Genomic DNA, 111,790 nt, shown 5'->3' on the forward strand with positions numbered 1-111,790 from the left:
GATAGGACAATTTCTTGAAGACATAGCCCACCACGCCGAACACCAGGGCCAGCCAGATGTCGAAGACATGGTTCGCCACCGTATAGGCGCCGATGATGCAGATGATCGCGATCAGCGGGCCGACCACGGAGAACGGCGCGCGCAGGATGAAGGCGAACAGCGGCACGGTTGCCAGCACCAGGACCACCGCGATCAGATTGCCCGCATACATGGAGGCGATCAGGCCCCAGACGAAATCCGGCTGGCTGGTGAACAGCATGGGTCCGGGGGAGAGGCCCCAGATCATCAGCCCGCCCATCATCACGGCCGCGGTCGCGGAACCGGGAACGCCCAGCGCCAGCATGGGCAGAAGGGCGCACGAGCCGGCCGAATGATCGGCGGTCTCGGGCGAGATGATGCCCTCCGGCTCGCCCTTGCCGAAATTCCAGCCGCGCTTGGAGAACCGGCGCCCGAGCGCATAGCTCATGAACGAGGCCGCCGTGGGCCCGCCGGGCGTGATCCCCATCCAGCAGCCGATCAGCGCGCTGCGCAGGATGGTGACCCAATAGCGCGGCATCTCGGCGAGCGTGCGGAAGATCTCCCGCAGGCTGAGCTTCGCCTTCACGCCCTCGAACTTGTAGCCTTCGTCGATGGTCACCAGCAGTTCGCCGATGCCGAACAGGCCGATCACCACGATCAGGAACGAGATTCCGGCCGTCAGATCATTGAAGCCGAAGGTGAGGCGCCCTTCCCCGGAGATCGTGTCCATGCCGATGGTGCCGGCGGCAAGGCCGAGCATGATCGACACCAGCGTCTTGAAGGGCGACCCGCCGGCCATGCCGATGAAGCTGGCGAAGGCGAGGAAATAGACCGCGAAATATTCCGGCGAGCCGAAACGCAGGGCGAAATTCGCGACCCAGCCCGACATCAGGGTGATGACGAGGACGCCGATCAGCGCGCCGATGCCGGCCGAGGCGAAGGCGAGCGTGAGCGCGCGCACCGCCTGCCCCTGCTTGGCCATGGGATGGCCGTCGAAGGTGGTCGCCACCGAGGAGGGTTCGCCCGGAATATTGAAGAGAATAGAGGTGGTGGAACCGCCGAACAGGGCGCCCCAATACATGGAAGTCAGCAGGATGATCGCGGAAATGGGTTCCATGGTGAAGGTCAGCGGCATCAGCAGCGACACGCCATTGGGCGCGCCGAGGCCGGGAAGCACGCCGACCACGAGGCCCAGCAGCACGCCGAACACCATGATGAGGATGTGCTGGGACGTGAGGGCGATCGCGAACCCGTCCATCAATTGGCCAAAATTGCCCATGGCTCGTTTCCTCTTTTCTTTATTCTTCAATAAATGCCGAAGTATTCGAGGATCGGCCCTTTGAGCAGCGGCACCATGAACAGCTTTTCAAAGACGATGAAATTCGCCGCGACCACGACAACGGCGGTCAATAGGCTGGTGCTGGTGCGGAACCCCGCCGCCACGCGCATGGCGTAAAAGATGTAGAGCGCCATGCCGATATAGAGGCCGAGCCAGACCGAAATCACGGCCATGGCGATGATCGGCAGGAAGAAGAGCGCGACCGTCCGCAGCCGGTGCGCATCCATGAACGGCTCGTCGTCGTCGATCTCGCCGCCCGCGCTCGCCACCACCGGCGCGGCAGAGCGCTTCAGCAGCGCCTGAACCAGGGTTCCGAGGCTGCCGAACATGATGAGGCAGCCGATGCCGAAGGGAAAATATCCCGGCTCCGGCCCGCCGGCGTTCCAGGCGATGCCGTTTTCGAGCGAGCCGTAGCAGACCACCGCGCCGATCAGGCCGGTCGCTGCCGCGGTCACAATTTCCATTGTTTTCCAGGAGATCTTCATGTCAGGCAACTCCACGAGGAGGGGGCGCAAAGCCGATCGGACGAGGGCTTCGCGCCCCAGCTGTCGCTATTGTCCGGTGCCGACAAGCCAGCCGTTGGCCTTGTAGATCTCGGCGTAAGTCTTGATCTCCCGATCCAGGTAGGTCTTGAAATCCTGGCCGGTCAACATCTTGTCGATCTGAACATTACGCTCGACATAGGCCTTGAACTCGGGCGTCTGCGTCACCTTCTTCATGAGGTCGGTGTAATAGGCCAGCGCCTCGGGCGGCGCCTTCGCGCCCATCCACACGGTGCGCGGCTGGAGGAAGTCCTTCACGTCGATGCCCGCCTCGACGCAGGTGGGGATATCCGCCCAGCTCATCCCGTCGGCGACCACGGTCTTGTCGGTGAGGCGCTCGGTGGTGAACACGCAGAGCGGCTTCTGGTTGCCGGCCTTCCACTGTTCGAGGCTCTCGCTCGGATTGTTGGTGTTGCCCTCGATATGGCCGCCGGCGACCTGGATCGCCGCTTCGCTGCCGCTCTTGTAGGGGATGTAGGCGAGGTCGGTGCCGGTGGCGCGCTCGATGAGCGTGACGACGGTCTCGTCCGCGTCCTTGGCCTTGGCGCCGGCCATGCGCACCTTGCCGGGATTGGCCTTGGCCTTGGCGATGAATTCCTGGGCGGTGTTCAGCCCCGAGGCCTTGGGATTGCTCCACAGGATGAAGACGTCGAACACCATGGAGGCGACCGGGGTGAGGTCGGCGAAGCTATAGTTCACCTTCGTGCCGAGCGGCAGAACGTAGGCGTCCTGGGTGCCGAAATAGATCTTATAGGGGCTGTCCGGATTGTCCTTGGCGTAGTTGAACGCCTCCGAGCCGCTGCCGCCGGCCTTGTTCAGCACCAGGATCGGCGTGGTGAGCAGGGCATTCTTGGTGAGGGCCGCCTGGACGACGCGGGCGAAAATGTCGGTTCCGCCACCCGGTCCGGCGGAGACGACGATCTCCACCGGGCGATCGGGCTTCCACTCGGCGCGCGCGGCGCCCGGCGCGGAAACACTTGCGGCGAGGGCGATCGCCGCCGCCAGACCCATATAGGACGCTGTCTTCATCATGATTCTTCCTCCCGTTTATTGTTATCGGCGCGATCTTCGCACAGCGCTCTTCGGGCGAAGGGCGCGTGTTCGGAAAAGGGCCCCTCGCTTTCCTCCGCATTCATCCCTGCCGGATGACGGGCTTCAGAGGAAAGAGTGCTTGAGTTTTACTTGATTAAAGCTTGGGCATTGCTGATCCGCGACGGAGCCCGGCACGGACAAGACGACAGGCGATCTCAAAATGTCCTTCTTGAGCGACCCACGGACCTGACCCACCGGAGCCCACGGCCGCGGGCTTCGCCTGTTCCGAAACTCCGGCGCGGGCGGCGTCTGAATTTCGTAGATCCTATATTATCTATGATCATGCGCCTGAAAAGATCAAGCCCCTTTCGCCGGCCGTGCGCCAAAAGCGACGGAGACCCGGGCCCCCGGACGTGCGGGATCGCGGCGCAGCGGCCGGCCGGCGGGTGCAAAAATCCGCCGCGCGCCGGCCGAGAACGGGGAGAGGCGGCGGCGCCGGCGCCTCCGAGCGGGCGCGGGCCTGCTGCCGAAACGTGGGAGAGGACAACGTGGGAGATCCCGCCCTCAGGCGGCCGCCGGGCCTTTCGCCCTCACGCGCCGGCCGCGGGCGCCGCCGGGGCAAGCTCGTGAATGCGCACCTGCGGGCAGACCTTCCGGGCGAGGTCGCACAGATGCCGGTGATGGGTGAGATAGATCACCTGCCCCACCTGCGCCATCTCGGCGAACAGGCGGAAGGCCTCCTCGGCGCGGAAATCGTCGAAGGTCTCCATGATGTCGTCGGCGACGAACGGCACCGGGCGCCGCGTGCGGGCGAACTCATGATATCCCGCGACGCGCAGCGCGAGATAAAGCTGGAAGCGCGTGCCTTTCGAGAGCGTGTCGGCCGCCTTCGAGCCGCCGCCCGCCGCCTGCGCGATCAGCGTCTCCCCCTCCTTCGCCGGCTGGGCGGCAAGGCCGGCATAGGCGCCCCGGCTGATGGTGCGGAACGCGTCCGAGGCCCGCGCCATCATGGAGCTGCGGTGGCGCTCGCGATAGGCCCGCAGCGCCAGCTCGGTGGCGGTCGTTCCCGCCCGCAGATGCAGGTATCGCATCGCCCCGTCCTCGATCTCCAGCAGGACGGTGCGCCGCCGGGCCTCGATCTCGGCGACCCGGGAATCCCCGCCGATCGCCTCCACCTGATCGACGGCGGCGCTGCGGGCGGCGAACAGCGTGTGGCAGCGCCGGTCCTGGTCGTCGAAGCGCGCCTTCAATTCCAGCAGTTCCGCGTCCAGGGCCGGCCGGTCGGCGGCGTCGAGAACCGGTTCGGCCTGCGCCATCTCGCCGAGGCGCAACGCATCGAGGATGTCGCGCGCGGCCTCGTTCGCCTGCGTGCGCAGTTCGGCCCGCCGCGCGATGTCGGACAGCTTCGCCGCTACCTGCGCCAGGGTCTCGACACCGAAAGCGCCCGTCATCTGCACCTTGCGCCCGGCATGGACGGCCTGCATCTCGGCCAGCGCGCGCGCCTGCGCCTGCGCCTCCTCCAGCTGATCCTGCACCTTCGTGCGGCGCGCCCGCGCGGCGGTCGCCTCCTGCACCGTCTCGGCGATCCCTTGGGCGAGATCGAGCACCGGCGTCGCGCCGGCCTCGATCGCGAGCGCACCGGCCAGCGCCAACACCTCCGCGCGGAACGCCGCCTGGTCCTTCTCCATCTTGGCGATGCGATCGCAAAGGCTGGCCTTCTTCTCCAACGCCGGCCCCAGCTCGGCCACCGCGGCGAGGATCTCGCGCACGGCACCGAGCGCGGGGGTTGCCCCGCGCTCGCCCAGCCAGCAGGCCTGGCAGGTGGCGTCCCAGGCGTCCGTCCAGGCCTGTTCGGCCTCCCGTGCCTCGGCCGCGAGGCGCGTGCGCGCCGCAACATCGCTCCGCCGGTCCTCGACCGCCTCCTGCAGCGCCCGGATCCCGGCGAGGCGGTCCACCGCCTCCTGCCCCAGCGCCAGCACGGCGTCCAGGGCGGCATCCGGCGCCGGGCTCAGGCCGGCCGCGGCCAGCGCGGCGAGAATCCGGCGCTCCGCTTCGGCGATATCGGCCCGCACCGCGTCGAGATCCCGCGCGGCCGCGCGCAGGATGTCATGGGCCTCCAGCGCCGTCGCGCGCCGCGCGAGCCAGGGTTCCAGGTCCGCCAAGGCGAGGGCCTCGGCAAGCGAAGGCGCCATGGCGCGCACCACGTCGCGAACCGCATGGGCCAGCGCCCGCGCCCGGCCGGCCGCCGCATCCCGAAGCGCGGTCGCACGCTTCAGCTCGGCCTCGGCCACCGCGAGCGCTTGCCGGCTCTGATGCAGCTTCGCCAGATCGGCCATATGGCCGAGCCGGCCGGCGGCGATGATGTCCTCGCGCCGAAGCACGGCCTCGAAGGCATCGGCCGAGGCCGGCGCGAGGTCCCGCCGATGCGCCGCCCAGGCCTGCTCGCGGGCGCTGCGAAGCTCGGCGGCCTCCTGGTCCGTGACCACGCCCGTCAGGCCGGCGACGGCGGCGCACCCCGCCTCCAGCCGCACGATTTCCCCCGTGAGGCGCTCCATATCGCCGTGGTGGCGCGCCAGATCGCGTTCGCTTTCCTCGCGCGCCGCCTTCCATCCCTGGAGGGTCTCGGCGGAGGGGCATCGCATGGCGATCAGCCCGTCCGCGTCGCCGCGCCACGGCTCCAGCGCCCGCAGCCGGTCGGCAAGCACGGATTGCGCCGCCGCGCAGGCGCGCTCGGCCGGTCGCAGGCGCGCGCGCGGATCGCTCCCGCGCACCGCCGCGAGGACGGACGCCAGATCGCGCATCGCCCGTTCCCGCCCGGCCGGGAGGGCGGCATTCGCCACACCGCCGGGGTCGGAGCCGGCGGCCGCGCGCTTTTCCTCCGCCTGCGCCAGGCGACGATGGGCCTCGGCCAGCTCGGCGGCGGTCCCGCGCATCGCGGCATCGATGCCAGAGCGGGCCTCGATCAATTCGCGCAGCCGCCCGACGCTCGCCGCCTTCAGGATCAGCCGATGAGGCGCCGCCTCCCCGTCCCGGTCCATCCGCGACAGAAGGAGCGCGATGGTCTGCTCCGCCGCCCGCATCTGGACCCGGCGTTCGGGAATATCCTTCTCCGCCGTGACATGGCGCGCGCGCAGATCCGCGAGCCGCGCCACCCGGTCGGAGAGGGCGAGCGCGGCCGGGTCCACCACGATCCGGTCCGCCTCGCCGGCGAGCCGCGCGATCGCCTCGGCGGCCGCCTGGCCCTGGACCGCGAGCTCGATCTCTTCGCGTTGCAGCTCCGGCAGTTCCGCGCTCCAGGCCTTAGGCGCATCGGGCAGATCGGCGAGGGGCGCCAGCCGCGCGCGCAGCTCGCGCCAGGCGGCAAGCCGGGGCAGGGCCGCGAGCTGGCGCTGGATTTCCTCCATCCGCCCCTGGACCTGCGCACGCTGGGCGATGGCGGCGTCATATTGCGTCGCCGCGCGGTCGCGCGCCTCCAGGAGCTGCGCATGCTCCGCGGCCAAGGTGTCGATTTGCCCGCGTTCGAGCTTCAGGGCCGCGAGGCGCGCCTTCAGCTCAAGAAGCGCGCCGCTGTGCGCGCGATAACGATAGAAGCGATCCGCCTCGCCCTTCATGTCGAGCAGCCGGCGGCTCAGACCGGCGAGGCCCGCGCTGGCCGAGAACAGCAGCTCGCCGAGATCGCCCTTGCTGGCGAGAATGCTTTCGCCGCCTTTTTCCAGCGTCTCGTCGTCGAGCGAGAACATGGTGCGATAGGCGTCGCGGTCGATGCCGCCGAGTTCGCCGCGAATGACGCTCTCGGCGATCGGCCGGTCCTGGGCATCGAGCAGGCTGTTCTGCGGCCGCTTGATGCGCGTGAACGCCCGCGTTTCGCCGCCAATTTCCAGCAGGCCGCCGATCCGCATGGTGGTATAGCCATGAAGGAAGCCGAAAGGGCTCTGCGCGCCGATGCCGAACAGGAGATCGAGGAAGGCCGCGAGCGTGGTGGATTTTCCCGCCTCGTTCGGTCCGTAGATGATGTGAAGGTCGCCCTCGCCCTCGGGCGGTGCGCCGAAATCGATGCTGCGGCCGGTGAATGCGCCGTAGCGGGTCAGATCGAGGCGTTGGAGGCGCATGCTCAGGCGTCCCCGCCCGGCGCCTGGAGCCGCGCCAGCACGTCCTCGGCGCCCTCGTGCGCGAGGCGCGCGAGGAGAGCCTGGACCGCCGCCTCGTCGGCGCCGAACGCATCGCGGCATTCCGGCGGAAGCTGGAGGCGCAATTCCTCCGCGATCGCGACCAGGTCCGCCTGGAACGCGTCGGAACGAACGATCTCGTCCGCGATCAGGCGATGCAGCTCGCGCAGCGGATCGGCGGGGGAGGCCGTGCCCAGCGCGGGCGCCGCGCAGGCCACCTCCAGCTTTTCGATCCAGCAGGCGCCCATGTGGGCGGCGCGGGCATCCGCTTCGGTCTTCAGCAGGTCGAGGTCGCGCCGCATGCGCCACGCCAGCGGTGTCGCCCCGGTGACCTGCACGCGGGCGACGAGATGCTCCGCGCGCACCTCGGCGCGCGCCTGCTCCAGCGCCCGTGCCACCGCCGCGACCAGATCGCGCCAATCCTCGATCCCGGTGGCATCCACCGGCACGCGGGCGAATTGCGCGATGCTGGTGGCGCGCGCCTCCATGTGGATCGAAAGATCGTCCGCGATGGTGACGAGGGTGACCGATTTCGCTCCCGCCTCGTTGATGTCGCGGCCCTGGGGCATGCCCGGCATGACGACGGCGCACGGCCCCTCGACGACCGCGCGCCGGTGCACATGGCCGAGCGCCCAATAGCGGAACCCGCTCGCCTGGAGATCGGCGAGGCTGCAGGGCGCATACGGATCATGGCCCGGTGCGCCGGCAAGGCTGGTGTGCAGGATGCCGATATTGACCGCCCCTTCCACCGGCGGCCGGTATTTGGCGAGCAGGCTTTCCGGGGCGTGGGGCTGGGCGAAGCTGAGGCCGTGGATCATCACCGGCACCCCGCCGGCGGCGCGTGCGGCCGGAAGAGCCTCCGCGCGGCTGGTGAAGACCCTCACCCGGTCGGGAAACGCGAGTTCCTTGGTGATCTTGGACAGGGCGTCGTGATTCCCACGCACGATGAAGACCTCAATGCCCGCCGCATCCAGCCGCTGCATCTGCTCGCCCAGGAACCGGGCGGTCTTCATGGAGGTCTGATCGCCGTCATAGAGATCGCCCGCGAGCACGAGCGCGTCCACCTGCTCCGCGAGGCACAGGTCGATGATGCCGACAAAGGCGCGCCGGGTGGCGGTGCCGATCAGCGCCGCGAGATCGGGATCGCGCAACGCGAGCGAGCGCAGCGGGGAATCAAGATGAATGTCGGCGGCATGGATGAAACGAAACGGCAACGCTCATCTTCCCGCCGGATGCCAGGCTCGCAAATTAAAGCCGGCCGCAGTTTTGAGCGGGCCGCAGGGGTTCACAAGCGCAAAATCCGCGCCGGCCGCGCTGTCCTCAGGATTTGCGATGGACCCGCGGCGTCATGGCGCGTGCGGTGCCCTGCGACGCGCGTGCGGTGCCTTGCGAGAGGCAGGATCGAGACTGATGGTGCGGGCGGTCGGAATCGAACCGACACTCCTCTCGGAACCGGATTTTGAGTCCGGCGCGTCTACCAGTTCCACCACGCCCGCAACAGGCGCTATCTATAACGGCTTGCGGGGCGCGCCAACAAAAAAAGCAGGGCTCTCCCGCCTCGGGCCGCAAGGGCGGAGGCAGCATCCCGGCACGCCGCACGCCCGGGCGCGACGGGGCGGGGGCGTCGGCGTCACAGGCCCTGGGGCCGATGCACGCCGTGCCAGCCGGTGCCGAAACTCAGGCTCTGGAGCGGCGAACGGCTGATGAAATGGCTGGCGGGCACGGGCGGCTTCTCGTTCAGCGCTTCCAGGAAGGATTGCGCCCAGCTGTCGATATCGTTGCGCTTCAGCACCGCCATCATGCGGGCATGACGTTCGCGGCGCTCGTCGAGCGGCATTTCCAGGGCGCGCCGCAGGGCGAGCGCCATGCCCTCGGTCTCGTGCGGGTTCACCATCAGCGCGCCGCCGGAAAGCTCCGCCGCCGCGCCGGCGAATTGCGAAAGCACCAGCACGCCGGGATCGTCCGGCTTCTGCGCCGCGACGAACTCCTTGGCGACGAGGTTCATGCCGTCGCGCAAGGGCGTGACGAGCGCGACATCGGCCAGCCGGTAGAAGCCCGCGAGCGCCGAGCGCGAATAGGTCTTGTTCACGTAGCGCAGCGGCGTCCAGGAGACATCGCCATACAGCCCGTTGATCTGCCCGGCCTTGTGGGAGATGAAGCGATCCATCTCGATATATTCGGGCACCTCGGTGCGGCTCTTGGGCGTGATCTGCACGAAGGTCATCTTCTGGTGCAGCTCCGGCGCGACGCGCAGCAGATGTTCGTAGGCTTCCAGGCGATTGGGAATGCCCTTGGAATAATCGAGCCGATCCACGCCGAGGATCAGCTTCTTGCCGGTCAGGCTCTCGCCGAAGCTCTTCACATAGGCGGTGCGGCCGGCATGGCGGGCCCGGCGGGCGAACGCCTCGGTCTCGATGGCGACGGGGAAGGCGCCGATCCTCACGCGCCGGCCGGCGATGTCATAGGCCATGCCGTCGGAGGTCGCCTGTCCGCCGCGGGTTTCCAGATAGCGGCCGAAATTGTCGCGGTCGCTCTCGGTCTGGAAGCCGACGAGGTCGTAATGGGCGAGCGAGCCGATGATCTCGCCGTGGCGCGGCAGGGTGGCCAGCAGTTCCGGCGGCGGCATGGGGATATGCAGGAAGAAGCCGATGCGGTTCTTGTGCCCGCGCTCGCGCAGATATTTGGCGAGCGGCATCATGTGATAATCGTGAACCCACACGACATCGTCTTCTTGCAGGATCTTCGAGACGTGCTCGGCGAAGTTGCGGTTGACGCGAATATAGCCGGAGAGATCCGCCCGCTGGAATTCGGCGAGATCCACGCGGTAATGCAGGATCGGCCACAGCACGCGATTGGCGAAGCCGTTGTAATATTCCTGGTAGTCGTCGTCCTTGAGATCCACTACCGCATATTTGATCTTGCCGCGGGTCGACACCACGGGGCGGTCGGAGGGCGTGTCGGTGATGCGTCCGGACCAGCCGAACCAGATGCCGGAGCGATCCTTCAGGGCGGCATTGACGGCGACGGTGAGGCCGCCGGCGGCGGTCTTTCCGCCCTGCTGGGGAACGGCAACCCGATTCGAGACGACGATGAGACGCGACACGGTCAATTCCTCCGTTCGATGGGATTTGCCGCCAGTGTGGCAATGAGGGCGCGCACGTCCGCCGGCTCGGGCAGGACGGCATGGACACCGGGAAACCGGCGCCCGACGGAAACGGCAACGCCGCCCAGGGCCGAGACAGCGGCAAAACCGGCCTGGTCGGTCACATCATCGCCCAGGAACACCGGCGTGCGGCCGGCGAACGCGGGCACATCCATGAAGGCGCGAACGGCAAGCCCCTTGTCGTGGCCCGCCTGCTTCACCTCGAACACCAGCCGGCCCGGCAGCACCACGAGGTGGCCGAAGCTCTGCGCCACCAACGCATGGAGCAGGCCTTCCAGCACCGGACCGATGGCGGGGGCGCTGCGATAATGCATGGCGACGCTGGCGCCCTTGTCCTCGGCCATCACGCCGTCCAGATCGTCGGCGATCAGCGCCAGGGCCGTGCGCACATCCTGCGGCAGCGGCGTCACCGAAGCGTGGACCTCCCCCTCCGGCCGCGTGCGGGTCTCGGCGCCGTGAATGCCGGAGGCGGGAAGGCGCAAGGGGGCGAACAGGCGGTCCAGGTTCGCGATCGCCCGTCCGCTCACCAGCGCCAGCGCACCGGCGCACCGCGCCTGGAGGGCCGCGAGATCCTCCAGCAGGCGGGGCGGGACATGAACCGCGTCGGGATGCGGCGCGATATCGATCAGCGTTCCGTCCACGTCAAAAAAGAAGGCGCAACGGGCGGGATCGAGCCGTTCGATCAAGGTCTCGCCACGCGCTCCCGGGATCGTACCTGCGCCCGCTTCGTGCCGGCCGGAGCCGGGCGTCGGGGTATCGGAAAGTCCGGGTGCGAAGGTCGCCATGAAGCATCGATCCAGGGTCAGTGATGCCATTGAAACGTCCGCGCTTGGCTCCAGGTTCCCCCACAATGCGACCAAAAAAGCGCCACGATGAATAAAGCAGCGCTCGCGCTTCATTTGTGCGTCGCGCGGCAACCTCGACCGGAACCGCACGCCGCCGCCGGCGTTTGATCTGCGAATCCACGGAGACCAAACGCATGTTCGGAACGTCCCGATCTTCCGCCAGCGACATTTCCAAGCGCCTGGAAGCCCTGCGCCACGACATCACCCTGCTGGGCGAGGCCCTGGCCGACGCGGCGGAGGAAAACACCCGCGCGCCGCGCCATCAGGCGAGCCGCTATTTCACCGACGCCTTGCAAACGCTGGAACAGGAAGCCGCCCACGTGGCCCAGAACGGCCTCTCGCTGGCCCGCAAGGGGCGCCACGAGGCGGGGCGTCACATTGATGACGTCGTCGATCAGGCTCATGATCTGGTCGCGCGCAAGCCGGGATCGATCCTCCTGGGCGCGGTGGTCGTGGGCTTGACCGTCGGGTATGCGCTGTATGCTATGACGGGTACGTCGTCGCGGCGGCACTGAGGATATCCTCGTTCGGCGGGTTGTCCGCCGGCCGCCGACGAGGACGGGACAAGTCTTTCGGCCGGACGCATTCCCGGCGCCCGCCGGCGACAACGCATATGTGGAGATGAAAATGAGGGCGGCTATCATCGTGTTCGTGGCGGCTTTGGCGCTCGCCGGGTGCAGCCAGTATTCGGAATCCGATCGCGCGGTCGGCGGCGGTCTGCTCGGCGCGGGCGCGGGCGCCCTGATCGGCGGTGCGGCCACCGGCACGGCCGGCGGTGCCGTGGTTGGCGGCGTCCTCGGCGGTGCCACCGGCGCGATCGTCGGCGCGGCCACCACCCCCAAGGCCTGCTGGGCGCGCGACGCCTATGGCAATTCCTATCGCGTCACCTGCCCCTGATCTCGGGCGAACAATCCCATCAAAGGCGCCCCCCCCCCCCGCGGGGCGCCTTTTTTATTTTCCGGTGCAAACCGGTTTGGGTGGAACCTGAGCCGGCATGCGCTGTTGATCCCGTGTCGGCGGTGCCGACGCCTCCAAGTGATCTTCATTGGCGGACCCGCCTTGCGGTCCGCCATTTTTTTATGCGGTCCGCCATCTTATCGACCGCGCATACGAAAACCCCGGCCGAAGCCGGGGTTCGAAGATCGGGGCGATTCGAAGATCGGGGCGGCGCGGCCGGCCCCGCGGGGCTGGCGCCGTCGTCCCTGTCAGGGCACGCTCGGCCCGCCGCCGCGCCGCATGAAGCCGACGACGGCGGAGATGAGGAACAGGACGATCGCCACGTAGAAGATGATCTTCGCGATCTCGATGGCGGTACCGGCGATGGCGCCGAAGCCGAGCACCGCGGCGATCAAGGCGACCACAAGAAACGTAATGGCCCAGCTGATCATGGCATTGTCTTCCGTGTTGGGCCCGGCCGGCAACGCCGTGGGATGCGGCGCGCTGCGGGCAAGTGAAGCCTTGCCCTGTCAACCGTTTCGCGCGGCCCCGGTTCCCGGCTCCGGCCGCGCTTTGCACCGCGCGGGAATATTTTGCTCCCCCCGCCCGATCGGCCGGAACAAAGCCCGCGGCCCCGCGTTTGTTTGCGAATAGTGCACAGGCGGAGGAGAGCAGAATGCCCGGACCGCGACATGACCCGGCGGAAAAGACCATGCCTCACGGCCTTTTGGCGCCGCACGGATACGACCAGTGCGAATTCACGCCCGACCAGGCGCCGCGCGACTATGCCCGTCCGCGCAAGGCCCATGGTCCGGACGAGGAACGCCGGCACCTGCGCGCGGTCTCGGCCGCCATCGGCGATGGAGAGACCCCCGGCAAGGCGCAGCGCCAGCCGCTGCGGTCGCCCTCCCCCGTGCACAGCCCGCGCTGGGACAATGAGAGCGGAACCGCGGACGGCTCTTCGCGGCTGTATCGGGAATGAGGCCGTCCCTCGCCGACCCGTATTCCTTTCCATACCGGCCCCTTGCAGGGACGGATGCTGCCATGGCACAGCTTAGCTTGCTCTTGTGCAGTGCCCACCTGCCATCTGGCGAACCAATGTCATGCGCACTCTGCGTCCAGACCAAACCGTGACCATGCAGGACCAAAGAGAGGGAGGCGGTATGCGAGCCCCTCATCGCAGGGACATTTCCGCACGCCAGGATCTTCTGGGTAAGGAACTGCGCCAGCTGTTCGATGAATTCACCCAGGAAGATGTGCCCGACGATCTGCTGCGCCTCGCGCAACAATTGCAGGGCGCGGTCCAGGCCCGATCCGATGGCGGACCCAGCGCCGACGACCCGTCGGAGACGCCGGCGGCATCGAAGGAACCGGCCCCGTCAAAGGAAAAAGACGAGGCGTAAGTCCGCTTCTCCCCGGCCTGCCATTGCACGCGACATCCCTTCCAGACCGGAAGAGGTGCCGCGTTTTTGCTGTCTGGATGTCGTTTCGCTGCGCCTTCGTTTCGCTGCGCGCAGGCGCAGGGACCGGTGCAGGATTGTGGAGAGTTCGAGGAGCCCGCCGGGGCGTCTTGAGCCGGGCCCCGCCCCGCGATCCGCGCCAAGCCCCAGCCCCGGGGCTTTTTTGCGCCGATGCGTTCTTCCTTGTCGGGGCGGATCAGGTGGGGGTGGACCGCAGCCGCGATGCGGCGCACACGGTGCGCGTTCGCGCCTGTAACGAGCGGGGGGGGAGGGTTGGAAGGTTTTTGCCGTGGGGCTAGACAGGCGCTGCACGCCCGGGCGGACGGGCGCTGCGCCAACAGTGGCGCGAGCCGCAGGGCCCCAGGCCGTCGGGGAGATCAGGTGCTGCTGGTGATCCGAGCGGCCGACATGGCGATGGCGTCGCCCTCGACCACATCGGCGGTTTCTTCCGCGCCCATGAGGGTCAGCAGCTTGGCGCGGGCGCGATTGACCCGGCTCTTGATCGTGCCGAGGGCGCAGCCGCAGACATCGGCCGCCTCTTCGTAGGACAGGCCCGCCGCACCGACCAGCACCAGCGCCTCGCGCTGGTCCGCCGGCAGCAGCTCCAAAGCTTCCTTCAGGCTGGTGAGCGTCACCGCCCATTCCTGGCCCGGACCCATATTGGAATCCTGCTGGGCCAAGGTCGCCATGCCGTCGTTCTCGCGCCGGCGCTTGCGGATCTCGGTGTAATAGGTGTTGCGCAGGATGGTGAAGAGCCAGGCCCGCAGATTCGTGCCGGGATCGAACTTGTCGATATTCGACAGGGCTTTGAGCAGGGTTTCCTGCACCAGGTCGTCGGCCTCGGTGCGGTTCCGCGTCAGCGAGCGGGCGAAGGCGCGCAGGGCCGGGAGAAGTTCCAGGACCTGCGTTCGCAGGTCAAAAACCACGGGGGCGGAAGTCTCGGTGTCAGCATCCATGGGGCTTCTGGTTTCCGCTTCCTTTGGATGACACAGCGATGCGTCCACGTTTCTTCTCCCCGCCTGGGGACATGCGCCCCGGTGGAAAGCGACACGGCGATCCCGACGCCTGTCAGCGCCGTTCCAAAGCCGTGGCGATCGCGAAGCGTATCATCCCTTCCTTCTCGACCTAACGCACGGCGCGCGCCGAGGTTCCCGCATCTCCGTCAAAAACGCGCGCAATCGCAAAAAGAAACGGGGAAGCCGAGCCGGCTTCCCCGCCCAGGCGATAAACTCCGCCGGTTCTCAGGACCGGCCGGAATGGGAGGCTTGGCCGCCTTTTTGGCCCGCCTGCGAAGCCAACGAGCGATCACGCGAGAAGCTGCGATCCTCGTCCGCCACGCTCTGGCCGCCCTTGCGCCCCGCGGCGGAGGCCAAAGCGCGATCCTGGGAAAAGCTGCGCTTCTCCGCAGGCACGCTTTCGCCGCCCTTCCGGGCGATGGCACGCTGCTTTTCGGCGTCCATCGCCGCAAAGCCGCGGTTGGACGAGCCCTTTCCTTGAGCCTTCGTCATCTCCTCGCTCCTTAGCGTTGGGGGAATGAGCCCTTCCTGAGACTCCTCCACACAACGAGCGGGAGCCACAGAGGTTCCGACTAAAGACAAGGAACCTGTCCTTATCCAGGTGCCGCCGCCGGAAAGGGGGTATCGCGTTACGCCGCCCGATGGATCTGGCGGGGCGGAAAGCGCACGATCACCCGCGCCCCCGTCGGGCTCTCCTCGGTGGCGATGGAGCCGCCCATCTGCCGGGCGAAACCATAGGCGAGGTCCGCATTGCCCTCGGCCAGGCGATCGCCGATGGGTTCGCCGATCTCGATCCGCAGGGCGATCAGCTCGGCGTCCTGCACGCAATGCAGCGCGATGCGCACCGGCCCGCGCCCCTTGCTCACCGACAGGGCCATGACGATCTCCGACAGCATCAAGGCGAGCGGCACCGCCAGGTCCGTGGACAAGGTGACGTCCTCGGCATCCACGATCACCATGACATTGCGGTCGGACGAGCCTTCCAGCAGCGCCCCCAGCTCGCGCAACAGCTCGCGCAGGCGCACTTCCGATCCCTCATTGGCCTCGAACAGGATGCGATGCACGACGGCCAGCGTGTTCACCCGCGTGCGCAATTGCTCGAACCGCCGCCGGTCCGGACCCTGCGGGATGCCCGAGCCGTACAGGCTGAGCAGGCTCACCACCACCTGGAGCGAATTCTTGATGCGGTGATGGATCTCGCGCACCAGCGCGGTCTTCTGCGCCAGCGCCTCGCGCAGCTTGCCGTCGCGCTCGCGCACCGCCAGGGCCATGTCCTCGATGGCATTGCCGAGCACCCGGAATTCGCTCGGCGCATCCCCCATGCGCGAGGGGCGGAAGCCGTAATGGCCCTGCGCATAAACAGCCGTCACGCGGCGCAGATACAGCAGCCATTGCAACACGATGCGGTCGGTCGCAAGCCAGATGGCGACGATCGTGAACAGCACCATCACCACCGGCAGCACAAAGCTGACCGCCACATGCAGGGTGGTCCAGGCGAACAATTGGTCGGTGGGCTTGGCGAACGCCACGCGCAGCCCCTGGCGGTCCAGCGGCGCGGTGGCGAAGGTCCAGGAGCGGCCGGCTTCGTCCGTGGCTTCCTCAAGCGAGCCGGAGGTCTGCACGGCGGCATTGTCGGCGAACAGGCGGCGCGAGATATCCGGCGCGTTCGAGACCAGTTCGGTCCCGTCGTCGTCCAGCACCGCCGCGACGCCGTCGCTCAGGGGCGTCTCGCGCTTGAGGAGATTGTCCAGCCAGCCCGCGTCGATGGCGATCGTGATCGCGCCTTCGAACACGCCGGTCTCCCCGTACAGCGGCAGGGTGGCGGCGAGGATCTGCTGGCGGGTGATCGGGCTCAGCATCCTATGGCTGATCACGAACGCCTTGCTGGAGAGCACCTCGCGCCACCATTCGCGCCCCGACAGATCCTGCCCGGGCGAGGCGAGGGCGGAGCAGGCGACGCGCCCGTCCTTGCTGATCAGGGCGATATTGGAGGCGAACGGCAGGCTGAGGGTGGCGCCGTACAAGGTGGGGGCGCATTCGCTCCCGGCGGCGCGCACGGCCTGCACATTCTTCAAGGCCTGGAGCACGTTCTCGGCGGAGGCGAAGACATTCTGCTGGCTGCCGGCGCCGGCGATGGCGCCCTGGAGCAGGCGATGCTGCGCCTCCTCCCCCGCGCGACGCAATTGCAGCACGCCCTGCAACATGCTCGCGGAGGCGATCGGCGTGATCGCCAGCAGGATGACAACGAGCAGCCCGCGCCGCACGCTATCCAGCAAATGACGCGGCTGGCCGACCGCAGAAGCGAAGATGGCCGCCCGTTCGCGATGACGCGCCCGAGCCGCCTCGCCTCTCACCCACCACATGACTCGCTCCGCGGTTCGGCCTGTCCTGACCACCCCACCCGGCCGCCGTGCCAGGTCTGACCCTGCTGTTTTCACGGAACAGTTCACGGCCGGGCGGCGCCGAAGCCCCACGGGGGATGCTGCAATGCCGACCAACCTCCTCTATAATGCGCACGAGCGGTAGAAAGTTCCTTTCGACGGGAACTTTTCACGCACGGCCGCGTTATGAGGGACCTGTCCCGAGGCGAGAGAGCATGCCACAGCAACAGCTCATCAAGCAGCTACCCTATCTGCGCCGTTATGCCCGCGCCCTTCTTGGCTCCCAGAAAGCCGGCGACGGCATCGTGCAGGCGACCCTGCAAGGCATCCTCAACGCGACCGTGCCGCTGGATCTCTCGGTGTCCCCGCGGGTCGCGCTCTACCAGGCGTTCCACCATGTGTGGACCCGGCGCCCGGCCGGCCATGCGGCGGCTGCGAGCCGCGCCGACCAGCGTCTCCAATTGCTGGATTCCTCCTCCCGCGTGGCGCTGCTGTTGACGGCGATGGAGGGGTTTTCCTTCGCCGAGGCGGCCTCCATTCTCCAGGTCTCGCTGGATGAGGTGGAAGCCCAGGTGGTCGCCGCCCAGCAGGAGATCGACGAGCAATTGGCCACCCGCGTCCTCATCATCGAGGATGAATGGGTGATCGCGCTCGACCTGAAGACCCTGGTGACCGAGCTCGGCCATGAGGTGGTCGGCGTCGCGCCCACCCATTCGAAGGCGGTGGAGCTGGCGCAGCAGAGCGATTTCGGCCTCGTGCTCGCCGACATCCAGCTGGCGGACGGCTCCTCGGGCATCGACGCGGTGACCGACATCCTCCAGACCTTCAATGTGCCGGTGATCTTCATCACCGCCTTCCCCGATCGCCTTTTGACCGGCGAGCGGCCGGAGCCCACCTATCTCATCACCAAGCCGTTCCTTAGCGAGACGGTGAAGGCGACCATCGCCCAGGCGCTGTTCTTCCACGAGGCGCGCACCCTCGGGCCGGAAGCGCGCACCGCCTGACATCCGGCCCGCCTGCCGGGTCCCGTGCCCCTGCGCCTGCTTTTCGCCCCGCCGCGCCGGCGGGGCGCGGCCCCTCTCCCGCTCCCGAAGAACTGGAACTGGACAGCGCTCTCCGCGTTGTGTGCGCGAGCGGGTTCGAGCCCGCGCGAAAGCTGCCACACAGCGGAGAAAAGAGCATGGTCGATCAGCCGGATGCGAACCCCGGAAAGCCCTTCGACGCCGGCGTGGAGCCGAGCCTCGCGGACCTGCGGCAGGATTTGGAGAAGCTGCGGGCCGATTTCGCCCAATTGGTGGACACGCTCGGCAAGACCGCCCGCCACGGCGTGCGCGGCGCGGCCGGGGAAGCGGAAGCCGCCGCGGACGAAGTGACCGATTGGGCGGAAGGGCAGGTGAACGTCCTGCGCGAGCGCATCCTCGCCCAGCCGCTCGCCGCCTGCGCCATCGCCGCGGGCGCCGGCGCCCTGCTCGGCCAGTTGCTGGTTCGGCGGTGAAGTCCATGGCAGCCCGCGCGCTGCTGATCTTCCTGGCGGTCGGCTTCCTGTGGATCGGCGCGGCCTTCCTGGCCATCTGCCTCTATCACGCGCTGAGCCAGCATTACGACCCGACCCTGGCGGCGCTCTTCACCGCATTGGCGGGCTTCGTGGTGGCCGGCCTGTTCGCGGCCATCGCCACCACCGGACGCCGAAGCCAGGGGATCGCGCCGCTGTCGCTCAGCGCCTTCGCCTCGGTGACGCGGGTGGCCGAGCGCCATCCCATTGCCACCGTGGCGGTGGCGGCGCTGATCGGGGTGGGACAGGCGGTCCTGTTCGGCCGCCGCCGCTAGAGCATTTTCGTGCGAAGTGGAGACCGGTTCGCGTGAAGAAAGTGCGTAGACGCAAAACCTTGGATCGTTTCCCTGTTTCTATGAAACGGGGAAACGATCTCGCCCCCCGGCGGTGGACTGAAAGACGGTCTCCGCCGCGGCCGCACCTCAGGTCAGACCCCTTCAGGCCCCTCCCCGGAGGGGCCTTTTTCATGCCCGCGCCGCTCCGGTCGAGCATTTTCGAGCGACGTTTCTATGAAACCGGGAAACGATCTGGCCCCCTACCGGCTCCCGGCCGGGCGAAACCCCGTGCGCTGCAAAAAAAATCCCGGCCGATGGGATGCGCGGCGGAACCCATGCGCCGACCCTGCGTTTGAAACGCTGAGCGGCGGACGTGGCGGAGGTCTTCACCCCTTCCCCTCCCCCCAGCTTCCGACATGACCGCTGCTCGCTTCCCCACATCGCAGGATCGACAGGCGCATTCAGGGATGAAGGCGCGGCCGCGCGCGACGGTAAGGGCGGATCGACCTTCATCGCGCCACGCCCTTGCCGGATCCGCCCCTCGTGCAGGCGCTTGTCCCGCGCATCCACCCGGAGCCGCCGGTGGCGGCTTTCCGGCAGCGTGCGGGTCGACGCCGCGTGGAGCGGCGGGACGCGGGCGGCCCTAAGGTGCGACAGACGACCACCGACCAAAGACCGGAGACGGCGCGCGCCTGCGGGTCCTAATCCGTCCCCACCGCAAACCCGAGGGTTTCCAGGGCGCGGCGCAAAGCGGCGGTGTCGTAAGGCTTGGTCACCAGCGCGACCCGCGAGACGGTGGTGAAAATATCCCGCAATTCCCCGAGGCCGTATCCGCTGGCGACAATGATCGGCAGGTCGCTGGCGCGGCCGCGCAGCTCCAGCACCAGGGCGTCGCCCCGCATGTCCGGCAGGCCGAGATCGACCACCGCCAGGGCATAGCCGCCCGGCCGGCCTTCGAGATGCGACAACGCGGCGGCGGCCGAGGCGGCCTCGACCACCTCGAATCCCTCATCGGCCAGGATCTGACCGGCCACCATCGCGACGAACGGTTCGTCTTCCACCAGCAGGGCAAAGCCCCGCGGCTGAGGCGTATGGGACACGTCTTACCCTTTCATCATTCGGGCGGTTGCCTCGCCCGCCGCGCGAACGCTCGGTGACGCGCGGGGAAACGATAGCATCTTCACCGGATCGAAGGGATAGAGCCCCCCGGACCCGGCGCTCCGCCGCAAAAAAGCAAAAAGAAGGGGCAGGCGCCTTCCGGCGCCCACCCCCTGTGTCGGTCGCCCTGTGCGGCTTAGCGCGCGGCGGGCGCCGGGCTCGCCGGAGCGCCGGCCGTGCCGCCGGCGGAAGCCGGGGTCGGGGCGGGGGCGGTATATTCCTTGAACTCCGGCGCCGCCTTCAGCTCGTCCTTGGACTTGCGCAGCACCAGGCTATCGCCGCTGTTATTGCGCACCAGCTCGAGCGCGTTGAACGGCACCGCGACATCCTTCTGGCCGACGCCGAGGAAGCCGCCGACGCCGATCACCGCGCCGACTACGGCGCCGTTGCGATCCAGCAGCACGTCGTTCACCTCGCCCAGGCTCTCATCGGCCGAGCCGCGCACCTTGGTGCCGATCAGGTTGGTCGCGAGCCATTGCTCCTGCTTCTGGCTCTCGATGAAGGCCGAGGAACCCGAGGTCGACGACGGCATCGCGCTCGAATCCGACGAGGGCATGGTCGAGGTGGAAGGGGTGGTGGTGGAAGGCGCGGACGGCGCGGCGCTCGGGGGCGTCGCGGTCTGGGCGAAGGCGGGGCCGGCGAGAAGCGCGGCCAGGGCGGTGACGGTGAGCATCTTCGTGTTCATGACAAACTCCGTTCTCTAGCGCCGCGTTCAGCGCGTGATTACGGAGAAACAAACGTCACCCTGGGCGCTATGTTCCCGGCCAAGGCCAGTCACGGTCACGCCGACACCGATTTTTCATTTATCGAAAGGCGGAATCGGAACCATTTAACGGTGACGCTTCAGGTTTTTATTGCGACGTCCACGCTTTACACGCATTAAATTACACATTCCTCTAGGGAAATAAGGACGCAGACGATGGGAGACACACGGCCACGTGAACGTGTAGGAACAGCGCACCCCGTCCCTTTGTTGGTATTTTGAAGTCACAAGCGCGTAAGACCGGTGGAAACGATGCGAAATCGTCCCGACATCCACCGGAGAACGAGGGTCAAAATGCGTTTCTTCCTCATCGCGACCGCCGCCCTCCTGGCCGCCGCCCCCGCGACGGCGCAGGTGCAGCGCGTCCAGCCCTACCAGACCCAGACCATGCCCTATCCCGGCGTGCCGGGGCAGAACACCGCGCCCCCCGCCCCGCGCCAGCAGATGATCGCGCCCCCGCCCGCCCCGCCGCGTCCCTCCGCCGGGGATGCCGCAAACCGCATCCAGGGCACCACCCGCAAGCCGCTCCCGAACGTCAACGGCGAGTGACCGGAATGTCACAGCGCCGGAATTTTCCTGTCTGGACAAGTCCTTCTCCCATCTCGACTTGCAAGGGCGCCTGACCCCATGGCAACTGGATCGGAGCCATGGCCTGGGGGTCACATGTTCCGCGCGCTGTCCGACTTCATCACCGAAATCACCGGCGGCCACCGCGACGCCAGCACCTTCGTGGAGAATGACTACCGCCTCGCCGCGGCGGTGCTGCTGGTGCACGTGATGTCGATCGACGGCGCCGTGACCGAGCAGGAGCGCGACGTCCTTAAAAGCGTTCTCTCGACGCGCTTCGACCTCGTGGAGACCGAGACCGACGCCCTTGTGGACCTCGCCATCGCGCGCGATGCGGAAGCGGTCGATCTCTATTCCTTTACCAGCATCCTCAATCGCGCCCTGGACGACCAGGGCCGCGAACGGGTGGTGGAGATGATGTTCGAAGTCGCTTATGCCGATGGCGCATTGTCCGAATTCGAGGATAATCTGGTGTGGCGCGCCGCCGAACTGCTCAATGTCGGCTCGCGCGAGCGGGTACGGATTCGCCGCGAAGTCCGAGACGACACGGAAACAGAAGGTGGACAAAGCACTTAACGACGACAGCGCGGAGATCGACAGCGGCATGCCGGCCCCGGAAGCGGGGCGCATGCTGGTCATTCTCCATCAGGCCCATTCGCGGCCCGGGCGCATCGGCGAGCGGCTGGAGCAGCGCGGCTATACGCTCGATATCCGCCGCCCCGCCCTCGGCGAGGCCCTGCCGGCCCATCTCGACGCACATGCCGGCGTCGTGGTGTTCGGCGGCCCCATGAGCGTCAACGATCCCCTGCCGTGGATGCGCGACGAAATCGACTTCGTCGGCAAGGTCATGACCGCCGACACGCCGCTTCTCGGCATCTGTCTCGGGGCACAGATCATGGCGGTGCAGCTGGGCGCCAAGGTCTCGCACCACGCCGAGGGCATGAGCGAGATCGGCTATTATCCGCTCGTCCCCACGGATCTCGGCCGCGACCTTCTGCCCTGGCCGAGCCATGTCTACCACTGGCATTCGGAAGGCTTCGACCTGCCGCGCGGCAGCGAGCTGCTGGCCCAGGGCGAGACCTTTCCGAACCAGGCGTTTCGCCACGGGCACAATGCCTTCGGCCTCCAGTTCCATCCGGAGGTGACGCAGGACATGATGTGCCGCTGGGCGACGCGGGGGGCGCATCACCTCACCAAGCCGGGCGCCCAGCCGGGGGAGGCGCATCTTGCCGGCTGGAGCCGCTACGACCCCGCCGTCTGCCGCTGGCTGGACTGCTTCCTCGACAGCTGGCTCGGCCTGACCATGCCGGAGAAGGCCCGGTAGAGGCCGCAAGATCCTGGCTTCCGTCGGGCCTCGGATCTGCTGAACCCCCAAATTTCTCCCCGCACGCCCTTGCGTCGGACGGGACGATGGACAAGGCTTCGCGACCACGCCGGCATACGCCGCGGGAGATGGGGCTAGGGATGCAGGTTCGCGCCAGGCACGCGCCGGCCAAGGCGGTTGAACGCGGCGCATGCGGGTTCGTTCGCGCCCCATCGCCGGGGGCGCCTCCCGGAGCATGGGCCGGCGGATCACGCCCATGAGCCTCAAGGGCAGCGCCTACCGGCGGTCCATTCGCTCGGTGACGATCATCGGGCTGATCGGCGCCCTGCTTTCGGTCGCCATCGTCATGGCGGTGGGCATCGCCAGCTTCCGCGAATTCGCCACCGGCAACCACATGCGGGAGGATCTGCTCTATTCCACCGCCCTGCGCGCCCAATTGCAGCGCATCTACGAGAAATTGCTCACCGCGGAAGCCGGCGGGCTCGGCTATGTGGTCACCGGGCGCGACGAATTCCTGGTGCCGCTGGACCAGGTGCGCGCGGAAATGCGCAAGGAGATTGACGCGCTGGCCCAATTGTCGGCCGAGCGTCCGCAGCACGCCATCTCGCTCGGCGAACTGGCCCGCTATTCCGACCAGGAAATGCGGCTGCTCGCCGACATGGTGGAAACCCGCAATGCCGCCGGAGCCCTCGCCGCCTCCAATGTGATGGAGACCCGCCGCGGCAAGGCGCTCATGGACCGGATCCGCCAGGTGGTGGAGCAGGTGCGCAGCGCCGAGGTCGAGGCGATCGAGCGCAAGACCTATGAAGTGCGCATCGCCGGCCAGCGCACCAAGCGCACGCTGCTCCTGCTGCTGGCCGCCGCCATCACGGTGGTGGGCGGGTCGAGCCTGGTGATGATCGCCCATCTGGTCGGGCGTCGCCGCGCGGAACTGGCCCTGGCCGATACGCTGGCGCGCCACCGCGCGATCCTCGCCAGCGCGATGGACGCGATCGTGGTGATCACCAGCAAGGGCATCATCGAGACCGCGAACCCGGTGACGATCCGCATGTTCGGCTGGTCGCCGGAGGAATTGACCGGACGCCATCTCGGCCTGCTGTTCGTGCTGGGCGAAGGGCGCAGCGACGCCGATCTGCTGAACCGGCTGGAGACTTTCGCGCTCGACGGGGGCCACGCGCAGGAGCTCACCGGCCGGCGCAAGAACGGCACGACCTTCCCCATCGACGTGGCGGTGGGCCAGATGCGCGAGAGCGACGGCAACCGCCTCGTCGCGATCCTGCACGACGTCAGCGAGCGCAAGCGCGCCGAGATCATGAAGAATGATTTCGTCTCCACCGTCAGCCATGAGTTGCGCACGCCGCTCACCTCCATCGCCGGCTCCCTGGGCCTGCTGGATGCCGGCGCGGCCGGGCCGCTGCCGGACGCCGCCAAGCGGCTGGTCGGCATCGCCCACCAGAACAGCCGGCGGCTGGTGCGGCTGATCAACGACATCCTGGACATCGAGAAGATGCAATCCGCCTCGGTGGCCTTCGCCCGGGCGCCGGTTTCGGTGGCGCAGGTGGCGCGCGAAGCCATCGACCAGAACACCGCCTATGCGGACGAGCACCGGGTGCGCCTCGCCCTCGACATCGAGGAGGGCGATTCCACGGTGGTCGGCGACCACGACCGCCTGATCCAGGTGCTGACCAACCTGATCTCCAACGCGGTCAAGTTCTCGCCCGTGGACGGTGTCGTCCATCTGCGGGTCGAGCGACACGGCGAGATCGTGCGCGCCTGCGTGCAGGACCATGGCGCCGGCATTCCCAAGGCGTTCCGCGCCAACATGTTCACCCGCTTCGCCCAGGCCGACAATTCCGACTCGCGCCAGCGCGGCGGCACCGGGCTCGGGCTCGCCATCGTGAAGGACATCGTCGAGCGCCACGCGGGCCGGGTCTCGTTCGAGACCCACGAAGGGCTCGGGACCACCTTCATGGTGGACCTGCCCGCCCGCCTGCCGGTGCCGCCGCCCGAGGGCGGCCCGTCCGCCGCCCACGTCCTGCTGGTCAGCGGCGATGCCGAGCAGACGGACATCATCACGGCCGCGCTCAATGGCCACGGCATCGTGGTGGAATGCGCCGACACCGCCGCGAAGGCGGAGGGACATGCCGCGGTCCAACCCTATTCGGTCATTCTGCTGGCGCTGCGGCTGCGCGATTCCGATGGGATCGCGCTGATCCGCTCCCTGCGCCGCGCCGAGCGCACGCGGACCACGCCGCTGATCCTGCTCTCGCGCAGCGGCAGCGGGCCGGTGGTGGAGATCGCCGACTGGTTCGACATTCCCCCCGAGCGCGACCGCCTGATCGCCCTGATTTCCCGCAGCGCCGTGCTGGCGCGCACCGGCTGCGTGCTGCATCTCTCGCAGGCCCATGAATCGCGCCGCGCCGTCGCCCAGGCCCTGCGCGACCTGGTGGAAGTCATCCCCGCCGCCAGCCTGGACGATGCCAACGCCATCCTGGCGCAGCGCGACTGCCGCCTGGTGATCGTCGACATGTGGCCGTTCGACCTGTCGCTGGAGCATCTGTCGTCGCTGTGCCGCTTCTGCGCGGAAAACCATCTGCCGCTGGCGATGCTCTCGCCGCGCAGCCACGACCCGCTGATGGCGCGGCGGCTGGACCAAATGTTCCAGAGCGAGCCCGCCGCGCTGCCGGCCATGTTCGATGTCGTGATCGACCACGTGTCCGGCTCCCCCGGCGGACAGGGGAGACAAAGCGCGTGAGGCTGCACATCCTCTATGTTGACGACGAGCCCGACATCCGGGAGATCGTGACGCTCGCCCTCAGCCTCGACCCGCAGATCGCCGTGGACACAGCGGCCTCCGGGACGGCGGCGCTGGCGCTCGCAGGCGAGCACGCCTTCGATCTCATCCTGCTGGACGTGATGATGCCGTCCATGGACGGCCCCACGACCTTGCGGCAGCTTCAGCAGCACCACTTGGTGCCCCCCGCCGCCGTCGCCTTCGTGACCGCGCGGACCCAGGCCCACGAGATCGCCCATTTCATGACCCTCGGGGCCGTCGGCGTGATCGCAAAGCCGTTCGACGCCATCCATCTGGCGCGGGACGTGCGGGCCCTGGTGCAGAAGACGACCCGCTGAGCCGCGTCGCAGCGTCAGCGCGCACAGCACGCTTCGGCATTTTGATGCGCCGCAAAAAACAAGATGCGGTCGCACCCGTCCGGATCTATTGTGCGCCCATCAGCCGAGGCCAAGGTGGTTGACCTTACGGGCGCCGGCAACACTTACGGGGACAGACGGATGAACACGCGCGCGCTTCCTCCCGGCGTCCGAGGCATCGGTTATTCCATCCGCGCCACGTCACCCGACTTTGACGACCTTGCCCCGAAGCTGGACGAAGCCGAGCGGCTCGGCGTCGATTTCGTCGAGCTGCCCATTTTCGCCTGGACCCTGATCGCCAACAGCCGCGTGCTGGAGGATCGCCTCGCCCGGCTGGTGGAGATCACGCAAAATCGGCCGTTCGGCTACACCGTTCACGGGCCGCTCGCCATCAACCTCATGGAAAAGGGGCCGCGCCTCGCCCATCACAAGTCGCTCCTCGACGCCGCCATCACCGTCGCGGGAGCCCTCAAGGCGGTCAATCTCGTGCTGCATACGGGCTGCGTGCGCGATCCGGACGACCATATCCGCGTCGCCTATTCCCGCCAGCGCGAGGCGCTCGGGCAGGCCGGCGACCGGGCGGCCGAAGCCAATGTCACCTTGTGCGTGGAAAACGTGTTCCGCTTCGAGGCGATGCGGGAAACCGCCGTTCCCTCCCGGCTTGCCGAGGAAATCGACGCCATCGGCCATCCCTTCGTGCGGGCGACGCTCGACGTGAGCCATGCCTTCCTGCGCTGCACCGACGCCGGGCTCGACCTGCTTACCGAGGTCGCGGTGCTCGCCCCGTTTGCCCGGCACGTGCATGTGCACGACAGTTTCGGCCGGCCGCTGGAAAGCTGGACCATCGACGAAGCCGAGCGCCTCGCGCTCGGGGAAGGCGACCTGCATCTGCCGGTGGGCTGGGGCGCCATTCCCTGGGACGAACTGGCGGCGCGCTGCACCTTCGATGCCGGCGCCATCGTCAATCTGGAGCTGCACCGGCGCTATTGGAGCGAGCTGCCGGCGCAGGTCGACACCGTCCGCGCCCTGTCCCAGCGGTTCCTCGCCACGGTCCCCGCCGTCCGCGTCTGAGCCCGGCCAGGAAGCTTCATTGTGCCGGGCGGCGCAACGGCTTAGGTTCCCTTCAACAAGATTGTCGGGGGGGGGAGACTCATGCCGGGCGCCATCGAACCGAGCACCATGATGCTCATGCGTCGCTACAGCCTGTTCGGGCTGGTTTCGGGCCTTGCCCTGCTCAGCCTGATTTTGTCCTTCACCTCGCACCCGGCATGGCTGTTCGTCTTCTGCGTGCTGTTTCCGCTGGTGCTGGTGGGCGTGTTCGACGTGTTGCAGCCGCATCATTCGCTGCTGCGCAATTATCCCGTGATCGGCAGCGTGCGCTGGATCTTCGAGGCGCTGCGCCCCTATCTGCGGCAATATATCGTCGAGGACGATCTGGAGGGGCATCCCTACAATCGAAACGTGCGCAGCCTGGTCTATGCCCGCGCCAAGGGCGAGGAGGATCGCCAGCCCTTCGGCACCGAGATCGACACCCAGGCGCCGCAATATGAATGGATGACCCATTCGCTGGCGCCGACGCCGGTGGCGAAGGAACCGTTCCGCGTGCAGGTGGGCGGCAAGGAGTGCACCAAGCCCTACGCCGCCGCGACGCTCAACATTTCCGCCATGAGCTTCGGCTCGCTCGGACACAATGCCATCGAGGCGCTCAATCTCGGCGCCAAGCAGGGCGGCTTCTATCACGACACCGGCGAGGGCGGGCTGTCCCCCTATCACCGCATCCACGGCGGCGACATCGTCTGGGAACTGGGCTCGGGCTATTTCGGCTGCCGCAACCGGGATGGCTCCTTCTGCCCCGAGCGGTTCGCCGAAAAGGCCGCCGACCCGCAGGTGAAGATGGTGGAGATCAAGCTCTCCCAGGGCGCGAAGCCCGGCCATGGCGGCGTTCTGCCGGCCGCCAAGGTAACGCCGGAGATCGCCGAGATCCGCGGCATCCCGCTGGGCGAGGATTGCATCTCGCCCTCGCGCCATCCGGCCTTCGCCACCCCGGCGCAGATGATGGACTTCGTCGCCCAGCTGCGCGAGCTGTCCGGCGGCAAGCCGGTGGGCATCAAGCTGTGCGTCGGCCACCCGAGCGAGACCTTCGCCATCGTCAAGGCCATGCTGAAAACCGGCATCGCCCCGGATTTCGTGGTGGTGGACGGCTCGGAGGGCGGCACCGGCGCGGCGCCGCAGGAACTCGCCGACCATATGGGCATGCCGCTGCGCGAGGGGCTCATCCTCATGCGCAACGCCCTGGTGGGCACCGGGCTGCGCGACCAGGTGCGGCTCGCCGCAGCCGGCAAGGTCACCTCCGGCTTCGGCATGGCGGCCAACATGGCAGTGGGCGCCGACTGGTGCAACGCCGCCCGCGCCTTCATGTTCTCGCTCGGCTGCGTCATGTCCATGCGCTGCCACACCGGCCAGTGCCCCACCGGCATCACCACCAACGATCCCCACCTTCAGCGCGGCCTCGTGGTGGAGGAGAAGGCGAAGCGGGTGGCGAGCTTCCAGCATCACACCGTGGAAGCACTGGCCGACCTGGTCGCGGCCGCCGGGCTCCATCATCCGAACGAGCTGCTGCCGCACCATATCTGGCATCGCGTCACCCCGGTGCAGGTGCAGCCGCTGGACCGGCTCTATCCCTTCGTCTCCTCCGGCGTGCTCAACGAGGCGCCGGAAGATACCCCCTATGCCGCGGAATGGCGGGCCGCCGATGCGGACAGCTTCGCGCCCCGCACCACCGTCGGGCCGCGCCGCGCGGCGTGAGCTTTCCCAAGGCGGGGCGCGCCGGTTCTCGCCCGCCCCGCCTCTCCTCCACCGCCCGTCCCCGCGTGCCGCCCGCGCCGCCCACCCGTCGGCGCGCGCCACCTTGCGGCAGCGCGACATGCTGCCCATATGGAGAGGCGTCGGGGTGCCTCATGGGGTCCCGATGGATGCGGCCCGGATAGGGCGGCATCCGAACCGCAAAGTCGCTTGATAAGGACTTTGGCTTATGTCGCGGATCTCTTCATTGTCGAACCCCTTCCTTCTGGGATTCGACGAGGTCGAGCGGGTGCTCGATCGGGTGACCAAGGGGGCCGAAGGCTATCCTCCCTACAATGTGGAGAGGATCGATTCGTCCACCGGCGCGCCGCTGCGGCTGCGGATCACGCTCGCCGTCGCGGGGTTTACCGTCGAACAGCTCGACGTCACCCTTGAGGAGAAGGAACTGACCATTCGCGGCCGCCAGGTCGAGGATGGGGAAGACCGGATCTACCTGCACAGGGGGATCGCGGCCCGTCAGTTCCAGCGCACGTTCGTTCTGGCCGAGGGCATGAATGTGCTCGGCGCCGAACTGCGCAACGGACTTCTGTCCATCGATCTCGTCCGCCCGGAACCGACCCGGCAGGCCAAGCGCATCGACATCGTCGCCCGACCGTGAAGGAACGGAAGGGATAGGTCGGCGTTGCGGAATGGAGAGGTTGAGAAAATGATTGAGAAGAGCACCACGGACACCGCCATCACGCCCATCAGTCCGGAAGCCCTCGCGGGCCTGGGCGGCGGCGAGATCGCCTATTTGCGCACCATCCGGTCGGAAGACGTGCCGCGCCTGTTCCCCCAGGCGCCGCAGATCGCGCCGGGGCTGACCCTGTTCACCCTGCACGCCGCCGATGGCACGCCCATCATGCTCACCGACAGCCGGGAAGCCGCGCTCGCCAATGCCAGCGAGCACGCTCTGGTGACGGTTTCGGTGCATTGAACGTCCAGGAAGCGCCGCGCCTGCGGGCGCGGCTGCTTGCGGGAGCGGCTGCCTGGGTCGACGCCGGCTCCATGCGGCTAAGCTCCATGCGGCTAAAAGATGTCACTTCCCCTGCGTGAAAAGCGCATGCGGCGCCCGTTCCCGGCCGCCTCACTTTCCATCCTCGAAGATCTGAGCGCCTCAGGCCGCGTCGGACGCCGATGCGGCGGTGAGCAGCGTGTGGATCGAGCGCGCATCGCGCGAGGCGCGCAGCTTTTCGGCGATCTCCGGATCTCGCAGCATGCGCGCGACCCGGGCCAGGGCTTTGAGATGGTCCGCTCCCGCCGCTTCGGGCGCCAGGAGCAGGAACACCAGATCCACCGGCTCGCCGTCGAGCGCTTCGAAGTCGATCGGCTTTTCCAGACGCGCGAAGGCGCCGAACAGCTTGTCGAGCTTCGGCAGCTTCCCGTGCGGAATGGCGATGCCGCTCCCGACGCCGGTGGATCCGAGACGCTCGCGTTGCAGGAGCGTCTCGAATATCTCCCGGGCATCGCGGTTGATGAGCACCGCGGCATGCTGGGCAAGCTCCTGGAGAGCCTGCTTCTTGCTGCTCGCCCTCAAGGACGGGAAAACCGCATCAGGGGCGAGAAGATCGGCGAGAGGCATAGGTTGAAAATCCCTGGCGACTGGCGGCCGGGGTGGGCTCCGAGAACGCGAGGGACGCTATTCCCAAGCCCAGGTGCCGGTCAATGGGTTTCCTCAAGGGCGAAGGCCGAGGGATCGATCCAGCCCACATGCCCGTCCGGCCTGCGGTAGACCACACTCATCCGCCCGTGGTTGGCATGGCGAAAGACAACCACGGATGCCCCGGTAATCTCAAGCTCAACCACCGCATCGCGCACCGAAAGACTGCGCAGCTTGGTGACCTGCTCGGCGACGACGGTGGGGCTCCAGCCCTCGATTTCCTCGTCGGTCTCAATGTCGGGAGTGGACAGCACGTAGCTCTGGGCGCTCATATCCTCGCCCTTGAGATCGCCATTGCCGTGGCCGTGCTTGTCCTTGAGGCGCTGCTTGTAGCGGCGCAGCCGCTTTTCCACCTTGTCGACGGCGGCATCGGCGCAGGAATTCGCGTCATGCGCGTTTCCGTGGGCCTGGAGATTGACGCCGGAATCGAGGTGCAGCATGCACTCGGAGCGATATCCGGACCCATCGCGGGCAACGGTGACATGGCCAGACCAGCCGCCGTCGAAATATTTCCCGATCACCTCGGAAATCCGGTCCGACAAGCGGGTCCGGAGGGCCTCTCCGATGTCGATATTCTTACCCGAGACACGTAGAGCCATGCGATTTGATCCTCTTTGAGACCAGAGGCGAAGCGTTTCTCCACCCCTTGTCTCTGTTCTTGCAAACCGGCCGGCTTAACAGTGGTAGGAGCGCTTTAGCCAACTGTCAACGCTGCGCATTGCCTTGCGGGTTCCCCAGAGAAATGCGGATTTCGCTGCCGCGTGCGGGCCGACCGGCAGAATCCTCGCCCGCCAACCTGTTTCGACGCTTGCGCCCCGCCGGCCGCGCCCACAGCTATTTGTTGCCATGGGCCCGGCCGCAAGGCCGGCGGCGCGGAAGCGGGATCGCATCCCGCAAAACAGAACACCCCCGGCAGGGGTCTGCCGAGGGTGTGAAAGCGTCGCGAAAGAGGCTGCGATCAGGCGGTCGCGGTCTCGGACTTGCGCTCGTTGCGCTTGCGCTCGTTCGGATCGAGCCAGCGCTTGCGCAGGCGGATCGACTTGGGGGTGACTTCCACCAGCTCGTCGTCCTGGATCCAGGCCAGCGAACGCTCCAGCGTCATGCGGATCGGCGGGGTCAGGCGCACCGCCTCGTCCTTGGAAGTGGTGCGGATGTTGGTGAGCTTCTTGCCCTTCAGCACGTTCACTTCCAGGTCGTTGTCCCGGTTGTGGATGCCGACCAGCATGCCCTGATAGACCTTCCAGCCCGGCTCGATGATCATCGGGCCGCGGTCTTCCAGGTTCCACAGGGCATAGGCCACCGCCTCGCCCGCTTCGTTGGAGATCAGCACGCCGTTGATCCGCTGCGGGATCTCGCCCTTGTGGGGCTCGTAGGCCTTGAACAGGCGGTTCATGATGGCGGTGCCGCGCGTGTCGGTGAGCAGTTCCGACTGATAGCCGATGAGGCCGCGCGTGGGCGCATGGAACACCAGGCGCTGGCGATTGCCGCCCGAGGGGCGCATCTCGATCATCTCGGCGCGGCGCTCGGACATCTTCTGCACGACGGTGCCGGAATATTCCTCGTCCACGTCGATGACGACTTCTTCCACCGGCTCCAGCGTCTCGCCGTTCGGTCCCTGGTGGAACACGACGCGCGGACGCGAGACGGCCAGCTCGAAGCCCTCGCGGCGCATGGTCTCGATGAGGATGGCGAGCTGCAATTCGCCGCGGCCGGAGACGAAGAACGAATCCTTGTCGGCCGATTCCTCGATCTTCAGCGTGACGTTGCCCTCGGCCTCCTTGAACAGGCGGTCGCGGATCATGCGGCTCGTCACCTTGTCGCCCTCGGTGCCCGCCAGCGGCGAATCATTGACGATGAAGGACATGGTGACGGTGGGGGGATCGATCGGCTGCGCCTGGATGGGCGTGTCCACGGAAGGATCGCAGAAGGTGTCGGCCACCGAGCCCTTGACCAGGCCGGCGATGGAGACGATGTCGCCCGCCTCGCCCTGCTCGATCGGCTGGCGCTCGATGCCGCGGAAGGCGAGGATCTTGGAGACGCGGCCGGTTTCCACCAGATTGCCTTCGCGGTCGATGACCTTGATGGACTGGTTCGGCTTCACCGTGCCCGAGGAGATGCGGCCGGTGATGATGCGGCCGAGGAACGGGTTGGCTTCCAGCAGCGTGCCCAGCATGCGGAACGGCGCGTCGTCCACATGGGCCGGCGGCACATGCTTCACGACCAGGTCGAACAGCGGGGCGAGGCCCTCGTCCTTCGGGCCTTCCGGGGAATGGGCCATCCAGCCGTCGCGGCCGGAGCCGTAGAGGATCGGGAAGTCGAGCTGGTCGTCATTGGCGTCGAGCGCCGCGAACAGGTCGAACACCTCGTTGATGACTTCCTGCGGGCGACCGTCCGGCCGGTCCACCTTGTTGATGGCGACGATCGGGCGAAGGCCGATCTTCAGCGCCTTGCCGACCACGAACTTGGTCTGCGGCATCGGCCCTTCGGCCGCGTCCACCAGCACGATGGCGCCGTCCACCATGGAGAGGATGCGCTCCACCTCGCCGCCGAAATCGGCGTGGCCCGGGGTGTCGACGATGTTGATGCGGATATCCTTCCAGACCACCGAGGTGGCCTTGGCGAGGATGGTGATGCCACGCTCTTTTTCCAGATCGTTGGAATCCATGACGCGTTCGGCGACGCGCTGGTTGTCGCGGAACGAACCGGATTGCTGGAGCAGCTTGTCCACCAGCGTCGTCTTGCCGTGGTCGACGTGGGCGATGATGGCGATGTTGCGCAGCTTCATAAGATTCTCAAACACCAAAACGCGGGCCCGATACCTCGGACCCGCTCCCGCGAATTTCGCGGTGCAAAATACACATGCGCCCGGCTAAAGCAATCCGGGGCGTCGCGAGCGGCGTCCGGCGCTGCGTCAGCCGTGCCGCAACTGGAACGCGCGCTGGATCTGCTCCGGCGTCATCACTGTGCCGTCGGGCTTGCGCAGCCACGCCAGTTCCCGGTTCGCCGGCGCCTGGGTGGCCGCAAATGCGATCGCGTCCTCCACGGTTTCAAAACCATAGGGCTCGGGCCAGCGGTCGGGTGCGTTCACCGAATGGGAGCTGGACCAGTATTGGAGTTTCACCGGCTTGTCGGTGCTCGCCGCCTGCGTGCTCATGTGCCGCCTCCTGCCGTTCGCCGGAAGGCAAGGAAGCTCCGCCCTCCGGCAACACCCCCCGGCGGAAAAACGCGCGGGCGGGGCCGCAGTTCCCGGCGGACGATGTCCCCTTGCGCCGCGTCCCCCTTGCCGCGTCCCCTTTCCCGCGCGCCCCTTGCGCCGCGCGCCCCTTGCACCGCGCGCCCCTTGCCGCCATGAGAAGACAAGGGGCGTGCGCGCCCGGGCGGCGGGCGCGGCAATGTCGGGCGAACTCTTCATCGGATTGCTGATCAGCCTCGTGAACGTGGCGATCCAGGCGCTCGCCAGCGTGGGCCTGGTCACGGTGATGCGCCACCTCACCCACGGCCGGCATTTCCGGCGCCGCTACATCACGCTCCAATTGGGCATGGTGGTCACGGGCTCCCTCCTCACGCTGACCCATCTGCTCCAGGTGGGCGTGTGGGCGCTCGCCTATCAGGCACTCCACGCGGTGAAGAACGCGGACGACGCCTATTATCTGGCGTTCGTCAATTTCACGACGCTTGGCTATGGCGACATCCTGCCCACCTACGACTGGCGGCTGCTCGGCCCGGTGACGGCCGCCAACGGCATGCTGATGTTCGGCTGGTCCACGGCCATCTTGTTCAGCGTGCTCACCCGCGCCGCCGATATGCTCGGCTTTCTCAGGGACCCTCATCTCCCACACGCGCCAGCAAAGCCTGCGCCGCCGCCGGAGCCCGAATCTTCGCCCCATTGATCATGTAGACGAAGACGTCGCGCGGGCCCTTGGCCGCGCCCGCAGCCTTCGCGGACGCCTTGCCAGCCAGGGGCTTCAGGTCCTTCGGCACCTTGCCGTCCGCCCAGCTTGCCGCCCGCGCCGCCCACTGGTCGAGGGCCTTCGGCTCATAGCCGGTGTCCACCTCCTCCCGCGCGTCCTGAAGCCGGGCATAGACGAAATCCGCCGTGATATCGGGAATGGCCGGATAGCCGGGCTTGTCGGCATAGATGATCGCCACCTTGTGCGTGGTGGCCAGTGCGACGAAATCCGCCGTGCAGAAGCTTTCGTGACGCACTTCCACCGCATGGCGCAGCTTCACCCCGCCGACGCTCTGCGGAAGCAGGGCGAGGAAGGCGCCGAAATCCTCGGGATCGAAGGCCTTTGTGGGCGCGAATTGCCAGTTGATGGGGCCGAGCTTCTCGCCCATCTCGGCGATGCCGCCCTCCACGAAGCGCGCGACGCTCTCGCCCGCCTCCGCCAGGACGCGCCGATGGGTGCAGAAGCGCGTCGCCTTAAGCGCGAACACGAATCCTTCCGGGACCTGGTCCGCCCAGCTCTTGTAGGTCTTGGGCGTCTGCCCGCGATAGAAGGTGCCGTTGATCTCGATGGAGGTCACCGCCCGGCTGGCGAATTCCAACTCTTTCGCATGCTTGAGACCCTCGGGAAAAAACGTGCCCCGCCAGGGCTCGAACGTCCATCCCCCAATGCCGACGCGAATGGCCATGGCGCGTTCCTTTCTTTCAGATCAAGGGCAGGACGTTGGAATATTTCACCTGTTCCAGGGCGAAGGACGATTCGATGGAGGCGATGCCCTCGACCCGGGTGAGCTTCTGCTTCAGGAAGCGTTCATAGGATTCCAGATCCGCCACCACCACCCGCAAAAGGTAATCGCGCTGGCCGGTCATGAGATAGCATTCCAGAACCTCGGGCCAATGGCGGATCGCGGCGGCGAAGGCATCGAGCGCGTCTTCCCGCTGGCGCTCCAGCTTCACCGAGACGAACACGCTCACGGGAAGACCGACCGCCCGCTGGTCCAGCACCGCCACATAGCGGGTGATCAGCCCCTCCTCCTCCAGGTGCCGCACGCGCCGCAGGCATGGTGAGGGCGACAGGCCCACCCGCGCCGCAAGTTCGGCGATGGTGATGCGCCCGTCTTCCTGGAGGGCGGACAGGATCTTGCGGTCGAGCAGGTCCATGGGCGCAGGTTTCATGCGTGGGAGGGCGATGGGACGACAGAATACGCCAAAGATCGACCCGCGCGAGCCTCAAATAGGCGATTTTCACCGCCCGTGGCGGCGTACTCTTAAGTCCTGGCTGCGCCGGTGCGGCGGCCCGAGGAGATGAGACCATGACCCAGGCCCGCGACGCGACAGACCTCGCCATCCTGGCCGAGCTGGAGCGCAAGGTGCTCTGGCTCGCCAGCTGGACCATCCATAACGCCAACCACCTGCGCCCCAGCGACGACGGGCTGAAGGTGGGCGGCCACCAGGCCTCCTCCGCCTCCCTCGCCACCATCCTTACGGCGCTCTATTTCCGGGTGCTGCGGCCGCAGGACCGCGTTGCGGTGAAGCCCCATGCGAGCCCGGTGTTCCACGCCATCCAATATCTGCTGGGCCACCAGACCCGCGAGAAGCTGGAAGCCTTCCGCGCGTTCAAGGGCGCGCAATCCTATCCCTCGCGCACCAAGGACGTCGACGACGTGGATTTCTCCACCGGCTCGGTCGGCCTCGGCGTGGCGCAGACGCTGTTCGCCTCCATCGCGCAGGATTATGTGCGCGCCCACGGCTTCGCGCCGGAGCGGCCCGAAGGCCGCATGATCGCGCTGGTGGGCGATGCCGAGCTGGACGAGGGCAATGTCTTCGAGGCCCTGCTTGAGGGCTGGAAGCACGACGTGCGCAACACCTGGTGGGTGGTGGACTATAACCGCCAGAGCCTGGACGCCGTGGTGCGCGAAGGGCTGTACGAGCGCTTCGTCGGCATCTTCGAGGCCATGGGCTGGCAGGTGGTGATCCTGAAGTACGGCTCGCTCCAGCAGGCCGCCTTCGCCGAGCCCGGCGGCGCGGCGCTCAAGGCCTGGATCGACACTTGCCCGAACTCGGAATATTCCGCCCTCACCTTCCAGGGCGGCGCCGCCTGGCGGAAGCGGCTGATGGACGATCTCGGCGACCAGGGCGAAGTCTCCGCCCTCATCGCCCGCCGCTCCGATGCGGAGCTTTCCGCCCTGATGACCAATCTCGGCGGCCACGATTTGCCGAGCATCATCGCCGCCTTCGAGAGCATCGACCACGACAAGCCGGTCTGCTTCCTCTGCTACACGGTGAAGGGCTTCGGCCTGCCGCTCGCCGGCCACAAGGACAATCATGCCGGCCTCATGACCGCCGCGCAGATGGATGTGCTGCGCGGCGCCATGAAAATCCGCGCCGGGCACGAATGGGACCTGTTCGAGGGGCTCGCCACGCCGCCGGCGGCGCTCGACGCCTTCCTGAAGAAGGTCCCGTTCGCAAAGGAAGGCACGCGCCGCTTCACCGCGCCCGCCCTGCCGGTGCCGACGCTCTTGACCCCGCCCAATCCCACCCTCTCCACCCAGGCGGGCTTCGGGCTGATCCTGCAGGAGCTGGCACGCGGCGACAGCGATCTTGCGGCGCGCATCGTCACCACCTCGCCGGACGTGACGGTCTCCACCAATCTCGGCCCGTGGGTGAACCGGCGCGGCCTGTTCGCCGAGCGCGAACTCTCCGACGTGTTCAAGCGCGAGCGCATTCCCTCCACCTTCAATTGGGAATTCTCGCCCAAGGGGCAGCACCTGGAGCTGGGCATCGCCGAGATGAACCTGTTCCTCGCGCTCTCCGCGCTCGGGCTCTCCCATTCGCTGTTCGGCGCGCGGCTGATCCCGGTCGGCACGCTGTATGATCCCTTCATCTGCCGCGGGCTCGATGCGCTGAATTATGCGTGCTACCAGGACGCCCGCTTCATCCTGGTCGCCACCCCCTCGGGCGTGACGCTGGCGCCGGAAGGCGGGGCGCACCAATCCATCTCCACGCCGCTGATCGGCCTGGCGCAGGACGGCCTCGTCGCATTCGAGCCCTGCTTCGTGGACGAGCTGGCGGTGCTGATGGGCTTTGCCTTCGATTACGTGCAACGCGACGGCAGCGGCGACGAGGACGAGCGCAACTGGCTGCGCGACGAGACCGGCGGCTCGGTCTATTTCCGCCTCTCCACCCGCCCGCTGGAGCAGCCGAAGCGCACGCTCACCGAAACGCAGAAGCGCCACATGGTGGACGGCGCCTATTGGCTGCGCGAGCCCGGCCCAAATTGCGACGTGGTGATCGCCGTGCAGGGCGCCGTGACGCCGGAAGCCATCGCGGCCGTGGGCCTGATCGCCGAGGACCGGCGCGATGTGGGCCTGCTCGCAATCACCTCGGCCGACCGGCTGAACGCGGGCTGGACGGCGGCGGCGCGGGCGCGCGACCGCGGCCTCTTGCATGCCACCAGCCATGTGGAACGCCTGCTCGCCCCCCTGCCGCGCCATTGCGGGCTGGTGACGGTGATCGACGGACATCCGGCGACGCTGGGCTGGCTCGGCTCGGTGCACGGCCATCGGGTGCGGTCGCTGGGGGTGGAGCATTTCGGCCAGACCGGCACCATCGCCGACCTCTATCGCGCCCATGGCATCGACAGCGCGGCCATTGCGGCGGCGGCGCAGGGCGTCGCGCCGGGCCGGCCGCTGCGTCACCTCAAGGCGCTCGGCTGAACGGGGCTCGGCTGAGCGGCGTTCGGCCGGCCGGCAATCGGCTGGCCGGCATCGGGCGGGCGCGCTTTGCCCGGCGCTCCGGCACACTGCGGACCCGCCGGCGCAAGCCCGCCGGCGGAGGCCCGGCCGGGCCCCGGGACGGCTGGGGGCGAAGACGGGCGCGACTCTAGCTGCGCTCGGCCGCCTGCGGCCCCTCATAGCGGTCCAGCGCGGCCCGCAAGGAGACGATCTCGGCCTGAAGGCGGATCAGGTCCTCGACGCTCTTGCCGGTCGCCGCGAAGATGCAGCTCGGCACGTCCTGGGCCTGGGCCTGGAGCGCCCGGCCCTTTTCGGTGAGATGGATGCGGACCTGCCGCTCATCGCGGCTGTCGCGCTCGCGCCGCACGTGGCCGGCGGTTTCCAGGCGCTTCAGCAGCGGGGTCAGCGTGCTGGATTCCAGGAACAGGCTCTCGCCGATCTGGCCCACGGTCTGGCCGTCCCGCTCCCACAGGGCCACCATCACCAGATATTGCGGATAGGTGATTCCGAGCCGATCCAGGATCGGCTTGTAGACACGGTTGAAGGCGTGCCCCGTGGAATAGACGGCGAAGCACAGGAAGTCGCCGAGCTTCAAGTGTTCTTGGTCCATGACCGGCCCTCGCAGGGCGCCCGCGCCCTTAAGGCACCGCCCTTCGACACATATTAAATCGCACGCGATATATTGGCAAGCGACACTGAGCCGACTTGGCTTCAGGCCGCTTGACAGCGCCCGTCCAAAAATGTACTGATTGGTACATACAATACCGATCAGTACAGGAGCAGATCATGTCCGAGGCGCCCGAGCCCCGTCCCCCGTTTCCGCCCTTCACGTTCGAGACCGCCGCCAAGAAGGCGCGCGGCGCCGAGGATGCCTGGAACTCCCAGGATCCGGTCCGCGTCTCGCTCGCCTATACGCCCGACAGCGTGTGGCGGAACCGGTCCGACTTCTTCACCGGCCGCCCCGCCATCGTCGAATTCCTCACCCGCAAGTGGCAGAAGGAGCAGGATTACCGGCTCATCAAGGAATTGTGGGCGTTCCACGAGAATCGCATCGCCGTGCGCTTCCAGTACGAGTGGCGCGACGCGAGCGACCAATGGTATCGCGCCTATGGCAATGAGAATTGGGAGTTCGACGAAAACGGCCTCATGCGGTGGCGACAGGCCAGCATCAATGATGTGAAGATCGCCGCCTCCGAGCGCAAATTCCTGTGGCCCCAGGGCCCCCGCCCGGCGGATTATCCCGGCCTCACCGAACTTGGATTGTAATGGCGAAAATCGTCCACGAGCGTGAAGATGTGCTGCCCGCCCTCGGGGAAGTGTTCCGCGAACACGGCTTCGAGGGCGCGAGCCTGGCCATCATCCAGGCCCGCACCGGGCTCGGCAAAGGCAGCCTCTATCACTTCTTCCCCGGCGGGAAGGAGGAGATGGCGAAGGCCGTGCTCGCCCATGTGGACCGCTGGTTCGAGAATGAGGTCTATCGCCCCCTGCGCGAGGAGGAGGACGCCCGCGCCGCCATCGCGCGCATGATTTCCTCCACCGAGGCCTATTTCCGCTCCGGCAACAGGGTGTGCGTGGTGGGCGTGTTCGCGCTCGGCGAGACCCGCGAGCGCTTCGCCGTCGCGGTGGCGGATTATTTCGTCCGCTGGCGCGCGGCCCTGCAAGAGGCCCTGGCGCGCGCCGGCCATCCGCCGCAAGACGCCGCCGATCTTTCGGAAGACGCGGTGCTCTCCATCCAGGGTGCCCTGGTGCTTTCCCGCGCGGTAAACGATACCGCCGTTTTCACCCGCGCCCTCGCCCGGCTGAAGACGCGCCTCGGGGTGTAGATCCGCCCCGGCGCAAGCGGCCGCAATGCTCTTGCCCGGATCGCGCGCCTGTTCCAGTGTGCCGCCCATGTCGAGCATCGCGCCCCCCCTCCGCCACCTCCCCGCCACCGCCGTCGCCGACGTTCTGGAGCGCATCGCCGCCCGCATCGGCGCGCGCTACGTGCTGCCCCCCGGCGCCGAGGCCGCGCCCTATCTGGTGGAAACGCGCGGCCTGTTCCAGGGCGAGGCGCCCGCCGTGCTGCGGCCGGGAACGGCGGAAGAAGTCGCCTTCTGCGTCGCCCAATGCGCGCAGGCCGGCCTGCCGCTGGTGGCCCAGGGCGGCAATACGGGGGTCGTGGGCGGGCAGACGCCGTTCGGCGAAATGCTGCTCTCCCTCAACCGCCTCGACCGCATCCGCGACATCGACCCGACCGACCTGACCGCGACGGTGGAAGCCGGCTGCACGCTCCACGCGGTGCAGGAAGCCGCCCGCGCGGCGGACTGCCTGTTCCCCCTCTCCATCGCCTCGGAGGGCACTTGCCGCATCGGCGGGAATCTCGCCACCAATGCCGGCGGCGTCGCGGTTCTGCGCTATGGCAACATGCGCGAACTGACGCTCGGCCTGGAAGTGGTGCTGCCCGACGGGCGACTGTGGAACGGCCTCTCGCGCCTGCGCAAGGACAATACCGGCTACGACCTGCGCGACCTGTTCATCGGCTCGGAAGGCACGCTCGGCATCATCACCGCCGCGACCCTGCGCCTGTTCCCGCGCCCGCGCCAGCGCTCCACCGCCTTCGTCGGCCTGCCGAGCGTGGACGCCGCGCTCGCTCTGTTCCGCCGCATGCGCGCGGTCGCCAGCGACAGCCTGACGGGCTTTGAGCTGCTCTCCGATTATTGCATCGAGACCGTGCTGAAGCACATTCCCGGCACGGTGCGCCCGCTCGGCCTGCGCCATGCCTATTACGTGCTGGCCGAACTCACCTCCACCCGCCTGGTGGACGATCTCCCCGCCCTCGCCGAGGGGGTGCTGGAACAGGCGATGGAGGCCGGCGAGATCGAGGACGCCGTGATCGCCGCGAGCGAGGGGCAGGCGCAGGCGCTCTGGAAGCTGCGCGAAACCCTGCCCGAGGCGCAGAAATTCGAGGGCGGCTCGATCAAGCACGACGTCTCGGTGCCGGTCTCGCGGGTGCCGGATTTCTACACCGAGGCGAGCCGGCTGTGCGAAGCCCACATGCCGGGGGTGCGGGTCTGCGGCTTCGGCCACATGGGCGACGGCAACATCCATTTCAACCTGAGCCAGCCGGTGGGCATGGACAAGGCGGACTTCATCGCCGAATGGGAGGCGTTCAACCGCCTGGTCCACGATCTCGTCGCGCAGATGGGCGGCTCGATCTCGGCCGAGCATGGCATCGGCCTGCTCAAGCGCGAGGAATTGCGCCTCTACAAGGACCCGGTGGCGCTGGAGATGATGGCGGCGGTGAAGCGCGCCCTCGACCCGGCCGGGCTGCTGAACCCCGGCAAGGTGCTGCTGCCCGGCGCGAACTGACGCCCCGGGCGGCGCGCCGGCTTGCGCCGCGTGCCGCGCCGGACGGGAACGCTCAGGCGCCGCGCGGGGCGCCCTTGCCCTTCACGCCGACCACCGTGACCACGGCAAGCGCCAGCGGGATCGCCGCCGCCATGAACACCACATGGGTCAAATGGTGATCCAGCAGGATGCCATAGACCACCGGGCCGATCAGCGAGCCGATGTCGTAGCCGGAATAGACCACGCCGAACACCTTGCCGGTGGAGCCGGACGCGGCGGCGCGGCGCACCAGCACGTCGCGCGACGGCATGGTGACGCCCACCGCCGCGCCAATCAGCGTCAGCAGCCCGACGGCGGCCGCCGGCCCATAGGCCACGAAGCCGAGCAGCACGCACATCAGCGCCGCGGCCGAGAGGCCGATCATCGCCACCACGTGATGGCGCGTGATGCGATCGGCGAGCCAGCCGCCGCCGGCGACACCCACCGCCTGGCCGATCTGATAGGCCGTGACGGCGAACGCGGCGATGCCGGCCGAAACCCCGAAGCCTTCCTGCAAGGCGGTGATGGAGAAATTCTGCACCCCCACCAGCGACATGGCCGAGAGCACGAAATACAGGAACGCCAGCAGCACCACCGGCGTCATCAATATGTGCATGAAGCTCGGCGCCGGGCCCGCGGCATGGTCCGCGCGGCGTTCGGCATGGGAGGGCGTGCGCAGCACCGCGCGGCTGCACATCAGGCCCACGGCGATGCACAGGCACGCCACCCCGAGGATGATCAGCGCGGCGCGCCAGCCATATGCCATCGCCAGCCCGCCCGAGACGATGGGGGAAAGGGCAAATCCGATATTGCCGAAGATCACATGGGCGGCGAACGCGCGCCCGAGCCGCTTGCCGCCCACCCGGTGGCTGAGGATCGACAGGTCGGCCGGGTGATAGACGCTGTTGCCGAGCCCGGCCAGCATGGCGAGCGGCAGCATGGCGGCATAGCTCGGCGCGGCGCCGAGCGCGGCGATGGAGGCCGATTGCAGAACGATGCCGCACAGCAGCAGCCGGTCCGCGCCGAAGCGGTCCACCAGCACCCCGGCGAGCACCTGGCCGGCGCCGGAGAACAGGTAGAAGAGGGAGAGGATGAGCCCGAGCTCGGTGAACGAGACGCCGAGATCGTCCCGCATCACCAGGAATAGCGGGGCAAGGGCGAGCTGCAGGATGTGGCTGACGAAATGGGCGGCGCCCACGGCGCCGATGGTGGCAATCTCCCCCCGGGTGATGCGGGTGGGCTCCAAAGTCGTATGCACGGCGTTTCTCCTCGGCCCGCTCTTGAAGGGCGGGCTCTTCTTCTCCGGGCGCGAACGTCCGGTCAGTACACCGCGCGTGATCCGCTGCCGCCGAAATAGCGCAGGGTCAGGCAGGTGATGTCGTCGGCCTGGGGGGCGCCGCGCTCGAACGCATGGATCGAGGCGAGCACGCGCTCGGCCACCTCCGGCACATGGCCGGTGTTTACACCCTCGGACAGCAGGCTTTCCAGCCGGCCCTCGCCATAGGGCTCGTCATCGACGTCGAACGCTTCGGTCACGCCGTCGGTGAACAGGAACAGGGTATCGCCCGGCGCGAGCTGCATCTCGTGCTCCACATAGATGAAGCCCTCCAGCACCGCCACCGCCATGCCCGCCGTGCTCGGCAAGGTGGAGAGCGCCCCATCGCGGGTGATGCGATAGGGCAGGTTGTGGCCGGCATTCACGAAGCTCAGCCGGCCGGTCTCCAGGTCCAGCACGCCGTAGAACAGGGTCACGAACAGCATCTGCTCGTTTTCCACCGCCAGCAGATCGTTGAGGCGGCGCACGCAGCCGGCGGGCGAACGCTCGAACAGCGCGGTGGAGCGCAGCAGGGTGCGGGAAATGGCCATGAACAGCGCCGCCGGCACGCCCTTGCCGGACACGTCCGCGACCACGAAGCCGAGGGTGGATTTGTCGATCAGGAAATAATCGTAGAAGTCGCCGCCCACCTCGCGCGCCGGGGTCATGCTGCCGTCCACGGTGACGCGCGGATCGGGCGAGAATTCCTTCGGCAGGATCGCGAGCTGCACCTGGCGGGCGATCTCCAGCTCCTGCTGGAGGCCGGCGAGCTTGGTCTTGGTGATGAGGGCTTCGCGCAGTTCCACCACCATGGCGGAAAGGCGGGTGTATTGTTCCACGATGCGGCGGGAGAGATCGTGCAGCACTCGCGCCACGCGGCGCAGCTCGTCGTCATTCTCGTGCTGCTCGCCGGACTGGAGCAGCGCCAGCACCTCCTCGCGATCGCTGGCGTCCAGCGCGTCGGCGAGGGCCTTCAGCTCGCGCGAGATGACGGTTTCCTGGCGGCGGCGCACGCGGTCGCGCTGGCGGCGGCTTTCGGCGAGCGCCTGCACGTTCCCGCGCAGGCCGACCACCGCCTCGGCGATGCGGCCGATCTCGTCCTTGCCGGTGCGCTCCAGCGTCACCGAGGTGTCGCCCCGCGACAGCGCCTGAAGCACGTCGATGGCGTCTTCGAGCGGCCGGAAGGAATACCACAGGAAGCCGTTCACCCCGATCACGCCGATGACCAGCAGGAGGATGCCGGCGCCGATGGCCCAGCTGCGCAGCATGCCCTGGGCGGCCCAGGCGGCCGTAGTGTCCTTCAGCGAGACCAGGCCGCCGATGATGCCGCCGTTGATGTCTTCCACCGGCACGTTGACCACGGAATAGGTCTGGGCGTCGAGGTCGATGCGCTCGTACAGCGCCTGGCGCGGGGCGATCACGGGCGCGGCGCGCTCCCACAGCGGGGCGTCCGTGGTGGCGGCGATCCGGTCGCGCAGGGTCAGCAAGGTCGCGGCCGATTGGGTGCTGGCGGAGAAGCGCTGGACCGCGGATGACACGTCGCGCCCGAGCACGACCACCGCCCGCCCGGCGCCCTGGAGGTTGATGACCCGCGTCGCCACGACCATGACCTGGTCGGCGGCGATCGACCGCAGGCCGCCGATGCGTTCGCCGGCCTGCGCGCGGTCGAGGCTGCCGGCGTCGAGAATGCTGCGCCCCGCGGCGAGGCCGGCGGAGAACAGGATTTCGCGGTCGGCGGCCACGACCTCGAAACCGAGCTTCGAATCCGTGCCGATCCCGAGATCCCCCAGCGCGGCGAGGACGCCCGAGCGATCGTTCAGCGCCAGGGCGAGCCGAACCGGGCTGGAATCGACGATGCGGCCCAGGCGCTGGTCGAGTTCGGCCACCTGCACCGTCACGATCTCGCGCCACAGCGCGGATTGGCCGGAAATGGCGATGTCGGAGGTGCGGGCCTCCTCCAGCCGATCGCGCACCATGCTTGCGCCCCAGAAGGTGGCGATCAGGGCGAGGAAGCCCAAGGCGACGATCAGCGTGATGCGGGTGCGCAGAAGCATCAGGAGCCGCGCCCCACCTTGGCCGACGCGGTCGGCTTGCGCGGCATCGCCTCGCGGCGGATGCGCTCCACGTCGGCCCGCAGCCCCCCTTCAAAATCCACCGCCAGCAACTCCTCCGCATAGGCCTGCAAGGCGAGCCATTTGTCCGCCACCCGATGGACCCCGGAGCTGGTGGCGCGATAGGCGCGGGCGATCGCGCCCTGTCCCAGGCGCGCGGCGCCGGGCCCGCTGTCGAGTTCGCCGTCGGCGTTGCGGGCGAGCACGGTGGCGAGCCGGATGCGGCTCGCGGCCAAGGCGGAGCCGGCGAAAAAGGCCCCGAACAGGCCGGCGATGGTGCTGCATGCCACCACCGCGAGCGCGAGCGGCAGATAGGACGCCGACAAGGCGGTGCTGAGGGTGGCGGGGGCCGTGGTCACGTCCACCTGCCCGACCTGGATGCTGTCCACCTGGATCGGCACCGAAACCGTCTCGCCGCCGGGGTTCGGGCCGATGGCGAAGCGCACCTCGCGCCCGTCGGGGCCGCGCAGGACGATGCGCGAGATTCCCGGCGTCTGCGCCATGGTGGCGGAGAGATAGGCCTCGACGCCGGGCAGCAGCTTGAGCGGAATGCCGAACCGGGCCGCCTTCTCGAATTGCAGCGCCAGGGCACGGGCGACGGACGTGCCGATCACATTGGCGTCGCGCCGGGCGGTCTCTTCCACCTTTTGCGTGAAGCCGTTGAACATCAGAACCCCGGCGCCGCCGCCGAGCGCGAGGGTGAGCAGGAACACGAACAGGCCCACCATGAGGCGGTCGCGCGCCGTCGACATGCGTGGCGATTTAATGGGCATCGTCGAGCGCCCCCAATTGCGCCAATCCCCGCTCGATCCGCTGTTCGCTCTTGGTCCAGGTGTCCTTGGCCTGGGCCGCCAGCAGCTCCAGCCCGTGACCGGGCGCATCCACCCCGACTTCGCCGCGCAGCACCCGCGCGGCGCGGTCGAAGCTGCGGGTCACCGCATAGACGAAGGCGAGGGTCGCGAGAACCGCCAGCACCACCGCGCCCGCGGCGAGACTGCCGGAGCGCTTCAGCAGGTCGAAATGCAGCGCGTCGCCGCGCGCCTGGCGGGATTTGTCCGAGACGATCACGGCGATGCCGCCGGCGAGGCCGAGGTCGTTCTCGAAGCGGGTTCCGAACACCGTCTCGCCGCGCGTGACGGTCTGCCAGATGCCGTCGTCCTGAAGCTTCTGCGCCCAGCTATCGGTCACGCTCTCGCCCACCGAGCCGCGGTCGGTGCTGTAAACCGATTTGCCGGCGGCATTGAAGATGTCGATCGCGAGCACGGACGAATCGCTCGCCTTCTCGCGCTCGATCCGAGACTGGAGCGGCGAAATCTGGTCCAGCGCGAGTCCGATGGAAAGATTTGCCTCCGTCGTGCTGCGCAACGCGCCGAGCAGGCGCGAAACACGGGCTTCCTCGATTTCCGCATTCACCCGTTCGCCGGCAAGGAAAGCTCCGGCGGCCACCGCCGCGATGGTCAGCAGCACCGAGAAAATCACAACCAATACAAGGCGACTGACGAATGGCATGAAAAAATGCTTATACGCTGGAGACGGCGGACGTTAGCCGCCCCGGCCGCTTCAAACCAGACCTAAACTGCATCGGCGCTCAAAAAGCTTTGCGGCGAAGCCTCTTCCCTTCACCCGCCTGCCCTGACAGAGTGCAAGCGCTTCGCGGGATTGTACAAATGATCCGAACCACCCTGGGCCTTATCGCACTGTTCGCGATGATCGCCGCGGCCTGCGTCGCGTTCGGCGCGTATTTCTCCTACGTCACTCTGCAAAACGCGCATAGAAGCGCCATCGAGGCGCGATTCAGCATCACGGCGGAACGCATCGCCACCACCGCCCAGTTCGCCGCCAGCCTCGGCATCGCCTTGCCGGCGCAGGCCACCTTGTCCGAGCTGGTGGCCCGCGAAGCCCGGCTCGACGCGGCGGTGGAATCGATCGACATCCTGGACGAGCGCGGCACGGTGCTGTTCAGCAGCATGGCCGCGCGCGTGGGCGCCCCGGCCGGCGCCCTGCCCCACGCGGTGGGCCGGCGCATCGAGAACGACCTTGCCGCCACCATCGGGCGGGTGGTGGTGCGCTATGATCCCGCATCCATGGAGGCCGGGGCGCAAGCGCTCGCGGACGATCTTCGCACCATCGCCATTCCCACCCTGATCGGCGCCGCCCTCGCCACCATCGCCATCGGCATCCTGCTCGCGGCGGACCTGAAGCGCGCGGCGCGGCGCGCCGCCGAGCCGGAAAAATGGCCCCCCGCCGCCCGCTCCGCCCTGGCGGCCGCCCAGGCCGCGCACGCCAGCGTCATCGAGACCGGCGACGGCGGCACACCCCCGGAGGCCGCGCGCTCATGATCGGCTTGCGTGCAGGCATCTCGCTCGCCATCGCGGTGATTCTCTGCGCCGCCCTGGCGGTGATCGGCTGGGCCGCCGGGCGGGCCGCGGAGCGCACCATCGTGCCGGCCATTTCCGCCAAGGCGGAATCGGTGGGCCGCTCGGCCGCGGCGCTGGTGGAAAATGCCGTGCAGGCGGGCATTCCGCTCGACCAGCTGGTGGGCGTGGGCGCCTATTTCGACGAGTTGCGGGCGACCAATGCGGAACTGGCGCAGATCCGCATGATGACCACCTTCGGCGCCGTGCTCACCCAATCGGGGGCGCCCAAGCTGCCGGCCGATACGCCCATCGTCTATTCCGCCGTGACCGCGCGCAGCGGGGCGCCGCTCGCCACCATCGCCATCGCCATCGACACCAGCGTCATCTCCGCCCAGGTGAGCGCCGTGCTGATCGACGTGGCCTTCATCGGCATCGTGTCGCTGCTGGTGGCGCTCGAACTGGTGGCGCTGGTGGTCGGCACCAGCGGCGTCGAGGCGCTCGCCGCCCTGGAGGCGCGCATCCGGGCGCTCGCCGGCGGACGCCTCTCCCAGCATGCGGGCGCGGATGCCGCGAAGCTGCCGCTGATCGCCCCCATCGATGCCCGCGTGGAGCAGGTGAACGCGGTCCACCGCCAGGTGCGCGCCACCGCCGAGGAGAAGGGCGACGCGCGCGCCCTCGCGGCCCTCGCCGAGGTGGAGACCCGCACCGGCCTCGGCTCCGTGCATCCGGGCGAGAACCATGCCGCGACCATCGTGCGGCCGGCGCTGTTCCTGTTCATGGTGGCGGAGGAGCTCACCCGCCCGTTCCTGCCGCGCCTGGTGCAGGGCCTGGTGCCGCCGACGCTGCCGTTCAGCCTCGACTTCGCCATGAGCCTGCCGATCGTCGTGTTCATGGCCGGCGTCGCGCTGTGCCAATTGCCGTTCGCCGTCGCCTCCGAGCGCATGGGGCGGCGCTCCTCCTTCATGCTGGGCGCGCTGATCGCGGCGGTCGGCTATTGCGCCTCCGGCCTCACCGGCGACTATTGGCTGTTCCTTTGCACCCGCTTCCTGTCCGCCGTCGGCTATGCGCTGGTGTTCGTCTCCGCGCAGGGGCACGTGATCGATCATTCGCGGCCGAGCGAGCGCACGGCGGGCCTCGCCGTGTTCGTCAAGGCGATCATGGTGGCCGGCCTGTGCGGCCCGCCCATCGGCGGCGTGATCGCCGACCGGCTGGGCGGGCAGGCTGCCTTCCTGGTCTCGGCCGGCCTCGCGGTGATCGCCCTGGCCGTCGCCTTCCTCTCCCTGCCGCGCTCCGAGCCGCGCCGCACCAGCGCCGGGGTGGGCGTGGCGGACCTGGCCGCCGCGCTCAGGGCGCCCCGCCTCGCGGCCCTGCTGTTCGGCTGCGCGCTGCCGGCGAAATTCCTGCTGGTGGCGGTGTGCTTCTATCTCGTGCCGGTGGAATTGCAGCGCGAGGGCTATAGCGCCGCCGCAGTCGGCCGGCTCCAGATGATCTATCCCATCCTGATGGTGGTGGCGGTGCCGGTGTTCGCCTCCCTGGCGGAGCGGATGAACGCGCGCTCCGGCTTTGTGATCGCCGGCGGGCTGGTGGCCGGCGGCGGCGCGCTGCTGCTGACCCTCGGCACCTCGCCGGTGCTGATCGCGCTGGTGCTGGCGCTGCTGGGCATCGGGCAATCCATGTCCATCGCGCCGCAATCCGCCCTGGTGGCCGACAGCGCCCGCCATGTGCCCGGCGGCAGCTCCGCCGGCGTGCTCGGCCTGTTCCGCCTGATCGAGCGCTCGGGCAATGCGGCCGGGCCGGCGGCGGCCGGCCTGCTGCTCGCCGCCATCGGATTTGCGGCGGCCACCGCCTCCATCGGCATAATGGTGGTGGCGGGAGCCCTCGCCTTCGCGCTATCTGGTCGCAACGCATCCGCCACCCCGACCGAGGTCGCCCACGGGCCCGAGGTCTCACCGGAAGGAACCCCACTGTGATGGATCGGCGCTCCGTTCTCTCCCTGGGCCTGGGTGCCGGCGCACTCGGCGTCATGGGCGCGCCCGCGCCCGGCCTCGCGCAGGACCGCCCGTTCCGCATCCTGATGCTGACCTTCCGCGGCGAAACCGACGTGGAACGGGGCTTCCGCTATTTCTTCGACGCCGCCGGCGTGAAGGCCGAGTTCCTTACCCGCGACGTGGAGCGCGACGCCACCCGGGCGAAGCCGATCCTCGCGGAGGTGCTGCCCACGTTCAAGCCGGACCTGATCTACACCTACGGCACGCCCAACACGCTGGCGGTCGCCGGCCCCTATGACGCACCGGCGGACGCGCCGTTCGTGCGCGACATTCCGGTGGTGTTCGCCCTCGTGGCGGCGCCGGTTCAGGTGAAGATCGCGCCCTCGGTCACCTCCTCCGGCCGCAATGTCACCGGCGCCGTCCACGTGGTGCCGACCGACGTGCAGATGCGCGCGATGCAGACCTACAAATCCTTCTCCAAGGTGGGCGTGATCTATTCGCCGAACGAGAATAATTCGCTCGTCATCGTGCGGGAGATGAAGGCGTTCTGCGACAGCATCGGCGCAACCCTCGTCACCCAGCCCCTGACCATGCACGGCACCCGCCCCACGGGCGAGGGCGTGGAACAATTCGTGCGCAACATGCGCGCCCAGGGGGTGGACTGGCTCTATCTGCCGCCCGACACCTTCCTCGCCACCATCTTCAACCGGATCGCCCCGGTGGCCATCGACGTGGGCCTGCCAACGTTCGGCTCCACGGAATTCTTCCTGCGCGAGGGCGAGGGGCTTGTCGGGCTGGTCAGCCGGTATTATTCGGTGGGCCAGCTGGCGGCCTCCAAGGCCGTCGAGATCCTGGTGCAGAAGAAGGCGCCGAAGGATATTCCGATCGAAACGTTGAAGCGCTTCGCCCTGATCATCAACATGAATGTGGCGAAGAAGCTCGGCGTGTTCCCACCCATCGTCATGCTGAACTATGCGGAAGTGCTGACATGATGGCCGGTGCGTCGGCAGTGGTGCCCCTGGACGACAGCTTCACCTGGCGCGAGCTGGGGCCGGGGGATCTCGACGAGTTGGAGATGCTGCATCGCCTGGCCGTGGGGCCGGTGGTGCGGCCGGATATCGTCAAGCCGGAATCCCGGTCCTATTTCGCCAGCATCCTCAACGGCCGCGGCCGGGTGATCGGCGCCTTCGACGGCCGGCTGATCGCCTATGGCATCCTCCAGCACGATCATTCCCCGGCGGACGATCCGCGGCGCGAGCTGGGCCTGGAGCCGGGGGCCCCGGTGGGCCGGCTCGCCGGCGCCTCGGTGGCGCCCGCCTTCCGGGGGCGCGGCCTCCAGCGCCTCACCATCAGCGCGCGCGTCGCCATGGCGCCGCCCGGCATGGCGCTGTTCTCCACCGCCGCGCCGGTCAACACGCCGAGCTGGGCGAGCCTGCTGGCGGAAGGCTTCCCCATCCATGGCATCGTCCAGCGCTACGGCGGCTATCTGCGCTACATGATGGTCCGCGACGGCGCGACCTACGACCCGGCGCACGCGATGACGGTGGACCCGCTGAACCTGCCCCTTCAGCACGAATTATTCGAGAAGGGGTGGCGCGGCTTTGCCCGCTCGCGCCTGGCCACGGGCGCGCCCGCCGTCCTGTTCGCCCCGCCGCAGCCGAGAATCGCGTGATGTCCCGGTGCGCAATGTTCTGGCCCGCTCAGCTGGCGCCCCCCGCCCCCCCTTTCCGGGAGCCGCCTGCCGGCAAGCCATGAGCACGTCCCTCACCCCCCAGGCGCCGATTCGCGCATCGCTCACCATCGATGCGACCATCGATGCGATCGCCGACGCCACGGAGTGGCTCGGGACCCTCGCGGAGGCCGAGGACTGGCCGGTCGCGCTGAAGTTCGGCCTCGAGCTGAGCGTCGAGGAAGCGCTGGCCAATGTGGTTTCCTATGCGTTCGAAGGCATCGATGCCCCGCCGATGATCCGCCTGGACCTGCTGGAGCTGGGCGGCGACCGCATCGGCGTGCGAATCGTCGATAACGGCATTCCCTTCGATCCCACCAATGTGACCGAACCCGAAGTGCCGGAGAGCGTCGAAGATGCCAAGATCGGCGGGCACGGCGTACAATTGATGCGGCACTTCCTGGAAAGCCTCACCTACCAGCGCCAGGGCGAGGAGAACCATCTCACCCTGGTGACCAAGCCGAAGACGACCTGATCCATGCCTGAATCTCGATTGGTCTCCCCATGCTGATCCTGGCCGGGCTTCTCGCGGGGCTGGGGCTGCTGTTCATCGGCCTGAAGCTGATGAGCGTCCACCTGCAGCAGGCCATGGGCCGGCGCGTGCGCACCATGCTCAAGGCGGCGACGCGCTCCTCCTTCTCCGGCTTCTTCTGCGGCGCCTTCGCGGGCGCGGCGGCGCAATCCAGCAACGCGGTCACGCTGATCGCCGGCAATCTGGTGCGCGGCGGCGTGTTCACCACGCGCGACGCGATTCCCGTGGTGGCGGGCGCGAACGTCGGCACCTCCGCCTTGGTGTTCATCGCCTCCATCGACATGCGCCTGGCGGTGCTGCTGCTCATCGCGCTGGTGGGCATGACCTACCAGCTGCGCCTGGACCGGCGGCCGAACTGGCGCGACTGGATGGGCGTGACGCTCGGCCTCGCGCTGCTGTTCCTGGGGCTGGACTTCATCAAGTCGGCGCCGAAGGGCATCGACATCACCCAGGCGGCCGAGGCGCTCTCCAACGGCATGACGCCGCTGCTGGGCTTGGCGATCGGCTTCGTCGCGGCGGTGATCACCCAATCCGCCTCCACCGCCACCATCCTCGCGGTGGCCGCCACCAAGGCGCGGCTGCTCGGGCTGGAGGACGCCTTCTATCTGATCCTCGGCGCCAATTTCGGCTCGGGCATCGCCACCCTGGTGTCGGCCGGAGGGCTCGCGGGAATCGGGAAGCAATTGTGCTTCGTCCACATCCTGGTGAAGGGCGTGGGCTGCGTGATCGTGTTCGCCGTCTGGCAGGGCGCCAAGCTCGCGGGCTGGGACAGTGCGGCACTTCTCTCCAACCTCGGCGGCGGCGAGCCGACCCTGTCCATCTCTCTGCTGTTCCTCGCGCTTCAGCTGACCGGCGGCCTCGTCGTCACCGGATTGCGCGGGCTGACGGAGAAGATCTCTGTGGCGCTGAGCCCGGCCTCGGTGGAGGATCAAGTCTCGCGCCCGCGCTTCATCCATGACGCGGCCATGGGCGATCCCTCCACCGCGCTCGATCTCGCCAGCCGGGAGACCGACCGTCTGGTGAGCCTGCTGCCGGACCTGCTGCCCGATCTCGACCAGAGTTCCACCGGCGCCGCCAAGCAGCGGAACGTGCTCTGGCACGGTTCGAGCGCCATCGTGACGACCACCGCCCAATTCGTGGTGCGGGTGATCGAGCGGCGCGTCGGCCGGGAGGACCTGGACCTCGCGCTGCACCTCCAGGAGCAGCTCGACCTCGTCAAATTCCTCCAGGACACGCTGCACGATTTCTCGCAGGTGGTGGAGGAGTTCAAGGACGTGCCGCCGCTCGCCTTCAATCTCTCCGAAGCGCTGCGCACCATCGTGCTCTCGCTTGTGGACGCGCGCAGCGGCACGAAGGAGGATTTCGACATCCTCATCGCCCTGACCTCCGATCGCAGCGATCTGCTGGATCGCATCCGCCGCGCGCTCGCCGGCTCCGCGCTCAATTCCGGGGACGAGGCCCGCAAGCTGCTGCTCGCCACCAGCATGTTCGAGCGCGCCGTATGGCTGGTGCGGCGGCTCGCGGTGGCGTTGCGCCCGGATGCGAATGACGATAAGCCGGCAGTTGCACGCAACAAGGCGAACCTGGAAGAGGCTCATGCAGATTGAGCGCGAACAAGCCGGCGAAGACGTTCTCCTGAAGGTGGCCGGCCGTCTCGACACCCCGAACGCCAAGCCGTTCGAAGCCAGCCTGCTGGAAGTGGTCGGCACCACCAGCGGCGGCATCGTGGTGGACCTTGCGGGCGTGGTCTATGTCTCGTCCTCGGGCCTGCGCGCCCTGCTGGTGGCGGGCAAGGCGATGCGCACCGCCAAGCGCAAGCTGTCGCTTCGCTCGCTTCAGCCGCAGATCCGCGAAGTGTTCGACATCTCCGGCTTCTCGACCCTGTTCGAGATCAGCTGACCCGCCGGCGGCCCCTCGCCGCCGCACGGCCCCCAGCCTTCCGCCCCTCGCGGCGCCGGGGGCGCGGCCTGCGCAGCCGCGCATTGTAGCCGGCTCAGAAGCGGGCTCAGAGTTTTTAGCCGGCTCAGGCTTGGGCAGACCTGACGGGCGCGCCCTCGGCGAGCCCGGATTTGGCGAGCGCGGCCTTGCCCCGTGCGGGCCTGCCCGTCGCAGGCGCGGCGCGCGCAGCCTTGGTGCGCGTCGCCTTTGGCGCGCGCAGCCTTTGCCGGGGACCCGGCCGCCCTCAGTGCGACGGCTCGGCGTCGTGGTTGCTGAGCCGGTCGGACAAGGCGAGCACCAGGCTCGAGATCACGAACACCGCATGGATGATGACCAGCCACATCAGCCAGGTCGGGTCGGCATTCTTGTCCAGGTTCATGAACGCCTTCAGCAAAGCGATGGCGGAAATCGCGACGATCGAGGCCAGCAGCTTCTGCTTCAGCCCGCTGAAATCCACCCGCGTCATCCATTCCGGCCAGTCGGGATGGCCGTTGGGGTCGATCTTCGAGACGAAATTCTCATAGCCCGAGAAGATCACGATCAGCACCAGATTGCCGGTGAAGGTGAGGTCCACCAGGGTCAGGATGCCGAGGATGGTGTCGGATTCCGTGGCCTCCATGGCGTGCATCACGAAATGCAGCAGCTCGTGGCCGAACTTGAACAGCAGCACCAGCAGCGCGATCACGAGGCCGATGTAGAACGGCGCCATCAGCCAGCGGCTGCGAAAGAGAATGCCCTCGATGCCCCGTTCCAGCATGGCCGCCCTCGTTCGTCTGTGCGTCGCAGCATGCCTCGCATGCAACGGCGCCGAGGGCAAGCCTGCCGGAGGGCGCCGCCCTGACGCAGCGACAGGCCGCCGCCGCGCTCAGCCGCGGCGGGACGAAAGCGCGCGATAGGCCTCGATCACCTGGCTGTCGTCGGCCCGGCCGAGGCCCTGGGCGGAGGCGGCGAGGAACATCTGCTGGGCCAGCGCGGCGAGCGGCGTCGGCGCCTTCGCGCCCCGACCGGCCTCCAGCACGATGCCGAGATCCTTCACGAAGATGTCCACGGCGCTCGTGACCTTGCCGTCGTCGGCCGCCATGCGCGGACCGCGATTGTTGAGCATCCAGCTCGCCGCCGCGCTCTCGCCGAAGATCTCCAGCAATTGCGGCAGGTGCAGCCCCGCCCGCTCGGCCAGCGAGAGCGCCTCGGCGGCGGTGGCGATATGCACGCCGCACAGGAGCTGGTTGATGGTCTTCACCATCGCCCCCTGCCCCGGCGCGTCGCCCACCCGGAACAGCCGGCTGCCCATGGTGCGCAGCACGCCTTCGGTGCGGGCATAGAGCGGGTCGGAGGCGCTGGCCATGACGGTGAGGGCCGCGTTCTGCGCGCCGACGACGCCGCCGGAAACCGGCGCGTCCACAAGGCCGCGCTGCGACAAAGCGAGGCGCGCCGCCATGGCTTCCACGCGCGGCGGGGAACAGGTGGAGCACAGGATCACCGCCCCGTCCGCCGCCAGCGCGTCCGCCGCGCCGGCCTCGAACAGCACCTGCTCGGCCTGGTCGGCATTCACCACCATGAGCACCAGCAGGTCGGCGCCCTGCGCCGCATCGGCCGGGGATGAGGCCGCGCGGCCGCCGGCATCGGCAAAGGTGGCAAGCGCCGCCGCGTTGAGATCGAAGCCGGCCACCTCGTGCCCGGCCGCCACCAGATGCTGGGCCATGGGCAAGCCCATGGCGCCGAGCCCGACAAAACCGATCCGCATGATCCTATTCCTTCACCGCGCCGGTCATGGACGAGACGTAATAGTCCACGAAGAACGAATAGAGGATCACCACCGGCAGCGAGCCGATCAGCGCGCCGGCCATCAGCGCTCCCCATTCGTAGACGTCCGAGCGCACAAGCTCCGTCAGCACGCCCACCGGCACCGTCTTGTTCTCGGACGATTGGATGAAGGTGAGCGCATAGATGAATTCGTTCCACGACAAGGTGAAGGAGAAGATGCCCGCCGAGATCAGCCCCGGCACCGAGAGCGGCAGCAGCACCTTGGTGAGGATCTGCCAGCGCGAGGCGCCGTCCATCAGCGCGCATTCCTCCAGCTCGTAGGGGATGGAGCGGAAATAGCCCATCAGCAGCCAGGTGGAGAACGGGATCAGGAAGGTGGGATAGGTGAGGATCAGCGCCAGCTTGCTGTCATAGATGCCGAGGTGGAACACCATCAGCGCCAGCGGGATGAACAGGATCGACGGCGGCACCAGATAGGCCATGAAGATGCCGAGCCCGACCCAGCGCGAGCCGTGGAAGCGCATGCGCTCGATGGCATAGGCGGCGAACACCGAGGCCACCAGCGAGATCGCGGTCGCGCACACCGACACCAGGATCGTGTTCCAGAGCCAGCCGGGATAGGAGGTCTCGAACAGCAGGTATTTGATGTGTTCGAGCGTCGGCTCCCACACCCAGAGCGGGGAATAATTGGTGTAGTCGGTGAGCTGCCAGTTCGGCTTGATGGCGGTGAGCGCCATCCAATAGAACGGGAACAGCAGCACGAACACGAACACCAGCAACGGCAGAATCACCGTGATGAGGCGCTTCGGCAGGCTGTCGAGATAGCTCATGCCGGTGGAATTGTCGGTGACGCCCTGGTCGGTCATTGGGCTGTCCTTGAAACGTGAGGGGTCCGCAAAGCCCTCTCCCGCTGGCGGGGGAGGGTTGGGAGGGGGAATTCGCACGGGACGCCGTCGATGAGCCGGCCGGCGGCCGGCCCCCTCCCCGGCCCTCCGCCGCAGGCGGGAGAGCGGGTGCGCGGCGCTTGCTGGGAGGCGCCCATCAATCCCCCCCGCCCTGCTGCCACTTGCGGCGCTGCAATCCGAAGAAGCTGAACAGGATGGCCGAGAGCAGGAACGGGATCATCGCCACCGCGATCGCCGCGCCCTCGCCCAATTGCCCGCCGGGAATCGCCCGCTGGAAGGACAGCGTCGCCATCAGATGGGTCGCATTCAGCGGCCCGCCGCGGGTGAGCACATAGATCAGCTGGAAATCGGTGAAAGTGAACAGCACCGAGAAGGTCATCACCACGGCGATGATCGGCGAAAGCATGGGCAGCGTGATGTAGCGGAAGCGCTGCCAGCCGCTCGCCCCGTCCAGAGTCGCCGCCTCGTGCAAAGAGGCGGGAATGGTCTGCAGGCCGGCGAGCAGCGAGATCGCGACGAAGGGAATGCCGCGCCACACATTGGCGGCGATCACCGACATGCGGGCATTGGTGGAATCGCCGAGGAAATTGATGTTGGTGGAGATCAGCCCCAGCTTCATCAGCGCCCAGGAGATGACCGAGAACTGGGCATCGAAGATCCACCAGAAGGCGATCGCCGAAAGCACGGTCGGCACCACCCAGGGCAGCAGCACGATGGCGCGGAAGAAGCTCTTGAACGGCAGGTTCTCGTTCAAGAGCAGGGCCAGCCACAGGCCGAGCGCGAACTTCAGGATCGAGGCGCCGATGGTGTAGATCAGCGTATTGAACACCGCGAGCCAGAAGATGCTGTCGCCCCAGAGGGATTCGTAATTCTCCAGGCCGATGAACACGCCGTCCCGGCCGATGCGGGTATCGGTGAAGCCGAGCCACACGCCGAGGCCGAGCGGATAGGTGAGGAAGAAGATCAGGAACACCGCGGCCGGCAGCAGGAACACCAGGCCGAGCACATGCCGGCCCTGCCCGATGCCGGCCCACCAGGTCCGCAGATTGAAACCGGGCGCTGCGCGCGCCGTTACCTCAGACATGAACTCGCTCTCCCTGAACCCGCTGATGCACCTGAGGCCTGTTTCGGAACCGGCGGCCCCGCGGGCCCGCCGTCGCCCGCAAGGGATGCCGTCGCCCGCCGCGGCACCGCCGCGCCGGACCGGCCGGATCGGTCCTGCCGGCGGCGCGGCGCCGGCAGGACGCATTGACGGGCGGATCCCCCGTTGCGGATCACCCGTGGCAGATGCCCGCGCGGGAGATCACCGGCGATAGATGCGGTTGGCGCGGGTTTCCGCGCGCTTGGCCGCTTCTTCCGGGGTGCGCTGGCCAGTGGCGGCTTCCGCCACCATGTCGACCACGATCCAGTCCGCCATGGCGGCCGCCGACTGGGAGCCGAGCGGACCGGAATAGCCGTTCGGGCGCAGCAGCTCGGAGGCCTTGGCATAGGGCGCGTGGTTGGGATCGGAGGTCCACACCGGATTGCTCGCGAACGCCTTGAGCGTCTGGCAGCAATAAGCGCTGGCGCCCTGGATCCAGGCGTTCATCTGCGGCGCGTCGAACATGAACGCCATGTAGGCCTGCGCCGCCTGAGGGAACTTGGAATATTTGAAGATGCAGGCCGAGGTGGTCTGCGCCAGTTCCGCGACGCCGGTCGGGCCGACCGGCATGTTGGTGGTCTTGATGTCCGCGGCCATGTCGGCGAGCTTGGGATCGTTCTTCGCCGCGTAATAGAGCGACACGCCATTGGCGGTCACCGAAATCTCGCCCGCGAGGAACGCGCGGTTGTTGTTGACGTCCAGCCAGCTTTCGGTGCCGGGAATGAAGGTCTTGTAGAGCTCGGCCGCATATTTCAGGGCGGCGACCGTCTCCGGGCTGTTGATCACGACCTTGCCCTGCTCGTCCACCATCTTGCCGCCGTGGCTCCACAGCACCCAATGGCAGTAATTGTTGCCGTCGCCGACCCCATGGCCGAGCGTGAAGCCCATGGGGTGGTTCTTCGCCTTCAGGGCCTTGGCGAGTTCGAGGAAGCCCTTGGTGTCATTCGGGAAGGTGGAGAAGCCGGCGTCCTTCACCCAGCTGTCGCGATAGCACACCGCATTGCCGATGGTGGCGAGCGGCAGGGCGATGAACTTGCCGTCCGCCTTCGCATAGGCCTCGTTGCCGGGATACCAGCCGCCGAACTTCGCGCCGAGCGCATTGGCGAGCGGCGTCACGTCCAGCAGCTTGTCGGGATATTGCTGCGCATCGTCGAACCAGACCCAGACGATGTCGGGGCCGGAGCCCACGTTGGCCGCCACCGCCGCCTTGGGCCGGATGTCTTCCCAGCTCTCCTTGTCGATGCGCACCTCGATGCCGGTGGCCTCGGTGAACTTCTTGGTGTTGGCGAGCCAGGCATCCTCCTCGCCCTTCACGAACGGCGACCAGCGCAGCACGCGCAGGGAGGCGCCCGGCTCGGGCTTGAACTGGGGCATGGCGGCGCCCTGCGCGAAGGCGGGCATCGCGCCGAGGCCCGGCAGGGCCGCGGCGCCCGCAAGACCGGCGCCGCCGAGCAACAGGTTACGTCTGGAAATGGTCATGGCGTTCCTCCATGGTGACTTATTTGGCGTTGTCACGTCCTGCCGGCCGCCTGGGTATTGGCCCTCTGGGTGTTGGCCCTGCGGTCTTTCGGCAGAATTCAGTTTGGCACGTCGCGGCTTCCGGCGCGCGCCTTTCGGGCCGTCGCGCTCACGCCTCCAGGCGTGCGCCGGTGGCCTCGTCGAACAGGTGCTGGAGGCCGGGCATCGGCGCCACATGGATGATCTCGCCCGGCGCGAACATCATGCGCTCGCGGAACAGCAGGGTCACTTCCTGCTCGCTGGCCGTCTCGGTGCCGAGGCGCGCGACCACCAGAAGTTCGGAGCCGGTGGGCTCCACCACCACCACCCGCACGGGCACGCCCTGCGGATCGATGCGCACATGCTCGGGCCGCAGGCCGTAGACCGCGCGGCGCCCGCTGGCGGAACCGGGCACGCGCTCCAGCGGCAGCACCACGCCGCTGTCGCTCATGAAGCGGGCCGTGCCGTTCACCTGCACCGTGCCCTTGATGAAATTCATCGCGGGCGAGCCGATGAAGCCGGCGACGAACTGGTTCGCGGGCTTGTCGTAAAGGTCGAGCGGGGCACCGATCTGCTCCACCACGCCGTCGTGCATCACCACGATCTTGTCGGCCATGGTCATGGCCTCGATCTGGTCGTGGGTGACATAGACCGTGGTGGTCTTCAGGCGCTGGTGCAATTCCTTGATCTCGGTGCGCATCTGCACGCGCAGCTTGGCGTCGAGATTGGACAGCGGCTCGTCGAACAGGAACACCTGGGGATCGCGCACGATGGCACGGCCCATGGCCACGCGCTGGCGCTGGCCGCCGGACAATTGGCGCGGGAAGCGGTCCAGCAGGTGCGAGAGGCCGAGAATCTCGGCGGCGCGGGCGACGCGCTTGTCGATTTCCGCCTTGGGCGCGTTCCGCAGCTTCAGCGAGAAGCCCATGTTCGCGCCCACGGTCATGTGGGGATAGAGCGCGTAATTCTGGAACACCATGGCGATGTCGCGTTCCTTGGGGGGAACGTCGTTCACCACGCGATTGCCGATCAGGATCTCCCCGCCGGTGATGTTCTCCAGTCCCGCGATCATGCGCAGCAGCGTGGACTTGCCGCAGCCGGATGGGCCCACGAGAACGACGAATTCCCCGTCGCGAATATCCACATCGACCCCGTGGATGACCGCCGTCGATCCATAGGCCTTCTTCACACCGCGAATATCGACGGTCGCCATCCCGTTCCGCTCCTTGAACATCCACCCGATGCGCGCTCTTTATTGGCTCCGCTGAACGGAGACTGGCGCTTCATTTGGGCCACCGTGCGGCGGCCGTGCCCCAGCTTACGCGGGGTGCGCCGCGATCATGGTGCGGCGCTCATTTTCGATCAAGTGCTTTTTAAAACGATTGAACCAAAGCATAAGGCGGCTTATCCAGAAGCTTCCGATCCTTCGCCGCGCCCCGGTCGAGGCGCAGCCCGCCCCCTGAACGCCGAGCACTCTCATGACGGAAGATTCACGCCCCAAGCTGCTCCTCACCGGCCCCATCATGGACACCGTGGTGGAGCGCCAGCTGGCCGAGCACGCCATCCTGCTGGGCCTGGATGACTTCGAAGGCGCCATCGCGGCCCACGGCGCCGAGATCCGCGGCATGGCCACCCGCGGCAAGCGCAAGGTGGACGCCGCGCTGCTGGCGCGCCTGCCGAAGCTGGAGATCATCGCCAATTTCGGCGTCGGCTACGATACGGTGGATGCCGCCGCCGCCGCCGCGCGCGGCATCGTGGTGAGCAACACGCCCGACGTTTTGAACGAGGAGGTCGCCGACCTCGCCCTCGGCCTGCTGCTGGCCACCGTGCGCGAGCTGCCCCAGGCCGACCGCTTCACCCGCTCCGGCGCGTGGAAGAAGGGCGCGTTCCCGCTCGGCCCCACCTTGCGCGACCGCACCGTCGGCATCGTCGGCATGGGCCGCATCGGCAAGGCGATCGCCAGGCGGCTCGACGCCTTCGGCGTGCCGGTGGTCTATCACACCCGCCGCGCCCAGCCGGACGTCGCCTATACGCATTATCCCGATCTCATGGCCATGGCGCGCGATGTCGACACCATGATCCTGATCCTGCCCGGCGGCCCCGCCACGCGCGGCCTCATCAATGCCGAGGTCCTGGCGGCGCTGGGGCCGAACGGCATCCTGATCAATGTGGCGCGCGGCACCGTGGTGGACGAGCCGGCGCTGGTGGATGCCCTGGTCAACAAGACCATCCTCGCCGCCGGCCTCGACGTGTTCGTGGACGAGCCGAACGTCCCGGAAGCCCTGTTCGCGCTCGACAATGTGGTGCTGCTGCCGCACGTCGGCTCCTCCACCCATTTCACCCGCAACGCCATGGGGCAATTGGTGGTGGACAACCTGCTCTCCTGGTTCGAGGGCAAGGGGCCCGTCACCCCCGTGGCCGAGACCCCCTGGCCGCGCGCCTGAGGAGCCAGCCCGAGGACAAAAGCGGCGGGCCCCGCGCCCGCAGGCTTGCCGGGAGCGCGCGGGCGGATCAAGCTCCGGGCGCGGGAATTGGCCGCCCGGGATGAGGGGCATCATGGTTCGGTCGCAGGCGCGTGCCGCAATTCAAGCCCGGATCGCAGCCGCCGCGCGGGCGTGTTCGCCGCGCGCGGCTTCTGCCCGCGCCGCGCTCGCCGCCGGCCTGCTGGCGCTCGCCGCGCTCGCCCCCGCCCCGCGCGCCCGCGCGGACGATACGTTTCTGCCGATCGCCCCGCTCGACACGGCCTCGGCCGATCCGGCCTTCGTCGCCGACATGTTCGGCTATTATGAGATTCGCGACGAGACCGGGCGCAAGCGCTGCCGCATCCGCCTGCTGAAGGCGCCCACCATCGGCGGCATGCAGGTGGAGGTGGGCAAGACCTGCGCCGCCACCTTCCCGATCATGGGCGAAATCACCGCCTGGCGGCTCGGCGAGGGCTGGGTCATCGATCTGGTGGACGCGCTGCGCAAGACCCGGGTGCGCTTCCAGACGCCCGACGAGCGCTACGTGGCCATTCCCACGATCGACGGCATCGACACCATCGAAAAGCTGCCCGGACGCTGAGTGCGGCTCCCTTCGCGCCTTTCCCTCCCTTGATCGGTCTCCCGCGCCCCTTCTCCCGCGGCTCTTTCCCGCGCGTGCGGGCGCGCCACATTCTGTTTTCGGCCGACTTGCTTTAGCGTGACCCTTTCGCCGTGGTTGGACGGAACCGGATCATGCGTCGCCTTCGCCTTGCCTGCGCCGTTGCGCTGATCGCCCCTGCCTTCGGGCAGGCTGCCGCCTTCGCCCAGGCTCCGGCCCCCGCTCAAGCGCCTGCCCTCGCTCAAGCGCCCGCCCCGGCCGATCTGCTCGCGCAGGCCGGCGGCGCGGGAACGGCGCCGCAGAAGCCGGCGGCCAAGCCGCAGGCGCCCGCCAAGCCGGCCACGGGGGCCAAAGCCGATCCCGCCAAGGTTGATCCCGCCAAGGTTGATCCGGCATTGCGCGCGCAGGCGGAACAGGCGGCCGGCGCCTTCGTGCTGAGCAGCGCCGACGACCAGCGCAAATGCCCGCTCACCCTGAAGACCGATCCGGCGGCCAACGGCTTCGCCCTGGCGTTCGACGCCGGCGCCTGCGCGGGCATCGGCTTCATGCAGCAGGTGACGGCCTGGGTGCCCGATTCGTCGGGGGCGATCCGGCTGATGAACGTGCAGGGCCGCCTCGTGGTCGAGTTCGGCCAGGCGACGGCGGGCAATTACGAGGCGCTGCGGGAGGGCGACGGCGTCTATTTCCTCGCCAGCCCGACGGCCAGCGAGGATACCGCGGTGCGGGTGGAGGAAATGCTCGGCGACTGGGATCTCGCGCGCGTCGCGGGCACGCCCATCTGCCACGTGGTGCTGCTGGAGGAGGCGGCCCCGAACGGCGGGCGCAAGCTGCGGCTCGGCACGCCGTGCGATGCCGCCATCACCCAGTTCGGCCCGGTGTCCTGGAGCATCGAGGGCGGCAATGTGCTGATGGCGTCCGGCACCGGCGGCACGCCGCTGCGATTCGCACGACAGGAAGATGGCGGCTGGGCCAAGGTGCCGGAGCGGGGTAGGCCTCTCTTCCTGTTGCGTCAGTAACACATCAAGAACCCATAAAATAATCGTGGCACAGTCCAGCCACAGTTCTGCCCCGAGCGACGCACGCACAGGTTTCATCTTTGCGTTGCACTTTTGCAACATCAGAATCCAGCATTCATGCGGGTTTGCCTAAAGCACAGGCAGTTCGTGCCTTAATTTTCCCATTGGAACGCCTGCAAAAATTTGGTCTCAATCTGTGCAGATATCCATTGGGGGTTCACTTGATGAAGAAGATCGTTCTCGCCGCTGCCGCCAGCCTGCTGCTGTCGGGCGCCGCTTCCGCCGCCGACCTGAGCACGATGCCGGTGAAGGCTGTCGCCCCGGCGCCTGTGGCTCCCATGTGGGATCTGGCCTTCGGCGTGACCGGCACCTCCGACTACCTGTTCCGCGGTATCAGCCAGACCAACAACAACCCGGCGATCCAGGGCTTCGTCGAGCTCCAGCTGTTCGACTGGGTCTATTTCAACGTGTGGGCGTCCAACCAGAACTGGGTTGAGAACTTCCTCTGGGATGCCAACAGCTCGCTTGAAGTCGACTTCGCCGGCGGCCTGCGCCACACCTGGGGCAACTTCAGCCTCGACGTCGGCGCCGCCTACTACACCTATCCCGGCAGCAGCAACAGCATCGACCCGACCACGCTGCTGAAGACCGGCCTCGGCTCGACCGACTACAACTATTGGGAAATCTACGCGAAGCCCACCTATGTGGTCGCCCCCTGGCTGACCGTCGGCCTGAACCTCTTCTGGTCCAGCGACTTCGCCTCCACCGGCACGGACGGCACCGCCCTGTCCGGCACCGTCAAGGTTCCCCTGCCGGCCTTCGGCCCGGGTGGCGACTTCGGCTGGTACCTGTCGGGTGAGTTCGGCCATCAGTGGCTCGACACCGCCGCTTACAGCTATTCGGTGACCAACTTCGCTGGCATCACCTACGACACCTCGATCCCCGGCTACAACTGGTGGAATGCCGGCATCGGCTTCACCTATAAGGCCGCCACGATTGACGTGCGCTATTCCGGCACCGACCTCAGCGGTAGCGATTGCGCCTTCATCATTGGCAACAACAATGCTTGCGGTGATAAGATCGTCGCCAGCCTCTCCTTCGCGACCTCCTTCAACGCTCTGAAGTGATCGCAGATCCCCGTCCGCGCGACGGGGACTTTTGAAGCGCCGCGGCTCGCCGCGGCGCTTTTTTTATGCCTGGGCCACACCCAGGCCGGGCCCCCGCCCCGCGGCCATTCCCCGGGAAACGCACGCGCCCGAGGCGGCGCCTTCGCTTGCGGCAAAGACGCAGCCTTAGGGCGCAGTGCAGCAACGCCATTGCGCGAAACGCGGCTCCGCCGTACCGTTCTTGCGTCGCGCGGCAGCGATGCGCAATTTCCTCTGCTGGGCTTCGCCAAATGCAGGGGCGTTGACCTTGTGAGTTTGCCGCTTTTCTGTCATGTTCAGCGAGATAGGGCAGCGCTACTGCCCTATCAATAGCGTCTCAGCTGTCGGTCATCGCGAGCGTCTGTCCAGGACGCGCGCTTTTACGTGCGGAAGCGCGCCGATCAGCGAGGGTTGCGGTCTGCCGGCACGGCCCGGCATCAGGGAGAGGGCAAAATCATGGGTGCGACCGATCGCAGGGAAGGTTTGACCGGACAGGTGGCTCAGCGCGCCGCCGCGGTGAATGCCGGCGCGATTGTCGGTCGGCCCAAAGCTTTCGGCCTGTTCGATCCCGCCCAGGAGCGGGACGCCTGCGGCGTCGGCTTCATCGCCGACATCAAGGGCCGCAAGTCCCATCGCATCATCGAGGACGGCATCCAGATCCTGCTCAACCTGGAGCATCGCGGCGCCGTGGGCGCGGACCCCCGCGCGGGCGACGGCGCCGGCATGCTGGTGCAGATCCCCCATCGCTTCTTTGCCAAGGAAGCCGCCCGCCTCGGCTTCTCGCTGCCCGAGCCGGGCCAATATGCCGTCGGCCACATCTTCCTGCCGCGCGATGCGGAGGGCGAAGCCATCGTGCGCGCCGCGTTCGAGCGGCTGGTCGCCGAAGAGGGCCTGGGCCTGCTCGGCTGGCGTGACGTGCCCACCGACAATTCCTCGCTCGGGGAAAGCGTGCTGCCCACCGAGCCGCGCCATGTGCAGATCTTCATCGCCCGCGGCGAGAGCATCGCCGACGAGGATGCCTTCGAGCGCCGCCTGTTCGTGCTGCGCAAGGTGATCTCCAACGTCATCTATGACGCCAAGGACCCGCGCACCGCCGGCTATTATCCGGTGTCGCTGTCGTGCCGCACCCTGGTCTACAAGGGCATGTTCCTGGCCGACCAGCTGGGCGCCTATTATCCCGACCTGCACGATCCCGATTTCGAGAGCGCGCTGGCCTTAGTGCATCAGCGTTTCTCCACCAACACCTTCCCCGCCTGGCCGCTGGCCCATCCCTACCGGATGGTCGCCCATAACGGCGAGATCAACACGCTGCGCGGCAATGTGAACTGGATGGCGGCGCGGCAGGCCTCGGTGGACACCGAATTGTTCGGTGCCGACATCTCCAAGCTGTGGCCGATCTCCTACGAAGGCCAGTCGGACACCGCCTGCTTCGACAATGCGCTCGAATTCCTGACCCAGGGCGGCTATTCGCTGCCCCACGCGGCCATGATGCTGGTGCCCGAGGCCTGGGCCGGCAATCCGCTCATGGATGAGGAGCGGCGCGCCTTCTACGAATACCATGCCGCCCTCATGGAGCCGTGGGACGGGCCGGCGGCCATCGTCGCCACCGACGGGCGCCAGATCATCGCCACCCTGGACCGCAACGGCCTGCGCCCCGCGCGCTATATGGTGACGAGCGACGACACCATCGTGCTCGCCTCCGAAATGGGCGTGCTCACCCTGCCGGAAGAGAAGATCGTCACCAAGTGGCGCCTCCAGCCCGGCAAGATGCTGCTGGTGGACCTGGTGGAAGGGCGCCTCGTGCCCGACGAGGAGATCAAGACCTCGCTGGCCCGCGCCCATCCCTACAAGGAATGGCTGAAGCGCACCCAATTGGTGCTCGAAGACCTGCGCAAGGTCGAGGCGCGCGAGGTGCGCACCGACGTGTCGCTGCTCGATCGCCAGCAGGCCTTCGGCTACACCCAGGAAGACCTGAAGCTGCTCATGGCCCCCATGGCCGTGACCGGCCAGGAAGCCGTCGGCTCCATGGGCACGGATACGCCCATCTCCGTGCTCTCCAACAAGTCGAAGCTGCTCTATTCCTACTTCCAGCAGAATTTCGCCCAGGTGACGAACCCGCCCATCGACCCGATCCGCGAGGAACTGGTCATGAGCCTGGTGTCGTTCATCGGCCCGCGGCCGAACATCTTCGATCTCGAAGGCAACGCCCGCCGCAAGCGCCTGGAAGTGCGCCAGCCCATCCTCACCAATGAGGACCTGGAGAAGATCCGCTCCATCGGCTTCATGGAGGAGCGGTTCGACACCCGCACGCTCGACATCACCTATGCCACCGACAAGGGCGCGGCGGGCCTGGAAGGCGCGCTCGAGCGCCTGTGCGAGCGCGCCGAGGCCGCCGTCCACGGCGGCTACAACATCATCATCCTGTCCGACCGCATGACCGGGCCGGACCGCATCCCGATCCCGTCCCTGCTGGCGACGGCGGCGGTGCATCATCATCTCATCCGCACCGGCCTGCGCACCTCCGTGGGCCTGGTGGTGGAGACCGGCGAAGCGCGCGAAGTGCACCATTTCGCCTGCCTCGCGGGCTATGGCGCGGAAGCGATCAACCCCTATCTCGCCTTCGAGACCCTGCTGGGCATGAAGGAAGACATTCCCGAGGAAGTGGACGAGACCGAAATCGTCAAGCGCTTCATCAAGTCGGTGGACAAGGGATTGCTGAAGGTGATGTCCAAGATGGGCATCTCCACCTATCAATCCTATTGCGGCGCGCAGATCTTCGATGCGGTCGGCCTCTCCTCCGAACTGGTGGAGAAGTATTTCTTCGGCACCGCCACCACCATCGAGGGCGTGGGCCTCTCCGGCATCGCGGAAGAGACCGTGCGGCGGCACAAGCTCGCCTTCTCCGACGCGCCGGTCTATCGCCTCGCGCTCGACGTGGGCGGGGAATATGCCTATCGCATCCGCGGCGAGGAGCATGCCTGGTCGCCGGACAGCGTCGCCACCTTGCAGCACGCCGTGCGCGGCAATGCGCAGGACCATTACCGCGCCTTCGCCAAGATGATGAACGCGCCCGGCGACAACCAGCCGCTGACCATCCGCTCGCTGTTCCGCCTGCGCGAGGCGGGCGAGATCGGCAACACGCCGGTGGACCTCGCCGAGGTCGAGCCGGCGGCGGAGATCGTCAAGCGCTTCTCCACCGGCGCCATGTCGTTCGGCTCCATCTCGCGCGAGGCGCACACCACGCTCGCCATCGCCATGAACCGGATCGGCGGCAAGTCGAACACCGGCGAGGGCGGCGAGGAGGCGGAGCGCTACAAGACGCTGCCCAACGGCGATTCCATGCGCTCGGCCATCAAGCAGGTGGCCTCGGGCCGGTTCGGCGTGACCACGGAATATCTGGTCAATTCCGACGTCATGCAGATCAAGGTCGCGCAGGGCGCCAAGCCCGGCGAGGGCGGCCAATTGCCCGGCCACAAGGTGGATGCGGTGATCGCCAAGGTGCGCCACTCCACCCCCGGCGTCGGCCTCATCTCGCCCCCGCCGCACCACGACATCTATTCCATCGAGGATCTGGCGCAGCTCATCTATGATCTGAAGAACGTCAATCCGGCGGCCGACGTCTCGGTGAAGCTGGTGTCGGAAGTGGGCGTGGGCACGGTCGCGGCGGGCGTCGCGAAGGCGCGCGCCGACCACATCACCATTTCCGGCTTCGAGGGCGGCACGGGCGCGTCCCCGCTCACCGCCATCAAGCACGCCGGCTCGCCCTGGGAAATCGGCCTCGCCGAGACCCAGCAGACCCTGGTCGCGAACCGCCTGCGCGGCCGCATCGTGCTGCAGGTGGACGGCGGGCTGCGCACCGGACGCGATGCCGTCATCGGCGCGCTGCTGGGCGCCGACGAGTTCGGCTTTTCCACCGCCCCGCTCATCGCCGCGGGCTGCATCATGATGCGCAAGTGCCACCTCAACACCTGCCCGGTGGGCGTGGCGACCCAGGACCCGGTGCTGCGCAAGCGCTTCAAGGGCACCCCCGAGCACGTCATCAATTATTTCTTCTTCATCGCGGAGGAGATGCGCGAGATCATGGCGCAGCTCGGCTTCCGCTCGGTGGAGGACATGGTGGGCCGGGTGGATGCGCTGGACCGCCAGCCGGCGATCGACCATTGGAAGGCCAAGGGGCTCGACTTCACCCGCATCTTCGCCCAGCCGAACATGCCGGCGGACGTCTCCGTCCGCCACAACGAGCGCCAGCACCACCCGATCGAGAAGGTGCTCGACCGCACGCTGATCGCCAAGGCGGCGCCGGCGCTGGAGCGCGGCGAGAAGGTGGTGATCGACAGCGCGATCCGCAGCGTGGACCGCTCGGTCGGCGCCATGCTCTCGGGCGAGGTGGCCAAGCGCTATGGCGGCGCCGGCCTGCCGGACGACACCATCGAGGTGAATCTCTCCGGCACCGCGGGCCAGGCGTTCGGCGCCTTCCTCATGACCGGCGTGACGCTGAACCTCGTGGGCGAAGCGAACGATTATGTGGGCAAGGGCCTCTCGGGCGGCCGCATCGTCGTGCGCCCGCCGGCCAATTCCACCATCGTCGCGGAAAATTCCATCATCGTCGGCAATACGGTGATGTACGGCGCCACCGACGGGGAATGCTATTTCCGCGGCGTGGCCGGCGAGCGCTTCGCGGTGCGCAATTCGGGGGCAGTCGCCGTCGTTGAAGGCACCGGCGACCACGGCTGCGAATATATGACCGGCGGCATCGTGGTGGTGATCGGCCAGACCGGGCGCAATTTCGCGGCCGGCATGTCCGGCGGCGTCGCCTATGTGCTGGACGAGGACAAGAGCTTCGCCAAGCGCTGCAACCTCTCCATGGTCGATATCGAGCCGGTGGAGGAGGAGGAAGACCTTCTCGAACGCCTCCACCACCACGGCGGCGATCTGGAGTTCAAGGGCCGCATCGACGTGCAGGGCGACATGTCCCGCCACGACGAGGAGCGCTTGCACCAGTTGATCGCCAAGCACTTGCACTATACCGGCTCGACCCGCGCCCAGACGATCCTGGACAATTGGGCCGATTACCGCAGCAAGTTCGTGAAAGTCATGCCGGTGGAATACCGCCGGGCCTTGCGCGAAATGGAAAAGCGGCGGGGTCTTCAAGCCGCGGAATGAGGGCGCGCTTAGAAGGCGGCTCCGCTTTCCCCACCCAGGAGCAACATGCTCCCTCCCCCCTTGCGGGGGAGGGTTGGGGAGGGGGGTGACACAGCCTTCGCCTGGAATGACATCCGACGAGCGAGCGGAGAGCGCATCACCCCCCTCCCTAGCCCTCCCCCGCAAGGGGGGAGGGGACGATCGGAGGGCTTCGGAGGGGCGCAATCCATGAACGGCTCCGCAAAAGCGGAGTCCTCAAGCTGGAACAATTCTTGTAATGGAGCTATCGGCGCCGGGCGCGCGACGCGGCTCCTGGAGGGGATCGAATGGGTAAGGTTACGGGGTTCCTGGAAATTGATCGGCGCGAGCAGAAGTATCAGCCCGCATCCGACCGCATTCGCCATTTTCGCGAATTCACCTTGCCCCTGCCGGACCCCGAGGTGGCGAACCAGGCCGCCCGCTGCATGGATTGCGGCATTCCCTTCTGCCACGGTCCCACCGGCTGCCCGGTGCACAACCAGATTCCGGACTGGAACGACCTCGTCTATCAGGGCGAGTGGGAAGAGGCGGCGCGCAACCTCCATTCCACCAATAATTTCCCCGAGTTCACTGGCCGCATCTGCCCCGCCCCGTGCGAGGAAGCCTGCACGCTGAACCTGGAGGACGTGCCGGTCACCATCAAGACGGTGGAACAGGCGATCGCCGACAAGGCCTGGAAGAACGGCTGGATCCAGCCCGAGCCGGCGCAGGTGAAGACCGGGCGCTCGGTGGCCGTGGTCGGCTCCGGGCCCGCCGGCCTCGCCGCCGCCCAGCAGCTCGCCCGCGCGGGCCACGACGTGCATGTGTTCGAGCGCGAGCCCAAGGCCGGCGGCCTGCTGCGCTACGGCATTCCCGACTTCAAGATGGAAAAGGTGCACATCGACCGCCGCGTCGCCCAGATGGAGGGCGAAGGCGTCACCTTCCATTATGGCGTGAACGTCGGCGTCACGAAGCCGGTTCAGGAATTGCTCGACAATTACGACGCCGTGCTGCTGGCCGGCGGTTCGGAAGCGCCGCGCGATCCGCGCCTGCCGGGCCAGGAATTCGAGGGCGTGCATTTCGCCATGCCCTATCTGGTGCAGCAGAACCGCCGCGTCGGCGGCGAGGACGTGGGCCGCGAACATCCCCTGCTGGCGGCCGGCCGCCATGTGGTGGTGGTGGGCGGCGGCGATACCGCCTCCGACTGCGTGGGCACGGCCTTCCGCCAGGGCGCGCTTTCGGTGTCCCAGCTCGACATCCGCCAGGTGCCCCCCATGAAGGAGGACAAGCTGGCGGTGTGGCCCTATTGGCCCACCAAGTTCCGCACCTCCTCCTCCCAGGCGGAAGGCGCCGAGCGCGAGTTCGCCTGCGCCACCCTCGCCATCGAGGGCCGCAACGGCCGCGTCACGGGCGTGAAGTGCGTGCGCGTGGACGAGCGGCGCGAGCCCATTCCCGGCACGGAATTCGTGCTGCGCGCCGACCTCGTGTTTCTCGCCATCGGCTTCGCCGCGCCCCTGCACGAAGGCATGCTGGACCAGTCCGGCGTCGCCTATGACAAGCGCGGCAATGTGGCGGCGGACGAGACCTCCTATCTCACCTCCGTGCCCAAGCTCTATGCGGCGGGCGACATGCGCCGCGGCCAGTCGCTGGTGGTGTGGGCGATCCGCGAGGGCCGCCAGGCCGCGCACGCCATCGACAAGGACCTGATGGGCGAAACCACCCTGCCCCGCTGAGCGGCCGATCGCTGCGCTGCCGTCATGGCCGGGCGTGTCCCGGCCATCACGCCGGGCGACCGCCGCGTGGGCCGGTTGGTTTGCGTTCGAGATCGCGAAACGCCTCATCGCCCGAACGTCGGCGAACGTCGGCGAAACACGGGGTTTCATCCTCCGAAGCGCCGCGGAGACGCGTTTCTCCGCGCGGTTCGTCTTTGCTAACCCACTGTTTCACGTGAAACATTTTATGCGGACTTGACGGAAACGAGGGCTTTGCCCCCCGCCCCCCGTCGCACCGGACGGGCGCTTCTGCTTTTCGCTCCCGTCACATCAGATACGCCGCCGCGAGCAGGCCGATCACCACCACCGCCAGCAGCCCGAGCGTCACAAGGCCGAGCCGCTTCTCGATGAATTCCCGCGCCGACGGTCCGAAATAGCGCAGCAGCGCCGCCAGCAGGAAGAAGCGCGCGCCCCGGGTGATCAGCGACAACACCAGGAACCAGAACAGGTTGTAATTGGCGAAGCCCGACGTGATGGTCACCAGCTTGTAGGGGATGGGCGTGATCCCCTTCAGCAGGATCACCCAATGGCCGTAATGGGCATAGGCCTGGCGAAAGCCTTCCACCTTCTGGCCGTAGCCATAGAGATTGATGAGGAATTGCCCGACGCTGTCATACAGCAGCGCGCCGATGGCATAGCCCACCAGCCCGCCGGCCACCGACGACAAGGTGGCGATGAGCGCATAGGTCCAGGCCTTGTCCGGCCGGGCCAGGGTCATGGGCACCTGAAGCACATCCGGCGGAATGGGAAAGATGGAGCTTTCCGCAAACGAGACCACGCCCAGCGCCCAGGGCGCGGACGGGCGCGCGGAATAGGCGATCACCCAATCATAGAGTTTACGGAGCATCGGAAATCTTTGCGGTGCGGGAGGTTGGGGCGGGTCTAGACGCGGCGGGCGCTCCTGTCCAGACGCGTGTGGACGGCAGCGCTTGGGATGGTTGCGTGCTGCATTGCAGAAAGGTAGGAACCAGTCGCACGGTTGCGACATTAACCACTTTGAAATCCAGACGGGGGGCGCAGCCTTCCGGAGAGCCGGGTTTAACCAAAAGGGAACCAGTGTGGCGGCACCGTGTCGCCAGCCGCGGTCCCCCTTGGTGACCAGAATTAGTTATGAGATCCGTCATGCTGAAGCGCATTGCCGTATTTGCCGCCCTCGTCCTCGGCTACGCCCTCACCGGCGTCGCGCTCAATGCCGGCGACTTCGGTCGCACCGGCGCACCGGTGGCCATGGCCGTCGAGTGATCCCCTCCGCCGGAACCATGTCCGGCGGATGATGATCCGGCGCGGATCGCCTCCGCGCCCTGGTGCAACGCCAACACTTTTGCTTCCCCGCATCCTCCCGCGCTTCGATCCAGGATCGCCGCGGACCGGCCGCTTCCCGCATTGCCGCATAAAAGAGAGGCCGGCCCGAACTTCGGACCGGCCCAAGAGGCTCTGGAGGGAGGCGTGTTGCGCCCCTGCGGGCGGGAAATGAATTGACGGGCCTCGGCGCCGGTGCCCCGCCCGGCCCTGGCCGCGACGAGGCCCGTCTTGCCCCGGGTGCGGGTTTGGGCGCGCCGCCCAGGGCAATCCTGAACACACAGGGCCGGCCACGGAGCCGGCCCGGGCGCGGCGAGGCTCAGTGCGCCACGGCCTTGGCGGAGGCGAGGTCGGCAGCGGTCAGAGGCGGGCAGGACAGATGCCCGCCGAGCCCGGCGACAGCGGCGCGCTGGCGCACCAGGGCCAGAACCACGTCGAGGGTCGGGGTCGGCACATCCACCAGGCGCCCCATTTCCTGCACAACCGTGACCAGCGGGTCGATTTCCATCGGCCGGTCCCGCTCCAGATCCTGGAGCATGGAGGTCTTGTGCGCGCCCACGGCGCCGGCGCCATTGATGCGGCGCTCCACGTCCACGCGGAAGTTGACACCCAGCCGGTTGGCGATGGTCTGCGCCTCGATCATCATGGAGCGGGCGACCGCGCGGGTATCAGGGTCGGAGGCGATCACGTCCAGCGTCGCGTGGGTCAAGGCGCTGATGGGGTTGAAGCAGAGATTGCCCCACAATTTCAGCCACAACTCGTCGCGGATATTGTCCAGCACCGGCGCGCGCAGGCCGGCCTTGCCCATCATCTCGCTCAGGCGCTCGACGCGGGCACTCTTTTCGCCGGACGGCTCGCCGATGGGGAACTTGTCGCCATAGACGTGCTGGATGACGCCCGGGGCGACCACCTCGGTGGCGGGATAGACGATGCAGCCGATGGCGCGCTCGGGGCGCAGCACGTCCCACTGCTTTCCACCCGGATCGATGCTTTCCAGCGTGCGGCCTTCCAGCGCGCCGCCGGACTTATAGAAATACCAATAGGGCACGCCGTTCACGGCGGTGACGACGCTGGTATCGTTGCCCAGCAGGGGACGCATGCGGTCCACCACGCTCGGCACGGAATGGGCCTTGAGGGCGATGAAGACGTAATCCTGCGGGCCGAGTTCGGCCGGATCGTCGGTGGCGCGCACCTTGGCGACGCGCTCCTCCCCATTGATGAGCAGCTTCACGCCGTTCTGCTGCATCGCTTCCAGATGCCCGCCGCGCGCCACGAGGCTCACCTCGGCGCCGGCCAGCGACAGCTGCACGCCCAGATACCCGCCGATGGCCCCCGCCCCGTAAATGCAAACCTTCATGGCGCTGCCTCCCATGCTCCGAGCTTCTCGCCCGAATGCCGTATAATGTATACCAGAAAACCAGACGATCGGTGCCGTCGTCAAATCCTATTTCATGATATTCGTGAGAAATCTTTCCAGAATGTGGAAAATTGTCACAGCGGCTCGCCGCACCCCGGTTTCGCTGTAAGGTGCGCCCGCTGGCTTCCGTCACGGAGCCATGAATTGGGCCACTTCCCCCATGCCAGATACCGAGATCCTGCCCCGCCGCCGCGGCCGCCCCGCCTCCACCGCCCCCGAGGCGGGCGGCGAGGTTCAGTCGCTGGACCGCGCGGTGGCCCTGCTGCGCGTGCTCGCGGAAGCCGATGGGATGAGCCTGTCGGATATCGCCAAGAAGGCCGATTTGCCGGCCTCCACCGTGCATCGTCTGCTGGCCACGTTGCAGAAGCGCCAGCTGGTCAATCACGACCATGAGAACGGCTTGTGGACCGTGGGCCTCGGCCTGTTCCGCATCGGCGCGGCGTACCTGCGCATCCGCAAACTGCCGGATATCGGCCGCCCGGTCATCCGCCGCCTGCTGCACGAGACCGACGAGACGGTGAATCTCGCCATGTTCGACGGCAACGAGTTGGTGGTGGTGGCGCAAGCCGAGGGGCATTCGGCGGTGCGGGCCTTCTTCCGCCTCGGCGCGCGCCTGCCGCTGCACGCCACGGCCGCGGGAAAATGCATCCTGGCCGTCGCCACCCCGGCGTTCCGCGGCGCCTGCCTGGCCCAGATGCGCTATGAAGCCTTCACGGTGCGCACCCACCGCACCGAACGCTCGCTGATGGACGATGTCGGCGCCATCGAGGCGCGCGGCTTCGCCATCGACGACGAGGAGCACACCCTCGGCATGCGGGCGGTGGCGGCGCCGATCTTCAATGAATGGCGCGAGCCCATCGGCGCGGTCTCGGTCTCCGGCCCGGCGGTGCGCATGAGCAACGACCGGATCCTGCGCCTCGGGCCGCGCATCGTCGCCGCCGCCGAGCAGATGACGCGCCTGTATTCCGGCGCCGACGAAGTGCTACCCCCGGATTTCGTCACCTATCGCTGACGTCGCCGCCGCGCGACGTCTTTGCCCGGGCGCGTCGACCCGCGCGCGCATCCCCACCGAGGCAACATTCGGGTGCCACGGGCGCACTCGGGCGCCCCGATGTGCTGCATCGCACACAGTGCAACGCAGGGCACGCCGGGCGCGAAACCGGCAGTCCTCGTCATATTTTCTGGCATATTGTATTATTTATTTTGATTTGAAGTATTCGGCGCACGATATGCCCATACGGCAATTTCATTTGCGCGCCTTTGACATACAATATACTCTTCTCTCATCCGCTCCTAGCCAGAGCGGCAATAAAAGCAGCTACGTCAGCACGTTAGGGAAGGTGATCCGCTTACTTAAGAAAGCGGACGATCGGGAGGAAAAACGAATGCGTTTGGCCCTAGCCAATTCCGTGAAGCAGTTCGCGGCCGTCCTTGCCGCCGCGGCGGCCTTGTCGCCGCTGCCCGCGCTCGCGTGGGAGCCCACGAAGAATGTGGAATTCATCGTTCCCGCCGGCACCGGCGGCGGCGCCGACCAGATGGCCCGCGTGATTCAGGGCATCATCCAGAAAAACAACCTGATGACCCAGTCGATGGTGGTCATCAACAAGTCCGGCGGTGCGGGCGCCGAAGGCTTCCTCGACATGAAGGGATCCGCCGGCAATCCGCACAAGATCATTATTTCCCTGTCGAACATCTTCACCACGCCGCTCGCCACCGGCGTGCCGTTCAAATGGGACGACCTGACGCCGGTTTCCATGCTGGCGCTCGACGAATTCGTTCTGTGGGTGAACGCCAAGGCGCCCTATTCCGACGTGAAGGGCTATCTCGAAGCCCTGAAGACCGCGGCCCCCGGCAGCGAATTCAAGATGGGCGGCACCGGCTCCAAGCAGGAAGACCAGATCATCACCGCCGCCATCGAGCAGAAGACCGGCGCCAAGTTCATCTACGTCCCGTACAAGGGCGGCGGAGACGTGGCGGCGCAGCTGGTGGGCGGGCACGTCACCTCCTCCGTCAACAACCCGATCGAGGCCGTCTCGCAATGGCGCGCCGGCGAGCTGAAGCCCCTGTGCGTGTTCGATGACGTGCGCCTCGCCTACAAGACTCCGGTCACCGCCGACAAGTCCTGGGGCGATATCCCGACCTGCAAGGAAGGCGGCCTCGACATCGAATATTTGATGCTGCGCGGCATCTTCATGGCGCCCAAGGTCACCAAGGAACAGGTCGATTATTATGTCGATCTGTTCAAGCGCGTGCGCGCGACGAAGGACTGGGCGGACTTCATGGAGAAGGGCGCGTTCAACACCTCGGCCCTGACCGGCGAAGAGTATAAGGCCTGGCTCGGCAAGGCCGCCGATACACATCGCACGCTCATGGAGAAGGCGGGCTTCATCGCCAAGTGATGGACCGCCGGGGCGGCTCCGCCGTCCCGGCCCCCATCTGCGGCGGTGATCTCCAAAGGAGGTTGCAAGCATGTCATCGGATGTCGAAAAGACCCAGAAAACAGTCTCGAACCGCACGATGGACGTCGTCGTTGCGCTGCTCTTCATGGTGCTGGCGGTGGTGGTGATGGCCGACAGCTGGCGCGTAGGCGCGCGCTGGGCGGAAGACGGCCCGCAGGCCGGCTATTTTCCCTTCTATATCGGCCTCATCATGTTCATCGCCAGCGTTGGCACCATGGTGCAGAACCTCATCACCAAGACTCCCGACCTGACCAATTTCGTCGATCGCGAGCCCTTCATGCAGGTGCTGAAGGTTCTGGTGCCGACCATCGTCTATGCGATCCTGATTACACTCATCGGCATCTACGTTGCCTCGGTCATCTTCATCGCCTTCTTCATGTGGTGGCTCGGCAAGTATAAGCTGCCCATCATCCTCCCGGTCGCCATCGGCGTTCCGCTGGCCTTGTTCGTGATGTTCGAGATCTGGTTCCTGGTGCCCCTGCCCAAGGGCCCGCTGGAGACAGCCCTCGGCTATTGATCGCGGCCGCCCGCACGCCGGGCGCCTGCCAATCCGCAGGTCCCGCGCCGTCCCGGCTCAGCCGCGACGCCGACCCGACCGCATCCGCCGCCAAAAACACAACACCCGCATGTCCGGGCAAGGGTTGCCGGGGCCGAGGGGAGGAATTCCGTGGAAGCGCTCACATCACTCATCGGGGGTTTTTCCGTCCTCGCCGATCCGATGAACATCGTCTACATGTTCGTCGGCATCGCGCTGGGCGTGCTGATCGGCGTGCTGCCGGGCCTCGGGGGCGCCAATGGCGTCGCCATCCTGCTGCCGCTGACCTTTTCCATGTCGCCGGTCTCGGCGATCATCATGCTCTCGTCGATCTATTGGGGGGCGCTGTTCGGCGGCGCCATCACCTCGATCCTGTTCAACATTCCAGGCGAACCCTGGTCCGTCGCGACAACCTTCGACGGGCATCCCATGGCCCAGCGGGGCAAGGCGGGCGAAGCGCTGACCGGGGCCTTCACCGGCTCCTTCATCGGCGCCTTCTTCGCCGTGCTGCTCATCACCTTCCTGGCCCCGGTGATCGCCAAGTTCGCGCTGCAATTCGGCCCCGCTGAATTCTTCGCGGTCTATCTGCTCACCTTCTGCTCGTTCGTGGGCATGGGGCGCGAATCGCCGTTCAAGGTGCTGGCGGCCATGACTTTGGGCTTTGCGCTCGCGGCGGTGGGCATCGATACCGTGACCGGCCAGCTGCGCATGACCTTCGGGTCGGTGGAGCTGCTGCGCGGCTTCGACTTCCTGGTGGCGGTCATCGGCCTGTTCGGGGTGGGCGAAATCCTTTTGACCATGGAAGAGGGCCTCGCCTTCAAGGGCAAGAGCGCCAAGATCAACCCGAAGGTGGTGTTCCAGACCTGGGCGCGCCTTCCCGCCTATTGGGCGGGCATGCTCCGCTCGGCGGTGGTCGGCTGCTGGATGGGCATCACGCCCGGCGGGGCGACCCCCGCCTCCTTCATGAGCTATGGCCTTGCCAAGAAGTTCTCCAAGAACGGGAATAATTTCGGCAAGGGCGAGCTGGAAGGCGTCGTGATGCCGGAAGTGGCGGCCCATGCGGCCGGCACCTCGGCCCTGCTGCCCATGCTCACGCTCGGCATTCCCGGCTCGCCCACGGCGGCGGTGCTGCTCGGCGGCCTGCTGATCTGGGGCCTGCAACCCGGTCCGCTCCTGTTCGTCGAGCAGAAGGACTTCGTGTGGGGCCTGATCGCCTCGATCTATCTCGGCAATATCGCCGGCCTGATCGTGGTGCTCACCACCGTGCCGCTGTTCGCCGCCATCCTGCGCATTCCGTTCAGCGTCATCGCTCCGATCATCCTCGTGATCTGCGCGGTGGGGGCCTACACGGTGCACAATGCCGGCCTGGACATCGCCGTGATGCTGATCTTCGGCGTGATCGGCTATGTGTTCAAGAAGCTCGACTATCCCCTGGCGCCCCTGGTGCTCGCCCTGGTGCTCGGAGACATGGCGGAAAGCTCGTTCCGCCAAGCCATGCTGGTGTCGCAAGGCCATCTCTCCATCTTCTGGTCGAACCCGCTGGTGGGCTCCATCGTCACCCTCGCCCTCATCATGCTGTTCTGGCCGGCGATCAGCGCCATCAAGGCGCGGATGACCAAGGGGGCCCGGCACGCCGCGGCGGAATAGCCCGGCCCGACGAAGGGAAGCCGGCGGCGCGGCCGCCGGTTTCCCCGCCCAGCGGATCGCGGACGGCGCCCGCGCCGCGCGCGCCAGGAGGGCCGCGCCTCACTGCGGCCGCAGCTTGCCGCAATGCTGCTAAGCGGCATCGCGCTCCGGCCCCGGCCGACCCTGCATCGCACCGGCATTGCGACCGCTTTCCGCAGGCCCATCGGTCGCACCCATGCCGCTGAAGTCGTTGCACCGCAGCATGTTTCGCCGTCTCGGGGGTATTGCACCCTCCGCTAGCATACAGTACACAGTATTTCACCGACGGCGCGCGCCCGCCAGAAGGCGCAGGCCACAGGGAAGGGAACACCAGTCGTGCATCAGGTCGCCGACACACCAAAGCTCAACGTGGAGCCGCTCGGCGCCTCCTCGAGCTTGCGCATGCTGGCCTATGACGCACTGAAGCGGGCCATTACCGAGATGGACATCTATGGTTCGACCGCGGAATTCAGGCTCGACGAGCGCCAGCTCTCGGAAGATCTCGGCGTAAGCCGCACGCCGATCCGCGAAGCCATGACGGTGCTGGAGCAGGAAGGCTTCGTGCGCTCGGTGCCCCGGCGCGGCATCTTCGTGGTGCGCAAGACCAAGCGCGAAATTCTCGAAATGATCACCGTATGGGCCGCGCTGGAAGGCATGGCCGCGCATCTCGCCGCGACCCGCGCGAGCGCCGCCGACCTCAAGAGCCTGCGCCGCCTGTTCAACGATTTCGAGCAGGAAACGCCGCACGCCCATACGCACGAATATTCCCAGGCCAACATTGCCTTCCACCAGGCCATCATCCGCATGGGCGGCTGCAACCTGATCGTGGACATGACGCAGAACCTGCTGCTGCACATGCGGGCGATCCGCGCGGTTTCGATCCGCCAGGAAAACCGGTTGGAAACCTCGATCCGCGAACACACGGGGATCATCGACGCGCTCGAAAGCCGCGACCCGGAGCGCGCCGAGCGCCTGGTGCGCGAGCACACGCTGGGCCTTGCGGCCCATGTGGAGAAACACGGAGTTTTTCCCGAATAGGCCGCGCGGCCGGGCGGGAAAATTGGACATCGCAAGGAGACGCGATATGTCAACGACGGGCATCATGAAGAGCGAGGCCATCGGGCGCGAGCCGCCCCGGGGTCCGCTCCGCGCCGGCCGTTTCGTCACACGGGACGAGGGCCGTCGCATCCTGAGCGCTCGTCCTGAGCGGGGCGCGGACAGCGCGCTCTAGGACTCCACAACCGAATCGGTACAGCCAAAGATTTTCCGGGAGGAAGCGGAATGTCCGCAATAGCACAGGTCATCGACGCGAATACCGCCGAAGCCGGCACGGAGCGGGAACTGACGGATGGGTTCCATCTCGTCATCGACGCGCTGAAGCTCAACGGCATCGAAACCATCTACGGCGTGCCCGGCATTCCGATCACGGACCTCGGCCGCATGGCGCAGGCCGAAGGCATCCGCGTGGTCTCGTTCCGTCACGAGCAGAACGCCGGCAACGCCGCCGCCATCGCCGGCTTCCTCACCAAGAAACCCGGCGTCTGCCTCACGGTGTCCGCGCCCGGCTTCCTCAACGGCCTGACCGCGCTGGCGAACGCCACCACCAATTGCTTCCCGATGATCCTGATCTCGGGTTCGTCCGAGCGCGAGATCGTCGATCTCCAGCAGGGCGATTATGAGGAGATGGACCAGCTGGCCATCGCCAAGCCGCTCTGCAAGGCCGCGTTCCGCGTTCTGCACGCCGCCGACATCGGCATCGGCGTCGCCCGCGCGATCCGCGCCGCGGTGTCCGGCCGTCCGGGCGGCGTCTATCTCGACCTGCCCGCCAAGCTGTTCTCCCAGGTGATGGACGCGGAAGCCGGCGCCAAGTCGCTGGTGAAGGTGATCGATCCCGCCCCGGCCCAGATCCCCGGCCCGGACGCCGTGAAGCGCGCCCTCGACGTGCTGAAGGGCGCCAAGCGCCCCCTGATCATCCTCGGCAAGGGCGCCGCCTATGCCCAGGCCGACGAGGAGATCCGCGCCCTCATCGAGAAGAGCGGCATCCCCTTCCTGCCCATGAGCATGGCCAAGGGCCTGCTGCCCGACACCCATCCCCAGTCGGCCGGCGCCGCGCGCTCGACCGTGCTGAAGGACAGCGACGTGGTGGTGCTGATCGGCGCGCGCCTCAACTGGCTGCTGTCGCACGGCAAGGGCAAGACCTGGGGCGACGCGCCCAAGCAGTTCATCCAGATCGACATCGAGCCGAAGGAGATGGATTCCAACGTCGAGATCGTCGCGCCGCTGGTGGGCGACATCGGCTCCGTGGTCTCCGCTTTGCTGGCCGGCATCGACGACAAGTGGCCGGCGCCCCCGGCCGACTGGATCAACACCATCGTCACCAAGCGCGACGACAATATCGCCAAGATGGCGCCGCGCCTGATGAAGAATTCCTCCCCCATGGACTTCCACGGGGCGCTGGGCGCGCTGCGCACCGTCATCAAGGAGCGGCCCGACGCGATCCTCGTCAATGAGGGCGCCAACACCCTCGACCTCGCCCGCGGCATCATCGACATGTACCAGCCGCGCAAGCGCCTGGACGTCGGCACCTGGGGCGTGATGGGCATCGGCATGGGCTTCGCCGTTGCCGCCGCCATCGAGACCGGCAAGCCGGTGCTCGCGGTGGAAGGCGACAGCGCGTTCGGCTTCTCCGGCATGGAGGTGGAGACCATCTGCCGCTACAACCTGCCGGTCTGCATCGTGATCTTCAACAATAACGGCATCTATCGCGGCCTCGACACCGACCCGACCGGCCGCGATCCCGGCACCACGGTGTTCGTGAAGGACAGCCGCTACGACAAGATGATGGAGGCCTTCGGCGGCGTCGGCGTCAATGTGACGACCCCGGACGAGCTGAAGCGCGCCGTGGACGAGGCCATGGACAGCGGCAAGCCGACCCTCATCAATGCGGTGATCGACCCCGCCGCCGGCACTGAAAGCGGACGTATCGGCAATCTGAACCCGCAAAGCGTGGTCAAGAAGAAGTAGGCCGACCGCACGAGAGCAGGGCGGGGCCGAAGGTCCCGCCCATCCCCTTCACCCGCGTCGATAACCAACGAACAAGACCAAGCGTTGCTTAAGGCGCGCGCGGAGAGGAAAAGAGGAAATAGATGGCCAAGGCTCTGGACGGTGTCCGCATTCTCGATTTCACCCATGTCCAGTCCGGACCGACCTGCACCCAGCTGCTCGCCTGGTTCGGCGCGGATGTGATCAAGGTTGAGCGTCCCGGCGAGGGCGACGTGACGCGCACCCAGCTGCGCGACGTGCCCAATGCCGACAGCCTCTATTTCACGATGCTGAATTCCAACAAGCGCTCCATCACGCTCGACACCAAGAACAAGGAGGGCAAGCGCGTCCTCGAGGAATTGGTGAAGGTGTGCGACGTGCTGGTGGAGAATTTCGCCCCCGGCGCGCTCGACCGCATGGGCTTCACCTGGGAGCGCCTCCAGGAACTCAATCCGCGCCTCATCGTGGCGTCCGTGAAGGGCTTCGGCCCGGGCCCGTTCGAGGATTGCAAGGTCTATGAGAACGTCGCCCAGTGCACCGGCGGCTCCGCCTCCACCACCGGCTTCCGCGACGGCCTGCCCCTGGTGACCGGCGCGCAGATCGGCGACAGCGGCACCGGCCTGCATCTCGCGCTCGGCATCGTCACCGCGCTGTTCCAGCGCGAGCACACCGGGCGCGGCCAGAAGGTGCTGTGCGCCATGCAGGACAGCGTGCTCAACCTGTGCCGCGTGAAGATGCGCGACCAGCAGCGCCTCGCGCGCGGCCCGCTGCGCGAATACAGCCAGTTTGGCGAGGACATTCCGTTCGGCGATACCGTGCCCCGCGCCGGCAACGATTCCGGCGGCGGCCAGCCCGGGCGCATCCTGCGCTGCAAGGGCTGGGAGCACGACGACAACGCCTATCTCTATTTCATCACCCAGGCCCCGGTCTGGGAGAAGATCTGCGACGTCATCGGCGAACCCACCTGGAAGACCAATCCGGACTATGCGACCGCCGCCGGGCGCCTGCCGCACCTCAACGAGATCTTCACGCGCATCGAGGCGTGGACCATGGCCCACACCAAGTTCGAGGCCATGGAAGTGCTCAACAAATACGACATTCCCTGCGGTCCGATCCTGTCCATGAAGGAGATCGCCGAGGACAGGTCGCTCTATGCCACCGGCACCCTGGTGGAAGTGGAGCACCCGGTTCGCGGCACGTATCTCACCGTCGGCAACCCGATCAAGCTGTCGGACAATGACGTGCCCGTGGAGCGCTCGCCGCTGCTCGGCGAGCATACCGACGACGTGCTGGCCAATGTGCTGGGCTTCGATGCCGACCAGATCGCGGCGGTGAAGCAGTCCGGCGCGGTGGGCGAGCCGTTCCGCCAGGCCGCGGAATAGGATTTCAACCGGGCGACGCGGGTCCGCAGGGCCCGCCGCCTTGGGCCTTCGCCCGCCCCGGTTCGCCGGGAAAGGCGCCGGGCATACGGCAAATGGCCGCCACCCTGGCGGCGGCCTTGGAACAGGTGGCGATTATCGCCGAGAGAGTGAGACGATGCATCCGCATGTGACCCCCGCCGCACGCGCGGCACACCTCGCCGGCGCGATCATCGCACCGGCCCCGTGCATGGTCCCCGCCGGGCGTCGCCCGGGGCGGGCGCACCGTGCGGCGGCGGCGGCCTTCCCTCGCTCCTCCCGTGCCGGCCGGCCCTTCCTTGCGCTGTCATGCTGCGCATCGAAGCCGGCCCTGCGCGCGCCGGCTCCCGAAGAATTCCAGCTGCGCCTCGCCGCCCGATACGGCCGCGGCACAGCAACGGAATAAAATAAGCTAGTACAAAACTAGCGCCCCTTTCTCGCGCAAGGTCGAACGGCCGAAGCGGGGAAGGTTTTCACTTCCTGGCTGGAGCCGGTTGGGCGCAGAAGGTCAGGAATAAAGTCAAACGCTCGAAAGGGAATTCGACGATCATGAGCAAGCCACTCGAAGGCATTAAGATTATCGACTTCACGCACGTTCAGGCCGGCCCGGCCTGCACCCAGCTTCTCGCCTGGTTCGGCGCGGACGTGATCAAGGTCGAGCGTCCCGGCTCGGGCGATGTCACCCGCTCCCAGCTGCGCGACATCAGCAATGCGGACGCGCTGTACTTCACCATGCTGAACAGCAACAAGCGCTCGCTGACGCTGGACACCAAGACCCCCGAAGGCAAGGAAGTCCTCACCAAGCTCATCAAGGAATCCGATGTGCTGGTGGAAAACTTCGGCCCCGGCGCGCTCGACCGCATGGGCTTCACCTGGGAGCACATCAACGAGCTGAACCCCGGCATGATCGTCGCGTCCGTGAAGGGCTTCAGCGACGGCCATCATTACGAAGACCTGAAGGTCTATGAGAACGTCGCGCAGTGCGCGGGCGGCGCCGCCTCCACCACCGGCTTCTGGGACGGCCCCCCGACCGTGTCCGCCGCTGCGCTGGGCGACAGCAACACCGGCATGCACCTCGCCATCGGCATCCTCACCGCCCTGCATGGCCGCAACAAGACCGGCAAGGGCCAGAAGGTCGCCGTCTCCATGCAGGATGCGGTCATCAACCTGTGCCGCGTCAAGCTGCGCGACCAGCAGCGCCTCGACCGCGTCGGCTATCTGGAGGAATACCCCCAGTATCCGCACGGCACCTTCTCGGACGTGGTTCCCCGCGGCGGCAATGCCGGCGGCGGCGGCCAGCCCGGCTGGGTTCTGAAGTGCAAGGGCTGGGAGACCGATCCCAACGCCTATATCTACTTCACCATCCAGGGCCATGCCTGGGCGCCCATCTGCAAGGCGCTGGGCAAGGAAGAGTGGATCTCCGATCCCGCCTACAACACCGCCGAAGCCCGCCAGGACAAGATCTTCGACATCTTCGCCTTCATCGAGAACTGGCTGTCGGACAAGACCAAGTTCGAAGCGGTGGATATCCTGCGCAAGTTCGATATCCCCTGCGCGCCCGTGCTCACCATGAAGGAAATCGCCGAGGATCCGTCCCTGCGCGAGAGCGGCACGATCGTGGAAGTCGATCACAAGGAGCGCGGCAAGTACCTCACCGTCGGCAGCCCGATCAAGTTCTCGGACACCTCGGTTGAGATCACCGGCTCCCCGCTGCTCGGCGAGCACACCGACGAAGTCCTCGCGGACCTCGGCTACAGCGAAGAGCAGATCAAGGCGCTTCACGCCGCCCGCGCGGTCTGAGCCTTCTATTCGAACCGAAGGCCTTTCGCCTTCCCGGACGGCGCGCCAAGGTGCGCCGTCCTTTCCAGGTCCCCCCATTTCGGACAGGCCGCGCTGCGCCGCCCGCACGCGCCGTCCCGCCATGATGCATTTCCGATCCGCGCACTGCCCTGCCGCGCTGCCGGGTCTTCCTCTCCCCGCACGCCGGCCAGCCGCTCGCGGCGCATGCCGCCGGCCCGAGCGCCAGCGGGGACAAATTCGGGCGTTCCCCTCGCGGGACGGCTCGAAGTGCGGCACTTCCCTCCGCCGTCGGCGCGGAGGAACGGGACGAGATCGGCGCGTCGCCGGACCTGCGGGCTGAGCCTGCGGTCCGGCCCTCTCCTCGCGGGAGGCTCGGTTTGGCGAGGCCGCGCGCACGCGAAGTACGACCCTCGTCCGCCGGGCGCGTCACGCCGCCGGCACCCATCCCGGCCCGCCGCCTACCGCGTCGAAAGCCGGAGCCGCGGGCAACGCGGCCCATTCACGCAAGGGGGAACACCCTCATGAACATCCATGAATATCAGGCGAAGGCGATCCTTCGCGACTATGGCGCGCCGGTCTCGCGCGGCATTCCCGCCTTCACCCCGGAAGAGGCCGAGGCGGCCGCACGCGATCTCGGCGCGAAAGAGGTCGGGGGCGTCGTGGTGGTGGTGAAGTCCCAGATCCACGCCGGCGGACGCGGCAAGGGCACGTTCAAGGAATTGCCGGCCGGCGCCAAGGGCGGCGTGCGCGTGGTGCGCACCCCCGACGAAGTGAAGGCCGCGGCGCAAGAGATGCTCGGCCACACGCTCGTCACCATCCAGACCGGCCCCGCGGGCAAGCTGGTGAACCGCCTCTATATCGAGGAAGGCGCAGCGATCGAGAAGGAGTTCTACATCTCCCTCCTGGTGGACCGGGAATCCTCGCGGGTGTCGTTCGTGGTCTCCACCGAAGGCGGCATGGACATCGAGGACGTGGCCCACAATACGCCTGAGAAGATCGTGACCTTCTCGGTCGATACCGCGACCGGCATCCAGGCCCATCACGGCCGCCGCGTCGCCGATGCGCTGGCGCTCACCGGCGATCTCGCCAAGCAGGCCCAGGCCCTCACCGCGACGCTCTACAAGGCGTTCGTGGAAAAGGACATGGAGATGCTGGAGATCAATCCGCTGGTGGTCACCAAGGACGGCAAGCTGAAGGTGCTCGACGCCAAGGTCGGGTTCGACGGCAACGCGCTCTATCGCCATCCCGACATCGCCGCTTTGCGCGACGAGAGCGAGGAAGACGACAAGGAGATCGAGGCCTCCAAGTACGACCTCAATTATATCACGCTCGACGGCACCATCGGCTGCATGGTGAACGGCGCGGGCCTCGCCATGGCGACCATGGACATCATCAAGCTCTACGGCCTTGCGCCCGCGAACTTCCTCGATGTCGGCGGCGGCGCCACGAAGGAGAAGGTGACGGCCGCGTTCAAGATCATCACCGCCGATCCCGCCGTGAAGGGCATTCTGGTGAACATCTTCGGCGGCATCATGCGCTGCGACGTGATCGCGGAAGGCGTGCTGGCGGCGGTGAAAGAGGTGGGGCTCGCGGTGCCGCTGGTCGTGCGCCTGGAAGGCACGAATGTGGACCTCGGGAAAAAGATCATCCGCGAGAGCGGGTTGAATGTGATCCCCGCCGATGACCTCGACGACGCCGCGCAGAAGATCGTGGGCGCGGTGAAGAAGGAAGCTGCGTGATGTCCGTGCTTATCGACGCCAATACCAAGGTCATCACCCAGGGTTTCACGGGTAAGAACGGCACCTTCCATTCCGAGCAGGCGGTCGCCTACGGAACCAAGATGGTCGGCGGCACCTCGCCCGGCAAGGGCGGCACCACCCATCTCGGCCTGCCGGTGTTCGACACCGTGATCGAGGCGCGCGAGGCCACCGGCGCCGACGCCAGCGTGATCTATGTGCCGCCTCCGGGCGCCGCGGACGCGATCCTGGAAGCCATCGACGCGGAAATCCCGCTCATCGTCTGCATCACCGAAGGCATCCCGGTGCTGGACATGGTGAAGGTGAAGCGCGCGCTCTCCGGCTCCAAGTCGCGCCTGATCGGGCCGAACTGCCCGGGCGTGATGACGGCCGGCGAATGCAAGATCGGCATCATGCCGGGCAACATCTTCAAGCAGGGTTCGGTGGGCGTGGTCTCGCGCTCGGGCACGCTGACCTATGAGGCGGTGTTCCAGACCACGCAGGAAGGCCTCGGCCAGACCAGCGCGGTGGGCATCGGCGGCGACCCGGTGAAGGGCACCGAGTTCATCGACATCCTGGAGCTGTTCCTGGCGGACCCGAAGACGCAGTCGATCGTGATGATCGGCGAGATCGGCGGCTCGGCGGAAGAGGATGCGGCGCAGTTCATCGCGGACGAGGCCAAGCGCGGGCGCAAGAAGCCGATGGTGGGCTTCATCGCCGGCCGCACGGCGCCTCCGGGCCGCCGCATGGGCCATGCGGGCGCGATCATCTCGGGCGGCAAGGGCGGCGCGGAAGACAAGATCGCGGCCATGGAAGCCGCCGGCATCCGCGTCTCGCCTTCGCCCGCGCGCCTCGGCAAGACCCTGGTCGAAGTCCTCAAGGGCTGATCGGACTTCCGCGCGGCGCCGCCGCGCGGATCTTCATTGAACGACCGGGCCGGGTCGCGGAAAGCGACGCCGCGCAGCCGGCCCCCTCATCTCAGGTCAGGAGCCACCCGATGGCGAAATGGGTCCGTTTCACGCACAACGGAAGCACCGGCTTCGGCCTGCTGGAAGGCGAAGCCATCGCCGTGCACCAGGGCGACATGTTCGCCGGCGCCACGCCCACCGGCGAACAGCTTCCGCTCGGCGCCGTGACGCTCGAAGCCCCGAGCGTGCCAAGCAAGATCATCGCCTTGTGGAACAATTTCCACGGCCTTGCCGCCAAGCTCAATGTCGCCGAGCCGGCCGAGCCGCTCTATCTGCTCAAGGCCACCACCTCGGTCGCGGCGCCGGGCAGCATCGTGCATCGGCCGCCGGCCTATTCCGGCAAGACGGTGTACGAAGGCGAGCTCGGCATCGTCATCGGCAAGACCGCGAGCAATATCTCCCAGGACGAGGCGGCGGCCCACATCTTCGGCTATACCATCGTCAACGACATCACGGCGGCGGACATCCTGAACAAGGACCCGACCTTCCCGCAATGGGCGCGCGCCAAGGGCTTCGACCAATACGGCCCGTTCGGCCCCTGGATCGAGACACAGTTCGACGCCCCCACCGCCAGCGTGCGCACCATCCTCAACGGCGCCGAGCGGCAGAACTACCCGCTCGCCGACATGATCTTTCCGCCGCACCAGCTCGTGGCCCTGCTCTCCCAGGACATGACGCTGAACCCCGGCGATCTCATCGCCTGCGGCACCTCGGTGGGCGTGGGCTCCATGAAGGACCCGTCGAACGAGATCGACATCGTCATCGACGGCATCGGTACCTTGAAGAACATCTTCGTGCAGTGACTCGCGCGCCGGGGGGCGCGCGCGATACGGCGGATGATGTAAGAGGGTCCCGGACCACGTCCGGGACCCTTTTTCATGACCCCACCGGTAGCCAGCCCCTTCTCGCCGCCCAATCCCGATTTCGAGCAGCGCGTGCGCGACAGCTTCGCCCGCCAGCCCTTCATGGCGACGCTCGGCGCCCGGCTGGCGCGCGTGGAAGCGGGACGGGTGGAAGTCGTCCTGCCCTTTGCCGAGGGCCTCACCCAGCAGCACGGCTATTTCCACGGCGGCTCCATCGGCGCGATCGCCGACACCGCCGGCGGCTATGCGGCCTTCACCTTGTTTCCCGCCGATTCCAGCGTGGTGACGGTGGAATACAAGGTCAACATCATGTCGCCGGGCCGGGGGGAGCGTCTCATCGCCGTCGGCGAGGTGCTGAAGCCGGGCCGCACCCTCAGCATCGTGCGGGTGGACGTGTTCGCGGAAGCGGACGGCACGCGCACCCATTGCGCCACCGGCACGCAGACCCTGTTCTGCCTCGCCGGCCGCAGCGACACCCGCGCCTGATGCGCTTTCCCACCGCCCTCCAGCCGGCGATCCTGGTCCGCCGCTACAAGCGCTTCCTCGCCGATGTGGTGCTGGCGGACGGCAGCGAGACGACCGTCCACGTGGCCAATTCGGGTGCCATGAGCGGGCTCGCGACGCCCGGGGCGCGGATCTGGCTCTCGCGCTCGCCCGTCCTCACCCGCAAGCTGCCGCTGAGCTGGGAGATGGTGGAGGCGGATTTCGGCGCCGGGCTGGAACTGGTGGGCGTCAACACCATGCATCCCAACGCGCTTGTCGCCGAGGCGATCGCGGCCGGCGCCATCCCCGCGCTCGCCGGCTATGCCAGCCTGCGGCGCGAGGTGAAATACGGCCTCAACAGCCGCATCGACCTGCTGCTGGAAGGCGCCGGCCGGCCGCCCTGCTATGTGGAGGTGAAGAATGTGCACCTCATGCGCCGGCCCGCGCTGTCCGAATTTCCCGATTGCGTCACCGTGCGCGGCACCAAGCATCTGGTGGAACTGGCCGCCCAGGCCCGCGCCGGCGCACGGGCGGTGATGGTCTATCTGTGCCAGATCGGCTCGGCGCGCGGCGTCGCCATCGCCCGCGACATCGACCCCGCCTATGGCGCCGCGTTCGATCTCGCCCGCGCGGCGGGGGTGGAGGCGCTCGCCTTCGCCTGCCGGCTGGATCCCGGCGGCATCGCGCTGGATCGCCCCATTCCCATGCTGGGGTGAAGCTGGCGCGCCGCGCGCCTGCCGCAGGCAAAAGCGCGCGGACACTTGCTTTGCGCGCCGCATGGCCTAAATCTGATGCAAATGCAATTCACGCTGGCGACGCCGCCGGCCCAGGACCAAAGCGATGACCTATGTGGAGGCGGCCCAGGCGCCGCTCAGGAAGACCGGCCATATCAAGCTCTATGGCCCCGCCGCCTTCGAGGGCATGCGCAAGGCCGGCCAGCTGACCGCCCGCGCGCTCGACGCGGTGGCCGAGATGGTCGGCCCCGGCGTTTCCACCGCCGCGATCGACGATCTGATCTTCCAGTTCGCCATGGACAATGGCGCCCTGCCGGCGACCTTGATGTATCGCGGCTATCGCTATTCCGTGTGCACCTCCATCAATCACGTGGTCTGCCACGGCATGCCGAACGCCCGGCCGCTGCGCGAGGGCGACATCGTGAACGTGGACGTCACCTTGATCCTGGACGGCTGGTACGGCGATTCCAGCCGCATGTTCGCCATCGGCGAAATTCCTCGCCGCGCCGAGCGGCTGATCGAAGTGACCTATGAGTCCATGATGCTCGGCATCGAGGCCATCAAGCCGGGCGGCCATGTGGGCGACATCGGCGCGGCGATCCAGGATTTCGTCGAGCCGCAGCACATGAGCGTGGTGCGCGATTTCTGCGGCCACGGCGTCGGCCAGGTGTTCCACGATGAGCCGAACATCGTCCATGTGGGCCGGCGCGGCGAGGGACCGGAGCTGAAGCCGGGCATGATCTTCACCGTGGAGCCGATGATCAATCTCGGCCGCCCGCACGTGAAGGTGCTGTCCGACGGCTGGACCGCGGTGACGCGCGACCGCTCGCTTTCCGCCCAGTTCGAGCATACGGTCGGCGTGACCCAGACCGGGGTGGAGATCTTCACCCTCAGCCCGAAGGGCTATCACAAGCCGCCCTATCTGCCGGCCTGACCATGGCGGGGGAGCCCGAGGACGGCATCGCCGAGGCCGGCCCCCATTTCCTGGGGCATCGCGACCGCCTGCGTGCGCGCTTCCGCGAGGCCGGTTCGGCGGCGCTGGCCGATTATGAATTGCTGGAACTGGTGCTGTTTCGCGCCGTGCCGCGCCGCGATGTGAAGCCGCTCGCGAAAGCCCTGGTGGCACGGTTCGGCTCCTTCGCCGAGGTGGTGGCCGCGCCCGCCGCGCTGCTCGCCGAGATTCCCGGCGTGAAGGATGCCATCGTCACCGAGCTGAAGATCGTCGAGGCCGCCGCCCATCGCCTCGCCAAGGGCCAGATGAAGCGGCGCCCCGTGCTCTCCTCCTGGAGTTCGGTGCTGGATTATTGCCGCGCCTCCATGGCGTTCGCCGAGCGCGAGCAGGTGCGGGTGCTGTTCCTCGACAAGCGCAACCAGCTGATCGCCGACGAGGTGGTCCAGCAGGGCACGGTGGATCACGCGCCGGTCTATCCCCGCGAGGTGGTCAAGCGGGCGCTGGAGCTCTCCGCCACCGCCATCATCCTGTGCCACAACCACCCCTCGGGCGATCCCACGCCCTCGCGCGCCGACATCGACATGACGCGCAAGATCATCGATATCGCCAAGCCGCTGGGCATCGACGTGCACGACCACATCATCGTGGGGCGCGACGGCCATGCGAGCCTGAAGGGGCTGCGGCTGATGTGAGGCCGAACCGGGCGCGCGCCTGCGCCACCCGGCGCGCCGCGCAACACCGGAAACATTCGGCAAGCCTCGCGCACGCTTGCGCCCGCATATGGTCGTAACGGTGCCTCATTGAACGGGCTTGGTGCGCGCATGCAGCTTTTCGGCAGAAGATCCATGCCCTTTTGCTTCCAACCCGGCGCCGCGCGGCGCTCCGCCCTCGGTCTTCTGGCGCTTGCCGGCGCGGCGATGCTCGCGGGCGCGCCGGCGCGGGCGCAATATTATCCCTATCCGCCCACGGTCTATGGCGCCCCGGCCGAGATGCCGCGCGTGTATCGCGCGCCGCCGGGCTATGCGACCGGAACGGTGATGCTGCCGCCGCAGGAGATCCGCTCCATCGTGCTCAATCTCGGCTATGGCCGGGTCGGGCGGCCGGTGCTGCGCGGGCGCACCTATATGATCGACGCGGTGGATGATCGCGGCCCGCTGATCCTCGCGGTGGATGCCTATTCCGGACTGGTGCAGCCGGCCGATCCCTCCATGTTCGGGCCGCCCGGCGGCCCCTATGGCGCCGCCCCGCCGCAAGGTGCTTATGGGGCAGCTCCCCCGTCCGGCGCTTATGGAGCGGCTCCGCCGCAAGGTGCTTATGGGGCGGCTCCGCCGCCCGGCGGTTACGGCGCTGCCCCGGCTCAAGGCGCCTATGGGGCGCCCCAGCAGCGCAGCCAGCCGGTGGCCCGCGCCCCGCTGCCAAAGCCCCGTCCCGCCGACAGCGAACTCGCCAGCACCTCCGGGCCGGACATCGCGGCCCCCGCCGTGCCGCCGGCGGACGACGGCGCAGCCGATGACGGTGCACCCGATACGGCGGAAAATCCCGGCGCCCTCCCCGTGGCGCCGCCCGAGGGCGCCAACGCGCCGAAGGCGGGGACACCCGGCCTCGCCTCGCCGACGCCGAGCATGTCGGCGCCGGTGGTCGGGCAGCCGGCGCCCGTTCCATCGCCGGCGGCCACCAAGCCGCAGACCGCCGCGAACACCCCGATCCCCGCCCTGCCCCCGGCGCCGCCCCAGGGCCCGACCGGCGCGGGAACGGCGACGCCGGGCGACGGCGTTTCGGCCGGAACCGCCTCCGTGCTCTCGCGCACCGCGCCGCCCGCCAAATGAGGCGGCGCGTCGGGGCGGCTTAAGTGTCGAAGCTATGAAGGTTGTTCATCCGGAGCTTGGCTGAGAAGCTGGGGTTGCGAGCCAACCAACCCTGAGCCGGAGCTTCCCGGATGAACGTTCATAAGAATGCCCGGCTGACACCGTCGGGTCGAGCCCTGCTTGTGGATCGGATAGAGACGGGCTGGCGCGTACGGTCGGCGGCGGCCGCTGCTGGTGTATCGGTGCGAACGGCCTACAAGTGGCTGGGCCGGCATCGGCGAGGGGGCGCGGGCCGGCATTGTGACCGCAGCTCGGCGCCCCGCCGATGTCCCCGTGCCACGCCGGCAGGGCGGGTGGCCGAGATCGAGCGGCTCCGGCGCCAGCGCATGAGCGGCCCCCAGATCGCAGCCTTGCTCGGCATGGCGCGCTCCACGGTTGGGGCGGTCCTGCGGCGCTTGGGACTGGGCCGGCTCTCGGCGCTGGACCCCAAACCTGTGGTCGTCCGCTACGAGAAGGCGGCGCCCGGCGAACTTATCCACATGGACATCAAGAGCCTGGGCCGGATCGATGGGATCGGCCACCGCATCACCGGCCAGCATGCGGGCCATCACCGGGCCCGGGGGATCGGCTACGAACACCTGCACGTCGCCGTCGATGACGCCTCGCGCCTGGCCTATGTCGAGCTGCTGCCGAGCCTGGGGCGCGAGGATGCCACCGGCTTCCTGCGGCGGGCCCTGGCCTGGTATGCCCGCCACGGCATCACCGTCCAGCGGGTGATGACCGACAACGGCTCGGCCTATCGCTCCAGGCTATTCGCCGATGCCTTGCGGGACGCCGGCGCCCGTCACGTCCGCACCCGCCCCTACACCCCGCGCACTAACGGCAAGGCCGAGCGCTTCATCCAGACATCCCTGCGCGAGTGGGCCTACGCCAGGCCCTATTGCTCCTCAAGGGAACGGGCGGCCGCCGCCCACACCTGGGCAGACACCTACAATCTCTCCAGACCCCACACCGCTCTCGGCGGACTGCCACCTTGGAAAAGGCTGAACAACCTTCTTGGAAACGACACTTAAGCCAGGCCCACTTGCGCCAGCGCCGCCGCCTGCCGTGCCGCGACGCTCTCCAGGCTGAAATCCGCCATCGCCTCCTCGAACAGGCGATGGAAGTTCAGCTCCGCCTTCAGGTGCAGGAACACCGCGCCGAGGCCGATGGCCGCGCGATCCATGAACACGAATTCGCGCGGCACCGTCACCGGCCCGAGCCGCTTCAGCGCCGTATGCACGCGGAACGCCTCGCGCCGCCCGTATTCGCCGGGCGCCACCCCGTCGGCGATGGTGCGCACCCGGTCGTCCATGAGCGGCCCATAAATGAAGCGCGCCCAGATGTTCAGCACATCGATCAATTCGCGCTTGAGACCCTTGAAGCCCCAGGTCTCATAGGCGTGCACCACCCGCGCCTCGTCGTCCGCCAGCAGGCCGCGATAGAGGTCCACCACCCCCGCCACGAAGGCCGGCGGGAAGATGCGGATGCACCCGTAATCCAGCAGATTGATGCCGCCCGGCGTGCCGGCTTCATCGCAAAAGACGGTGTAATTGCCGAGATGCGGGTCGCCGTGGATCACCCCGAACCGGCTGAACGGCAGCCACCAAGCGGTGAACATGGCGCGCGCCAATTGGTTGCGCTCCTCCAGCGCATGCTCGGTGAAGCCCAGGATCTTGCGGCCTTCCAGCCAGTGCAGGGTCAGCAGGCGGCCGGTGGAGAGATCGTTGCGCACGCTCGGCACGCGCACATGGTCCTGCCCCTCCAGCATCAGGGCATAAAGCGCGGCGTGCTTGGCCTCGCGGCGATAATCCAGCTCCTCGCGCACCCGCGCGCCAATCTCCCCGGCGATCTCGCGGGTATCAATGGCCGGATCCATGCGGCGATGAAGCGAGAACAGGAGATCGAGCTGGCTGAGATCGGCTTCCACCGCCGCCTGCATGTCGGGATATTGCAGCTTGCAGGCCAGTTCCTCGCCGTCGCGCGCCACCGCGCGATGCACCTGGCCCAGCGAGGCGGCGGCCGCCGGCTTGTGCTCGAAAGACGCGAAGCGGGCCTCCCAGTCGCGGCCCAGCTCCGCCATCATGCGGCGCCGCACGAAGGCCCAGCCCATGGGCGGGGCGTCGTTCTGCAGCTTCTGCAGCTCGGCGGCATATTCGGGCGGCAGCACGTCGGGAATGGTGGACATGAGCTGCGCCACCTTCATCAGCGGGCCCTTCAGCCCGCCCAGCGCCGCCGCGAGCGCCGCCGCATTCCCCTCGCCCGTCTTGTCGAGCCCGAGCAGCCGCGTTCCGGCCATGCGCGCCGCGACACCCCCCACATTGGCGCCCACCCGCGCGTAGCGGGCGGCGCGGGCGGAGAAGCGGTTGCGCTCGGCGTCTTCGGTCATGGGGCGGCTCGCTGTGCCCGGAGGCCGGGCTCAGCCGCGCGCGGTGTGGCGGGTGAGCGCCAGCAGCACCAGGAGGGTGAGGGGCGTGAGAATGTCCGTATAGAGAATGGGGCCGGCATTTCCCGCCGCAAGGTTGCCGGTCTCGACAATCTGCACCACATGCCCCACGGCCGCCCCGCCGAGGAAGCCCGCGGCCACCACCGCGACGCCGAGGCGAAAGCCCCAGTTGCCATAAAAGGCCGCGATCACGCCGGCGAGGCCCATGCCGAGATTGGCCATGCCCACCTCGAACTGGAACGGGCTCGGCGCCCAGCCGATGGCGCGCGCCGACTCGGCCGCGAAGAACACATGGCCGAGGAAGGCCCACAACCCCATCAGCCCGAGCGGCACCAGGAACAGATAGCGCAGCAGCCGGTCCGCCACGAAGCCGGGCGGCAGGGGGCGGGCGGCCCGCGCCACGGCCAAGGCGGCGAGCGCCAGGGCAAGGCCCCACGACAACAGGGGAACCCAGAACACCATGCGCGCCTCCCTCCATCCCGAGGCCGCAAGGTGCCATCATTTCTCCCGCGCATCCAGTGCGCGGCGCCGTCGCGCTTGCAGGCGCGCGCGGCGCGGCCTATGGCAGACGGATGAGCGGGGCCGGCAGCGCAAGATCGACCGTGGCGGGGTGGGTGCTCCGCCTCGCGCTCGCCTATGCGCTGCTGCTACAACTGGTGCTCGCCTCCGCCGCCGGGGTGCAGCATGCCGCCGCCACGGCGCCCGATCCCTGGGGCGCCATTTGCGCCGGGCGCGCCGCATCCGGCACCGATACGCCCGCGCCGGCACCGCATATGGACCTGTGCTGCGTGCTCGGCTGCCTCGCCAGTCCGCTGCCGCCCCTGGTCCCGGCCGGGGAGGCCGCGCGGCCGGAGCCTGCGCCGCGCATCACGGCCATCGCCTTCCCGGAGCGCCCGGCCGCCGGCCCGGCGCGCCATGCGTCCCGCCCCTTCCACGCCCGGGGACCGCCGTTCGCCGTTTGAGCCTGTCCGCAGACCCTCAAACCCGTTCGGAGACGTTCCATGTCCAATTCGTTCGCGCGCACCGCGCCGCTCGGCCTCGCCGCCACTCTTCTCGTGACCCTCGCCGGCCCCGCTTTCGCCCATGTGACTCTCGCCGAGGGGCAGGCCGCTTCCGGCACCTTCTACAAGGGCGTGCTGAAGGTACCGCACGGCTGCGGAGAGGCCGCAACCACCGCGATCAAGGTCACCATTCCCGAGGGCGTGGTGACGGTGAAGCCCCAGCCCAAGCCCGGCTGGACCCTCGCCATCGAGACCGGCCCTTACGAAAAGACCTATGAGGTGATGCACGGCGGGCCGGTGAAGGAGGGGGTGAAATCCCTCACCTGGTCCGGCGGCCCCCTGCCCAACGCGCAATATGACGAGTTCGCCTTCATCGCCTATCTTGCCCCCCAGGCGCAGGCGACCAAGCTGTATTTCCCGGTCTTGCAAACCTGCGAGGGCACGAGCGCCGACTGGTCGGACATCCCCAAGGACGGCGCGCCCATGCCCTCGCACCCGGCCCCGGCGCTGAGGCTCGCGGCGGCCAACGCGCCTGCCGCCGCCACCACCGTCAAGGCCGGCACCCTCACCATCGAGCAGCCCTGGGCCCGCGCCACCCCGGGCGGCGCCAAGGTGGCGGGCGGTTATCTGAAGATCACCAACACGGGTGCCGTGGCGGACAAGCTGGTGGGTGGCTCGTTCGAGCGCGCCGGCCGCTTCGAAGTGCATGAAATGAGCATGAACAACGGCGTCATGACCATGCGGCCGGTGACCGGCGGCCTTGAGATTCCCGCGGGCGCCACGGTGGCGCTGGCACCCGGCGGCTATCATCTGATGCTTCAGGATCTCAAGCAGCCGCTGAAGGAAGGCGAGAGCGTCAAGGGCACGCTGACCTTCGAGAAGGCCGGAACGGTGGACGTGGTGTTCGACGTGCGCGGCATCGGCGCCGGTGCGCCCGCGAGCGCGCCCGCCGCCGGCGGCATGGGCGCAATGGGCGGCATGGAGCACCAGCACTGACCGCCTGAGGCGGCGCGGCGCGGGGGAAGGCTCAGCCTTCGATTTCCTCGCGCAGGATTTCCAGCCGCAGCCATTCTTCTTCCGCCGCGTCCAATTCCTTCTGCACCTTGGCGAGCGCGGCCGAGGTGCGCTCGAACGAGCCGGGATCGCGCTCGTACAGCACCGGGTCGGACAGGACGGCACCCAGCTTGTCCGCCTCGTTGCGCAGCTTGTCCAAGGTCTTGGGCAAGGTCTGGAGCGCATGCTTCTCGTGGAAGGTGAGGCGGCGCTTCTTGCCGTCGTCGGCGGGGCCGGCCTTGGGCGCGGCTTTCGCGGAGGATTTTCCGGCCGACGACTTGGCGGGCGCCGCGCCCTCGCCGCGCTTTTCCTTCGCCTGCACGCCGTGGCCGCGCTGGTTCACCATGTCGGCATAGCCGCCGGCATATTCGGTGAACACGCCCGCCCCTTCCGCCGCGATCACGCTGGTGACGGTGCGGTCCAGGAAGTCACGATCATGGCTGACCAGGATCACGGTGCCGGGATAATCCGCCACCATTTCCTGCAACAGGTCGAGGGTTTCCAGATCGAGATCGTTGGTGGGCTCGTCGAGGATCAGCATGTTGGACGGAAGGGCCAGCGCCCGCGCCAGCATGAGCCGCCCGCGCTCCCCGCCCGACAGCACGCTCAGCGGCGAGTTCGCCTGGTCCGGCGTGAACAGGAAGTCCTTCAGATAGCCCATCACATGCTTGGGCACGCCGCCCACCAGCACCTGATCGCTGCCGCCGCCGGTGAGGGCGTCGCGCAAGGTGGTGTTGGGATCGAGGGCCGCGCGCTTCTGGTCGAGCGAGGCGATTTCCAGATTGGCGCCGAGGCGCACCGTGCCGCCGTCCGGGGCGAGTTCGCCGGTGAGCATCTTCAGCAGCGTGGTCTTGCCGGCGCCGTTGGGGCCGACGATGCCGACCCGGTCGCCGCGCACGATGCGGGTGGAGAAATCGCTGACGATGGGCACGCCGTCATAGGATTTGGAAATGCCCTTGGCCTCGATCACCAGCTTGCCCGAGGTCTCCGCCTCGGTGACGGTGATCTTCACATTGCCCTGGGCGCGGCGCTCCTCGCGCCGGTCGGTGCGCATGGATTGCAGCAGGCCGAGGCGGCGCACGTTGCGCTTCCGGCGGGCGGTGACGCCATAGCGCAGCCAGTCCTGCTCGGCGACGATCTTGCGGTCCAGCTTGTGGCGGTCGGTCTCTTCCTGCTCCAGAACCTGGTCGCGCCAGGCCTCGAAACTGGCGAAGCCCTGGTCCAGCCGGCGCGTGGTGCCGCGGTCCAGCCAGATGGTGGCGCGCGACAGATTTTGCAGGAACCGCCGGTCATGGCTGATGACCACGAGCGCGGAGCGCAGCGACTTCAGCTCGCTTTCCAGCCATTCGATGGCGGGCAGGTCCAGATGGTTGGTGGGCTCGTCCAGCAGCAGCACGTCCGGCTCGGGCGCGATCACGCGCGCCAGCGCCGCCCGGCGCGCCTCGCCGCCGGACAGATGGGCCGGATCCTCCTGGCCGGTCAGCCCGAGCTGGTCCAGGAGATATTGCGCGCGATATTCCTCGTCGCCCGGCCCGAGGCCGGCTTCCACATAGGCGAGCGTGGTCGCGAAGCCGGAAAAATCCGGCTCCTGCGGCAGGTAGCGCACGGTCGCGCCCGGCTGGAAGAAGCGAACGGCGGCGTCGGCCTCGATCAGGCCGGCGGCCACCTTCAGCAGGGTCGATTTTCCCGACCCGTTGCGCCCGACAAGGCACAGCCTTTCGCCCGGCGACACGGAGAGTTCCGCGCCGTCGAGCAAGGGGGTGGCGCCGAAGCGCAGATGGACGTCTTGAAGCGAAATCAGCGGTGGGGCCATGGCGTCGGCTTAGTGGGTTTTGCCGACGGATGGAACCCATCCGTGCCGGCAAAGGCACCAAGACACGCACGGAACACGGCGGATCACGCATCCGACGGCCTTGGCCGCAGGGACGTCCGCTGGATGTCGGCTTAGTGGACGGTCGCTTCGCCGCGCAGCCGGGCGATCTGATCCTTCAGCAGGAGCTTGCGACGCTTGAGTTCGACGACCCGCAACGGGTCGGAAGCGGCGTGATTGAGCTCACGCTCTATGGCCATCTGAAGGGCTGCGTGACGACGCTTGAGCTCTTCGAGGTGCGACTGGACGGACATGCGTTTCGTCTCCCTGTCTGCAACGAAGGACAGTCTGTCATGGAGGCGGCAAAGAGTCCAAGGGCTATTTTTGCACCCGTTCCAGCCTGCGTCGCCGTGCGGCTTGCGGCCTGGGGAGGCGGTGCGGTATGCGAGATGAGGCAGCTCGGACCGCAACGGATATGGCATGACCAGTGACGAGGAACGGGAGCTGAGATTGCTGCTGGAGCGCCTGCGGCAGGAGCATCGGGACCTGGATGCCGCCATCGACGCTCTGACCGCGGTGACCGGCTCGGATATCCTGCAAATTCAGCGGCTGAAGAAGCGCAAGCTCCAGCTGAAGGACCGCATCTCCCACCTGGAAGACGAGCTGTTTCCCGACATCATCGCCTGACGGACGCGCCGCAAAAAAGGCCCCCCGGACGCGCCGGAGGGCCGATTTCAGCGGATCCGAACGGAGCGGACCCGAGGCCCAACGCTCAGATCTGGCCCAGCATCGCCTGCGCCGAGGAGACGTCCGCCTTGGAGGGCACGTCCTCGACGTTCAGGGACTTCACGACGCCATCCTCGACCAGCATGGAATAGCGCTTCGAGCGCACGCCGAGGCCGGCCATGGAGCCGTCGAAGGTCAGGTCCAGCGCCCGCGAGAATTCGCCGTTGCCGTCGGACAGGAACAGGATCTTTCCATCGGCGCCGGACGCTTTTTCCCACGCGCCCATGACGAAGGGATCGTTGACGGAGACGACGGCGATGGTATCGATGCCCTTCGCCTTGATCTCATCGGCGCGCGACACGTAGCCCGGAAGATGATTCTTGTGGCAGGTGGGCGTGAAAGCGCCGGGAACCGCGAAAAGAACGACGCGCTTGCCCTTGAACACATCATCGGTGGTCTTGGGAACCGGGCCGTCTTCCGTGGAAACGCGGAAGGTCGCCGCGGGCAGGGTATCGCCGACTTGGATTGCCATGGGTGGTTTCTCCGCAGACTTATCGGCGCTCTGGGGCCGAATGCGGCGCAGAATAGGGAGATTTGCGCGCGAGGAAAGCCGCGATGGCCCCTAGCCCGTCATTTCCTCTTGAGCGGGACGCTCGCCTCCACCGCTTTGTCGGAATCCACGAGCGTCAGCCGCACCGCCTTGCCCTCCCAGGTTTCGCCCGAGGGCAGGCCGTCGAGCTCCAGGGTGAAGCGGGCTTCCCCGTTCGGACCGAGCACGCGGCTCGGCAGGGGCAGCGCCCAGCTGTCGTCGGGCCCTTCCACGAACAGGTCCGCCTTCTCCGAGGCGACGCTCGCCGTCACCACCAGCAGCGGCGCCGGGGCGCGGGCCTCCCCCGGGGCGGGGCCGGGGGGCGAGGCTTCCTGCTCGATCACCTCGGCGGAGAGCAGCGCCGGAGCGGGACCCGGGCCGAGGACGACGGCCGCCGGCACCCGCGCCCGCGCCGCCGCGAGCGCCGCGCTCGCAGGCTCCCCGCCGGCGGGAATATCGAGGCTCGCCTGGGCATGGACCGGCACGCACAGGGCTTCGCACACCGCGAAATCCAGCGACAGGTCGATGCGCGCCGAGCGTCCCGGCTCGGCGAGCCGGACCCGCAGCGGCAGCAGCACGCTGCCGCCCTTGTAGCCGATGGAAAAGCCGCTCGCGCCATCGGAGAAGCGCCGGGGCGCGGGGAACGCCACCTCCACTCCCGCCACATTGCGCGAGCCGCTCCAGTCGAAGCGGGGCGGAACGCCGCTGTCGCCGGGATAGCGCCAATAGGTCTTCCAGCCGGGAGCGAGGCGGATCTCGATCCCGGCCTCCACCACCCCGTCCGCCACCGCGCCGGAGATCAGGCGCACATCGGCGTTCTGCGCATGGCTCCAGGGGGTTTCGGCCGCCGCCGACGGCGCCGCCGGCGCCAGCAGGGCGAGCAGGAGGGCCGGGGCCAGCGCCGGCGATCGGGGGCGGGGAAAGCTCATGGAGTGCGCCTACAACCTCGCGCCCGCGAGCGCAAACGCGCACCGCGCACTTTCATGTGACGGCACAGGGACGTGACCGTCGATCCTGCCAATGTGGTGGCATCCACCTGCGGTTCACCGTTTTCAAATCCGGAAGGTCGGGTTAGGCTGTGGGAATGATGGTCGATCGCAAGGCCTTTTCCCTCGGCACCCCGCCGGATTTCCTCGACGGGCAGATGCTTATTGCCATGCCGTCCATGCAGGACGAGCGCTTCTCCCGCGCCCTCATCTATGTCTGCGCCCATTCCAACGAAGGGGCGATGGGCATCATCGTCAACCAGGCGGCATCCCATATCAACTTCGCCGATTTGCTGGTGCAATTGGATGTGGTGCCCGAGGACGCACGCATCCTGCTGCCGCAGCGCGCAGGGGCGGTCAAGGTGCTGCGCGGCGGCCCGGTGGAGACCGGGCGCGGCTTCGTGCTGCATTCCTCCGATTATTTCATCGAGAATTCCACCTTGCCCATCGATGGCGGCATCTGCCTGACCGCGACGCTGGATATCCTGAAAGCCATCGCCGGCGGCACCGGGCCGCACAGCGCGGTGCTGGCGCTCGGCTATGCCGGATGGGCGCCGGGGCAGCTGGAAACCGAGATCCAGGCCAATGGCTGGCTGCATTGTCCGGCCGACCCGGACCTGATCTTCGGCGAGAGCATCGAGGCCAAATACGATCTCGCCCTGCGCAAGCTCGGCATCGACCCCGGCATGCTCTCCAGCGAGGCCGGGCACGCCTGAGGGGGCGAGGGGTCGGATCGCGCGGCACGGGATCGCGCGGCACGGGTGATCACCGGACGCTGCGACGGCGGGGGCCAACCCTCGAATATGCCCCCCTGTACGCCCCCCCTCAGCCCGCCGCAGCGCGGCGGCGGTCCTTGGGGGTGGAGGGCTCGAACAGGGCCCGGCACTCCTCGGTGGTCAAAGGCTCGCCGAACAGGACGCCCTGCGCATATTCGCAGCCGAAGCGGGCCATCTCGGCGGCCTCGCCTTCGCGTTCCAGGCTCTCGGCCACCACCTCCATGCCCAATTGATGGGCGAGCGAAACGATGGTGCCGACGATGATCGGCCGCGCCGCGCGCGCCGCGCCCTTGGCGCTGTCGCGCACGAAGCGCTGGTCGATCTTGATGGTGTCGAACGGGAAGCGCTGGAGATAGGCGAGCGCCGACTGGCCGGTGCCGAAATCGTCCAGGCACAGGCCGGCGCCCAGCTCCCGGATGCGGGCCAGCATCACCGCGGCATATTCCGGGTTTTCCATCACCAGGCTCTCGGTGACTTCCAGCTTCAGCGAGCCCGGCGCCACCGCATTGCGCGCGAGAACCGCCTTCAGGTCCTGAATGAGATCGTGCCGCAGCAATTGGCGGGACGAGACGTTCACATGCATGAACAAAGGCGGGTCCACCCGCACCAGGCGCTGCCACTGGCCGAGCTGGCGCGCCGCATGTTCGAGCGCGAACAGGCCGAGGTCGAGGATCAGCCCGCTTTCCTCCGCCACCGGCAGGAAATCGGAGGCGGCCATTTCCCCGAGGGTGGGGTGGCGCCAGCGCATGAAGGCCTCGAACCCGCCGATGGCCCGGTCGTGCATGCGCACGATGGGCTGGTAGCGCATGAAGATCTCATTGCGCTCCAGCGCCTGCCGCAGTTCGTTTTCCAGCGAGACGTGGTCGATCTTCTGCTGGCGCATGGCGGGGCGGAACACCTCGATGCGGTCGCCGCCGATGCGCTTGGCGTAATACATGGCGAGTTCCGCGTCCTTCAGCACCTCGCTGCGCTTGCTCTGCTCCTGGCCGGGCAGGACGAGGCCGATGGAGGCGGTGATGAACACCTCCTTCTCGGCGAAGGTGATGGGCGCGCGCAGCGAGCGGCGCATGGTGTCGGCGAAGGTGGTGATGCGCTCGGGATCGCGCTCGGACATGAGGATCATGCCGAACTGGTCGCCCGAAATGCGCGCCAGCGTGTCCTGCGGCTTCAAGAGCCGCATGAGGCGGCGGGCGACCGTGAGCAGGATGGAATCGCCCACCCCCATGCCCACCGAGACGTTCACCTGCTTGAAGCGGTCGAGGTCGATGACCATCACGGTCGGCTTGAGGCTCTCGTCCATCTTGGCGAAGGTGAGCGCCTGGTCCAGCCGGTCGAGGAACAGCTCGCGATTGGGCAGGCCGGTGAGATTGTCGCGCACCGCATCGTGCAGCAGGCGTTCGGCGGCGATGCGCTCGCCGGTCACGTCGATGAGCGTGCCGATGCAGCGCACCACCTCGCCGTCCGCGCCCACCACGGGCCGGGCGCGCAGGTTGAAGGTCATGTAATGACCGTCGATGGCGCGCAGGCGGAAATCCTGGTCGATGCGGCCGCGTCGCTGCTCGATGATGCCGTCGAGGGTGGCGCGGAAGCGGTCGCGGTCGGCGGGATGCAGCACCTCCAGCCAGCCGGCGGCCTCGGTCTCCAGCGAGCGCCGCTTGAGGCCCAGCGCCTCTTCCGCCTCGGGCGAGGTGTAGATGCGGTCGCTGTCCACATCCCAGTCCCAGACGATATAGCCGGAGCCCGCCAGCGCGAGCGCGCGCCGCTCCAGGTCCGAGGTCGAGCCCTGCACCGCGCCGAGGCCGGCGAAGGCGTGCTGCATCACCGTGAAGCCGATCAGCATGACGATCAGCACCAGGCCGCCGGAGAGGGCGGGGGCAACGAGATCATTGGTGACGAGGCCGGCCACCGTGAGCCCCGCCATCACCACCCACACCACCAGCAGCAGCCAGGTGGGGATGATCAGCACGGCGCGGTCATAGCCGTGCTGGGACAGCCAGATGACGACGCCGAGCCCGGCCACCGCCACGGCCAGCAGCGAGAGGCGGGCGATGCCGGCGGCCATGGGGGCGTCCGCCAGCGCCACCGCCACCAAAGCGGCGAGGAACACCAGCCAGCCGGCGGCCACATGCATGTAGCGCACGTGCCAGCGGTTGAGGTTGAGATAGGCGAACAGGAACACCAGCAAGGTGGCGGTCAGGATCGCCTCGCCCGCCGCGCGCCAGAATTGCTCGGCGATGGGCGAGAGGCCGAACACCTTGGACCAGAAGGAGAAATCGAGCCCGATATAGCCCAGCACCGCCCACGCCAGCGCGGCGGCGGCGGGGAACATGACCGAGCCCTTCACCACGAACAGGATGGTCAGGAACAGGGCCAGCAGGCCGGCGATGCCGATCACGATGCCATGGTACAAGGTGAAGCTGTTGACCTTGTCCTTATAGGCGTTGGGCTCCCACAGATAGAGCTGGGGCAGGTTCGGCCCGGTCAGTTCGGCGACGAAAGTGACGGTGGAGCCGGGATCGAGCGTGACGGTGAACACGTCCGCGTCGGGCGCCGCCTCGCGCTCCGGCTTGAAGCCCTGGCTTGGCGTGAGCGACAGGATGCGCCGGTTGCCGAGGTCGGGCCAGAACAGGCCGGAGCCGACCATGCGATAGAACGGCGCGACGATCAGCCGGTCCACCTGTTCGTCGGTATTGTTGGCGAGCGCGAAGGTGACCCAATTGCCCTGGGGCCGCCCGTCGGAGGTGCGCACCTCGATGCGGCGCACGATGCCGTCGGCGCCCGGCGCGGTGGACAATTGGATGCGGTCGTTGTCGGTGTGCTGGCGTTCGACGGCGGGCAGCAGGTCCGTGACCTTGGCATCGAGACGGACGGCGATGGTTTCGACGGCGCGCGCCGCCGGCGCACCGAGCCCGAGAACCGCCAACAGTGCGATGCAAAAGACAATGGTAGAACGCAACGGCAAACCTCCGCACCCGGCTATCCGCCGGGCCGAACGCGCATGACTAGCGCTCCGATGCGGCGCGAGCAAGGCATAGCCGACGCTATGCCTGTTGCGGCGCATCATGCGTGGGCGCTGGCCGTTCACGCGACGATAAGCATGATTTTGCCGATATGCGCGCTGGTGTCCATGCGCACATGCGCCTCGTTCGCCTTCTCCAGGGGGAAGGTACAATCGATCAGCGGCCGCACCGTGCCGGCGGCGATCAGCGGAATGACATGCTGGGTCAAGGCGTTGGCGATGGCCTCCTTGTCCGCCACGGGACGCGCCCGCAAGGTGGAGCCGGTGTGCGTGAGGCGCTTCAGCATCAGGCGCATGAAGTCGATATTCACCTTCGAGCCGTCCTGGAAGGCGATCTGCACGATCCGTCCTTCCACCGCCGCCGCCTCGTAATTGCGCTGGATATAGGCGCCGCCCACCACGTCGAGGATGACATTCGCGCCCTTGCCGCCGGTCACGCTCTTCACCTCGGCGACGAAGTCCTGGGTCTTGTAGTCGATGGCGTGGTCGGCGCCGAGCTTGAGACAGGCCGTGCACTTCTCCGCCGAGCCGGCGGTGGTGATGACGGTGGCGCCGAACGCCTTGCCGAGCTGGATCGCCGTCGTGCCGATGCCGCCCGTGCCGCCGTGCACCAGCAGCGTCTCGCCGCGCTTGAGGCCGGCGCGGTCGAACACATTGCTCCACACGGTGAAGAAGGTTTCCGGGATCGCCGCCGCTTCCACCATCGACAGGCCCTCGGGCACCGGCAAAGCGGTCGCCTCGTGGCTCAGGCAATATTGGGCATAGCCGCCGCCGGTGACGAGCGCGCACACCGCGTCGCCGAGCTTGAACCGCGTCACCTCGGCGCCCAGGGCCACGACGGTGCCGGCGATCTCCAGGCCGGGAATGTCGGACGCGCCGGGAGGGGCGGGGTAGAGCCCGCGCCGCTGCACCACGTCGGGCCGGTTCACGCCGGCGGCCTCGACCTTCACCAGGATCTCGCGCGGGCCGGGCACCGGCATCGGCCGTTCGCCGGGAACGAGCACCTCGGGGCCGCCGGGGGCGGTGATGGTGATGGCGGTCATGGTGGCGGGAAGCTGAAAAGCATGTGTCATGGCGCGGTTCCGGGAAGGGCGGGAGGCGCCCGACCGTGACGGTGCGGGACGGGGCAGGCGACGGGAAAAGGGCGCCCGGCGCGCGCGCCGGGGTTCGCCCTACTATCCCATGCCGGGCGGGGAAAAAACGGAAAGATGGACGCGCCGGGCGCGAGCGGCTTTTATCCGCCCCGACGACCCGGAGCGGTCCTGCCGCTCTTGGCGGTGTTTTTCCGTTCCGGTGCCGGCATTTCAGCGGCCGGCAATGCAGCGGCCGGCAGTGCAGCGGCCGGCAGTGCAGCGGCCAGGAGTGTGCGCCATGGACGACGACCACCCCATCGCCCCCAAACCCACGGCGGTGCTCGCACCGGCGGATCTCGACCGGCTCTCGGTGGATGAGATCGATGCCCGCATCGCGATGCTGAGGGACGAGATCGACCGGCTGGAGCGGGCGAAGGCGGCCAAGATCGCTTCGCGCGATGCCGCCCATTCCGTGTTCAAGTTCTGAGCGCGGCGCGCCGCGCTCCCGAGTGCGGGCGTTCGGAGTGCCGGACTCCCGAGTGCCAGCCTCCGGAGGCGCAGACATGGCAAAGCCGGCTCGGGTGAGCCGGCACGAAGGCGCGGCAAAAGGGCCGCGCGCGCGGTTCGAAAGAACGCGAAACGGTGCGACCGAGCCCCGCAGGACGCGGCGCCGCACCCTGCGCGATCAGCCCTTGAGCAGGCCGCCGAACTTGTTCTTGAAGCGGGAAACACGGCCGCCGCGGTCGAGCAGCTGCTGGGTGCCGCCGGTCCACGCCGGGTGCGTGCGCGGGTCGATATCGAGCTGAAGGCTGTCGCCCTCCTTGCCGAAGGTCGATCGCGTCGTGTACTCGGTGCCGTCAGTCATCACCACCTTGATGAAATGGTAATCGGGGTGAACGTCGCTCTTCATGGGTTGCGTCCTTCTCGCCGCGCCGAGCATTCAAGCCCGCAGCGGTATGAATTCGTTTCCTGAGGGAATGAGGCGGGTCTATAACCGAGAGCATCCGTTGACACAAGCCGACACCGCACTGGAACCCGCCGTCGATCCCTCCAAATCGGCCAGAAGCCGCCGCAGCATCGGTCCGCTGCTGGCGCTCGGGCCTTATATTCTGCGCTATCGGTCGCGGGTCTGCGGTGCGCTGGTCGCACTGACCGTGGCCGCGCTCGCCACCCTGGCCATGCCGGTGGCGGTGCGGCGGATGATCGACTACGGCTTTGCCACCGACCATGCCGGCCTGATCGACCGCTATTTCGCGGTGCTGATCGTCGTGGTCGCCGTGCTCGCCCTCGCCTCGGCCTCGCGCTATTACCTTGTGACCACGCTGGGCGAACGGGTGGTGGCGGACCTGCGGGCCGCCGTGTTCGCCCGCCTTACCACGCTGGACGGCACCTTCTTCGACACCGCGCGCGCCGGCGAGCTGACCTCGCGGCTGGTGGGCGACACCACGCAGATCAAGTCCGCGGTCGGTTCCTCCGCCTCGGTGGCGCTGCGCAACCTCGTCATGTGCATCGGCGCCGTCATCATGATGGTGGTCACGAGCCCGCGCCTGTCCGGCCTGGTGCTGATCGTCATTCCCCTGATCGTGCTCCCCCTGGTCGCCTCCGGCCGCAAGGTGCGGGCGCGCTCGCGGGCGGCACAGGACACGCTGGCGGACGCCTCCGCCTATGCCTCGGAAGTGATCGGCGCCATGCGCGCTGTCCAGGCCTCCACCGCCGAGGGCTCCGCCCGCGCCCATTTCGATCGCGCGGTGGAAAAGTCCTTCGAGGCCGCGCGCGGCGCCACCGCGGCACGCTCCTGGCTCACCGGCGTCATCATCTTCCTGGTGTTTTCGAGCGTCGTTGGCGTGCTCTGGGTGGGCGCCCAATCGGTGCTCAACGGGTCCATGTCGTCGGGCCAGCTCAGCCAGTTCCTGCTGTTCGCGGTGCTGGCGGCGAGCGGGCTCGGGGAATTGTCGCAAGTGTGGGGCGAGGTGTCCGCCGCCTCCGGCGCCGCCGAGCGCATCGGCGAACTGCTCAAGGAGGAGCCGAAGGTGAAGGCCCCCGCCGCGCCGGTGGCGCTCGGCCGCGTGTCCGGCGCCATCCGCTTTGACCATGTGGGCTTCACCTATCCCACCCGCCCCCATGCGCCCGCGCTGCGCGACGTTTCCTTCACCATCCGCCCCGGCGAGCGGGTGGCGCTGGTCGGCCCCTCCGGCGCCGGCAAGAGCACCGTGTTCCAATTGCTGGAGCGCTTCTACGACCCGCAGACCGGCGCCATCCTGCTGGACGAGATCGACGTGACGCGCTGCGATCCGGTGGCGGTGCGGCTCAACCTCGCCTTGGTGCCGCAGGACGTGGCGATCTTCGCCGATACGGTGCGCGAGAACATCCGCCTCGCCCGCCCTGAGGCGAGCGACGCCGAGGTGGAAGCCGCCGGCCGTGCCGCCTTGGTGGACGAATTCGTCACCCGCATGCCCGGCGGCTGGGACACGCTGGTGGGCGAACGTGGCGTCACCCTCTCGGGCGGCCAGCGCCAGCGCATCGTGATCGCCCGCGCGATCCTGCGCGCCGCGCCCATCCTGCTGCTGGACGAAGCCACCAGCGCGCTGGATGCCGAGAGCGAGACCCTGGTTCAGATGGCGCTGGAGCGTTCCATGGACGGGCGCACCACGCTCGTCATCGCCCATCGCCTCGCGACCGTGCTCTCTGCCGACCGCATCCTGGTGATGGAGGACGGGCGGATCGTCGACGAAGGCACCCATGGCGAATTGGTGGCCAAGGGCGGCCTCTATGCCCGCCTCGCCGCCCTTCAGTTCAGCGCCGCGGCCTGAGGCCGCGCGCCAGGGTTGGGCGCCGCTTCAGCCGACCACGAGGTCGGACACCTGCGGATGGCGGGCCGCCCATGCGGCCATGAAGGAACACTGGGTGACGGCCTTGTGCCCGTCTTCGCGGATATGGGCGAACACGCCGGCCGCGAGACGCGAGCCGATCCCCTGGCCGGAGAGGGCCTGCGGCACCTCGGTGTGGGTGAGGATCACCCGGTCGCCGTCCAGCTTATAATAAGCCAGCGCCAGTTCCTCGCCCACCTTCAGCTCGAAGCGGTGCTGGGCCGGATTGTCGATGACGTCTGTTTCCATGGGGGCTCCGTTCCACATGCGATGCGCTTGCGAAGCATAAGCCCGATGGACGCCGGATCGCAGCGGCGCCGCGCCATCACTTTCCCGTTGTGCACGGCCGCGTGCGCTTTCCGCGCCCGGCCGTGCCGCCGAAGGCGGATCATCCCGAGGCGGGCGGGCGCCATTCCATGCGCCAGATGGCGCGGCCGGACATGGGGTTTTGTCCCGCCGAGGCGATGGTGAACCCGAGCTTTTGATAGAAGGCGACTGCGCGCGGATTGTCCTGGTTGACATCGAGCGCGATGCCGGCGGGCGCGCGCCGGCGGGCGGCCTCCATCAGCGCCTCCGCCGCCCCCTTTCCCCAGAAGGCGGGCGCCACCGCCAGTTGATCGAGATAGCCTGTGGCCGGATCGATGGCGACGAAGCCGGCGGGCGCGCCCGCCTCGGCCAAGGCCACATGGAGTTCGGCGCCCGCCCCTTGCAGCGCCGCCACATGGTCCAGGAACCAGGGGCGGCGGGCCTCGAAATCGATGTCCGGCATGGTCCGCGCCCAGGTGGCGACCCACAGGTCCGCCAGCGCGGGCAGATGGGCGGGAACAAACGGGGCGATGGAAAAGGGCGAAGCCATATTGCGCCTTGTCTGAGGGGCGAGGCGCCAGTCTAGCGCGGACCGGCGGCATGCGTCATCGCCGCCTTGGGGCCGATCGACCGTCCGGGCTTGATGCCCCTGGGCGAGCCACCCGCGTGCACGGGGTCGGGCCCATCCAGGCGGCGCCGCCGGCGCGCCTCCGCCTCGGGATCGCGCAGCGGGCGCACGGGGGGCGCACCGCGGGCAGATGAAAGGGCGGGGAGGGGTGAGGTCCAGGCGGACGAGACCTGTCCGGCGGAGGCGGCCGGCCCCTCCCCGGGCGCGCAGGGTCTGCGCGCAGGGGAATTTCTGTCGCACTCAGTCCGGCAGCACCAGGCGGCCGGCGGCGTCGAAGGGGAAGAAGGGATTGTGCGCCACTTCCCACAGATGCCCGTCGGGATCGGTGAAATAGCCGCCATAGCCGCCCCAGAACACGCGCTGCCCCGCCTTCACCACCGTCCCGCCGGCCGCCTGCGCGGCGGCGAGGGCGGCATCCACCGCGTCCGCCGCGGGGACATTGAAGGCAAGCGCGATGCCGGAAAATCCGCCCGTGCCGGTGTCCGCGCGCATGGCGTCGGCGGCGAGCGCGGGGCGCGGAAACAATGAGAGCACCACGCCGCCGGCATCGAAGAAGGCGACGCCCTCCGTCGTCCGGTCCCGCCGCGCTAGGCCGAGGGTTTCGTAGAAGGCGATGGAGCGGGGAAGATCGGCGACGCCCAGCGTCACCAGATGCAGGCGAAGCGGCGGGGCGGACCCGGGAACGAAGGCGGACGGAGCGGCGGTCGCGGATGTCATGATCGATCTCACTCGAACAGGGACAATTGCTCGCCCACCTGGGTGGCGCGCTTGAAATGCTCGGTGGTCAGCTTGAGCCCGCGCCCCACGAGGCCGAGCCGGCGGGCGGCGATCTCGAACCGCCGGCCGATGGTCCAGGCATAGGGCCCTTCCCCCCGGCCACGCTTGCCGAAGCCGGAATCATAATCCTTGCCGCCGTGCATCTCGCGCACCAGCGACATGATGTGGCGCGCCTTCTCGGGGAAATGGGCGGCCAGCCATTCGCGGAACATGTCGGCGATCTCCAGCGGCAGGCGCAGCGTCACATAGCCGGCCTCGCTGGCGCCGGCCGCCTTGGCGCTGTCGAGAATGCGCTCGATCTCCATGTCGTTGAGCGCGGGGATCAGGGGCGCGGTGAGCACAGCGGTGGGAATGCCCGCCTCGCTCAGCCGCCGGATGGTCTCCAGCCGCCGCGCCGGGCTCGCCGCGCGCGGCTCCATCAGGCGGGCGAGCTTGGGATCGAGGGTGGTGATGGAGATCGCCACCTTCACCAGCCCGCGCGCGGCCATGGGGGCGAGAATGTCGATGTCCCGCGCCACGAGGCCGGACTTGGTGACGATGCCCACGGGATGGCCGAAATCCCGCAGCACCTCCAGCAGCCGGCGCGTGACCTCATATTGCCGCTCGATGGGCTGGTAGGGGTCGGTATTGGTGCCCATGGCGATGGTGCGCGGCGTATAGGTGCGGTGCATCAGCTCGCGCGCCAGCAGCTCCGGCGCGTCCGGCTTGACGAACAGCTTGCTCTCGAAATCCAGCCCCGCCGAAAGCCCGTGATAGGCATGGGTGGGCCGGGCGAAGCAATAGATGCAGCCGTGCTCGCAGCCGCGATAGGCGTTGATCGACCGGTCGAAGGCGATATCCGGCGAGGTGTTGCGGGTGATGACGGTGCGCGCGCGCTCCTCCACCACTTCGGTGCGGAAGGCGGGCAGGTCCTCCAGGCTCGCCCAGCCGTCGTCGAACAGGATGCGGGCGGCCGGCTCGAAGCGGCCGGCGGCGTTGGAGACCGCGCCGCGCCCCCGGCGGCGGGCTTCGCCCACCTGGGCCAGCGGGTCCACGTCCACCGCCGTCAGCATATGGTCGGGGGCCGTCGTCGCCCCTGCGGCCGGCGCCTGCGGCAGCGCCGCGACTTCCGCTTCGGCACGCGCCTGGGCGAGCGCCTCGGCCCGCGCGACCGCGCGCTGGCCCCGATCCACCGCCAAGCGGCCAACAATCTGGTCGCTTTTGTTGCTTTTTTTTGTCGCGGATGCGACGGAACGCTTCGCCTGCGCCCGCACCGGCCGCGCCGCGGCCCCGGCGGCGGGGGCGCCGGCTGAAGCTACCGGAAGGGCAGAATCGCGCTGAGAATCCATGCTTTCATGCTACATCAGCGCACGAACAAAACAAGAACATTCGCGGCGGAACGCGGCGCGTTTTTGGCCTTGAACCTTGGCGTATCTGGTATATTGTCCACCAGCGCGAGTTGCCACAGCAGCCCTTCTCCGCTAAAGGGCCAAGGCCACCGTCAGCTGAGGGGAAACGCCAATGGCCGAGCACGGCACAATTGAATATATGACAGCCGAGGGCAACGATTACGCCGAGCATGCCCGGACGTTTGCGCTCTTTACGCAGCTCACGAAATACGGCGCGATCACGGTCGCCGTCATCCTCGTCCTCATGTGGATTTTCCTGCTCTGAGTCTCGCACTCGGACTTCGGAGACGTTTCAATGAAAATCGCTGTCCCCGTCGAGATTGATCTCGGCGAGCCGCGGGTCGCTGCGAGCCCCGATACGGTGAAGCGCCTGACCGCGCTTGGCGCCAACGTCGTGGTCGAAAGCGGCGCAGGCCTGAATTCCGGCATCCTCGACGCGGATTATGAAGCCGCCGGTGCCACCGTC

104 protein-coding genes and 1 tRNA gene (2 of these 105 cut by a window edge) are annotated in these 111,790 nt (G+C 67.8%); 59 read left to right on the forward strand and 46 right to left on the reverse strand.

What is annotated here, in order from left to right; translation table 11 throughout:
• The 8 genes from V5F84_RS00540 to otsB all read right to left on the reverse strand — a co-directional run.
• Positions 1-1,297 carry the 5' portion of a tripartite tricarboxylate transporter permease gene (locus V5F84_RS00540; RefSeq protein ID WP_394043071.1) on the reverse strand. The gene continues 218 nt to the left of window position 1, outside the view, so 1,297 of the gene's 1,515 nt are visible here — the first part of the coding sequence; it begins with the start codon at positions 1,295-1,297; its stop codon lies off the left edge, out of view.
• A 26-nt stretch (positions 1,298-1,323) separates the two neighbouring features.
• Positions 1,324-1,821 (reverse strand): tripartite tricarboxylate transporter TctB family protein, encoded by a 498-nt coding sequence (locus tag V5F84_RS00545; protein ID WP_394043072.1) that lies wholly within the window; start codon positions 1,819-1,821, stop codon positions 1,324-1,326.
• Positions 1,822-1,908: 87 nt separating this feature from the next.
• Complete coding sequence (locus V5F84_RS00550) at positions 1,909-2,931, reverse strand: Bug family tripartite tricarboxylate transporter substrate binding protein (RefSeq protein ID WP_394043073.1); 1,023 nt, start codon at positions 2,929-2,931, stop codon at positions 1,909-1,911.
• Between the two features lie 590 nt (positions 2,932-3,521).
• A complete protein-coding gene (locus V5F84_RS00555; RefSeq protein WP_394043074.1) occupies positions 3,522-7,040 on the reverse strand; it encodes an ATP-binding protein in 3,519 nt (1,172 codons plus the stop codon).
• A gap of 2 nt (positions 7,041-7,042) precedes the next feature.
• The gene (locus tag V5F84_RS00560; protein WP_394043075.1) at positions 7,043-8,311 is read right to left on the reverse strand and encodes a metallophosphoesterase family protein; all 1,269 of its coding nucleotides are present in this window, start codon (positions 8,309-8,311) and stop codon (positions 7,043-7,045) included.
• 197 nt (positions 8,312-8,508) lie between these two features.
• Positions 8,509-8,593, reverse strand: a tRNA-Leu gene (locus tag V5F84_RS00565).
• A gap of 134 nt (positions 8,594-8,727) precedes the next feature.
• Complete coding sequence (gene otsA / locus V5F84_RS00570; protein ID WP_394043076.1) at positions 8,728-10,200, reverse strand: alpha,alpha-trehalose-phosphate synthase (UDP-forming); 1,473 nt, start codon at positions 10,198-10,200, stop codon at positions 8,728-8,730.
• Positions 10,201-10,202: 2 nt separating this feature from the next.
• Positions 10,203-11,075, reverse strand: a complete 873-nt coding sequence (otsB, locus tag V5F84_RS00575) for a trehalose-phosphatase (RefSeq protein WP_394043077.1) — start codon at positions 11,073-11,075, stop codon at positions 10,203-10,205.
• A gap of 164 nt (positions 11,076-11,239) precedes the next feature.
• Between otsB and V5F84_RS00580 the strand changes: the two genes are divergently transcribed.
• Both V5F84_RS00580 and V5F84_RS00585 read left to right on the forward strand, forming a co-directional pair.
• A complete protein-coding gene (locus V5F84_RS00580) occupies positions 11,240-11,620 on the forward strand; it encodes a hypothetical protein (RefSeq protein ID WP_394043078.1) in 381 nt (126 codons plus the stop codon).
• Positions 11,621-11,732: 112 nt separating this feature from the next.
• Positions 11,733-12,002: a YMGG-like glycine zipper-containing protein gene (locus V5F84_RS00585; RefSeq protein WP_394043079.1), complete on the forward strand. Its 270-nt coding sequence runs from the start codon at positions 11,733-11,735 to the stop codon at positions 12,000-12,002.
• A gap of 308 nt (positions 12,003-12,310) precedes the next feature.
• Here V5F84_RS00585 and V5F84_RS00590 read toward each other — a convergent pair whose 3' ends face one another.
• A complete protein-coding gene (locus V5F84_RS00590; protein ID WP_394043080.1) occupies positions 12,311-12,493 on the reverse strand; it encodes a DUF1328 domain-containing protein in 183 nt (60 codons plus the stop codon).
• A gap of 224 nt (positions 12,494-12,717) precedes the next feature.
• On the opposite strand from V5F84_RS00590, the gene V5F84_RS00595 reads away from it, so the two are divergent.
• On the forward strand, positions 12,718-13,023 hold the full coding sequence (locus V5F84_RS00595; RefSeq protein WP_394043081.1) for a hypothetical protein: 306 nt from the start codon (positions 12,718-12,720) through the stop codon (positions 13,021-13,023).
• Positions 13,024-13,171: 148 nt separating this feature from the next.
• Positions 13,172-13,444, forward strand: coding sequence for a hypothetical protein (locus V5F84_RS00600; protein ID WP_394043082.1), 273 nt, complete (start codon positions 13,172-13,174; stop codon positions 13,442-13,444).
• 434 nt (positions 13,445-13,878) lie between these two features.
• Here the strand turns inward: V5F84_RS00600 and V5F84_RS00605 are convergent, their stop codons facing one another.
• The 3 genes from V5F84_RS00605 to V5F84_RS00615 all read right to left on the reverse strand — a co-directional run bounded on the left by V5F84_RS00605 (position 13,879) and on the right by V5F84_RS00615 (position 16,880).
• Complete coding sequence (locus V5F84_RS00605; protein WP_394043083.1) at positions 13,879-14,457, reverse strand: sigma-70 family RNA polymerase sigma factor; 579 nt, start codon at positions 14,455-14,457, stop codon at positions 13,879-13,881.
• Positions 14,458-14,742: 285 nt separating this feature from the next.
• On the reverse strand, positions 14,743-15,009 hold the full coding sequence (locus V5F84_RS00610) for a con-10 family general stress protein (protein ID WP_348845434.1): 267 nt from the start codon (positions 15,007-15,009) through the stop codon (positions 14,743-14,745).
• 137 nt (positions 15,010-15,146) lie between these two features.
• The gene (locus V5F84_RS00615; RefSeq protein WP_394043084.1) at positions 15,147-16,880 is read right to left on the reverse strand and encodes a sensor histidine kinase; all 1,734 of its coding nucleotides are present in this window, start codon (positions 16,878-16,880) and stop codon (positions 15,147-15,149) included.
• 233 nt (positions 16,881-17,113) lie between these two features.
• Between V5F84_RS00615 and V5F84_RS00620 the strand changes: the two genes are divergently transcribed.
• The 3 genes from V5F84_RS00620 to V5F84_RS00630 all read left to right on the forward strand — a co-directional run bounded on the left by V5F84_RS00620 (position 17,114) and on the right by V5F84_RS00630 (position 18,725).
• Positions 17,114-17,902: a response regulator gene (locus tag V5F84_RS00620; RefSeq protein ID WP_394043085.1), complete on the forward strand. Its 789-nt coding sequence runs from the start codon at positions 17,114-17,116 to the stop codon at positions 17,900-17,902.
• A 176-nt stretch (positions 17,903-18,078) separates the two neighbouring features.
• On the forward strand, positions 18,079-18,393 hold the full coding sequence (locus tag V5F84_RS00625; protein WP_394043086.1) for a hypothetical protein: 315 nt from the start codon (positions 18,079-18,081) through the stop codon (positions 18,391-18,393).
• Between the two features lie 5 nt (positions 18,394-18,398).
• Complete coding sequence (locus tag V5F84_RS00630; RefSeq protein ID WP_394043087.1) at positions 18,399-18,725, forward strand: hypothetical protein; 327 nt, start codon at positions 18,399-18,401, stop codon at positions 18,723-18,725.
• A 701-nt stretch (positions 18,726-19,426) separates the two neighbouring features.
• Here the strand turns inward: V5F84_RS00630 and V5F84_RS00635 are convergent.
• Both V5F84_RS00635 and V5F84_RS00640 read right to left on the reverse strand, forming a co-directional pair.
• Positions 19,427-19,825: a response regulator gene (locus V5F84_RS00635; protein WP_394043088.1), complete on the reverse strand. Its 399-nt coding sequence runs from the start codon at positions 19,823-19,825 to the stop codon at positions 19,427-19,429.
• A gap of 194 nt (positions 19,826-20,019) precedes the next feature.
• Positions 20,020-20,568: a PRC-barrel domain-containing protein gene (locus V5F84_RS00640; RefSeq protein WP_394043089.1), complete on the reverse strand. Its 549-nt coding sequence runs from the start codon at positions 20,566-20,568 to the stop codon at positions 20,020-20,022.
• Between the two features lie 372 nt (positions 20,569-20,940).
• On the opposite strand from V5F84_RS00640, the gene V5F84_RS00645 reads away from it, so the two are divergent.
• From V5F84_RS00645 to V5F84_RS00685, 9 genes are all read left to right on the forward strand, one after another.
• The gene (locus V5F84_RS00645) at positions 20,941-21,195 is read left to right on the forward strand and encodes a hypothetical protein (RefSeq protein ID WP_394043090.1); all 255 of its coding nucleotides are present in this window, start codon (positions 20,941-20,943) and stop codon (positions 21,193-21,195) included.
• Positions 21,196-21,309: 114 nt separating this feature from the next.
• Positions 21,310-21,789 carry a tellurite resistance TerB family protein gene (locus tag V5F84_RS00650; RefSeq protein ID WP_394043091.1) on the forward strand — a complete coding sequence of 160 codons (480 nt, stop codon included), beginning with the start codon at positions 21,310-21,312 and terminating at the stop codon, positions 21,787-21,789.
• On the forward strand, positions 21,773-22,537 hold the full coding sequence (locus V5F84_RS00655) for a glutamine amidotransferase (RefSeq protein ID WP_394043092.1): 765 nt from the start codon (positions 21,773-21,775) through the stop codon (positions 22,535-22,537). Before V5F84_RS00650 ends, V5F84_RS00655 begins: the two co-directional genes overlap by 17 nt.
• A 256-nt stretch (positions 22,538-22,793) precedes the next feature.
• Positions 22,794-25,292: an ATP-binding protein gene (locus V5F84_RS00660; protein ID WP_394043093.1), complete on the forward strand. Its 2,499-nt coding sequence runs from the start codon at positions 22,794-22,796 to the stop codon at positions 25,290-25,292.
• Entirely contained in the window at positions 25,289-25,669 is a 381-nt protein-coding gene (locus V5F84_RS00665; RefSeq protein WP_394043094.1) for a response regulator, read from the forward strand. The genes V5F84_RS00660 and V5F84_RS00665 overlap by 4 nt, the downstream gene beginning before the upstream one ends.
• Positions 25,670-25,828: 159 nt before the next feature.
• Positions 25,829-26,758, forward strand: coding sequence for a sugar phosphate isomerase/epimerase family protein (locus tag V5F84_RS00670; RefSeq protein ID WP_394043095.1), 930 nt, complete (start codon positions 25,829-25,831; stop codon positions 26,756-26,758).
• A gap of 81 nt (positions 26,759-26,839) precedes the next feature.
• Complete coding sequence (locus tag V5F84_RS00675) at positions 26,840-28,492, forward strand: FMN-binding glutamate synthase family protein (RefSeq protein ID WP_394043096.1); 1,653 nt, start codon at positions 26,840-26,842, stop codon at positions 28,490-28,492.
• Positions 28,493-28,718: 226 nt separating this feature from the next.
• Positions 28,719-29,147 (forward strand): Hsp20 family protein, encoded by a 429-nt coding sequence (locus V5F84_RS00680; protein ID WP_348845448.1) that lies wholly within the window; start codon positions 28,719-28,721, stop codon positions 29,145-29,147.
• 48 nt (positions 29,148-29,195) lie between these two features.
• On the forward strand, positions 29,196-29,465 hold the full coding sequence (locus V5F84_RS00685; RefSeq protein WP_394043097.1) for a BQ00720 family protein: 270 nt from the start codon (positions 29,196-29,198) through the stop codon (positions 29,463-29,465).
• Between the two features lie 180 nt (positions 29,466-29,645).
• Here the strand turns inward: V5F84_RS00685 and ptsN are convergent, their stop codons facing one another.
• The 4 genes from ptsN to V5F84_RS00705 all read right to left on the reverse strand — a co-directional run bounded on the left by ptsN (position 29,646) and on the right by V5F84_RS00705 (position 33,342).
• Positions 29,646-30,110, reverse strand: coding sequence for a PTS IIA-like nitrogen regulatory protein PtsN (gene ptsN / locus V5F84_RS00690; protein WP_348845451.1), 465 nt, complete (start codon positions 30,108-30,110; stop codon positions 29,646-29,648).
• Between the two features lie 80 nt (positions 30,111-30,190).
• Complete coding sequence (gene hpf, locus V5F84_RS00695) at positions 30,191-30,787, reverse strand: ribosome hibernation-promoting factor, HPF/YfiA family (RefSeq protein WP_394043098.1); 597 nt, start codon at positions 30,785-30,787, stop codon at positions 30,191-30,193.
• A 359-nt stretch (positions 30,788-31,146) separates the two neighbouring features.
• Complete coding sequence (gene typA / locus V5F84_RS00700) at positions 31,147-32,973, reverse strand: translational GTPase TypA (protein ID WP_394043099.1); 1,827 nt, start codon at positions 32,971-32,973, stop codon at positions 31,147-31,149.
• A 126-nt stretch (positions 32,974-33,099) separates the two neighbouring features.
• On the reverse strand, positions 33,100-33,342 hold the full coding sequence (locus V5F84_RS00705) for a hypothetical protein (protein WP_394043100.1): 243 nt from the start codon (positions 33,340-33,342) through the stop codon (positions 33,100-33,102).
• 238 nt (positions 33,343-33,580) lie between these two features.
• On the opposite strand from V5F84_RS00705, the gene V5F84_RS00710 reads away from it, so the two are divergent.
• On the forward strand, positions 33,581-34,078 hold the full coding sequence (locus V5F84_RS00710; protein ID WP_394043101.1) for a potassium channel family protein: 498 nt from the start codon (positions 33,581-33,583) through the stop codon (positions 34,076-34,078).
• Here the strand turns inward: V5F84_RS00710 and V5F84_RS00715 are convergent.
• Both V5F84_RS00715 and V5F84_RS00720 read right to left on the reverse strand, forming a co-directional pair.
• Positions 34,005-34,823: a DUF72 domain-containing protein gene (locus V5F84_RS00715; protein ID WP_394043102.1), complete on the reverse strand. Its 819-nt coding sequence runs from the start codon at positions 34,821-34,823 to the stop codon at positions 34,005-34,007. The two genes, V5F84_RS00710 and V5F84_RS00715, sit on opposite strands and share 74 nt — an antisense overlap.
• A 16-nt stretch (positions 34,824-34,839) precedes the next feature.
• Complete coding sequence (locus tag V5F84_RS00720; protein WP_394043103.1) at positions 34,840-35,295, reverse strand: Lrp/AsnC family transcriptional regulator; 456 nt, start codon at positions 35,293-35,295, stop codon at positions 34,840-34,842.
• Between the two features lie 152 nt (positions 35,296-35,447).
• Between V5F84_RS00720 and V5F84_RS00725 the strand changes: the two genes are divergently transcribed.
• Positions 35,448-37,850 carry a thiamine pyrophosphate-binding protein gene (locus V5F84_RS00725; protein ID WP_394043104.1) on the forward strand — a complete coding sequence of 801 codons (2,403 nt, stop codon included), beginning with the start codon at positions 35,448-35,450 and terminating at the stop codon, positions 37,848-37,850.
• Between the two features lie 166 nt (positions 37,851-38,016).
• Here the strand turns inward: V5F84_RS00725 and V5F84_RS00730 are convergent, their stop codons facing one another.
• Positions 38,017-38,478 (reverse strand): MarR family winged helix-turn-helix transcriptional regulator, encoded by a 462-nt coding sequence (locus V5F84_RS00730; RefSeq protein ID WP_394043105.1) that lies wholly within the window; start codon positions 38,476-38,478, stop codon positions 38,017-38,019.
• 176 nt (positions 38,479-38,654) lie between these two features.
• Between V5F84_RS00730 and V5F84_RS00735 the strand changes: the two genes are divergently transcribed.
• The 3 genes from V5F84_RS00735 to V5F84_RS00745 all read left to right on the forward strand — a co-directional run bounded on the left by V5F84_RS00735 (position 38,655) and on the right by V5F84_RS00745 (position 41,216).
• Positions 38,655-39,134, forward strand: a complete 480-nt coding sequence (locus V5F84_RS00735; RefSeq protein WP_394043106.1) for a nuclear transport factor 2 family protein — start codon at positions 38,655-38,657, stop codon at positions 39,132-39,134.
• Positions 39,134-39,691 (forward strand): TetR/AcrR family transcriptional regulator, encoded by a 558-nt coding sequence (locus V5F84_RS00740; protein ID WP_394043107.1) that lies wholly within the window; start codon positions 39,134-39,136, stop codon positions 39,689-39,691. The genes V5F84_RS00735 and V5F84_RS00740 overlap by 1 nt, the downstream gene beginning before the upstream one ends.
• A gap of 67 nt (positions 39,692-39,758) precedes the next feature.
• Positions 39,759-41,216 carry an FAD-binding oxidoreductase gene (locus V5F84_RS00745; RefSeq protein WP_394043108.1) on the forward strand — a complete coding sequence of 486 codons (1,458 nt, stop codon included), beginning with the start codon at positions 39,759-39,761 and terminating at the stop codon, positions 41,214-41,216.
• Positions 41,217-41,268: 52 nt separating this feature from the next.
• On the opposite strand, the gene V5F84_RS00750 is transcribed toward V5F84_RS00745, so the two are convergent.
• The 4 genes from V5F84_RS00750 to V5F84_RS00765 all read right to left on the reverse strand — a co-directional run bounded on the left by V5F84_RS00750 (position 41,269) and on the right by V5F84_RS00765 (position 46,169).
• Positions 41,269-42,492, reverse strand: coding sequence for an MFS transporter (locus V5F84_RS00750; RefSeq protein ID WP_394043109.1), 1,224 nt, complete (start codon positions 42,490-42,492; stop codon positions 41,269-41,271).
• Positions 42,493-42,554: 62 nt separating this feature from the next.
• Positions 42,555-44,603 carry a SpoIIE family protein phosphatase gene (locus V5F84_RS00755; RefSeq protein WP_394043110.1) on the reverse strand — a complete coding sequence of 683 codons (2,049 nt, stop codon included), beginning with the start codon at positions 44,601-44,603 and terminating at the stop codon, positions 42,555-42,557.
• Complete coding sequence (locus V5F84_RS00760) at positions 44,603-45,412, reverse strand: hypothetical protein (protein WP_394043111.1); 810 nt, start codon at positions 45,410-45,412, stop codon at positions 44,603-44,605. The genes V5F84_RS00755 and V5F84_RS00760 overlap by 1 nt, the downstream gene beginning before the upstream one ends.
• Before the next feature lie 10 nt (positions 45,413-45,422).
• Entirely contained in the window at positions 45,423-46,169 is a 747-nt protein-coding gene (locus tag V5F84_RS00765) for a hypothetical protein (protein ID WP_394043112.1), read from the reverse strand.
• Between the two features lie 158 nt (positions 46,170-46,327).
• Between V5F84_RS00765 and V5F84_RS00770 the strand changes: the two genes are divergently transcribed.
• The 7 genes from V5F84_RS00770 (at position 46,328) to V5F84_RS00800 (ending at position 53,165) form a co-directional block, all read left to right on the forward strand.
• The gene (locus V5F84_RS00770) at positions 46,328-46,999 is read left to right on the forward strand and encodes a hypothetical protein (protein WP_394043113.1); all 672 of its coding nucleotides are present in this window, start codon (positions 46,328-46,330) and stop codon (positions 46,997-46,999) included.
• Positions 46,996-48,987 (forward strand): MFS transporter, encoded by a 1,992-nt coding sequence (locus V5F84_RS00775; protein ID WP_394043114.1) that lies wholly within the window; start codon positions 46,996-46,998, stop codon positions 48,985-48,987. Before V5F84_RS00770 ends, V5F84_RS00775 begins: the two co-directional genes overlap by 4 nt.
• On the forward strand, positions 48,987-49,997 hold the full coding sequence (locus tag V5F84_RS00780; protein ID WP_394043115.1) for an ABC transporter substrate-binding protein: 1,011 nt from the start codon (positions 48,987-48,989) through the stop codon (positions 49,995-49,997). The genes V5F84_RS00775 and V5F84_RS00780 overlap by 1 nt, the downstream gene beginning before the upstream one ends.
• Positions 49,994-50,677 carry a hypothetical protein gene (locus V5F84_RS00785; protein WP_394043116.1) on the forward strand — a complete coding sequence of 228 codons (684 nt, stop codon included), beginning with the start codon at positions 49,994-49,996 and terminating at the stop codon, positions 50,675-50,677. The genes V5F84_RS00780 and V5F84_RS00785 overlap by 4 nt, the downstream gene beginning before the upstream one ends.
• A 79-nt stretch (positions 50,678-50,756) precedes the next feature.
• A complete protein-coding gene (locus tag V5F84_RS00790) occupies positions 50,757-51,209 on the forward strand; it encodes an ATP-binding protein (RefSeq protein WP_394043117.1) in 453 nt (150 codons plus the stop codon).
• 29 nt (positions 51,210-51,238) lie between these two features.
• The gene (locus V5F84_RS00795; protein ID WP_394043118.1) at positions 51,239-52,873 is read left to right on the forward strand and encodes a Na/Pi symporter; all 1,635 of its coding nucleotides are present in this window, start codon (positions 51,239-51,241) and stop codon (positions 52,871-52,873) included.
• Positions 52,863-53,165, forward strand: a complete 303-nt coding sequence (locus V5F84_RS00800) for an STAS domain-containing protein (protein WP_394043119.1) — start codon at positions 52,863-52,865, stop codon at positions 53,163-53,165. Before V5F84_RS00795 ends, V5F84_RS00800 begins: the two co-directional genes overlap by 11 nt.
• A 283-nt stretch (positions 53,166-53,448) precedes the next feature.
• On the opposite strand, the gene V5F84_RS00805 is transcribed toward V5F84_RS00800, so the two are convergent.
• The 6 genes from V5F84_RS00805 to V5F84_RS00830 all read right to left on the reverse strand — a co-directional run bounded on the left by V5F84_RS00805 (position 53,449) and on the right by V5F84_RS00830 (position 59,724).
• Positions 53,449-53,961 carry a TIGR00645 family protein gene (locus V5F84_RS00805; RefSeq protein ID WP_394043120.1) on the reverse strand — a complete coding sequence of 171 codons (513 nt, stop codon included), beginning with the start codon at positions 53,959-53,961 and terminating at the stop codon, positions 53,449-53,451.
• Positions 53,962-54,069: 108 nt separating this feature from the next.
• Positions 54,070-54,948 carry an NAD(P)-dependent oxidoreductase gene (locus V5F84_RS00810; RefSeq protein ID WP_394043121.1) on the reverse strand — a complete coding sequence of 293 codons (879 nt, stop codon included), beginning with the start codon at positions 54,946-54,948 and terminating at the stop codon, positions 54,070-54,072.
• Between the two features lie 4 nt (positions 54,949-54,952).
• Positions 54,953-55,834 carry a carbohydrate ABC transporter permease gene (locus tag V5F84_RS00815; protein WP_394043122.1) on the reverse strand — a complete coding sequence of 294 codons (882 nt, stop codon included), beginning with the start codon at positions 55,832-55,834 and terminating at the stop codon, positions 54,953-54,955.
• Positions 55,835-56,009: 175 nt separating this feature from the next.
• Complete coding sequence (locus V5F84_RS00820; protein ID WP_394043123.1) at positions 56,010-56,957, reverse strand: carbohydrate ABC transporter permease; 948 nt, start codon at positions 56,955-56,957, stop codon at positions 56,010-56,012.
• Positions 56,958-57,176: 219 nt separating this feature from the next.
• Positions 57,177-58,493, reverse strand: a complete 1,317-nt coding sequence (locus V5F84_RS00825; protein WP_394043124.1) for an ABC transporter substrate-binding protein — start codon at positions 58,491-58,493, stop codon at positions 57,177-57,179.
• A 148-nt stretch (positions 58,494-58,641) separates the two neighbouring features.
• Positions 58,642-59,724: an ABC transporter ATP-binding protein gene (locus tag V5F84_RS00830; RefSeq protein WP_394043125.1), complete on the reverse strand. Its 1,083-nt coding sequence runs from the start codon at positions 59,722-59,724 to the stop codon at positions 58,642-58,644.
• A 265-nt stretch (positions 59,725-59,989) separates the two neighbouring features.
• On the opposite strand from V5F84_RS00830, the gene V5F84_RS00835 reads away from it, so the two are divergent.
• The 6 genes from V5F84_RS00835 to V5F84_RS00860 all read left to right on the forward strand — a co-directional run bounded on the left by V5F84_RS00835 (position 59,990) and on the right by V5F84_RS00860 (position 70,646).
• Positions 59,990-60,955, forward strand: coding sequence for a 2-hydroxyacid dehydrogenase (locus V5F84_RS00835; RefSeq protein ID WP_394043126.1), 966 nt, complete (start codon positions 59,990-59,992; stop codon positions 60,953-60,955).
• A gap of 112 nt (positions 60,956-61,067) precedes the next feature.
• Entirely contained in the window at positions 61,068-61,574 is a 507-nt protein-coding gene (locus tag V5F84_RS00840) for an AprI/Inh family metalloprotease inhibitor (protein ID WP_394043127.1), read from the forward strand.
• A 152-nt stretch (positions 61,575-61,726) separates the two neighbouring features.
• The gene (locus tag V5F84_RS00845) at positions 61,727-62,608 is read left to right on the forward strand and encodes a protease inhibitor Inh/omp19 family protein (RefSeq protein WP_394043128.1); all 882 of its coding nucleotides are present in this window, start codon (positions 61,727-61,729) and stop codon (positions 62,606-62,608) included.
• A gap of 209 nt (positions 62,609-62,817) precedes the next feature.
• A complete protein-coding gene (locus tag V5F84_RS00850) occupies positions 62,818-63,735 on the forward strand; it encodes a TorF family putative porin (RefSeq protein ID WP_394043129.1) in 918 nt (305 codons plus the stop codon).
• 474 nt (positions 63,736-64,209) lie between these two features.
• The gene (gene gltB / locus V5F84_RS00855) at positions 64,210-68,916 is read left to right on the forward strand and encodes a glutamate synthase large subunit (protein WP_394043130.1); all 4,707 of its coding nucleotides are present in this window, start codon (positions 64,210-64,212) and stop codon (positions 68,914-68,916) included.
• Positions 68,917-69,221: 305 nt separating this feature from the next.
• A complete protein-coding gene (locus V5F84_RS00860) occupies positions 69,222-70,646 on the forward strand; it encodes a glutamate synthase subunit beta (RefSeq protein ID WP_394043131.1) in 1,425 nt (474 codons plus the stop codon).
• Positions 70,647-70,950: 304 nt separating this feature from the next.
• Here V5F84_RS00860 and V5F84_RS00865 read toward each other — a convergent pair whose 3' ends face one another.
• Both V5F84_RS00865 and V5F84_RS00870 read right to left on the reverse strand, forming a co-directional pair.
• The gene (locus tag V5F84_RS00865; RefSeq protein ID WP_394043132.1) at positions 70,951-71,532 is read right to left on the reverse strand and encodes a YqaA family protein; all 582 of its coding nucleotides are present in this window, start codon (positions 71,530-71,532) and stop codon (positions 70,951-70,953) included.
• A 771-nt stretch (positions 71,533-72,303) separates the two neighbouring features.
• Positions 72,304-73,341 (reverse strand): 2-dehydropantoate 2-reductase, encoded by a 1,038-nt coding sequence (locus V5F84_RS00870; RefSeq protein WP_394043133.1) that lies wholly within the window; start codon positions 73,339-73,341, stop codon positions 72,304-72,306.
• 220 nt (positions 73,342-73,561) lie between these two features.
• Here V5F84_RS00870 and V5F84_RS00875 point away from each other — a divergent pair, with 220 nt between their 5' ends.
• The 17 genes from V5F84_RS00875 (at position 73,562) to V5F84_RS00955 (ending at position 92,913) form a co-directional block, all read left to right on the forward strand.
• Positions 73,562-74,413 carry an IclR family transcriptional regulator gene (locus V5F84_RS00875; protein WP_394043134.1) on the forward strand — a complete coding sequence of 284 codons (852 nt, stop codon included), beginning with the start codon at positions 73,562-73,564 and terminating at the stop codon, positions 74,411-74,413.
• Between the two features lie 373 nt (positions 74,414-74,786).
• A complete protein-coding gene (locus tag V5F84_RS00880; RefSeq protein WP_394043135.1) occupies positions 74,787-75,800 on the forward strand; it encodes a Bug family tripartite tricarboxylate transporter substrate binding protein in 1,014 nt (337 codons plus the stop codon).
• A 70-nt stretch (positions 75,801-75,870) separates the two neighbouring features.
• Positions 75,871-76,377, forward strand: a complete 507-nt coding sequence (locus tag V5F84_RS00885) for a tripartite tricarboxylate transporter TctB family protein (protein WP_394043136.1) — start codon at positions 75,871-75,873, stop codon at positions 76,375-76,377.
• A gap of 150 nt (positions 76,378-76,527) precedes the next feature.
• Entirely contained in the window at positions 76,528-78,042 is a 1,515-nt protein-coding gene (locus V5F84_RS00890) for a tripartite tricarboxylate transporter permease (protein ID WP_394043137.1), read from the forward strand.
• A 420-nt stretch (positions 78,043-78,462) separates the two neighbouring features.
• Entirely contained in the window at positions 78,463-79,098 is a 636-nt protein-coding gene (locus tag V5F84_RS00895; protein WP_394043146.1) for a GntR family transcriptional regulator, read from the forward strand.
• A gap of 243 nt (positions 79,099-79,341) precedes the next feature.
• A complete protein-coding gene (gene oxc, locus V5F84_RS00900) occupies positions 79,342-81,084 on the forward strand; it encodes an oxalyl-CoA decarboxylase (protein WP_394043138.1) in 1,743 nt (580 codons plus the stop codon).
• 122 nt (positions 81,085-81,206) lie between these two features.
• Positions 81,207-82,484 (forward strand): formyl-CoA transferase, encoded by a 1,278-nt coding sequence (gene frc / locus V5F84_RS00905; RefSeq protein ID WP_394043139.1) that lies wholly within the window; start codon positions 81,207-81,209, stop codon positions 82,482-82,484.
• Between the two features lie 564 nt (positions 82,485-83,048).
• Positions 83,049-84,299 (forward strand): formyl-CoA transferase, encoded by a 1,251-nt coding sequence (gene frc, locus V5F84_RS00910; RefSeq protein WP_394043140.1) that lies wholly within the window; start codon positions 83,049-83,051, stop codon positions 84,297-84,299.
• A gap of 521 nt (positions 84,300-84,820) precedes the next feature.
• Positions 84,821-86,038 carry an ADP-forming succinate--CoA ligase subunit beta gene (gene sucC / locus V5F84_RS00915; RefSeq protein WP_509277141.1) on the forward strand — a complete coding sequence of 406 codons (1,218 nt, stop codon included), beginning with the start codon at positions 84,821-84,823 and terminating at the stop codon, positions 86,036-86,038.
• Complete coding sequence (sucD, locus tag V5F84_RS00920) at positions 86,038-86,922, forward strand: succinate--CoA ligase subunit alpha (RefSeq protein WP_394046902.1); 885 nt, start codon at positions 86,038-86,040, stop codon at positions 86,920-86,922. The genes sucC and sucD overlap by 1 nt, the downstream gene beginning before the upstream one ends.
• 110 nt (positions 86,923-87,032) lie before the next feature.
• Positions 87,033-87,806 (forward strand): fumarylacetoacetate hydrolase family protein, encoded by a 774-nt coding sequence (locus V5F84_RS00925; RefSeq protein WP_394046878.1) that lies wholly within the window; start codon positions 87,033-87,035, stop codon positions 87,804-87,806.
• A 75-nt stretch (positions 87,807-87,881) separates the two neighbouring features.
• Positions 87,882-88,352, forward strand: a complete 471-nt coding sequence (locus V5F84_RS00930) for a PaaI family thioesterase (RefSeq protein ID WP_394046880.1) — start codon at positions 87,882-87,884, stop codon at positions 88,350-88,352.
• Positions 88,352-89,065, forward strand: coding sequence for a DNA/RNA nuclease SfsA (sfsA, locus tag V5F84_RS00935; protein ID WP_394046882.1), 714 nt, complete (start codon positions 88,352-88,354; stop codon positions 89,063-89,065). Before V5F84_RS00930 ends, sfsA begins: the two co-directional genes overlap by 1 nt.
• 124 nt (positions 89,066-89,189) lie before the next feature.
• Positions 89,190-90,017, forward strand: coding sequence for a type I methionyl aminopeptidase (gene map / locus V5F84_RS00940; protein WP_394046884.1), 828 nt, complete (start codon positions 89,190-89,192; stop codon positions 90,015-90,017).
• 2 nt (positions 90,018-90,019) lie between these two features.
• Positions 90,020-90,727: a RadC family protein gene (gene radC / locus V5F84_RS00945; protein WP_394046886.1), complete on the forward strand. Its 708-nt coding sequence runs from the start codon at positions 90,020-90,022 to the stop codon at positions 90,725-90,727.
• Between the two features lie 153 nt (positions 90,728-90,880).
• Positions 90,881-91,861, forward strand: a complete 981-nt coding sequence (locus V5F84_RS00950; protein ID WP_394046888.1) for a hypothetical protein — start codon at positions 90,881-90,883, stop codon at positions 91,859-91,861.
• Positions 91,862-91,971: 110 nt separating this feature from the next.
• Positions 91,972-92,913, forward strand: a complete 942-nt coding sequence (locus V5F84_RS00955; protein ID WP_509277115.1) for an IS481 family transposase — start codon at positions 91,972-91,974, stop codon at positions 92,911-92,913.
• On the opposite strand, the gene V5F84_RS00960 is transcribed toward V5F84_RS00955, so the two are convergent.
• Both V5F84_RS00960 and V5F84_RS00965 read right to left on the reverse strand, forming a co-directional pair.
• Positions 92,910-94,268: an ABC1 kinase family protein gene (locus V5F84_RS00960; protein WP_394046319.1), complete on the reverse strand. Its 1,359-nt coding sequence runs from the start codon at positions 94,266-94,268 to the stop codon at positions 92,910-92,912. The genes V5F84_RS00955 and V5F84_RS00960 overlap by 4 nt on opposite strands.
• Positions 94,269-94,298: 30 nt before the next feature.
• The gene (locus V5F84_RS00965; RefSeq protein WP_394046321.1) at positions 94,299-94,787 is read right to left on the reverse strand and encodes a DUF6790 family protein; all 489 of its coding nucleotides are present in this window, start codon (positions 94,785-94,787) and stop codon (positions 94,299-94,301) included.
• Positions 94,788-94,939: 152 nt separating this feature from the next.
• Between V5F84_RS00965 and V5F84_RS00970 the strand changes: the two genes are divergently transcribed.
• A complete protein-coding gene (locus V5F84_RS00970; RefSeq protein ID WP_509277142.1) occupies positions 94,940-95,287 on the forward strand; it encodes a DUF2946 family protein in 348 nt (115 codons plus the stop codon).
• A 39-nt stretch (positions 95,288-95,326) separates the two neighbouring features.
• Positions 95,327-96,322, forward strand: coding sequence for a DUF1775 domain-containing protein (locus V5F84_RS00975; protein ID WP_394046325.1), 996 nt, complete (start codon positions 95,327-95,329; stop codon positions 96,320-96,322).
• 31 nt (positions 96,323-96,353) lie between these two features.
• Here the strand turns inward: V5F84_RS00975 and V5F84_RS00980 are convergent, their stop codons facing one another.
• Positions 96,354-98,192 carry an ABC-F family ATP-binding cassette domain-containing protein gene (locus tag V5F84_RS00980; RefSeq protein WP_394046327.1) on the reverse strand — a complete coding sequence of 613 codons (1,839 nt, stop codon included), beginning with the start codon at positions 98,190-98,192 and terminating at the stop codon, positions 96,354-96,356.
• A gap of 131 nt (positions 98,193-98,323) precedes the next feature.
• Positions 98,324-98,503 carry a YdcH family protein gene (locus V5F84_RS00985; protein ID WP_394046329.1) on the reverse strand — a complete coding sequence of 60 codons (180 nt, stop codon included), beginning with the start codon at positions 98,501-98,503 and terminating at the stop codon, positions 98,324-98,326.
• Between the two features lie 166 nt (positions 98,504-98,669).
• Between V5F84_RS00985 and V5F84_RS00990 the strand changes: the two genes are divergently transcribed.
• On the forward strand, positions 98,670-98,876 hold the full coding sequence (locus V5F84_RS00990) for a YdcH family protein (protein ID WP_394046331.1): 207 nt from the start codon (positions 98,670-98,672) through the stop codon (positions 98,874-98,876).
• An 85-nt stretch (positions 98,877-98,961) separates the two neighbouring features.
• On the opposite strand, the gene V5F84_RS00995 is transcribed toward V5F84_RS00990, so the two are convergent.
• Positions 98,962-99,447, reverse strand: coding sequence for a peroxiredoxin (locus V5F84_RS00995; protein WP_394046333.1), 486 nt, complete (start codon positions 99,445-99,447; stop codon positions 98,962-98,964).
• A gap of 98 nt (positions 99,448-99,545) precedes the next feature.
• Entirely contained in the window at positions 99,546-100,433 is an 888-nt protein-coding gene (locus V5F84_RS01000; RefSeq protein WP_394046335.1) for a protein-disulfide reductase DsbD domain-containing protein, read from the reverse strand.
• 155 nt (positions 100,434-100,588) lie between these two features.
• On the opposite strand from V5F84_RS01000, the gene V5F84_RS01005 reads away from it, so the two are divergent.
• Positions 100,589-101,206, forward strand: coding sequence for a YqgE/AlgH family protein (locus tag V5F84_RS01005; RefSeq protein ID WP_394046337.1), 618 nt, complete (start codon positions 100,589-100,591; stop codon positions 101,204-101,206).
• Between the two features lie 109 nt (positions 101,207-101,315).
• Here V5F84_RS01005 and V5F84_RS01010 read toward each other — a convergent pair whose 3' ends face one another.
• Together V5F84_RS01010 and V5F84_RS01015 are read right to left on the reverse strand one after the other, a co-directional pair.
• The gene (locus V5F84_RS01010; RefSeq protein ID WP_394046385.1) at positions 101,316-104,327 is read right to left on the reverse strand and encodes an EAL domain-containing protein; all 3,012 of its coding nucleotides are present in this window, start codon (positions 104,325-104,327) and stop codon (positions 101,316-101,318) included.
• A gap of 20 nt (positions 104,328-104,347) precedes the next feature.
• Complete coding sequence (locus tag V5F84_RS01015; protein WP_394046339.1) at positions 104,348-105,358, reverse strand: NAD(P)H-quinone oxidoreductase; 1,011 nt, start codon at positions 105,356-105,358, stop codon at positions 104,348-104,350.
• A gap of 298 nt (positions 105,359-105,656) precedes the next feature.
• Between V5F84_RS01015 and V5F84_RS01020 the strand changes: the two genes are divergently transcribed.
• Positions 105,657-105,845 (forward strand): DUF1192 domain-containing protein, encoded by a 189-nt coding sequence (locus V5F84_RS01020; protein WP_394046341.1) that lies wholly within the window; start codon positions 105,657-105,659, stop codon positions 105,843-105,845.
• Positions 105,846-106,043: 198 nt separating this feature from the next.
• On the opposite strand, the gene rpmE is transcribed toward V5F84_RS01020, so the two are convergent.
• Positions 106,044-106,268, reverse strand: coding sequence for a 50S ribosomal protein L31 (gene rpmE / locus V5F84_RS01025; RefSeq protein WP_348845517.1), 225 nt, complete (start codon positions 106,266-106,268; stop codon positions 106,044-106,046).
• A 67-nt stretch (positions 106,269-106,335) separates the two neighbouring features.
• On the opposite strand from rpmE, the gene V5F84_RS01030 reads away from it, so the two are divergent.
• Positions 106,336-108,168, forward strand: coding sequence for an ABC transporter transmembrane domain-containing protein (locus V5F84_RS01030; protein ID WP_394046343.1), 1,833 nt, complete (start codon positions 106,336-106,338; stop codon positions 108,166-108,168).
• 27 nt (positions 108,169-108,195) lie between these two features.
• On the opposite strand, the gene V5F84_RS01035 is transcribed toward V5F84_RS01030, so the two are convergent.
• The 4 genes from V5F84_RS01035 to V5F84_RS01050 form a co-directional block, all read right to left on the reverse strand.
• Entirely contained in the window at positions 108,196-108,474 is a 279-nt protein-coding gene (locus V5F84_RS01035; RefSeq protein WP_394046345.1) for a GNAT family N-acetyltransferase, read from the reverse strand.
• A 139-nt stretch (positions 108,475-108,613) separates the two neighbouring features.
• Entirely contained in the window at positions 108,614-109,081 is a 468-nt protein-coding gene (locus V5F84_RS01040; protein WP_394046347.1) for a GNAT family N-acetyltransferase, read from the reverse strand.
• 318 nt (positions 109,082-109,399) lie between these two features.
• Positions 109,400-109,876 carry a VOC family protein gene (locus tag V5F84_RS01045; RefSeq protein WP_394046349.1) on the reverse strand — a complete coding sequence of 159 codons (477 nt, stop codon included), beginning with the start codon at positions 109,874-109,876 and terminating at the stop codon, positions 109,400-109,402.
• A gap of 8 nt (positions 109,877-109,884) precedes the next feature.
• Entirely contained in the window at positions 109,885-110,988 is a 1,104-nt protein-coding gene (locus V5F84_RS01050) for a PA0069 family radical SAM protein (RefSeq protein ID WP_394046387.1), read from the reverse strand.
• Between the two features lie 448 nt (positions 110,989-111,436).
• Between V5F84_RS01050 and V5F84_RS01055 the strand changes: the two genes are divergently transcribed.
• On the forward strand, positions 111,437-111,589 hold the full coding sequence (locus V5F84_RS01055) for an aa3-type cytochrome c oxidase subunit IV (protein ID WP_394046351.1): 153 nt from the start codon (positions 111,437-111,439) through the stop codon (positions 111,587-111,589).
• A 30-nt stretch (positions 111,590-111,619) separates the two neighbouring features.
• On the forward strand, positions 111,620-111,790 hold the beginning of the coding sequence (locus V5F84_RS01060) for a Re/Si-specific NAD(P)(+) transhydrogenase subunit alpha (RefSeq protein ID WP_394046353.1). The gene runs 981 nt beyond the window's last position; only the first 171 of its 1,152 coding nucleotides appear in the window; the start codon lies at positions 111,620-111,622; its stop codon lies off the right edge, out of view.

The sequence above is a fragment of the Roseixanthobacter liquoris genome (assembly GCF_043195135.2).
In the GTDB taxonomy this organism is placed as follows: Bacteria; Pseudomonadota; Alphaproteobacteria; order Rhizobiales; family Xanthobacteraceae; genus NCEH01.

Excerpts from the sequence above, each read along its gene's own strand:
- V5F84_RS00925 (WP_394046878.1), top strand. The coding sequence starts at position 87,033 with ATGGCGAAATGGGTCCGTTTCACGCACAACGGAAGCACCGGCTTCGGC.
- V5F84_RS01020 (WP_394046341.1), top strand. The coding sequence starts at position 105,657 with ATGGACGACGACCACCCCATCGCCCCCAAACCCACGGCGGTGCTCGCA.
- V5F84_RS01000 (WP_394046335.1), bottom strand. The coding sequence starts at position 100,433 with ATGAGCTTTCCCCGCCCCCGATCGCCGGCGCTGGCCCCGGCCCTCCTG.
- V5F84_RS00710 (WP_394043101.1), top strand. The coding sequence starts at position 33,581 with ATGTCGGGCGAACTCTTCATCGGATTGCTGATCAGCCTCGTGAACGTG.
- V5F84_RS00930 (WP_394046880.1), top strand. The coding sequence starts at position 87,882 with ATGACCCCACCGGTAGCCAGCCCCTTCTCGCCGCCCAATCCCGATTTC.
- V5F84_RS00990 (WP_394046331.1), top strand. The coding sequence starts at position 98,670 with ATGACCAGTGACGAGGAACGGGAGCTGAGATTGCTGCTGGAGCGCCTG.
- V5F84_RS01045 (WP_394046349.1), bottom strand. The coding sequence starts at position 109,876 with ATGACATCCGCGACCGCCGCTCCGTCCGCCTTCGTTCCCGGGTCCGCC.
- V5F84_RS00860 (WP_394043131.1), top strand. The coding sequence starts at position 69,222 with ATGGGTAAGGTTACGGGGTTCCTGGAAATTGATCGGCGCGAGCAGAAG.
- radC (WP_394046886.1), top strand. The coding sequence starts at position 90,020 with ATGGCGGGGGAGCCCGAGGACGGCATCGCCGAGGCCGGCCCCCATTTC.
- V5F84_RS00620 (WP_394043085.1), top strand. The coding sequence starts at position 17,114 with ATGCCACAGCAACAGCTCATCAAGCAGCTACCCTATCTGCGCCGTTAT.
- V5F84_RS00615 (WP_394043084.1), bottom strand. The coding sequence starts at position 16,880 with ATGTGGTGGGTGAGAGGCGAGGCGGCTCGGGCGCGTCATCGCGAACGG.
- V5F84_RS00580 (WP_394043078.1), top strand. The coding sequence starts at position 11,240 with ATGTTCGGAACGTCCCGATCTTCCGCCAGCGACATTTCCAAGCGCCTG.
- V5F84_RS00795 (WP_394043118.1), top strand. The coding sequence starts at position 51,239 with ATGCTGATCCTGGCCGGGCTTCTCGCGGGGCTGGGGCTGCTGTTCATC.
- V5F84_RS00980 (WP_394046327.1), bottom strand. The coding sequence starts at position 98,192 with ATGGCCCCACCGCTGATTTCGCTTCAAGACGTCCATCTGCGCTTCGGC.
- V5F84_RS00780 (WP_394043115.1), top strand. The coding sequence starts at position 48,987 with ATGGATCGGCGCTCCGTTCTCTCCCTGGGCCTGGGTGCCGGCGCACTC.
- frc (WP_394043140.1), top strand. The coding sequence starts at position 83,049 with ATGAGCAAGCCACTCGAAGGCATTAAGATTATCGACTTCACGCACGTT.
- rpmE (WP_348845517.1), bottom strand. The coding sequence starts at position 106,268 with ATGAAGAGCGACGTTCACCCCGATTACCATTTCATCAAGGTGGTGATG.
- V5F84_RS00790 (WP_394043117.1), top strand. The coding sequence starts at position 50,757 with ATGAGCACGTCCCTCACCCCCCAGGCGCCGATTCGCGCATCGCTCACC.
- V5F84_RS00645 (WP_394043090.1), top strand. The coding sequence starts at position 20,941 with ATGCGTTTCTTCCTCATCGCGACCGCCGCCCTCCTGGCCGCCGCCCCC.
- V5F84_RS01035 (WP_394046345.1), bottom strand. The coding sequence starts at position 108,474 with ATGGAAACAGACGTCATCGACAATCCGGCCCAGCACCGCTTCGAGCTG.
- V5F84_RS00815 (WP_394043122.1), bottom strand. The coding sequence starts at position 55,834 with ATGACCGACCAGGGCGTCACCGACAATTCCACCGGCATGAGCTATCTC.
- V5F84_RS00610 (WP_348845434.1), bottom strand. The coding sequence starts at position 15,009 with ATGACGAAGGCTCAAGGAAAGGGCTCGTCCAACCGCGGCTTTGCGGCG.
- V5F84_RS00810 (WP_394043121.1), bottom strand. The coding sequence starts at position 54,948 with ATGCGGATCGGTTTTGTCGGGCTCGGCGCCATGGGCTTGCCCATGGCC.
- V5F84_RS00885 (WP_394043136.1), top strand. The coding sequence starts at position 75,871 with ATGTCATCGGATGTCGAAAAGACCCAGAAAACAGTCTCGAACCGCACG.
- V5F84_RS00760 (WP_394043111.1), bottom strand. The coding sequence starts at position 45,412 with ATGTCGACGGCGCGCGACCGCCTCATGGTGGGCCTGTTCGTGTTCCTG.
- V5F84_RS00995 (WP_394046333.1), bottom strand. The coding sequence starts at position 99,447 with ATGGCAATCCAAGTCGGCGATACCCTGCCCGCGGCGACCTTCCGCGTT.
- V5F84_RS00840 (WP_394043127.1), top strand. The coding sequence starts at position 61,068 with ATGGTTCGGTCGCAGGCGCGTGCCGCAATTCAAGCCCGGATCGCAGCC.
- V5F84_RS00965 (WP_394046321.1), bottom strand. The coding sequence starts at position 94,787 with ATGGTGTTCTGGGTTCCCCTGTTGTCGTGGGGCCTTGCCCTGGCGCTC.
- V5F84_RS00765 (WP_394043112.1), bottom strand. The coding sequence starts at position 46,169 with ATGCCATTCGTCAGTCGCCTTGTATTGGTTGTGATTTTCTCGGTGCTG.
- V5F84_RS00825 (WP_394043124.1), bottom strand. The coding sequence starts at position 58,493 with ATGACCATTTCCAGACGTAACCTGTTGCTCGGCGGCGCCGGTCTTGCG.
- V5F84_RS00660 (WP_394043093.1), top strand. The coding sequence starts at position 22,794 with ATGAGCCTCAAGGGCAGCGCCTACCGGCGGTCCATTCGCTCGGTGACG.
- V5F84_RS00595 (WP_394043081.1), top strand. The coding sequence starts at position 12,718 with ATGCCCGGACCGCGACATGACCCGGCGGAAAAGACCATGCCTCACGGC.
- V5F84_RS00585 (WP_394043079.1), top strand. The coding sequence starts at position 11,733 with ATGAGGGCGGCTATCATCGTGTTCGTGGCGGCTTTGGCGCTCGCCGGG.
- V5F84_RS01040 (WP_394046347.1), bottom strand. The coding sequence starts at position 109,081 with ATGGCTTCGCCCTTTTCCATCGCCCCGTTTGTTCCCGCCCATCTGCCC.
- V5F84_RS00835 (WP_394043126.1), top strand. The coding sequence starts at position 59,990 with ATGACGGAAGATTCACGCCCCAAGCTGCTCCTCACCGGCCCCATCATG.
- V5F84_RS01055 (WP_394046351.1), top strand. The coding sequence starts at position 111,437 with ATGGCCGAGCACGGCACAATTGAATATATGACAGCCGAGGGCAACGAT.
- V5F84_RS00805 (WP_394043120.1), bottom strand. The coding sequence starts at position 53,961 with ATGCTGGAACGGGGCATCGAGGGCATTCTCTTTCGCAGCCGCTGGCTG.
- V5F84_RS00625 (WP_394043086.1), top strand. The coding sequence starts at position 18,079 with ATGGTCGATCAGCCGGATGCGAACCCCGGAAAGCCCTTCGACGCCGGC.
- V5F84_RS00865 (WP_394043132.1), bottom strand. The coding sequence starts at position 71,532 with ATGCTCCGTAAACTCTATGATTGGGTGATCGCCTATTCCGCGCGCCCG.
- V5F84_RS00985 (WP_394046329.1), bottom strand. The coding sequence starts at position 98,503 with ATGTCCGTCCAGTCGCACCTCGAAGAGCTCAAGCGTCGTCACGCAGCC.
- V5F84_RS00675 (WP_394043096.1), top strand. The coding sequence starts at position 26,840 with ATGCCGGGCGCCATCGAACCGAGCACCATGATGCTCATGCGTCGCTAC.
- V5F84_RS00800 (WP_394043119.1), top strand. The coding sequence starts at position 52,863 with ATGCAGATTGAGCGCGAACAAGCCGGCGAAGACGTTCTCCTGAAGGTG.
- V5F84_RS00845 (WP_394043128.1), top strand. The coding sequence starts at position 61,727 with ATGCGTCGCCTTCGCCTTGCCTGCGCCGTTGCGCTGATCGCCCCTGCC.
- V5F84_RS00725 (WP_394043104.1), top strand. The coding sequence starts at position 35,448 with ATGACCCAGGCCCGCGACGCGACAGACCTCGCCATCCTGGCCGAGCTG.
- V5F84_RS00875 (WP_394043134.1), top strand. The coding sequence starts at position 73,562 with ATGCCAGATACCGAGATCCTGCCCCGCCGCCGCGGCCGCCCCGCCTCC.
- V5F84_RS00745 (WP_394043108.1), top strand. The coding sequence starts at position 39,759 with ATGTCGAGCATCGCGCCCCCCCTCCGCCACCTCCCCGCCACCGCCGTC.
- otsB (WP_394043077.1), bottom strand. The coding sequence starts at position 11,075 with ATGGCATCACTGACCCTGGATCGATGCTTCATGGCGACCTTCGCACCC.
- sucC (WP_509277141.1), top strand. The coding sequence starts at position 84,821 with ATGAACATCCATGAATATCAGGCGAAGGCGATCCTTCGCGACTATGGC.
- V5F84_RS00605 (WP_394043083.1), bottom strand. The coding sequence starts at position 14,457 with ATGGATGCTGACACCGAGACTTCCGCCCCCGTGGTTTTTGACCTGCGA.
- sfsA (WP_394046882.1), top strand. The coding sequence starts at position 88,352 with ATGCGCTTTCCCACCGCCCTCCAGCCGGCGATCCTGGTCCGCCGCTAC.
- V5F84_RS01050 (WP_394046387.1), bottom strand. The coding sequence starts at position 110,988 with ATGCTGACGGCGGTGGACGTGGACCCGCTGGCCCAGGTGGGCGAAGCC.
- V5F84_RS00740 (WP_394043107.1), top strand. The coding sequence starts at position 39,134 with ATGGCGAAAATCGTCCACGAGCGTGAAGATGTGCTGCCCGCCCTCGGG.
- V5F84_RS00640 (WP_394043089.1), bottom strand. The coding sequence starts at position 20,568 with ATGAACACGAAGATGCTCACCGTCACCGCCCTGGCCGCGCTTCTCGCC.
- V5F84_RS01015 (WP_394046339.1), bottom strand. The coding sequence starts at position 105,358 with ATGACACATGCTTTTCAGCTTCCCGCCACCATGACCGCCATCACCATC.
- V5F84_RS00880 (WP_394043135.1), top strand. The coding sequence starts at position 74,787 with ATGCGTTTGGCCCTAGCCAATTCCGTGAAGCAGTTCGCGGCCGTCCTT.
- V5F84_RS00650 (WP_394043091.1), top strand. The coding sequence starts at position 21,310 with ATGTTCCGCGCGCTGTCCGACTTCATCACCGAAATCACCGGCGGCCAC.
- V5F84_RS00720 (WP_394043103.1), bottom strand. The coding sequence starts at position 35,295 with ATGGACCTGCTCGACCGCAAGATCCTGTCCGCCCTCCAGGAAGACGGG.
- sucD (WP_394046902.1), top strand. The coding sequence starts at position 86,038 with ATGTCCGTGCTTATCGACGCCAATACCAAGGTCATCACCCAGGGTTTC.
- V5F84_RS00630 (WP_394043087.1), top strand. The coding sequence starts at position 18,399 with ATGGCAGCCCGCGCGCTGCTGATCTTCCTGGCGGTCGGCTTCCTGTGG.
- V5F84_RS00830 (WP_394043125.1), bottom strand. The coding sequence starts at position 59,724 with ATGGCGACCGTCGATATTCGCGGTGTGAAGAAGGCCTATGGATCGACG.
- oxc (WP_394043138.1), top strand. The coding sequence starts at position 79,342 with ATGTCCGCAATAGCACAGGTCATCGACGCGAATACCGCCGAAGCCGGC.
- V5F84_RS00590 (WP_394043080.1), bottom strand. The coding sequence starts at position 12,493 with ATGATCAGCTGGGCCATTACGTTTCTTGTGGTCGCCTTGATCGCCGCG.
- V5F84_RS01030 (WP_394046343.1), top strand. The coding sequence starts at position 106,336 with ATGAGGCGGGTCTATAACCGAGAGCATCCGTTGACACAAGCCGACACC.
- V5F84_RS00670 (WP_394043095.1), top strand. The coding sequence starts at position 25,829 with ATGAACACGCGCGCGCTTCCTCCCGGCGTCCGAGGCATCGGTTATTCC.
- V5F84_RS01010 (WP_394046385.1), bottom strand. The coding sequence starts at position 104,327 with ATGCGCCGCAACAGGCATAGCGTCGGCTATGCCTTGCTCGCGCCGCAT.
- map (WP_394046884.1), top strand. The coding sequence starts at position 89,190 with ATGACCTATGTGGAGGCGGCCCAGGCGCCGCTCAGGAAGACCGGCCAT.
- V5F84_RS00685 (WP_394043097.1), top strand. The coding sequence starts at position 29,196 with ATGATTGAGAAGAGCACCACGGACACCGCCATCACGCCCATCAGTCCG.
- V5F84_RS00715 (WP_394043102.1), bottom strand. The coding sequence starts at position 34,823 with ATGGCCATTCGCGTCGGCATTGGGGGATGGACGTTCGAGCCCTGGCGG.
- V5F84_RS00545 (WP_394043072.1), bottom strand. The coding sequence starts at position 1,821 with ATGGAAATTGTGACCGCGGCAGCGACCGGCCTGATCGGCGCGGTGGTC.
- V5F84_RS01005 (WP_394046337.1), top strand. The coding sequence starts at position 100,589 with ATGATGGTCGATCGCAAGGCCTTTTCCCTCGGCACCCCGCCGGATTTC.
- V5F84_RS00680 (WP_348845448.1), top strand. The coding sequence starts at position 28,719 with ATGTCGCGGATCTCTTCATTGTCGAACCCCTTCCTTCTGGGATTCGAC.
- V5F84_RS00895 (WP_394043146.1), top strand. The coding sequence starts at position 78,463 with ATGCTGGCCTATGACGCACTGAAGCGGGCCATTACCGAGATGGACATC.
- V5F84_RS00730 (WP_394043105.1), bottom strand. The coding sequence starts at position 38,478 with ATGGACCAAGAACACTTGAAGCTCGGCGACTTCCTGTGCTTCGCCGTC.
- hpf (WP_394043098.1), bottom strand. The coding sequence starts at position 30,787 with ATGGCTCTACGTGTCTCGGGTAAGAATATCGACATCGGAGAGGCCCTC.
- V5F84_RS00785 (WP_394043116.1), top strand. The coding sequence starts at position 49,994 with ATGATGGCCGGTGCGTCGGCAGTGGTGCCCCTGGACGACAGCTTCACC.
- V5F84_RS00960 (WP_394046319.1), bottom strand. The coding sequence starts at position 94,268 with ATGACCGAAGACGCCGAGCGCAACCGCTTCTCCGCCCGCGCCGCCCGC.
- V5F84_RS00975 (WP_394046325.1), top strand. The coding sequence starts at position 95,327 with ATGTCCAATTCGTTCGCGCGCACCGCGCCGCTCGGCCTCGCCGCCACT.
- gltB (WP_394043130.1), top strand. The coding sequence starts at position 64,210 with ATGGGTGCGACCGATCGCAGGGAAGGTTTGACCGGACAGGTGGCTCAG.
- V5F84_RS00870 (WP_394043133.1), bottom strand. The coding sequence starts at position 73,341 with ATGAAGGTTTGCATTTACGGGGCGGGGGCCATCGGCGGGTATCTGGGC.
- V5F84_RS00735 (WP_394043106.1), top strand. The coding sequence starts at position 38,655 with ATGTCCGAGGCGCCCGAGCCCCGTCCCCCGTTTCCGCCCTTCACGTTC.
- V5F84_RS00550 (WP_394043073.1), bottom strand. The coding sequence starts at position 2,931 with ATGATGAAGACAGCGTCCTATATGGGTCTGGCGGCGGCGATCGCCCTC.
- typA (WP_394043099.1), bottom strand. The coding sequence starts at position 32,973 with ATGAAGCTGCGCAACATCGCCATCATCGCCCACGTCGACCACGGCAAG.
- V5F84_RS00775 (WP_394043114.1), top strand. The coding sequence starts at position 46,996 with ATGATCGGCTTGCGTGCAGGCATCTCGCTCGCCATCGCGGTGATTCTC.
- V5F84_RS00955 (WP_509277115.1), top strand. The coding sequence starts at position 91,972 with ATGAACGTTCATAAGAATGCCCGGCTGACACCGTCGGGTCGAGCCCTG.
- ptsN (WP_348845451.1), bottom strand. The coding sequence starts at position 30,110 with ATGCCTCTCGCCGATCTTCTCGCCCCTGATGCGGTTTTCCCGTCCTTG.
- V5F84_RS00755 (WP_394043110.1), bottom strand. The coding sequence starts at position 44,603 with ATGCTTCTGCGCACCCGCATCACGCTGATCGTCGCCTTGGGCTTCCTC.
- V5F84_RS00950 (WP_394046888.1), top strand. The coding sequence starts at position 90,881 with ATGCCCTTTTGCTTCCAACCCGGCGCCGCGCGGCGCTCCGCCCTCGGT.
- V5F84_RS00820 (WP_394043123.1), bottom strand. The coding sequence starts at position 56,957 with ATGTCTGAGGTAACGGCGCGCGCAGCGCCCGGTTTCAATCTGCGGACC.
- V5F84_RS00705 (WP_394043100.1), bottom strand. The coding sequence starts at position 33,342 with ATGAGCACGCAGGCGGCGAGCACCGACAAGCCGGTGAAACTCCAATAC.
- frc (WP_394043139.1), top strand. The coding sequence starts at position 81,207 with ATGGCCAAGGCTCTGGACGGTGTCCGCATTCTCGATTTCACCCATGTC.
- V5F84_RS00770 (WP_394043113.1), top strand. The coding sequence starts at position 46,328 with ATGATCCGAACCACCCTGGGCCTTATCGCACTGTTCGCGATGATCGCC.
- V5F84_RS00555 (WP_394043074.1), bottom strand. The coding sequence starts at position 7,040 with ATGCGCCTCCAACGCCTCGATCTGACCCGCTACGGCGCATTCACCGGC.